This window comes from Sphingomonas sp. BL2 (genome assembly GCF_056680015.1).
Genome location: NZ_CM155261.1, coordinates 2,454,331 through 2,565,555, shown reverse-complemented (window position 1 = coordinate 2,565,555; position 111,225 = coordinate 2,454,331). Strand labels below are relative to the sequence as shown.

General features: G+C 65.7%; 108 protein-coding genes, 1 tRNA gene and 1 riboswitch (2 of these 110 cut by a window edge). Of the genes, 45 read left to right on the top strand and 64 right to left on the bottom strand.

Going from position 1 to position 111,225, the window contains the following annotated elements:
- Positions 1-1,830 carry the 5' portion of a bifunctional [glutamine synthetase] adenylyltransferase/[glutamine synthetase]-adenylyl-L-tyrosine phosphorylase gene (locus AC1ME3_RS11985; protein WP_480953334.1) on the bottom strand. Its footprint begins 780 nt before the window's first position, so only the first 1,830 of its 2,610 coding nucleotides appear in the window; its start codon is at positions 1,828-1,830; its stop codon lies off the left edge, out of view.
- Positions 1,831-1,981: 151 nt separating this feature from the next.
- Between AC1ME3_RS11985 and AC1ME3_RS11980 the strand changes: the two genes are divergently transcribed.
- Entirely contained in the window at positions 1,982-2,164 is a 183-nt protein-coding gene (locus AC1ME3_RS11980) for a hypothetical protein (RefSeq protein WP_480953333.1), read from the top strand.
- A gap of 24 nt (positions 2,165-2,188) precedes the next feature.
- On the opposite strand, the gene AC1ME3_RS11975 is transcribed toward AC1ME3_RS11980, so the two are convergent.
- Both AC1ME3_RS11975 and AC1ME3_RS11970 read right to left on the bottom strand, forming a co-directional pair.
- Complete coding sequence (locus tag AC1ME3_RS11975; RefSeq protein ID WP_056489136.1) at positions 2,189-2,836, bottom strand: sigma-70 family RNA polymerase sigma factor; 648 nt, start codon at positions 2,834-2,836, stop codon at positions 2,189-2,191.
- A gap of 309 nt (positions 2,837-3,145) precedes the next feature.
- Positions 3,146-3,949, bottom strand: a complete 804-nt coding sequence (locus AC1ME3_RS11970) for a response regulator (RefSeq protein ID WP_353464037.1) — start codon at positions 3,947-3,949, stop codon at positions 3,146-3,148.
- A gap of 347 nt (positions 3,950-4,296) precedes the next feature.
- Between AC1ME3_RS11970 and AC1ME3_RS11965 the strand changes: the two genes are divergently transcribed.
- From AC1ME3_RS11965 to AC1ME3_RS11955, 3 genes are all read left to right on the top strand, one after another.
- Positions 4,297-4,386 carry a NepR family anti-sigma factor gene (locus tag AC1ME3_RS11965; protein WP_162236688.1) on the top strand — a complete coding sequence of 30 codons (90 nt, stop codon included), beginning with the start codon at positions 4,297-4,299 and terminating at the stop codon, positions 4,384-4,386.
- 95 nt (positions 4,387-4,481) lie between these two features.
- A complete protein-coding gene (locus tag AC1ME3_RS11960; protein ID WP_480953332.1) occupies positions 4,482-6,014 on the top strand; it encodes a sensor histidine kinase in 1,533 nt (510 codons plus the stop codon).
- Positions 6,015-6,318: 304 nt separating this feature from the next.
- Positions 6,319-6,453 carry an entericidin A/B family lipoprotein gene (locus AC1ME3_RS11955; protein WP_056055798.1) on the top strand — a complete coding sequence of 45 codons (135 nt, stop codon included), beginning with the start codon at positions 6,319-6,321 and terminating at the stop codon, positions 6,451-6,453.
- Between the two features lie 96 nt (positions 6,454-6,549).
- Here AC1ME3_RS11955 and tatC read toward each other — a convergent pair whose 3' ends face one another.
- From tatC to AC1ME3_RS11930, 5 genes are read right to left on the bottom strand one after another with little or no spacing between them, the layout of a single operon-like run.
- Positions 6,550-7,332: a twin-arginine translocase subunit TatC gene (tatC, locus tag AC1ME3_RS11950; protein ID WP_107953731.1), complete on the bottom strand. Its 783-nt coding sequence runs from the start codon at positions 7,330-7,332 to the stop codon at positions 6,550-6,552.
- Positions 7,333-7,375: 43 nt separating this feature from the next.
- Positions 7,376-7,900 carry a Sec-independent protein translocase protein TatB gene (gene tatB / locus AC1ME3_RS11945; protein WP_480953331.1) on the bottom strand — a complete coding sequence of 175 codons (525 nt, stop codon included), beginning with the start codon at positions 7,898-7,900 and terminating at the stop codon, positions 7,376-7,378.
- Positions 7,901-7,938: 38 nt separating this feature from the next.
- Positions 7,939-8,184, bottom strand: a complete 246-nt coding sequence (locus tag AC1ME3_RS11940; RefSeq protein WP_480953330.1) for a Sec-independent protein translocase subunit TatA — start codon at positions 8,182-8,184, stop codon at positions 7,939-7,941.
- Positions 8,185-8,219: 35 nt separating this feature from the next.
- Positions 8,220-8,822, bottom strand: coding sequence for an SMC-Scp complex subunit ScpB (gene scpB, locus AC1ME3_RS11935; protein ID WP_480953329.1), 603 nt, complete (start codon positions 8,820-8,822; stop codon positions 8,220-8,222).
- On the bottom strand, positions 8,819-9,541 hold the full coding sequence (locus AC1ME3_RS11930) for a segregation and condensation protein A (RefSeq protein WP_480953328.1): 723 nt from the start codon (positions 9,539-9,541) through the stop codon (positions 8,819-8,821). The genes scpB and AC1ME3_RS11930 overlap by 4 nt, the downstream gene beginning before the upstream one ends.
- 106 nt (positions 9,542-9,647) lie before the next feature.
- Here AC1ME3_RS11930 and AC1ME3_RS11925 point away from each other — a divergent pair, with 106 nt between their 5' ends.
- Together AC1ME3_RS11925 and map are read left to right on the top strand one after the other, a co-directional pair.
- Positions 9,648-9,854 carry a ParD-like family protein gene (locus tag AC1ME3_RS11925; protein WP_056055789.1) on the top strand — a complete coding sequence of 69 codons (207 nt, stop codon included), beginning with the start codon at positions 9,648-9,650 and terminating at the stop codon, positions 9,852-9,854.
- A gap of 1 nt (position 9,855) precedes the next feature.
- Positions 9,856-10,629 carry a type I methionyl aminopeptidase gene (map, locus tag AC1ME3_RS11920; RefSeq protein ID WP_480953327.1) on the top strand — a complete coding sequence of 258 codons (774 nt, stop codon included), beginning with the start codon at positions 9,856-9,858 and terminating at the stop codon, positions 10,627-10,629.
- Between the two features lie 313 nt (positions 10,630-10,942).
- Here the strand turns inward: map and AC1ME3_RS11915 are convergent, their stop codons facing one another.
- The 3 genes from AC1ME3_RS11915 to AC1ME3_RS11905 are packed head-to-tail and all read right to left on the bottom strand — an operon-like array spanning position 10,943 to position 18,131.
- A complete protein-coding gene (locus AC1ME3_RS11915; protein ID WP_480953326.1) occupies positions 10,943-11,944 on the bottom strand; it encodes a glycoside hydrolase family 3 N-terminal domain-containing protein in 1,002 nt (333 codons plus the stop codon).
- Positions 11,945-11,982: 38 nt separating this feature from the next.
- A complete protein-coding gene (locus AC1ME3_RS11910) occupies positions 11,983-16,140 on the bottom strand; it encodes a translocation/assembly module TamB domain-containing protein (protein ID WP_480953325.1) in 4,158 nt (1,385 codons plus the stop codon).
- A complete protein-coding gene (locus AC1ME3_RS11905) occupies positions 16,137-18,131 on the bottom strand; it encodes an autotransporter assembly complex protein TamA (RefSeq protein WP_480953324.1) in 1,995 nt (664 codons plus the stop codon). The genes AC1ME3_RS11910 and AC1ME3_RS11905 overlap by 4 nt, the downstream gene beginning before the upstream one ends.
- A gap of 90 nt (positions 18,132-18,221) precedes the next feature.
- Here AC1ME3_RS11905 and AC1ME3_RS11900 point away from each other — a divergent pair, with 90 nt between their 5' ends.
- Positions 18,222-18,461 carry a hypothetical protein gene (locus tag AC1ME3_RS11900; protein WP_480953323.1) on the top strand — a complete coding sequence of 80 codons (240 nt, stop codon included), beginning with the start codon at positions 18,222-18,224 and terminating at the stop codon, positions 18,459-18,461.
- Between the two features lie 243 nt (positions 18,462-18,704).
- On the opposite strand, the gene AC1ME3_RS11895 is transcribed toward AC1ME3_RS11900, so the two are convergent.
- From AC1ME3_RS11895 to nadC, 3 genes are read right to left on the bottom strand one after another with little or no spacing between them, the layout of a single operon-like run.
- Positions 18,705-19,418 carry a ribonuclease T2 family protein gene (locus tag AC1ME3_RS11895; protein ID WP_480953322.1) on the bottom strand — a complete coding sequence of 238 codons (714 nt, stop codon included), beginning with the start codon at positions 19,416-19,418 and terminating at the stop codon, positions 18,705-18,707.
- Positions 19,415-19,873 (bottom strand): hypothetical protein, encoded by a 459-nt coding sequence (locus AC1ME3_RS11890; RefSeq protein ID WP_480953321.1) that lies wholly within the window; start codon positions 19,871-19,873, stop codon positions 19,415-19,417. Before AC1ME3_RS11890 ends, AC1ME3_RS11895 begins: the two co-directional genes overlap by 4 nt.
- 52 nt (positions 19,874-19,925) lie before the next feature.
- Positions 19,926-20,777 carry a carboxylating nicotinate-nucleotide diphosphorylase gene (gene nadC, locus AC1ME3_RS11885; RefSeq protein WP_480953320.1) on the bottom strand — a complete coding sequence of 284 codons (852 nt, stop codon included), beginning with the start codon at positions 20,775-20,777 and terminating at the stop codon, positions 19,926-19,928.
- 165 nt (positions 20,778-20,942) lie between these two features.
- Here nadC and AC1ME3_RS11880 point away from each other — a divergent pair, with 165 nt between their 5' ends.
- Complete coding sequence (locus tag AC1ME3_RS11880) at positions 20,943-21,095, top strand: hypothetical protein (RefSeq protein WP_167397683.1); 153 nt, start codon at positions 20,943-20,945, stop codon at positions 21,093-21,095.
- A gap of 85 nt (positions 21,096-21,180) precedes the next feature.
- Here the strand turns inward: AC1ME3_RS11880 and nadA are convergent, their stop codons facing one another.
- From nadA to AC1ME3_RS11850, 6 genes are all read right to left on the bottom strand, one after another.
- Positions 21,181-22,164, bottom strand: coding sequence for a quinolinate synthase NadA (gene nadA / locus AC1ME3_RS11875; protein WP_480953319.1), 984 nt, complete (start codon positions 22,162-22,164; stop codon positions 21,181-21,183).
- A gap of 29 nt (positions 22,165-22,193) precedes the next feature.
- Complete coding sequence (locus AC1ME3_RS11870; protein WP_480953318.1) at positions 22,194-22,919, bottom strand: DUF4230 domain-containing protein; 726 nt, start codon at positions 22,917-22,919, stop codon at positions 22,194-22,196.
- Positions 22,901-23,758 carry an MBL fold metallo-hydrolase gene (locus tag AC1ME3_RS11865; protein WP_480953317.1) on the bottom strand — a complete coding sequence of 286 codons (858 nt, stop codon included), beginning with the start codon at positions 23,756-23,758 and terminating at the stop codon, positions 22,901-22,903. Before AC1ME3_RS11865 ends, AC1ME3_RS11870 begins: the two co-directional genes overlap by 19 nt.
- 249 nt (positions 23,759-24,007) lie before the next feature.
- Positions 24,008-24,331: a Grx4 family monothiol glutaredoxin gene (gene grxD / locus AC1ME3_RS11860; protein ID WP_056057434.1), complete on the bottom strand. Its 324-nt coding sequence runs from the start codon at positions 24,329-24,331 to the stop codon at positions 24,008-24,010.
- An 11-nt stretch (positions 24,332-24,342) separates the two neighbouring features.
- On the bottom strand, positions 24,343-24,573 hold the full coding sequence (locus AC1ME3_RS11855; protein ID WP_056489106.1) for a BolA/IbaG family iron-sulfur metabolism protein: 231 nt from the start codon (positions 24,571-24,573) through the stop codon (positions 24,343-24,345).
- Position 24,574: 1 nt separating this feature from the next.
- Complete coding sequence (locus tag AC1ME3_RS11850; RefSeq protein WP_480953316.1) at positions 24,575-24,898, bottom strand: DUF1476 domain-containing protein; 324 nt, start codon at positions 24,896-24,898, stop codon at positions 24,575-24,577.
- A gap of 161 nt (positions 24,899-25,059) precedes the next feature.
- Between AC1ME3_RS11850 and AC1ME3_RS11845 the strand changes: the two genes are divergently transcribed.
- Positions 25,060-25,203, top strand: coding sequence for a hypothetical protein (locus AC1ME3_RS11845; RefSeq protein WP_480953315.1), 144 nt, complete (start codon positions 25,060-25,062; stop codon positions 25,201-25,203).
- Between the two features lie 23 nt (positions 25,204-25,226).
- On the opposite strand, the gene AC1ME3_RS11840 is transcribed toward AC1ME3_RS11845, so the two are convergent.
- From AC1ME3_RS11840 to AC1ME3_RS11785, 12 genes are all read right to left on the bottom strand, one after another.
- Complete coding sequence (locus tag AC1ME3_RS11840) at positions 25,227-26,225, bottom strand: NADPH:quinone oxidoreductase family protein (protein ID WP_480953314.1); 999 nt, start codon at positions 26,223-26,225, stop codon at positions 25,227-25,229.
- On the bottom strand, positions 26,188-26,817 hold the full coding sequence (gene leuD / locus AC1ME3_RS11835; RefSeq protein ID WP_480953313.1) for a 3-isopropylmalate dehydratase small subunit: 630 nt from the start codon (positions 26,815-26,817) through the stop codon (positions 26,188-26,190). The genes AC1ME3_RS11840 and leuD overlap by 38 nt, the downstream gene beginning before the upstream one ends.
- Before the next feature lie 97 nt (positions 26,818-26,914).
- The gene (gene leuC / locus AC1ME3_RS11830) at positions 26,915-28,366 is read right to left on the bottom strand and encodes a 3-isopropylmalate dehydratase large subunit (RefSeq protein ID WP_480953312.1); all 1,452 of its coding nucleotides are present in this window, start codon (positions 28,364-28,366) and stop codon (positions 26,915-26,917) included.
- Between the two features lie 92 nt (positions 28,367-28,458).
- Positions 28,459-28,971: a hypothetical protein gene (locus AC1ME3_RS11825; protein WP_480953311.1), complete on the bottom strand. Its 513-nt coding sequence runs from the start codon at positions 28,969-28,971 to the stop codon at positions 28,459-28,461.
- A 36-nt stretch (positions 28,972-29,007) separates the two neighbouring features.
- Positions 29,008-29,409 carry a hypothetical protein gene (locus AC1ME3_RS11820; RefSeq protein WP_480953310.1) on the bottom strand — a complete coding sequence of 134 codons (402 nt, stop codon included), beginning with the start codon at positions 29,407-29,409 and terminating at the stop codon, positions 29,008-29,010.
- 280 nt (positions 29,410-29,689) lie between these two features.
- The gene (locus AC1ME3_RS11815) at positions 29,690-30,607 is read right to left on the bottom strand and encodes an alpha/beta hydrolase (RefSeq protein WP_480953309.1); all 918 of its coding nucleotides are present in this window, start codon (positions 30,605-30,607) and stop codon (positions 29,690-29,692) included.
- Positions 30,574-31,257 carry a glutathione S-transferase family protein gene (locus AC1ME3_RS11810; protein WP_480953308.1) on the bottom strand — a complete coding sequence of 228 codons (684 nt, stop codon included), beginning with the start codon at positions 31,255-31,257 and terminating at the stop codon, positions 30,574-30,576. Before AC1ME3_RS11810 ends, AC1ME3_RS11815 begins: the two co-directional genes overlap by 34 nt.
- Entirely contained in the window at positions 31,257-31,892 is a 636-nt protein-coding gene (locus AC1ME3_RS11805) for a 3-oxoacid CoA-transferase subunit B (protein WP_480953307.1), read from the bottom strand. The genes AC1ME3_RS11810 and AC1ME3_RS11805 overlap by 1 nt, the downstream gene beginning before the upstream one ends.
- Positions 31,892-32,200, bottom strand: a complete 309-nt coding sequence (locus tag AC1ME3_RS11800) for a DUF5076 domain-containing protein (RefSeq protein ID WP_480953306.1) — start codon at positions 32,198-32,200, stop codon at positions 31,892-31,894. Before AC1ME3_RS11800 ends, AC1ME3_RS11805 begins: the two co-directional genes overlap by 1 nt.
- Positions 32,200-33,078, bottom strand: coding sequence for a 5'-nucleotidase, lipoprotein e(P4) family (locus AC1ME3_RS11795; protein WP_480953305.1), 879 nt, complete (start codon positions 33,076-33,078; stop codon positions 32,200-32,202). The genes AC1ME3_RS11800 and AC1ME3_RS11795 overlap by 1 nt, the downstream gene beginning before the upstream one ends.
- 77 nt (positions 33,079-33,155) lie before the next feature.
- Positions 33,156-33,866, bottom strand: coding sequence for a CoA transferase subunit A (locus AC1ME3_RS11790; RefSeq protein WP_277983031.1), 711 nt, complete (start codon positions 33,864-33,866; stop codon positions 33,156-33,158).
- Positions 33,867-34,077: 211 nt separating this feature from the next.
- Complete coding sequence (locus tag AC1ME3_RS11785; protein WP_480953304.1) at positions 34,078-34,977, bottom strand: SMP-30/gluconolactonase/LRE family protein; 900 nt, start codon at positions 34,975-34,977, stop codon at positions 34,078-34,080.
- A 91-nt stretch (positions 34,978-35,068) separates the two neighbouring features.
- On the opposite strand from AC1ME3_RS11785, the gene AC1ME3_RS11780 reads away from it, so the two are divergent.
- Positions 35,069-36,712: a thiamine pyrophosphate-binding protein gene (locus AC1ME3_RS11780; RefSeq protein ID WP_480953303.1), complete on the top strand. Its 1,644-nt coding sequence runs from the start codon at positions 35,069-35,071 to the stop codon at positions 36,710-36,712.
- Between the two features lie 269 nt (positions 36,713-36,981).
- Here AC1ME3_RS11780 and alaS read toward each other — a convergent pair whose 3' ends face one another.
- Both alaS and AC1ME3_RS11770 read right to left on the bottom strand, forming a co-directional pair.
- Complete coding sequence (gene alaS / locus AC1ME3_RS11775; protein WP_480953302.1) at positions 36,982-39,633, bottom strand: alanine--tRNA ligase; 2,652 nt, start codon at positions 39,631-39,633, stop codon at positions 36,982-36,984.
- Positions 39,634-39,929: 296 nt separating this feature from the next.
- Positions 39,930-41,210, bottom strand: coding sequence for a M24 family metallopeptidase (locus AC1ME3_RS11770; RefSeq protein ID WP_480953301.1), 1,281 nt, complete (start codon positions 41,208-41,210; stop codon positions 39,930-39,932).
- Between the two features lie 71 nt (positions 41,211-41,281).
- On the opposite strand from AC1ME3_RS11770, the gene AC1ME3_RS11765 reads away from it, so the two are divergent.
- Positions 41,282-42,619 (top strand): dicarboxylate/amino acid:cation symporter, encoded by a 1,338-nt coding sequence (locus AC1ME3_RS11765; protein WP_480953300.1) that lies wholly within the window; start codon positions 41,282-41,284, stop codon positions 42,617-42,619.
- Between the two features lie 230 nt (positions 42,620-42,849).
- On the opposite strand, the gene AC1ME3_RS11760 is transcribed toward AC1ME3_RS11765, so the two are convergent.
- From AC1ME3_RS11760 to AC1ME3_RS11735, 6 genes are all read right to left on the bottom strand, one after another.
- Complete coding sequence (locus tag AC1ME3_RS11760; RefSeq protein WP_480953299.1) at positions 42,850-43,473, bottom strand: glutathione S-transferase family protein; 624 nt, start codon at positions 43,471-43,473, stop codon at positions 42,850-42,852.
- Between the two features lie 17 nt (positions 43,474-43,490).
- A complete protein-coding gene (locus tag AC1ME3_RS11755; protein ID WP_480953298.1) occupies positions 43,491-44,327 on the bottom strand; it encodes a class I SAM-dependent methyltransferase in 837 nt (278 codons plus the stop codon).
- 474 nt (positions 44,328-44,801) lie between these two features.
- Positions 44,802-45,875 carry a recombinase RecA gene (recA, locus tag AC1ME3_RS11750; RefSeq protein ID WP_056047175.1) on the bottom strand — a complete coding sequence of 358 codons (1,074 nt, stop codon included), beginning with the start codon at positions 45,873-45,875 and terminating at the stop codon, positions 44,802-44,804.
- 634 nt (positions 45,876-46,509) lie between these two features.
- The gene (locus AC1ME3_RS11745; protein ID WP_480953297.1) at positions 46,510-47,454 is read right to left on the bottom strand and encodes a 4-(cytidine 5'-diphospho)-2-C-methyl-D-erythritol kinase; all 945 of its coding nucleotides are present in this window, start codon (positions 47,452-47,454) and stop codon (positions 46,510-46,512) included.
- A gap of 332 nt (positions 47,455-47,786) precedes the next feature.
- Positions 47,787-49,172: a tetratricopeptide repeat protein gene (locus tag AC1ME3_RS11740; RefSeq protein WP_480953296.1), complete on the bottom strand. Its 1,386-nt coding sequence runs from the start codon at positions 49,170-49,172 to the stop codon at positions 47,787-47,789.
- 28 nt (positions 49,173-49,200) lie between these two features.
- The gene (locus AC1ME3_RS11735; protein WP_480955821.1) at positions 49,201-50,862 is read right to left on the bottom strand and encodes an electron transfer flavoprotein-ubiquinone oxidoreductase; all 1,662 of its coding nucleotides are present in this window, start codon (positions 50,860-50,862) and stop codon (positions 49,201-49,203) included.
- Positions 50,863-51,001: 139 nt separating this feature from the next.
- Between AC1ME3_RS11735 and AC1ME3_RS11730 the strand changes: the two genes are divergently transcribed.
- The 5 genes from AC1ME3_RS11730 to AC1ME3_RS11710 all read left to right on the top strand — a co-directional run bounded on the left by AC1ME3_RS11730 (position 51,002) and on the right by AC1ME3_RS11710 (position 56,272).
- Positions 51,002-51,784, top strand: a complete 783-nt coding sequence (locus AC1ME3_RS11730) for a uracil-DNA glycosylase (protein WP_480953295.1) — start codon at positions 51,002-51,004, stop codon at positions 51,782-51,784.
- Positions 51,781-53,652, top strand: coding sequence for a lytic transglycosylase domain-containing protein (locus tag AC1ME3_RS11725; RefSeq protein ID WP_480953294.1), 1,872 nt, complete (start codon positions 51,781-51,783; stop codon positions 53,650-53,652). The genes AC1ME3_RS11730 and AC1ME3_RS11725 overlap by 4 nt, the downstream gene beginning before the upstream one ends.
- 5 nt (positions 53,653-53,657) lie before the next feature.
- Positions 53,658-54,185 (top strand): molybdenum cofactor biosynthesis protein B, encoded by a 528-nt coding sequence (gene moaB / locus AC1ME3_RS11720; RefSeq protein ID WP_056057366.1) that lies wholly within the window; start codon positions 53,658-53,660, stop codon positions 54,183-54,185.
- A gap of 342 nt (positions 54,186-54,527) precedes the next feature.
- Positions 54,528-54,776 (top strand): hypothetical protein, encoded by a 249-nt coding sequence (locus AC1ME3_RS11715; protein WP_480953293.1) that lies wholly within the window; start codon positions 54,528-54,530, stop codon positions 54,774-54,776.
- Between the two features lie 425 nt (positions 54,777-55,201).
- Positions 55,202-56,272 carry a PA0069 family radical SAM protein gene (locus AC1ME3_RS11710; protein ID WP_480953292.1) on the top strand — a complete coding sequence of 357 codons (1,071 nt, stop codon included), beginning with the start codon at positions 55,202-55,204 and terminating at the stop codon, positions 56,270-56,272.
- Positions 56,273-56,536: 264 nt separating this feature from the next.
- Here AC1ME3_RS11710 and AC1ME3_RS11705 read toward each other — a convergent pair whose 3' ends face one another.
- Both AC1ME3_RS11705 and AC1ME3_RS11700 read right to left on the bottom strand, forming a co-directional pair.
- Complete coding sequence (locus AC1ME3_RS11705) at positions 56,537-56,896, bottom strand: VOC family protein (RefSeq protein WP_480953291.1); 360 nt, start codon at positions 56,894-56,896, stop codon at positions 56,537-56,539.
- A 177-nt stretch (positions 56,897-57,073) separates the two neighbouring features.
- Entirely contained in the window at positions 57,074-58,609 is a 1,536-nt protein-coding gene (locus AC1ME3_RS11700) for an aminoacyl--tRNA ligase-related protein (RefSeq protein WP_480955820.1), read from the bottom strand.
- Positions 58,610-58,694: 85 nt separating this feature from the next.
- Between AC1ME3_RS11700 and AC1ME3_RS11695 the strand changes: the two genes are divergently transcribed.
- Positions 58,695-59,591, top strand: coding sequence for a DMT family transporter (locus AC1ME3_RS11695; RefSeq protein WP_480953290.1), 897 nt, complete (start codon positions 58,695-58,697; stop codon positions 59,589-59,591).
- Between the two features lie 155 nt (positions 59,592-59,746).
- On the opposite strand, the gene AC1ME3_RS11690 is transcribed toward AC1ME3_RS11695, so the two are convergent.
- The 7 genes from AC1ME3_RS11690 to glmU all read right to left on the bottom strand — a co-directional run bounded on the left by AC1ME3_RS11690 (position 59,747) and on the right by glmU (position 68,935).
- Complete coding sequence (locus AC1ME3_RS11690; RefSeq protein ID WP_480953289.1) at positions 59,747-60,259, bottom strand: CcdC protein domain-containing protein; 513 nt, start codon at positions 60,257-60,259, stop codon at positions 59,747-59,749.
- A 235-nt stretch (positions 60,260-60,494) separates the two neighbouring features.
- The gene (gene gcvPB / locus AC1ME3_RS11685) at positions 60,495-62,069 is read right to left on the bottom strand and encodes an aminomethyl-transferring glycine dehydrogenase subunit GcvPB (protein WP_480953288.1); all 1,575 of its coding nucleotides are present in this window, start codon (positions 62,067-62,069) and stop codon (positions 60,495-60,497) included.
- A complete protein-coding gene (gcvPA, locus tag AC1ME3_RS11680; RefSeq protein WP_480953287.1) occupies positions 62,066-63,424 on the bottom strand; it encodes an aminomethyl-transferring glycine dehydrogenase subunit GcvPA in 1,359 nt (452 codons plus the stop codon). The genes gcvPB and gcvPA overlap by 4 nt, the downstream gene beginning before the upstream one ends.
- A 132-nt stretch (positions 63,425-63,556) precedes the next feature.
- Positions 63,557-63,928: a glycine cleavage system protein GcvH gene (gene gcvH, locus AC1ME3_RS11675; protein ID WP_132735659.1), complete on the bottom strand. Its 372-nt coding sequence runs from the start codon at positions 63,926-63,928 to the stop codon at positions 63,557-63,559.
- Between the two features lies 1 nt (position 63,929).
- Complete coding sequence (gene gcvT, locus AC1ME3_RS11670) at positions 63,930-65,177, bottom strand: glycine cleavage system aminomethyltransferase GcvT (protein WP_480953286.1); 1,248 nt, start codon at positions 65,175-65,177, stop codon at positions 63,930-63,932.
- 155 nt (positions 65,178-65,332) lie between these two features.
- Positions 65,333-65,436: riboswitch (glycine riboswitch) on the bottom strand.
- 254 nt (positions 65,437-65,690) lie between these two features.
- On the bottom strand, positions 65,691-67,514 hold the full coding sequence (gene glmS / locus AC1ME3_RS11665; protein ID WP_480953285.1) for a glutamine--fructose-6-phosphate transaminase (isomerizing): 1,824 nt from the start codon (positions 67,512-67,514) through the stop codon (positions 65,691-65,693).
- A gap of 26 nt (positions 67,515-67,540) precedes the next feature.
- Positions 67,541-68,935, bottom strand: a complete 1,395-nt coding sequence (gene glmU / locus AC1ME3_RS11660) for a bifunctional UDP-N-acetylglucosamine diphosphorylase/glucosamine-1-phosphate N-acetyltransferase GlmU (RefSeq protein WP_480953284.1) — start codon at positions 68,933-68,935, stop codon at positions 67,541-67,543.
- A 62-nt stretch (positions 68,936-68,997) separates the two neighbouring features.
- Here glmU and gph point away from each other — a divergent pair, with 62 nt between their 5' ends.
- Positions 68,998-69,666 (top strand): phosphoglycolate phosphatase, encoded by a 669-nt coding sequence (gph, locus tag AC1ME3_RS11655; RefSeq protein WP_480953283.1) that lies wholly within the window; start codon positions 68,998-69,000, stop codon positions 69,664-69,666.
- Positions 69,663-70,022, top strand: a complete 360-nt coding sequence (locus AC1ME3_RS11650) for a VanZ family protein (RefSeq protein WP_480953282.1) — start codon at positions 69,663-69,665, stop codon at positions 70,020-70,022. Before gph ends, AC1ME3_RS11650 begins: the two co-directional genes overlap by 4 nt.
- Here AC1ME3_RS11650 and AC1ME3_RS11645 read toward each other — a convergent pair.
- The 4 genes from AC1ME3_RS11645 to AC1ME3_RS11630 are packed head-to-tail and all read right to left on the bottom strand — an operon-like array spanning position 70,019 to position 72,555.
- A complete protein-coding gene (locus AC1ME3_RS11645) occupies positions 70,019-71,008 on the bottom strand; it encodes a nucleotidyltransferase domain-containing protein (protein WP_480953281.1) in 990 nt (329 codons plus the stop codon). The genes AC1ME3_RS11650 and AC1ME3_RS11645 overlap by 4 nt on opposite strands.
- Positions 70,993-71,853 carry an HprK-related kinase A gene (locus AC1ME3_RS11640; protein ID WP_480953280.1) on the bottom strand — a complete coding sequence of 287 codons (861 nt, stop codon included), beginning with the start codon at positions 71,851-71,853 and terminating at the stop codon, positions 70,993-70,995. Before AC1ME3_RS11640 ends, AC1ME3_RS11645 begins: the two co-directional genes overlap by 16 nt.
- The gene (locus AC1ME3_RS11635) at positions 71,850-72,125 is read right to left on the bottom strand and encodes an HPr-rel-A system PqqD family peptide chaperone (protein WP_480953279.1); all 276 of its coding nucleotides are present in this window, start codon (positions 72,123-72,125) and stop codon (positions 71,850-71,852) included. The genes AC1ME3_RS11640 and AC1ME3_RS11635 overlap by 4 nt, the downstream gene beginning before the upstream one ends.
- A gap of 4 nt (positions 72,126-72,129) precedes the next feature.
- Positions 72,130-72,555, bottom strand: a complete 426-nt coding sequence (locus AC1ME3_RS11630; protein ID WP_253070870.1) for a hypothetical protein — start codon at positions 72,553-72,555, stop codon at positions 72,130-72,132.
- Between the two features lie 213 nt (positions 72,556-72,768).
- Here AC1ME3_RS11630 and AC1ME3_RS11625 point away from each other — a divergent pair, with 213 nt between their 5' ends.
- The 9 genes from AC1ME3_RS11625 to AC1ME3_RS11585 all read left to right on the top strand — a co-directional run bounded on the left by AC1ME3_RS11625 (position 72,769) and on the right by AC1ME3_RS11585 (position 81,748).
- Entirely contained in the window at positions 72,769-73,995 is a 1,227-nt protein-coding gene (locus AC1ME3_RS11625; RefSeq protein WP_480953278.1) for an ATP-binding protein, read from the top strand.
- A 46-nt stretch (positions 73,996-74,041) separates the two neighbouring features.
- The gene (locus tag AC1ME3_RS11620) at positions 74,042-75,100 is read left to right on the top strand and encodes a substrate-binding domain-containing protein (RefSeq protein ID WP_480953277.1); all 1,059 of its coding nucleotides are present in this window, start codon (positions 74,042-74,044) and stop codon (positions 75,098-75,100) included.
- A 289-nt stretch (positions 75,101-75,389) separates the two neighbouring features.
- The gene (gene pstC / locus AC1ME3_RS11615; RefSeq protein WP_480953276.1) at positions 75,390-76,766 is read left to right on the top strand and encodes a phosphate ABC transporter permease subunit PstC; all 1,377 of its coding nucleotides are present in this window, start codon (positions 75,390-75,392) and stop codon (positions 76,764-76,766) included.
- Complete coding sequence (gene pstA, locus AC1ME3_RS11610; RefSeq protein WP_480953275.1) at positions 76,759-78,057, top strand: phosphate ABC transporter permease PstA; 1,299 nt, start codon at positions 76,759-76,761, stop codon at positions 78,055-78,057. Before pstC ends, pstA begins: the two co-directional genes overlap by 8 nt.
- Positions 78,057-78,836, top strand: coding sequence for a phosphate ABC transporter ATP-binding protein PstB (gene pstB, locus AC1ME3_RS11605; protein ID WP_480953274.1), 780 nt, complete (start codon positions 78,057-78,059; stop codon positions 78,834-78,836). The genes pstA and pstB overlap by 1 nt, the downstream gene beginning before the upstream one ends.
- A 14-nt stretch (positions 78,837-78,850) precedes the next feature.
- On the top strand, positions 78,851-79,540 hold the full coding sequence (gene phoU / locus AC1ME3_RS11600; protein WP_056057297.1) for a phosphate signaling complex protein PhoU: 690 nt from the start codon (positions 78,851-78,853) through the stop codon (positions 79,538-79,540).
- Positions 79,540-80,232 (top strand): phosphate regulon transcriptional regulator PhoB, encoded by a 693-nt coding sequence (gene phoB, locus AC1ME3_RS11595; protein WP_055873047.1) that lies wholly within the window; start codon positions 79,540-79,542, stop codon positions 80,230-80,232. Before phoU ends, phoB begins: the two co-directional genes overlap by 1 nt.
- A 128-nt stretch (positions 80,233-80,360) precedes the next feature.
- Complete coding sequence (locus AC1ME3_RS11590) at positions 80,361-80,726, top strand: hypothetical protein (RefSeq protein ID WP_056489016.1); 366 nt, start codon at positions 80,361-80,363, stop codon at positions 80,724-80,726.
- Positions 80,727-80,833: 107 nt separating this feature from the next.
- Positions 80,834-81,748, top strand: coding sequence for an SDR family NAD(P)-dependent oxidoreductase (locus AC1ME3_RS11585; RefSeq protein ID WP_480953273.1), 915 nt, complete (start codon positions 80,834-80,836; stop codon positions 81,746-81,748).
- A 186-nt stretch (positions 81,749-81,934) separates the two neighbouring features.
- On the opposite strand, the gene AC1ME3_RS11580 is transcribed toward AC1ME3_RS11585, so the two are convergent.
- Positions 81,935-82,567, bottom strand: coding sequence for a S24 family peptidase (locus tag AC1ME3_RS11580; protein WP_480953272.1), 633 nt, complete (start codon positions 82,565-82,567; stop codon positions 81,935-81,937).
- 115 nt (positions 82,568-82,682) lie between these two features.
- Between AC1ME3_RS11580 and AC1ME3_RS11575 the strand changes: the two genes are divergently transcribed.
- From AC1ME3_RS11575 to AC1ME3_RS11555, 5 genes are all read left to right on the top strand, one after another.
- Entirely contained in the window at positions 82,683-82,859 is a 177-nt protein-coding gene (locus AC1ME3_RS11575) for a hypothetical protein (RefSeq protein WP_165895153.1), read from the top strand.
- Between the two features lie 2 nt (positions 82,860-82,861).
- Complete coding sequence (locus tag AC1ME3_RS11570) at positions 82,862-83,182, top strand: hypothetical protein (protein WP_480953271.1); 321 nt, start codon at positions 82,862-82,864, stop codon at positions 83,180-83,182.
- A gap of 67 nt (positions 83,183-83,249) precedes the next feature.
- A complete protein-coding gene (locus AC1ME3_RS11565; RefSeq protein ID WP_480953270.1) occupies positions 83,250-84,434 on the top strand; it encodes an acyl-CoA dehydrogenase in 1,185 nt (394 codons plus the stop codon).
- Positions 84,435-84,500: 66 nt separating this feature from the next.
- Positions 84,501-85,337: a DUF4253 domain-containing protein gene (locus AC1ME3_RS11560; RefSeq protein WP_480953269.1), complete on the top strand. Its 837-nt coding sequence runs from the start codon at positions 84,501-84,503 to the stop codon at positions 85,335-85,337.
- A gap of 16 nt (positions 85,338-85,353) precedes the next feature.
- Complete coding sequence (locus AC1ME3_RS11555) at positions 85,354-86,493, top strand: CaiB/BaiF CoA transferase family protein (protein WP_480953268.1); 1,140 nt, start codon at positions 85,354-85,356, stop codon at positions 86,491-86,493.
- A gap of 80 nt (positions 86,494-86,573) precedes the next feature.
- Here the strand turns inward: AC1ME3_RS11555 and AC1ME3_RS11550 are convergent, their stop codons facing one another.
- Complete coding sequence (locus AC1ME3_RS11550) at positions 86,574-87,869, bottom strand: sugar MFS transporter (protein ID WP_480953267.1); 1,296 nt, start codon at positions 87,867-87,869, stop codon at positions 86,574-86,576.
- A gap of 108 nt (positions 87,870-87,977) precedes the next feature.
- Here AC1ME3_RS11550 and AC1ME3_RS11545 point away from each other — a divergent pair, with 108 nt between their 5' ends.
- The 6 genes from AC1ME3_RS11545 to AC1ME3_RS11520 all read left to right on the top strand — a co-directional run bounded on the left by AC1ME3_RS11545 (position 87,978) and on the right by AC1ME3_RS11520 (position 93,571).
- Complete coding sequence (locus AC1ME3_RS11545) at positions 87,978-88,523, top strand: (2Fe-2S)-binding protein (protein WP_480955819.1); 546 nt, start codon at positions 87,978-87,980, stop codon at positions 88,521-88,523.
- Positions 88,524-88,935: 412 nt separating this feature from the next.
- A complete protein-coding gene (locus AC1ME3_RS11540) occupies positions 88,936-89,925 on the top strand; it encodes an RcnB family protein (RefSeq protein ID WP_480953266.1) in 990 nt (329 codons plus the stop codon).
- Positions 89,926-90,041: 116 nt separating this feature from the next.
- The gene (locus AC1ME3_RS11535) at positions 90,042-90,725 is read left to right on the top strand and encodes a prolyl hydroxylase family protein (protein ID WP_480953265.1); all 684 of its coding nucleotides are present in this window, start codon (positions 90,042-90,044) and stop codon (positions 90,723-90,725) included.
- 104 nt (positions 90,726-90,829) lie between these two features.
- Positions 90,830-92,593 (top strand): single-stranded-DNA-specific exonuclease RecJ, encoded by a 1,764-nt coding sequence (recJ, locus tag AC1ME3_RS11530; protein ID WP_480953264.1) that lies wholly within the window; start codon positions 90,830-90,832, stop codon positions 92,591-92,593.
- Between the two features lie 47 nt (positions 92,594-92,640).
- A tRNA-Glu gene (locus AC1ME3_RS11525) sits at positions 92,641-92,715 on the top strand.
- Between the two features lie 364 nt (positions 92,716-93,079).
- Positions 93,080-93,571: a DedA family protein gene (locus AC1ME3_RS11520; protein WP_480953263.1), complete on the top strand. Its 492-nt coding sequence runs from the start codon at positions 93,080-93,082 to the stop codon at positions 93,569-93,571.
- Between the two features lie 75 nt (positions 93,572-93,646).
- Here AC1ME3_RS11520 and AC1ME3_RS11515 read toward each other — a convergent pair whose 3' ends face one another.
- Positions 93,647-95,077 carry a glycosyltransferase family 2 protein gene (locus AC1ME3_RS11515; RefSeq protein WP_480953262.1) on the bottom strand — a complete coding sequence of 477 codons (1,431 nt, stop codon included), beginning with the start codon at positions 95,075-95,077 and terminating at the stop codon, positions 93,647-93,649.
- A gap of 94 nt (positions 95,078-95,171) precedes the next feature.
- Here AC1ME3_RS11515 and AC1ME3_RS11510 point away from each other — a divergent pair, with 94 nt between their 5' ends.
- Positions 95,172-95,741, top strand: a complete 570-nt coding sequence (locus tag AC1ME3_RS11510; protein WP_480953261.1) for a cytochrome b — start codon at positions 95,172-95,174, stop codon at positions 95,739-95,741.
- Positions 95,742-95,786: 45 nt separating this feature from the next.
- On the opposite strand, the gene AC1ME3_RS11505 is transcribed toward AC1ME3_RS11510, so the two are convergent.
- A complete protein-coding gene (locus AC1ME3_RS11505; protein WP_480953260.1) occupies positions 95,787-97,154 on the bottom strand; it encodes an ATP-binding protein in 1,368 nt (455 codons plus the stop codon).
- A gap of 13 nt (positions 97,155-97,167) precedes the next feature.
- Complete coding sequence (locus AC1ME3_RS11500; protein ID WP_480953259.1) at positions 97,168-97,866, bottom strand: response regulator; 699 nt, start codon at positions 97,864-97,866, stop codon at positions 97,168-97,170.
- A gap of 288 nt (positions 97,867-98,154) precedes the next feature.
- Here AC1ME3_RS11500 and AC1ME3_RS11495 point away from each other — a divergent pair, with 288 nt between their 5' ends.
- From AC1ME3_RS11495 to AC1ME3_RS11480, 4 genes are all read left to right on the top strand, one after another.
- Positions 98,155-98,598 carry a hypothetical protein gene (locus tag AC1ME3_RS11495; RefSeq protein WP_480953258.1) on the top strand — a complete coding sequence of 148 codons (444 nt, stop codon included), beginning with the start codon at positions 98,155-98,157 and terminating at the stop codon, positions 98,596-98,598.
- Positions 98,599-98,682: 84 nt separating this feature from the next.
- Positions 98,683-99,579 (top strand): BPSS1187 family protein, encoded by an 897-nt coding sequence (locus tag AC1ME3_RS11490; protein ID WP_480953257.1) that lies wholly within the window; start codon positions 98,683-98,685, stop codon positions 99,577-99,579.
- Positions 99,580-100,389: 810 nt separating this feature from the next.
- Positions 100,390-101,463 carry a phosphatidylinositol-specific phospholipase C1-like protein gene (locus AC1ME3_RS11485; protein ID WP_480953256.1) on the top strand — a complete coding sequence of 358 codons (1,074 nt, stop codon included), beginning with the start codon at positions 100,390-100,392 and terminating at the stop codon, positions 101,461-101,463.
- A complete protein-coding gene (locus AC1ME3_RS11480) occupies positions 101,463-102,191 on the top strand; it encodes an acid phosphatase (RefSeq protein ID WP_480953255.1) in 729 nt (242 codons plus the stop codon). Before AC1ME3_RS11485 ends, AC1ME3_RS11480 begins: the two co-directional genes overlap by 1 nt.
- A gap of 72 nt (positions 102,192-102,263) precedes the next feature.
- Here the strand turns inward: AC1ME3_RS11480 and AC1ME3_RS11475 are convergent, their stop codons facing one another.
- The 5 genes from AC1ME3_RS11475 to AC1ME3_RS11455 all read right to left on the bottom strand — a co-directional run bounded on the left by AC1ME3_RS11475 (position 102,264) and on the right by AC1ME3_RS11455 (position 109,428).
- Positions 102,264-103,829: a TonB-dependent receptor gene (locus AC1ME3_RS11475; RefSeq protein WP_480953254.1), complete on the bottom strand. Its 1,566-nt coding sequence runs from the start codon at positions 103,827-103,829 to the stop codon at positions 102,264-102,266.
- A 57-nt stretch (positions 103,830-103,886) separates the two neighbouring features.
- Positions 103,887-104,042, bottom strand: coding sequence for a hypothetical protein (locus AC1ME3_RS11470; RefSeq protein WP_480953253.1), 156 nt, complete (start codon positions 104,040-104,042; stop codon positions 103,887-103,889).
- Positions 103,976-104,701, bottom strand: coding sequence for a TonB-dependent receptor plug domain-containing protein (locus AC1ME3_RS11465; protein WP_480953252.1), 726 nt, complete (start codon positions 104,699-104,701; stop codon positions 103,976-103,978). Before AC1ME3_RS11465 ends, AC1ME3_RS11470 begins: the two co-directional genes overlap by 67 nt.
- Before the next feature lie 210 nt (positions 104,702-104,911).
- Positions 104,912-107,002, bottom strand: a complete 2,091-nt coding sequence (locus tag AC1ME3_RS11460; protein WP_480953251.1) for a phosphocholine-specific phospholipase C — start codon at positions 107,000-107,002, stop codon at positions 104,912-104,914.
- Positions 107,003-107,064: 62 nt separating this feature from the next.
- Positions 107,065-109,428: a TonB-dependent receptor domain-containing protein gene (locus tag AC1ME3_RS11455; RefSeq protein WP_480953250.1), complete on the bottom strand. Its 2,364-nt coding sequence runs from the start codon at positions 109,426-109,428 to the stop codon at positions 107,065-107,067.
- Between the two features lie 163 nt (positions 109,429-109,591).
- Here AC1ME3_RS11455 and AC1ME3_RS11450 point away from each other — a divergent pair, with 163 nt between their 5' ends.
- Positions 109,592-110,350, top strand: coding sequence for a DeoR/GlpR family DNA-binding transcription regulator (locus AC1ME3_RS11450; protein WP_480953249.1), 759 nt, complete (start codon positions 109,592-109,594; stop codon positions 110,348-110,350).
- A gap of 6 nt (positions 110,351-110,356) precedes the next feature.
- Here the strand turns inward: AC1ME3_RS11450 and AC1ME3_RS11445 are convergent, their stop codons facing one another.
- Positions 110,357-111,225: the 3' portion of a DUF5690 family protein gene (locus tag AC1ME3_RS11445; protein ID WP_480953248.1), read on the bottom strand. Its footprint extends 349 nt past the window's final position; only the last 869 of its 1,218 coding nucleotides appear in the window; its start codon lies beyond the right edge, outside the window; the stop codon is at positions 110,357-110,359.

Sequence of the window (111,225 nt, the reverse complement as noted above, 5' to 3'; positions counted from 1 at the left end):
GTGGGTTAGCATCGCGCCACCCATTCGACCTAGCGCCAGCACGACGAGTTCGCTGTCCGGCACGCGGCCATGGACCTTGGCGAACTCATCAATCGTCGCACAGGCGAGGACGCCGATCGCCGCCTCCGCGACGCGCGCATAGCCTGCTGCGACGTCTAGCGGATCGGACACGCCGGCGACGATCTGCGCCCCGAGCGCGAACCGCAGCTCGCCGACTACGCGGCGGACGTGATCGAGCCGGGACTGATAGTCGCCACCTGCCTCGCCCGCGCACATGATCGCTTCGAGCACCGCGACGTCGCCGACCGGCTCGAACGCGGTCGCATCGATCAGTCCGTCGAGCAGATCGGGGCGACGCCCGAGATCGTCCGCGAGCGTGGGCGCATGGCTGAGGATCGCGGCGAGCAACGTCGCCAAGCCCGGTCGCGCCTCCAACAAGCGGAAGATGTTGATCGCGCTCGGCAGGCGTTCGAGCAATGCGTCCAATCGGAGCAGCGCCGCCTGTGGGACAGGAGCAGTCGCCAACGCAGGAACCAGCGTCGGCAACACCGCCTCCAGTGCGTCGCGCGCCGCCGGACTGCGCAGTGCGGGATAGGCGCCACCCCGCCACGCCTCGATCCGCCGACGTGCCGATTCGGGCTCGTCGAATCCTGCCGCGGCCAGATCGGTTTCCAGCGTCACGGCGTCATGCGAGAACGCGGGGCGGACGGTATCGTCGAGCGCGTCGTATATTCGGCCGGTCGCCGTGACGCGCGGTTCGAGCAGTGCCAACAACGCGCCCGAATCGTCCAGCCCGTGCAGTTTCGCCACGCGGTCTAGCGCGTCTCCGGTCGGCAAGGCGTGCGTCTGGCGATCGTCGATCATCTGGACGCGGTGCTCGATCGTTCGGAGCAGCGTGTAGCCCTCGATCAACGCAGTCGATTCGTCTGTGCCGATCCAACCTGCTTCGGCCAGGCGGGATAGCGCATCGCGGGTTGCGGGCGCACGCAGGGCGGGATCGCGGCCGCCGTGGATCATCTGGTGGATCTGCGCGAAGAACTCGGCTTCGCGGATGCCGCCGCGCCCACGCTTCAGGTCATAGCCGGGGCCGAACGCCTGACCTTGCGAATGATGATCGCGGATTCGGACGGAGATGCCGCGGATCTCGCCGATCGCGCCGAAATCGAGCGCGCGACGCCACACGAACGGACGGATCGCCTCGAGAAATCGCTGGCCCAGCGCCATGTCCCCGGCCGCTGCGCGCGCGCGAATGAAGGCGGCGCGCTCCCACGGCAGCGCCTGTGCTTCGTAATAGCCGATCGCCGCATCGACCGGCAGCGCGATCGGCGTGATCTCGGGTGATGGCCGCAGGCGGAGGTCGACGCGCAGGACGTAACCGTCGCCGTCGCGCGCCTGGAGCAGTTCGACGACGCGCTTGCCAATCCGGACCGCCGCCTCTTCCGGTTCCTCGCGCGGACGTCGGGGCAGCGTCACCGGGTCGAACAACAGGATCGGATCGATGTCCGACGAGTAGTTGAGTTCGCTGCTGCCCTGCTTGCCGAGCGCGATCGCGACGAAGCCGCGTGGTTCGGCGCCGGGGGTCCGCTCCTCGATCGCGGTGCGGATCGCGGTGTCGAGCGCATAGTCGGCGAAGCGGGTCAGTGCGCCGGTCACCGCGGTGAGGTCGAGAACGCCGGCTAGGTCGCCGATCGCGACGTTGAGCGCCATCGCGCGTCGTTCGATCCGCAGGCGACGCGCGACCGGCATGTCGGCTTCGGCACTCGACAAGGAGAGGTCCAGCTTGCCAGCCGCCAGCGATCGCGCCAAGTCCGGCTCACGGTTGAGGACCATCGCCAAGAATGGGGACCAAAGTCTTGCGCGGTCCAGCGCGGCGTTTATCGCCAGTTCAGGTGAGACTAAAGCCATGCGACATCGCTATAATCCGCTGCCTACGCGTGTCACGACAAAGCAACGAAAACGCTAATGGCCCGTTGTAGCGAACATGACTTACGCATTCCTCACGATCAGGCGCGAAGAGAACGGCCAGCAGGTTGTGCGCCGCCCCCGCGCAACCGACGTGATCGGTCACGCGCTACGTGGCGCGTTCGAAGACACGCACTCGGTACCCGACGATATGATGATAATGTTGCGCCGCCTGGACGCGATGCCGCATCGCCTAAACTGAGCGATGCGGCATCCTTAGTCGGGTTTAGCGACCGCGGCTGAGTTCTTCGACGTCGCCCATGATCGAATCAAGCGCCGTCTTGCTCGTGTCCGTCTCATGATCGCGTCGCGACGGCAGCGAACCATCGGTAAGTATCGTTTCGAGGGCCACGCGACCACGCGCAACGCGGCTCTTGATCGTCCCCACAGCAACGCTGCAGATCTCAGCCGCCTCTTCATAAGCGAAGCCGCCCGCACCAACCAAGATCAGCGCCTCGCGCTGCGGCTGAGGCAGATGCATCAACGCACGCTGCATGTCGCCGAGCTCGACATGACGATCCTGGCTCGCAGGCGCAGCGAGGATACGGTCTGCGACCAGATCGTCCCATTCGCCCTTGAAGCGTGCACGCCGCATTTGTGACAGATACAAGTTGCGGAGGATTATGAACGTCCACGCTCGCATGTTCGTCCCAGCCTGGAACCGAAGACGCGCGGCCCAAGCCTTGAGGAGCGTTTCCTGCACCAAATCGTCGGCAAGATCGCGGCTACCCGACAACGACCGACCGAACGCACGCAAATGCGGGATCACCTGGGCAAGCTGAACCTTGAACTCGGCATCCGACAAGGAAACATGCTCGACCGGCTCGACAACGTTCTCGATTTCGTCGTCCACGGGCGAAGCAGGCTGGGTCATGGTAATCCGATCAATCCCGATAAAACACTGCCGTACGCGGACGACAGACATAGGCACAGGTCGCAGGAAATACCAGCGACCTGCTCATAATCCAGCTCAGCGGAGGATTATAAAGCCAAAGATAACAATGACCAAGACGAGGGAGATCGCCAGGATGTACCGGGTCATGTGCGGCGTGGCACCAGCCCGCGCATCCTCGGTATCGATATGAATTGGTTCGTTCGGATCAGCCATAATCACCAAACTCGCGAAAAACGTTTTGGGTCCGTAACCGTCTTGCGGTCACGAACCCGATACGCACTGCCGCCCTCAGGCGGTCGGAACGGTCGCCTGGTCGAAGAACAATGCCTGGCTGATCGCGGCCTTCACGGTCGACCGCTGGAACGGCTTGGTGATCAGGAACGTCGGCTCGGGACGCTCGCCGGTCAGCAGACGCTCGGGGAACGCGGTGATAAAGATCACCGGGACCTCGAATTCGGCCAGGATGTCCTTGACCGCGTCGATGCCCGAGCTGTCGTCGGCGAGCTGGATGTCCGCGAGGACGAGGCCGGGGCGCGTTTCCATCGCCAGGGCAACGGCTTCGTCGCGCGTGACCGCAACGCCGGTGACGTCGTGACCGAGATCACGGACGATCGTCTCGATATCCATCGCGATGATCGGCTCGTCCTCGATGATGAGAACTTTCGCGCGGGTCTGGTTTTCGATCTCGGACAAGGCATCCGCGACCAGATCGTCGACTTCGCTGGTATCGACCTCGATCAGATACGCAGCGTCCTCGGGCGTGAAGCCTTCCATCGCGGTCAGCAGCAGCGCCTGACGCGACAGCGGAGTCATCCGTGCGAGGCGAGCGCGGGCGACGGCCTCGTGGCCCTCGGCATCGCCGACGCTCTCGTCACCAACCTCGTCGAAGTTCGCCGAGTTCCAGATCGCCTGGAACATCCGGTACAGGCCGAGACGGGGATCGACGTCGCGGGGGAATTCCTCGGGCGCGGCGACGATCGCTTCGAGCGTGGCGCGCACATATTTGTCGCCGTGCATCTGGCTGCCGGTCAGGGCCCGGCCGTAGCGCCGCAAAAATGGAAGGTGCGGTGCAAGTTGCTGTCCAAGAGACATGGGTAACGAATACTCCCTGATCCTACGCGGCCCCTCATGTGTCGGGTGGCTCGCGTCATTGCAATGGTGTCGGTCGAAAATGCCCCGTGTCCACGCCATCGCCGCCAGGTATCGGCAGCGATCGAGCGGAGATGCGTATTTTTCGCTCGGGTGTGGAACCATCCAGATGCTATTTGGTTTCACGAACATCTTTCGCGAGTATGTAGTCCGGTGCCCATGGGCGCAGTTTTGCTCGTCATCACATATTGGTTTGCGTCGTGCAGGGGGAAGTTTTGAGTTTGGGCCACGACACGGAGAAGACAGTGCCTGCAACGAAACCCGTCAAGGTCCCTGATAAGGACCAACAAATGGGTTCGGCGCTGCGTTCGGTGTATCAGAAGACCGTGGACGAGACGATCCCGGACGACCTTCTCGAACTCCTCGGCAAGCTGGACTGACGGTGGGCCGCGAGCCCACGGCCTTCGCCCCCGACACCACATCCTCGGAGCCGGCACCCCTGAAGAATAATCGCCTCCTATCGGCGATGGCCAGGATGCCGACAGGCGCCAAGCTTTTCCTGATCATCAGTGCTGCACTCCTGCCGCTGGCCCTGATCGCCGTGTTCGCCACGTTGCAGACGACGCGGTTGGCCGACGCAGAGGCCCGAGCTCGGTTGCGCGTGACGGCGGACGAAAGCGCGCGCGCCATCGCGATCGAACTCGTCGGCGACATGACCGCGCTTCGGGTTGCGGTAAACGCGCTCGGGACCGATCCTGCCGATGCCCCGAGTTGCGCCCGTGCCCAAGGCGTGTTTGCACAGCAATCGTCGGCTGGTACGCGCTTCATCATCACCGACCGCGCCGGCCATGTCCTGTGCGGCGTTCCGCTGCCCAACCCGGTAACCGTGCGGCAGGACAACATGCCCGTCGCCGCAGCGATCGTTCCCGACAACGGACTGATCCTCGCGATTTCTGGACCGAGTGGCGACACGTCCGCCCGCGCCTTCTTCCCGCGCGCCTTCCTCGAGAAGATCGGACGTCCCTCGACGCGCGCGTCCGCATTCAGCAGCGCGATCGTGCTCGACGAGGACGCGCTTCACCTCGAGACGATTGCCGACGAGCGACCGCTCGATCGCATGGAGACGATGCGTACCGAACTGGGCGTTGCCGGGCTCGCGTTGCGGACGAGTATCCGCAGTGCGCCGGTGACGTCGTCGCTGATCGTGGCGATGCTGTTGCCGCTGCTGATGTGGATCGCCGCGGCGAGCATAGCGTGGTTCGTGGTCGACCGCCTGCTGATCCGCCCGCTCCGCCGCCTGCGCGGTGCGGTCGCCGCCTTCACGCCTGGCGAGGAACTCGACTTCGGCACCGTCCACACGTTGCCCGCCCAGGAAATCCGCGAACTGGGGGAAACCTTCCAGTCGATCAGCCGGACGGTTGCGCTGCACGAGGCCGGCCTTGCCGAAGGGCTCGTGCGCCAGACCAAGCTTACGCGCGAGGTGCACCACCGCGTGAAGAACAACCTTCAGGTCATCTCCAGCCTGATCAACTTTCACGCCCGCAGCGCCCCCAGCCCCGACGCCACCGCAGCTTACTCGTCGATCCAGCGCCGCGTCGATGCGCTGGCCGTGGTTCACCGCAATCACTTTGCTGAGCTCGAGGAAAACCGTGGGTTGAACCTGCGAACGATGATCGGCGAGCTTTCCGCCAATATCCGCGCGACCGCGTCGGATCGCTCGCACGGCCTGGGCATCACGCTCGATATCGATCCGTATCTGGTCAACCAGGACGTCGCGGTCGCGCTGGCGTTCCTGGTGACGGAGACGATCGAACTGGCGATGAGCTGCGATCCGGCGGCGCAGATCAGGATCGTCGTGAAGCCGGCCGACAAGCTTGCCGACAAACCGGACCGGGCGGTTGTCCGCGTCGTTTCGCGCGCGTTGGTCGAGAGCGATGCGTTCCGAGAGGCCCTGTCGCGCTATGGTCGCGTCATGGAAGGCCTGTCGCGCCAGTTGCGGTCGCCTCTGCACCACGATCCACTGGTCGGCGCGTACGAGATCGCCTTCGCCATTACCGGGCGCGACTAAGCCTTTTCTGCAACGTCGGCTGATCCATATCAAACGACGCATTTAATTGAATAGATTCGAAGAAAAGCGGGAACCGACCATCGCCGTTGCCGTTCTACACTTCGGATAGCGACTTTATGCCCCCCCGCTCTCGCTATCCAGAACACAGGCCCGGTAGCACACCCTCCCCCCCCTGGTGATGCTGCCGGGCCTTTATTCCAAAAATAGCCTTTCCCCACCGTGCGTTGGTTCCAGCGGCGGAACGAATGGCGCCCCCGAACATTCCCCCTCCCGTGGCATTCAAGCCCTTCTAGGAGGAAGTATCATGCGTAAGTTGGTTGGACTGGCGATTGTAGCCAGCGCTTTGATGGTGTCGGCATGCAACACGGTCGAGGGCGCAGGCAAGGACGTGGCGTCGGCGGGCAAGACCGTTGCGAAGACCGCGGACAACGCCAAGTAAGCCTTTGCGCTTATGATAATGAAACGGGGCCCGGAGCACATGCACCGAGCCCCGTTTTCGTATGTGCTCTGACGGGTAGTAAGCTTCGGATCGGCGTCAGCTCTCGACGATGTCCGTCGACTCGCCCTCGACCGCCTTGGCCTTCGCCCGGCTACGCTCGGTGAACCAGATCCCGATCAGCGCCAGTTCGTACAGAATCACCAGCGGGATCGCGAGCAGCAGCTGCGAGCCGATATCCGGCGGCGTCAGCACCGCCGCAATCGCGAACGCCGCGACGATCGCATAGCGCCGCGCGCCGATCAGTTGCTTGCGCGTGACGATCCCTGCCCGCTCCAACAGCATCAGCAGGACCGGCAACAGGAACGAGATGCCGAAGCCGAACAGGAACTGCATCGTGAACGACAGGTAGTTGCCGATCGCCGGCAGCGCCTCGCGGTGAATGCCGCCGACCATCCCATCGAAGCCGAGCAGGAAGTGCAGCGCCATAGGGATCGCGACGTAATAGGCCATCGCGGCGCCCGTGAGGAACAGGACCGGCGTGGCGAGGATAAACGGCAGCAGCGCGCCGCGTTCCTTCTTGTACAGGCCGGGCGCGACGAACTGCCACACCTGGTTCGCGATCACGGGGAATGACAGCATCATCGCGGCGAAGAACGCCACCTTGATCTGGACGAAAAACGCTTCGAAAATCTCGGTATAGATAACCTTGTTCTGACCCGCAGCGAGCAGCGGGTGAACCAGGAAGCCGAAGATGTTCTCGGCAAAATACATCGCCACCGCGAACGTCACGACCAGCGCGGCGATGCAGTAGAGCAGCCGCCGCCGGAGCTCGATCAGATGGTCGAGCAACGGCGCCCGGCTTTCGTCGATCTCGCTCATGTCTGGCTTTCGGCGTTATGAAGGGTAGTCGCGGGCGCTGCGTTCACGATGACGCCACGTCGGACTTGCCGGTCTTGTCGTCGGGATGGGGCGCGGTCGCGGCCGGCGTATCCAGCGGTCCGTCGAACAGGTCCGGACCGCGATCCGCCAATGGCTTAGGCTCCTGCTCCGCCGGTACCGGCGAAGCATGCTCCGAAGCAGCAGCCACCACGGGTTTCTCGACCATCACCGGCTCGTCGGTATGATCGACGGACCGATAATCGCGACGGTGCTCCTCCGTCTCCGGCGAGTGCACCACCTGCGTGGTATCGGCCGTCGAGTCCGTGCCCGTCTGCGGATGCTCGCGCATGATGCGTTCGTTCTCCGACGCCCAGCGCTTTTCCATTTCTTCGAGTTCAGCCTCGCGGACCATCGAATCGAAGCCCGAGCGAAACTGCCGCGCGACGCCACGCGCCTTGCCGACCCAATAGCCGACCACGCGCATTGCCTTGGGCAGATCCTTCGGACCAATCACGACGAGCGCGACGAAGGCCACGAGCAGAAACTCGGAGGGCGCGATATCGAACATTCAGCCGCGCCTATCTAGTGTCGTCAACTCTGCCGGCTTCAGGCAGGACGGTCGTCGCGGACGCGATTGCCGTCGCGATCGAACGCGGGATCGGCAGTCTTCTGCGCTTCGATCCGGGCCGATGGCTTGACCGGCGTCTCGTCGTCGTTCTCGGACATGCCCTTCTTGAAATTCTTCACGCCCTTGGCGACGTCGCCCATCAGGTTCGAGAATCGGCCGCCGCCGAGAAGGAGGATCGCGACGACCGCGAGAACGAGCAAGTGAATCGGGCTAAAACCGCCCATGGCAATTCTCCTGGAAACTGAACCCTATCTAAGCCTCATCCTGCCGCTTTGCCAGCCACCTCGCCATCTTCCCGGTCGTCTTCGCCATCTTCGAGCCGATCGAACGCGAGATCGACCGGATCGAGCAGCCCGGCGGCGCGCAGATCGTCGATTCCGGGCAGGTCGCGGCGGCTCTGGAGGCCGAAATGGACGAGGAATGCAGGCGTGCTCGCGAACATCAGCGGGCGTCCCGGCACCTCGCGCCGCCCAGCCGGCTTTACCCAGCCCGCTTCCATCAGGACGTCGAGCGTCCCCTTCGAGATCTGCACCCCGCGAATCGCCTCGATTTCCGCGCGGGTGACGGGTTCGTGGTAGGCAATGATCGCCAGCGTCTCGATCCCTGCGCGGCTGAGCTTGCGCGGTTCCTCGCGGTCGCGGCGGAGCATGTGCGCCATGTCGGGCGCGGTCTGGAATTGCCACCGCTCACCGCGCCGGACGATCGCGATGCCGCGACCGGCATAGTCGGCGGTCAGTTGGTCGATTGCCGATCGGACGTCACCGTTGCCGACGTGCGCGCGAATCGCATCTAGCGTCAGCGGGGTCTCAGCCGCGAACAGCACCGCCTCGACGGCGCGCGTGAAGTCGTCGGGTGGGATCACGCGCGGGCTCTCAGATACAGCGGCGCGAAAGGTGACGCCTGGCGCAGTTCGATCTTCCCCTGCCGTGCGAGTTCGAGTGCCGCGACGAAGCTCGACGCCAGCGCCGAACGCCGGAGACGCTCGCCCGCTTCGGGGAGGAAGCTTTCGATCACGCTCCAGTCGATCCGCGCGCCGACCAGCATCGACACGCGCTCCAGCGCCGCCTCCAGCGTCATGACCTCGCGGTCAGCGACGACGTGCATCACCGGCCGCGTCCGCGCGGAAATGCGGCCGTACGCGGCGATCAGGTCGAAGATCTCGGCCTGCCAGGCCGCCTTGCGCACCGTCCGCAGACCCTCGGGGGCGCCGCGCAGGAACACGTCTCGCCCGGTCCGGTCGCGCGCCATCAGCCGCGCACCGGCCTCGCGCATCGCACTCAGCCGTTCGAGCCGCAGTTGCAGTCGCAGCGCGAGTTCCTCCGGGTCGGGCTCGGCGAGTGGATCGCGGGGCAGGAGCAACGCCGACTTTAGATACGCCAGCCACGCGGCCATCACGAGATAGTCGGCGGCGAGTTCAAGCTTCAGCGCGCGGGCGGAGTCGACATAGGCAAGGTACTGCTCGACCAGCGCTAGGATCGAGATCTTGCGCAGATCGACCTTCTGCCCGCGCGCGAGCGAGAGCAGCAGATCGAGCGGCCCCTCCCATCCGTCGAGATCCAGGGTCAGTTGCGCGTCGTCCATTGTCGGACGCTACAGCGCGCGCTGCCGGGCATCCACCCTCCACGTTTGACGAATCACCATACGGACCGTATACGTTTTATATGGTCAGGGTGAGTGTGAGGCTTGGATGGGTATCGTGAAGATCGACGACGCGCTGCACGAGGATGCGCGGCGGGCGAGCCAGGTGCTGTGCCGGTCGATCAATGCGCAGGCGGAGTTCTGGATGAAGATCGGCATGCTCGCCGAGGCCAACCCGACGCTGTCGTTCAACGATATCGTCACCGCGCAACTCGCCGCGGCCTCGGTCCGCGTCGCCGACAAAACGGCAGCCTGAGATGGTGAAGACGCCGGCCGAACTGGCGCTGATGCGCGTTTCGGGTGCGCTGCTGGCGTCGGTGTTCGAGATGCTCGACGAGCAGGATCTGGCGGGGCTGTCGACGTTGCAGGTCAACGACATGGTCGATCGCTTCATCACCGACGACCTCGAAGCCCGCCCCGCGAGCAAGGGCCAATATGACTTCGAATACGTCCTGAACAGCTCGATCAACCATGTCGTCTGCCACGGCGTGCCTAACGTTCGCGACATCATCCGCGACGGCGACATCGTCAATCTGGACATCACGCTGGAGAAGAATGGCTTCATCGCCGATTCGAGCAAGACGTATATGGTGGGCACCGTTCCACCTGCCGCGAAGCGCCTCGTGCGGGTCGCGCAGGAGGCGATGTGGCAGGGCATTCGGCAGGTCCGGGCGGGCGCGCATCTCGGCGATATCGGCTTCGCGATCGAGCGGCATGCGAAGAAGCACGGCTATGCGGTGGTGCGAGACTATTGCGGGCACGGCATCGGCCGCGAGATGCACGAGGAGCCGCAGGTGCTCAATTTCGGGCGTGCGGGAACAGGTATGATGCTGCGCGAGGGGATGGTGTTCACGATCGAGCCGATGATCAACCAGGGGACGCGCAAGGTGTCGACCGAGGATGACGGATGGACCGTGGTGACCGACGACGGCAAGCTTTCGGCGCAGTTCGAGCATACGGTGGCGGTGACGCGCGGCGGGGTCGAGGTGCTGACGTTGCGCGGGGACGAGCGGGCTCGGGGGTTGAGGTGATCGCGGGGACGGGGACGTCGCATCCCCTTTCCGTTCGTGCTGAGTAGCGACTGAGTAGGCTCGTCAGAGCCGTATCGAAGGCGTGTATCGAAGCACAGGTTTTACCCGCGGCAACCTGTCCTTCGATACGCCGCTTCGCCAAGCTCAGCAGCTACTCAGGACGAACGGATGGTATGCTTTGCACAGAGCCCACCACCCCGGCGAAGGCCGGGGCCCAGTTGGGGGACGTCGATGATTGAGGACGGCGCTCCGTTACTGTGACCTTTCCAACTGGGCCCCGGCCTCCGCCGGGGTGGTGGATGATGGGCTAGCGTCAGGCCTGCGCCAACAGCGCATCGCGCGTTGCGATCAGTTCCGCGAAATCACCCTTGGCCACGCCGACCGACGCCATCGCTCGTTCCAGCCGCGCCCGTGACGCCTCCGAAATCTCCTCCAACCGCCCGGCGATCTCGACCATTTCGTCCATCCGCGCCCAGCAATCGAGCACCAGGTCGCACCCAGCCGCGATCGCGCCCGCCGCCTTGTCGCCAGCGGTACCGGAGAGCGCCTTCATGTCGATGTCGTCGGTCATCAGGAGGCCGTCGAAGCCGATCCGCCCGCGGATGATCTCGTCGATCACGATCGGCGACAGCGTCGCGGGGCGGTCGGCGTCCCACGCGTCGAAGACGATGTGCGAGGTCATCCCCATCGGCGCCTGGTTGAGCGTGCGGAACGGTTCGAGGTCGATCTCGAGGTCGGCGTCGGTCGCGGTGACGGTCGGGAGGTGGTGGTGCGTGTCCACTCGCGCGCGGCCGTGGCCGGGCATGTGCTTGACGACACCGACGACGCCGCCTTCGGCCAGCCCTTCGAGCGTTGCGCGGCCGAGGGCCGCGACGCGCATGGGGTCGGAGCCGAACGTCCGTGAGGCGACGGCTTCGGTGGTATCCGGCTGCGACACGTCGAGCAGCGGGAGGCAGTCGACGGTGATCCCGACCTCGCTGAGCATGACGCCCAGCGCCTGCGCGTTGGCGCGCACCGCCTGGATCGCGGTCATCGGCGCGCGTTCATAGGCTGCATCGAATACCGGGCCAGCGGGGAATGCGGGCCATTCGGGCGGTCCCATTCGCGCGACGCGGCCGCCCTCCTGGTCGATCAGGATCGCCAGATTGTCGCGGCCGGCAAGCGCACGGAGCGAGTCCGTCAGTGCGCGGACCTGCACGCGATCGACGATGTTGCGCTTGAACAGGATGTAGCCGGCGGGTTCGCACTCGGCGAAGAACGCGCGTTCGGCGGGGGTGAGGACGGGGCCGGACAGGCCGAAGATGACGGGCTTCATGCGTTCTTCCTAGCGAAACCGGCGTGCGCGATCATCCTTCAATAATCTTTCGAGACACGGACGTTGGCGCTTTGGCGGCCGAGCGTGGAGATGCTCGACAGCAGCGACAGCCAGCGGGTGACTTGGAACTCGACCTGCGTGGCGGAATAGCCCTGACCGTCGGTGACGATCTCTGCGTACAGGCGCCGCGTGACGTATTTGCCCGCCGCGATCGAGGTGCCCTGCCCGGTCTGTGGATCGGCGGGGAGGATGCGGAGACGATCGAGTCCGGCGGCGCGACGCACCGCGTTGATCGGGTTCAAGCCACTGCCGCCGCCCTGCAACGCCGCGACTGCCGCTGCCAACTGCAACGCTTCGGGCGCGGACAGGTTGGTGATCGAGGTGCCGAACAGGAGGCGTGACAGAAGTTCGTCCTCGGGCAAGGCTGGCGTGCTGGTAAAGCCGATCTCGGGTTTGAGCGCATAGCCGGTGACCCGGATCGATGCGCTCAAACCCGTCGAGTCCGCGTTCGCCTCGATATCGAGTGCAGGGTTCGCGGGCACCTGCCCGTCGAAGCGGATCACGCCGCGCGCCAGTTCGAACTGCCGGCCAGCGAACTCGTAGTCGCCGCGGATCAGCGTGGCGCGGCCGGTGATCGCCGGGTTCTCGGGCTGGCCGGCGATCTGGAGGTTGGCGGACCATTCGCTGGTGAGGCCGAGGCCGCTGACCATCACCTGGTTAGGGGCACGCGCCTTGATCGCGAGCGTCCAGGGCTTGGTCGGCGTCGCGACTTCCTCGCCGCCGTCGGGCAGGTTGATCTCGCGGATGTTGAGCTGGGGGACGGCGCTGGCCGCGGTGGCCTGGCCGAGGCGATAGCGGCTCTTGTCGAGCACGACATCGCCGGCGATCGTGCCGCCCGAACCGTTCGACTTGAACGTCAGCGGCCCGGAGACGGTCGCGCCGATGTCGTCGCGGTTGATCATCACCGCCTTGTCAGCCTGAAGCGCGAGGTCGAGGCCGATCCCGGCGGCGGCGGCGAATTCGAACTGGCCGGTGCCGGTGACGCGCCCGCCCTTGCCCGCGTCCGCGCCGAACCGGTCGATCACAAGGCGCGAACCGCCGAAACGCCCAGTCGCCTGGACGTTGGTGAGGACAGTGCCGGTGGTCGCGCTCTCGATCCGCGCGCCGTTCGCCTGGACGACGCCGCGCAGGGTCGGGTTGGCGAGCGTGCCGACCACGTCCGCGCCGATCGCAACCGGGCCGGAGAGGTCGAACAACTCGACTCCGGTAAGGCGCCAGAGCGTGTCGGCCGGGCCGCTGTACCGCAGTTGTCCGAACAGGCGGGCGTTGCTGATCCGGGACGCGAGATCCCCCTGCCCCAGCGGCGCGAGTTGGGCCTGGGCACGGCCGATCGTCTTGCCGGCGGACGCGATCACCGCGCGCAGGCCGAGCTTGTCGGGGGAGAGCACGGCTGCAACGCCGACGTCGATCGGGCGCGACGATAGGACGAGGCCGGCGCGGCTGAGCCCGCGGATCGTCACGTTCGCCTTGCCGGTCGGGGCCGCACCATTGGCGGTCGCGATCGTGAAACTGCCCGAGGCGCTGCCGCTGAGACCGAGCCCGGGATAGGCGATGTCGAGGATCGCGAGCGGCATGCGCGTCAGGCTGGCGTCGATCGCGGTGCTGGCGGCGGCGAAGCGGCCGCCGACCTGGGCCTCGCCGCCCGAGAAGCTGAGCTTGGTCGATGCGAGGTGCCAACCGTCTTCGGCCTGGGTGAGGACCGCGGGCGTGAGCAGTTTCAGCGGGCGACCGTCCAGCGTGCCTTGCGCGGCGATCGCGTAGCTGTTGGCGGTGACCTGCGTGACGCTCTGGATATCGAACGCGCGGCCGCGGGAGCCGGCGATCGATGCCTTGATCGTGCCGACGCCGCCACGGAGCGACGCGGACCCGTTGAACCGGGCGAGGCTGAGCGTGCCGCGACGCAGGCCGAGGCCGGTCGCGGTCGCCTCGATCGAGGTGCCGGCGGGATCGAGCAACGTGACGAAATCGAGCTTGCCCTGGCGTAGCGCGATGCCGTCGAGCGTCGCGGCCTTGGCGGCGAGATGCCCGTCGACGCGTTGGATCTGGCCGACCGGCCGGAACAGGAGTTCACCAGAAATACCGCCGCCCGCAACCGCGAGCGCGCCATTGAAGCCGCCATCGACGACCGCGATGTTCCCGCTCGCCTTGGTGCCGGCTACGTTCAGCGCGGCGATTGCGATCGTCGCATCGGCGCCCGGTGGCAACAGGATCGCGCCGTTGGTGGTGAAGGGCCCGAGCCGCGATCCGCCCGCCGCGGTGAACGCGAACCCCTGCGGCGTCGGATCGAGATGCGCGCGGACGTTCGACAGGCCGAGCGTCGCGTTGGGGCTGGCGAAGACGAGGTCGAGCGTCGGCTTCTCGATCTGGCCGTCGAGTTTCAGCGTCACCGGGCCGTAAGTCTGCTGGCGTCCGCCGCCCTCGAAATGGAAGGTCCCGTCGCGCCGACGATAGCCGTTGCCGGTCAGCCGGATCTGCGGCGCGGTGAGGACGAGGTTGGTGAAGTGCAGCACGCCGTCGGTGGTGCGTTCGAGGTTGGTGGTAATGCGCGGCAGCCCGCCTGCGAGGCTGCGGAAGAACGCGTTGTCGAGCCGCACCATCTGCGCGCTGCCCTGGCCGATGACGCGCGTGCCGTGGCGGTTCGGGCCGGGGACGACGCGCAAGGTGGACTTCACGTCGACGATGCCGAGACCGGGGATCAGATAGCGGCCGAGCCCGCCGTTGATACCGACCTCGAACTGGCCGTTGCGCAGGTCGACCGCGAGGTTGATGCTGCCGGTGAGCTTGTCCGAGCGGAGCTTCAGCGCGTCGCCGGTGAGCAACGTCGGCGTCACGCGGAGCAGGCCGTCGACCGACAGGTTGCGCAGGATCCCGCCCGCGACGGTGCCTACGCCGGTGACGCGCGCCGCGGTGAAGCGGATCGGCACGGTGACCGGCGCCGCCGATAGCCTGCCCTTGCCGGCGGCGTGCGCGTTCTCGAACCCGGTCTGGTCGAACGCGAAGCGGCTGGCATCGAGGCGGTAATCGAACGCGGCGGTCGCGAACGGGCCGTCGAGGATCGCGCGCAATTCCACCATGTTGCCGGTCATGTTGGTGAACAAAGCGGGCGGACGGAGCAGCCGCGCCTTGATCCGCACGTCGCGGTAGGCGTTGGCGGCGAGATCGATGATGCCGGTCGTGTCGACCGCGAGCGCGGGCGTGCGCAGCGAGAGCTGGCCGTCGAGGCGGCGGTTGGCGAACCCGGCGCTGCCGTTGACCAGGATGCGCGGCGCGGTCAGCTTTTGCAGCCGGCCCTTCAGCAGCGACGACGGCGCGAGCGTGCCCGACAGCGTGTAGCGGCCGGCGACCTGCGCGAGCGCGAGATCGACGACGCGCGTCGTGCCGACGATGCCGTTGGCGCGGCCGTTCCACTTCGCCCAGCTGCCGTCGCCGGTGACCGCGAGCGCGACCGGGCCCTTCGCCTTCACCATCCGCGCGAGCACGCCGCCCGCGGCGCCCTTCGCGGCGACGTCGAGGTCGAAGCGGTCGCGCGCGGGCTCGGCATCGATCCTGAGCTTCAGGTCGTCGCTGCCGGCGACGCGGGCCTTGAGGTCGACCAGCGCTCGGCCCGAGCGAATATCCGCGCGGCCTTCGAGTGTCCCGATCCTTTGGGTCCCGAGCACGCGCTTGGCCAGCGTGAGGCGGCCGACCGAGAGCCTGCCGATATGGATGTCGAAGTCGGGCAGGATCGGGCCGCGCGTCTTCGACGGGCGGGTGCGCGGCGTGTGAGTCAGGATCGCGCGATCGACGATCAGCCGGCGGATCTCGAGGCGGTTCGAGAACCAGTCGAACGGCGACCAGTCGAGCGTGACGTTGGGCGCCTGGAAGACCAGCCCCTCGAGATCGTACACGCGGAGATCGGTCAGGCGGGTGTCGCCGTACAGCGAGCCGTCGATCCGACCGACCGTGAAACGCAGGCCGTTGGCGGTCTTGATCGCCGCGATCCGGTCCGCGACGAAACGGTGGCCGATGTCGGTGTCGACGATCAGCAACGCGGCGCCGACGATCGCGAGCAGCGCGATAACCGCGCTGACGATCCAGCGCCACCAGGCGATCGGGCGCCTTGGGCGGCGTTCCGGAAGAGTGACCTCTTCGGTCAAAATGCCTGTCCCAGTGAGACGTACACGGCGATGCGGCTGTCGCCGGGCTGCGGGTTGATCGGCGTGCCGACGTCGAGGCGGATCGGACCGAAGTTCGAATAATAGCGCACGCCGATGCCGGTGCCGTATTGCAGCCCGGTGAATTTCGGCAGCGGCGAGGTATAGATATTGCCCGCGTCGAGGAACGGTACGATGCCGAAGCTGCCGAGGACGCGGACGCGCGCCTCGATCGAGAATTCGGTCAGGCTGCGGCCGCCGATAGGGTCGTTGTTGGGATCGCGCGGGCCGATCGACTGATAGCCGTAACCGCGGACCGACGCGCCGCCGCCGGCGTAGAAGCGCCGTGACGGCGCGACCTGATCGCGCGGGGCGCCGACGATCGTGCCGAGCCGGGTGCGGGCGGCGAGTACCACCCGGTCGCCGAACGGTTGGTACACGCTGCCGTCGAACTGGGTGCGCGCATAGCCGAACACCGAGCCCTGCAACGAGACTTCGGGGCTGATCCGGCCGCCGAGGCGGAAGCCCTTGGTCGGGTTGAGCAGATCGTCCGAGCCGTCGTAATTGAGGCTGGTCGGCAGCGCGCCGATAAAGAACGTCCGACGACGTGGCGCGCCGGTCGAGAGGATCACGTCCTGCTCGTCCGACGCTAGCAATTCGGCGCCCACGGACCATGTCCAGGTCTTCTGGAAGAAGATGTTGGTCTGGCGCTCCAGCGTACCCGCGAGCGAATAGGTCTTCGCGTCGTACGCGTCGCGGTTGGTATGCGCGGCGGACGCCTGGAGCGTCAGCACCCGGTCGCGCGCCTTGAAGTTGTTGCGGCGGAAGACGACCGAGCCGAGCTGTTCCTGCGTTCCCAGCACGCCGCGCAGCGTCAGCGCGCCTTCGGGTGGGAACAGGTTGCGGTGCGTCCAGCTGAGTTCCGCGCGCGCACCTTCGCCGGTGCCGTAGCCGAGTTCGCCCGCGACGGTATGCGGCGGCGCGCGATCGAGCTTCACGGCGATGTCGACGGTGTCGGGGGTGGCACCTTGGACCGGTTTGAGATCGACCGCGGAGACGAGGCTGGTCTGGATCAGCGCGCGGCGGAGGTCGTCGAGCTTGGCGGCGTCGTACGTGTCGCCGGGCGAGAAGCGTGCGATCTCCGCGACATGGTCCGCGCCGAACACGCGGTTACCGGGGAGCGCGACGACCTGTCCGAACTTGCGCGCGCCGCCGGGTTGGACGGACAGGTCGAGCGTCGCGGTGCGGGTGGCGTGGTCGACGACGATCGCCGGATCGCCGACCTTGGCGAACGGAAAGCCTTCGCGGCCGATCTGCGTCGTCAGCTTGGCCTGCCCCGCGACGATCGCATCGGAATTGACCGGGTCTTCGGGCTTGATCCCGAACGCAGTCGTCAGCCCCGGTGCCTTGTCGCCTGCCGCGGCGATGCCATCGATCGTCACGCCCTTGAACTTGTAGAGCGTGCCGGGGGTGGCCGACAGCACGACCATCGGCTTGGCGCCGGGCTCGACCCGCGTGACGACGCTGGAGTCGTAATAGCCCTCCGCGCGGAGCAGGCTGTTGAGCAGGTCGGCATCTTCGCGGGCGCGGCGATCGAGTTGCGCGGCGTTGGCGGCTTGGTGGTCGTTTGCGTCGAGCGTCGAGAGTTGCGCGAACCGCTGTCGCAGCAGCGCGTCGTCGATCCCGTCGATGCCGTCGATCCGCCAGGTGTAGCGGCTTTCGGTATTGGCATCGACCGCGGCGACCGTGGCGGCCGGGTCCATCGGCGACGTGGCGAGATCGGGCCAGGCGACGCCGATGTCTGGCAACGGGGCGAGCGGCGAATTGGGGTCGAGCGACATCGGTGTGTCGGCGGTCGGGCTTGCTTGCGTTTGCGCCGGCACGGGCGCGGTTTGTGCTCCTGCGGCACGTATGCCCACGCAAGGTAGGGCACCCGCTGTCGTCAGAACGAAAAAGGCGGCGGCCGGCCCGGCTCGCCCGACGCGGAACACCATGTCCGGCTCCTAGCCGGGCTTGTCGTTGCGGAACAGTATCTAACGCCGTATTTCCGCCACGTTTCGTCCGGGGGTGGGATCAGGTGTGGCGTGTGGCTGGCATCCCATGGCTACGCGTGGCAGGACATGGCGATGGCCGATCCGACTTCCCGCGACACCCTGCCCCCCCACAAGGACCCGAGCGCTGCGGGTGGATTCCTCGTTGCGCTCGGCATGCTGGGTGGTGCGGGGGTCGGCTTTGCGATCGGGCAGGCGACGCCTGGGTTTCTCGTCGGGACCGGGGTCGGCGTGCTGGCGGCGGTGCTGGTTTGGTTAAAGGACCGGCGGTAGACGGCCTCTCCTGCCTGCCCGCCCCCGTGTTCCGTTAGTCCATCTTCCGTTCGCCCGTCTTCCGTTCGTCCTGAGTAGCCGTCGAGTAGCTCCAACGGCGCGTATCGAGACGGCGTATCGAAGGACAGGTTGGCGCGGGTAACCCATGCTTCGATACGCGCCCTCGATACGCTCCTAACGGAGCTACTCGGTCGCTACTCAGCACGAACGGAAAAATTTCAAATCCTCCGGGAAGACTACCGACTACCGACCACCACGCCAGATCTGCAGCGGTGCGCTTGGGTTCAGTCCGCCCTGATGCACCGGGCAGCGGCGGTAGCGGAAGCGGCGGTCGAGGCAGATCCAGACCTCGTCGAGCCAGCCCTGCTTCGTCGCGGTAACGCGCATCATGTCCGCTTTCAGGCCGGGATTTGCGCCCGCCATCGCCGCAGCGAACCGGCCCGCCGTCAGCGGTGCTCGCGACAACGCGTCCATGTCCGGATAGCGGAGCTTGCCGTACAGCCCGGCCGACTGGTTGAAATACTTGGCGGGGCGGTAGCCGGGCATGCAGGTGCCGTGCTTCGCCCATTCATGCTGGAGCAACTGCGCGGACGGCGTCGTGCACAAGTGCGCGCGGATCACCGGAGGCGGCACGAACTCGGCGTCATGACAATATTGCGGCCAGTCCTTGCCGACCCCGTCCGGCCACAGGCCGTGCAGCGTAAAGCCGAACCGGTTCCCCGCGCCGCACTGGAAGGTCGACCCGGTGCGATCACCATTCTCTCGGCAATATTGCGGCGCCCAGGTGATCGCGAGCGTGTAGCTGCCGATCGGGATATCGCGCTTCGGCTGGCTGTCCGACGGCAGGTCCGGGCGGACGCGCTCGACCGACGCGGGGGTCGAGCATTGATAGGCCTGCGCCTGTACGACGCTCGGCAACGCGATCGCGACGGCGGCGAGGGTCAGCCTGGAAATCATGCGACGTTCCCTCTGTCGGTATCCGTGTCGAAATCGGCGTCGTCGTCCTGACCAAACCAGGCTTTGCTGCCGGGCCGGAAGAGGTGGACGGCGGCGGCGACGTAGAGTGCTTCTGCGATGAGCGAGAGGATCGATGCCGTGCCGACGATCGCGCTACCCGTCGCGAGCGTCGCAAGCGCCTGGACGGCGGCCCAGATCGACAAGGCGGCGAGGATCACGACGACCCACTTCGCGACGACGCTCGGCGCGCGCGCGGTGAAGTACCAGAGCAGCACCGTCACCGCGATCCCGATGGCCTGGAACGTCGGCAAAATCCACGTCGCCTTGGCGAGTACCGGGTAGGCGGTGACGATCGCCTCGCGCTGCGACCAGGTCATCGCCGCGACGATCGAATCCAGGATGAACGCCGCCCAATAAAGGCGCTCGTAGCGAACGATGGCAACCGGCCTGATCATGGTCCTACTCCCTGACCTGGCCAGCCGAAGGCCCGCGCCGGATCTGGCGGAGCTATTCGACGGTCGCGAAGTCCAGCCCTATATCTGCTGCCGGCGCCGACTGCGTCAAGCGGCCGACCGACACATAGGTCACGCCCGTTTCAGCGATTGCGCGAATCGTGTCGAGATTGACGCCGCCCGATGCCTCGTTCGGGACGCGACCGGCGACGAGCGCCACCGCTTCGCGCAACATCGTCGGCGGCATATTGTCGAGCAGCAGATGCGTCGCGCCCGCCTCCAGCGCCGGTTCGATCTGGTCGATCCGGTCGACCTCGACGATGATCTGCGCGATCCCCGCGGCCTTGGCGCGACGAACCGCCTCGGCGACGCCACCGGCGACCGCGACATGATTGTCCTTGATCATCGCCGCATCCCATAGACCCATGCGATGATTCTGCGCGCCGCCCATCCGGGTCGCGTATTTCTCCAGAACGCGCAGGCCCGGGATCGTCTTGCGCGTGTCGAGCAGGATCGCGCCGGTGCCTGCGATCGCGTCGACATACGCGCGCGTCATCGTGGCGATGCCCGACAGATGCTGAACGGTGTTGAGCGCGGACCGCTCCGCCGTCAGCATCGCGCGCCCTGCCCCTTCGAGCCGCATGAGTTCGGTGCCGGCCGTCACCTGCTGCCCATCGCGGACGAGGCGTTCGATCCGCACGTCCGGGTCCAGCGCACGGAAAAAGGCTTCGGCGAGATCGAGGCCAGCGACGACGATCGGATCGCGGCTATCCATGACGCCTGTAAACCGTGCGTCTGCGGGGATCACTGCGGCCGACGTTATGTCGCCGATCGTACCGAGATCCTCGGCCAGCGTCGCCGCGACGAAGGCGTCGATATCGAACGACTCGGGCAATGCTGTCTTCACCTGGCGTCTCCGGATTGTTCGTCGAAAATATGCTCGGCACGCGGTGCCAAAAAAGAGACGGTCGGAACAGTGACTTCACGGTTCATTCGACTCATCGAATTATTTTCCGGGATAGGAACTTTTCGAGAGGTCGAGGGTTTGCCGATCACTACCAAGGATATTCTTATGCCCACCACCACGATGGCCGATACCGCACGCCTGCATGCCCTGCTGGACGAAGCTCTTACGCTGGCCGACACGCTGCAGCTGCCGCTGGCCGCCATCCATATCGACCAGGCGCTCGCCCAGTTGAGCGGTGCCGACGTCCCGGCACTCTGAGCGCCCACTGATCTAAACGATTCGTGACGTGACCGCGTCGGGCTGGCATCATCCAGCCCGATCGACGACCAATCTGAACGCGCCGTCACTTCGGCCCGAGATCACCCTTCCCCACGGTATTCGATGCCATCGACAGCATGCGGTCGAGGCTCTTCTTTGCCTGGAGCCGCAGCCCTTCCTCGATCTCGATCCGCGGCGAGAGATCGCGTAGCGCGACATACAGCTTCTCGAGCGTATTGAGCGCCATGTACGGACAGATGTTGCAGTTGCAGTTCCCGTCCGCACCCGGCGCGCCGATGAAGCGCTTGTTCGGGAGCGCCTTTTCCATCTGGTGGATGATGTGCGGCTCGGTCGCGACGATCAGCGTGTCGCCGGGCATCGCGAGCGCGTAATCGAGAATGCCGCGTGTCGAGCCGACGTAATCCGCGTGATCGAGAATGATCGGCGGGCATTCGGGGTGCGCCACGACAGGCGCACCGGGATGCTGTGCCTTGAGCTTCATCAGCTCGGTCTCGCTAAACGCCTCGTGGACGATGCAGACGCCCGGCCATAGCAGCATGTCGCGGCCGGTCTTCCGCGCGAGGTAACCGCCTAGGTTACGGTCGGGGCCAAAAATGATCTTCTGCTCGGGCGGGATCTGCGCGAGGATCGCGTCCGCCGACGAACTTGTGACGATGATGTCGGAGAGCGCCTTTACCTCGGTCGAGCAGTTGATGTAGGTCAGCGCGATGTGATCGGGGTGCTTCGCGCGGAAGGCGGCGAACTGCTCGGGCGGGCAGCTGTCCTCCAGGCTGCATCCAGCGTCCATGTCGGGGAGCACGACGATCTTGTCGGGCGAGAGGATCTTGGCGGTCTCGGCCATGAACCGCACGCCGCAGAACGCGATCACGTCCGCATCGGTCGCGGCCGCCTTGCGCGACAGGTCGAGACTGTCGCCGACGAAATCAGCCAGATCCTGAAGCTCCGGCTTCTGATAATAATGCGCGAGGATGACGGCGTTCTTCTCCTTGCGGAGGCGCTCGATCTCGGCGCGTATGTCGATGCCGGCGAAGTTCTGCTTCAATTCCATGGTCGTATCCCGAGTTTAGCGCCCGTCTTCTAGCGACGATTCCCTAGCACGTCCTGCAGCGAGCGCGAGGTGTCCCAGCGATCGGTATTCGCGGTCGGCTCGTCGGCGAAGCGCACCGCGACAGTCGCATCGATTCCGGCAGCCCGCAGCGGCATCGCGAAACTGCGTTCGACCGCACGACGGGTGGCATCGCGCGCGAGCTTGATCATCGCCGGCTCGCGCGCCTGGCGGATCAGTTCGATCTGGCCGGCACGGCGGTTGGCGGCGTCGAGGCGCTTCTCGGCATCGGTGAACGTGGTCAGCACGCCGCCCGAACCATATTCGCGGACCGCGTTGAGATCGACCTGCGGGCCGTCGGCTTCGACCGCGGGCAAGCGCACGGACAGCGTCTTCGAACTGCCATCCCACGCGACATCCGACTGGGTCAGCTTGGCCATGTCGACTTCGTACCGGACCATCCCGGGCATGATCAGCGTCTTCTCCGTCGTGAAGCCGAGCTGCGACTGTTTCGAGGTGACGACCGCGACGTAGCGCGCGGCGAACGCCGACAGGCGGTTCTGCTCGCGCAGTCCTTCGAGGCTGGCGCTGGCGATCGTCGTCGGATCGGGCGTGAGCCGGTCGCTGACGTAGCGCTGCACCCCCCAGAGTACGAGCAGCCCCGCGAGGACGAGGATCAAGACGATTCCGACGGCCTTGGCCAGGAACGGGGCCACGCCGCTCTTGCGTACGGGTTCGGTCACGCTCTCGTTCGCCATGTCTCGCCTTCCTCGATAACCAGTCCGCGGGCTTGCAGGTCGTACAGATGCGCCAGCACCGATCGTGCCGCAGCTGGCACGAGCGGCGGGCCGAGACCGACATACATGCGCTCGACCATCGCCGGGATCGACAACGCGCCTTCGCGGAGCAGGCGGAGAATCTGCCCTTCGCGCTGCTTGCGGTGACCGAGCATCCCGCGGACGAGCCGTTGCGGCTTGTCGATCACCTCGCCGTGGCCGGGATAATAGATGCGGTCGTCACGCCCCATCAGCTTTTCGAGGCTGGCCATGTACGCCGTCATATTGCCGTCGGGCGGCGAGACGATCGTCGTCGACCAGCCCATGACATGATCGCCGGAGAACAGCGCCTTCGTCTCGGGCAGCGCGAACGCCAGATGGTTCGACGTGTGGCCAGGAGTCGCGATCGCCTCCAGCGTCCAGCCATCACCGGTCACGCTACCACCCTCCGCAAGAACGCGATCAGGGGCGTAGGCGGCGTCGAAGGACGCGTCTGCTCGCGCGCCTGCGTCGGCGAGGTCGAACGGCGCAGCGCCGACGATCGGGGCGCCGGTGAGCGACTGGAGCGGACGCGTGGCGGGGCTATGGTCCCGGTGGTGATGCGTGACGACGATCACCTTGACCGGGCGACCATCGATCGCGCGTAGCAACGCGTCGACATGCGCGGGATCGTCGGGACCGGGATCGATCACGGCAAGATCGGTCGTACCGACGATATGCGTCTGCGTACCCGTATAGGTGTAGGGGGATGCGTTGGGCGCGAGCACGCGAACGACGAGCGGCTCGAGCTGGATCGGGATACCGGTCGGATGCTCAGCCATGGATGCGAAATGGCGGCTCGACGCGGCGATGGCAAGACCTCGTTGGACGCAGAGAGCTGTCGGGAACTCTTACAGGACGACGCTGGGCCAAACCTGGGTTAACTATCGAACGTCGCCAAAACTGCGAAGGGCAGGTTCTGGCACAGGCCATGCAACTGCTGCTCCGTCACCGAACGCGAACGCGTTCACAGGGTGGATCGACCGCTTTTCCTTCCGGTCTCGCGTCGATCCACCCACCCGGTGCCCCGATCAGTTGGCCTTCTGCGTCTCGAACAACTGCGCCAGCTCGCCGCTCTCATACATCTCCATCATGATGTCCGAGCCGCCGACGAATTCGCCATCGACGTAGAGCTGCGGGATCGTTGGCCAGTCGGAATAGCTCTTGATACCCTGGCGGATACCCTGGTCCTGCAACACGTCGACGCTCTCGAACTCGACTTCGAGGTGGTTGAGGATAGCGATCGCGCGGCTGGAAAAGCCGCACTGCGGGAACAGCGGGCTGCCCTTCATGAACAGGACTACCGGGCTGGCTTTTACCAGGGCGTCGATACGGGCGTTGGAATCGTCGGTCATGTCTTCGGTCCTCAGGAAATTGCGGTCGTAAGCTGTAAAGCGTGCAGGACGCCGCCCATCCGGCCGCCGAGCGCGGCATAAACGGCCTGGTGCTGCTTCACCCGGCTCATCCCGGCAAAGCTGGCGGCAGTGACCTTGGCAGCATAATGATCGCCGTCTCCTGCGAGATCGGTGATCTCGACCTGGGCATCGGGGATCGCGTCCTTGATCATCGCTTCGATATCGTTGGCAGCCATCGGCATATCAATGTGACTCCAGCAATTGGCGACGCGCCTCGATCATCTGCTGCGCGAGCGCGCGGCGGACGGTAGCCTCGTCATGGTCGAGCCCCGCGGCGGTCAGGTCGCCGACCAGTTTCCGCACGACGTCGTCGTCACCGCCGCCCTCCATGTCGGCATGCACGAGCGCGGTCGCATACGCATCCGTCTCCTCGGGGGTCAGCTGCATTTCATGCGCCGCCCATACCCCGAGCAAGCGATTGCGACGCGCCGTTATCCGGAAGGCCATCTCTTCCTCGCGCGCGAAATTCGCCTCGCTGGCGCGTTCGCGGTCGTCGAAGTTGGTCATTGCGCGGGTCCCCGTTCAGCCTTGTCGTCGGCCCCGAGATAGGTCGCGCATCACGCTCGCGCAACAATCGACGGAAACGTACAAAAAGCGCTGGTACAATGGCGCAGCGGTAACGATATATAAGTCGATCACGTGACACAGTGCACGGATAGGAGAGTGAGATGTCGACGCTATCCCAACTGCCGTCCGTACCGATCGCCAAGGCGCGAGCCACACCGCCGGTCGTGCACGGGCTCGCCTACGGAATTTTCGCGTCGATGGCGATGTGGGGCGCGATAGCCGCCGTTGCGTACAACGTGCTTTGAACCCCCTGTAGAGGCGGCTGTACTCAGCCGACCTCTACGACGAGTTTCCCGATAGCACCGCGAGCCGCCATCTTCGCGATGGCCTTGCCGCCGTCTTCGAACGCAAATGTCTCGGTTACACGCGGCGCGATCCTCCCCGCTTCCCAAAGATCGAACAGCGTTTCGATATGTGCCTGGTTCGCCTTCGGATCACGCGCCGCGAATGCTCCCCAGAACACGCCGCACACGTCGCAGCTTTTCAGCAGCGTCAGGTTGAGCGGCAATTTCGGGATGCCGGCGGGGAAACCGACGACGAGATACTTGCCCTCCCACGCGATCGATCGCAGCGCGGGCTCGGCATAGTCGCCACCGACCGGATCGTAGATCACGTGCGCGCCGTCGCGGCCGACCGCGGCCTTGAACTGCTCGGCGAGCGCCTTCGACTGGTCCTTGTCGAACGGCGCGCGGGCGTAGATCAGCGTTTCGTCGGCGCCGGCGGACTTGGCGGCGGCAGCTTTTTCCTCAGACGAGACGGCTGCGACGACCTTCGCGCCGAATGCCTTGCCGAGTTCGATCGCGGCGAGCCCTACCCCGCCGGCCGCGCCGAGCACGAGCAGCGTCTGCCCCGCCTTGATATGGCCGCGGTCGAGCAGCGCGTGGATCGTTGTGCCGTAGGTAAGGATCAACGACGCACCCTCGGCGAAGCTGCGGCCTTCTGGAAGGCGGTACAGTTTGGCGGGGTCGGCAATGACCTTCTCGCAGAGGCCACCATGACCGAGCATCGCGATGACGCGGTCGCCGATTGCCCAACCGGTGACGCCTTCGCCAATCGAGTCGATTGTGCCGGCGATTTCACCGCCCGGTGCGAACGGGCGCTGTGGCTTGAACTGGTATTTGTCCTCGATGATCAGGACGTCGGGGAAGTTGATCGCGCAGGCCTTGACTGCGACGACGACCTGTCCGGGGCCGGCCACCAGATCGGGCAGCTCGACCATTTCCAGAGTTTCAGGTCCGCCGACTGCCTTCGACACCAATGCTCGCATACCCGCTCTCCACCGTCGTCCAGGGGCGATTCGATGCGACCGCCTCCTCGAATTTCGAAATCTGGGTATCCCTTGCCAGCGTCAGGCCGACTTCGTCCAGCCCTTCCATGAGGCACTGGCGGCGGAATGCGTCGAGTTCGAAGGTGAAGCGATCCTGGAACGGGGTGGTGACGGTCATCGTCTCGAGATCGACGGTGACAATCTGGTCCTTTGCGACCTCCAGCAGGCGGTCGATCGCTTTCTGAGGAAGCACGACGGGGACGATGCCGTTCTTGAACGCGTTGCCCGAGAAGATGTCGGAGAAGCTCGGCGCGATGACCGCGGTGATGCCCATGTCGGCGAGCGCCCACGCGGCATGCTCGCGACTGGAGCCGCAGCCGAAATTATCGCCGGCAATGAGGATCGGCGATCCGGCATAGCGCGCGTCGTCGAAGATGTTGCCGGGTTGCGCGCGGACCGTCTCGAACGCACCGCGACCGAGGCCGGTGCGCGTGATCGTCTTCAGCCAGTGCGCCGGGATGATGACGTCAGTGTCGATGTTCTTCGCGCCCCACGGATAGGCGCGGCCCGAGACGGTCGTGACGGGGGTCATCGCTGTTCCGTGCGCTCCGGTACCACACGCGCCGATGCGACATAGGCCGCGACGCCGCTGATCATTGCGCCAGCCGCCAACAGTACGAAAACCTTCTTCATGCTCCCACCCCTATCATATCACGCCCCATCAACTCTCTGACGTCGCTCAGCTTACCGGTCACCGCCGCCGCTGCCGCCATTGCGGGTGATACCAGATGCGTGCGCGCTCCGGGACCCTGTCTGCCGACAAAATTACGGTTCGACGTGGAAGCGCAACGCTCCCCCGCAGGCACTTTGTCCGGATTCATCGCGAGGCACATCGAACAGCCCGGCTCGCGCCATTCGAAGCCTGCGGTGATGAAGATTCGGTCGAGCCCCTCGGCTTCGGCCTGACGCTTCACGAGGCCCGAGCCGGGGACGACGAGCGCACGGACTCCGGTGGCGACATGGCGACCGTCGGCGATCGCCGCAGCGGCGCGCAGGTCCTCGATGCGGCTGTTTGTGCAACTGCCGATGAAGACGTGCTGGATCGGCACGTCGCGCATCGCGGTGCCCGCCGTCAGCCCCATGTAATCGAGCGACTTCTGCGCGGCGGCCTGCTTGGCGGGATCGGCGAAGCTCGACGGCTCGGGGACGAAGCCGGTGATCGGAACGACGTCCTCGGGGCTCGTGCCCCAGGTGAGGCCGGGGGCGATATCGGCGGCGTCGAGCGTGACGGACTTGTCGTAACGCGCGCCGGGATCGGTCGCGAGACTGCGCCACCACGTCACCGCGCGGTCCCAGTTCTCGCCAGTCGGAGCCATTGGTCGGCCCTTCAGATACGCAAAGGTCGTGTCGTCGGGCGCGATCAGGCCGGCGCGCGCGCCGGCCTCGATCGACATGTTGGCGATCGTCAGGCGACCTTCGATCGACATGTTGCGGATTACGCTGCCGGTGAATTCGATGACGTGGCCGGTGCCGCCCGCCGCGCCGATCTTGCCGATGATCGCGAGGATGACGTCCTTGGGGGAGACGCCGAAACCGAGTTCGCCGTCGACGCGGACTTCCATCGTCTTGGCCTGCGACAGCAGCAATGTCTGCGTGGCGAGGACGTGCTCGACTTCGCTGGTGCCGATCCCGAACGCGAGCGCACCGAGTGCGCCGTGCGCCGACGTGTGGCTGTCGCCGCAGACGAGCGTGGTGCCGGGGAGCGTGAAACCCTGTTCGGGGCCGACGACGTGGACGATGCCCTGCTCGATCGCCGTCGCGTCGATATAGTCGATACCAAACTCGGACGTGTTGCGGCGGAGTGCGTCGAGCTGCTGCGCGCTTTCGGGATCGGCGATCGGCAGGACGCGGCCGGCGGCGTCTTTGCGCGCGGTGGTCGGGAGGTTGTGATCGGGGACGGCGAGCGTCAGGTCGGGACGGCGGACTTTGCGGCCTGCCACGCGGAGACCTTCGAACGCCTGCGGGCTGGTGACTTCGTGGACGAGGTGACGGTCGATATAGATCAGGCAGGTGCCATCGTCGCGGCGTTCGACGACGTGCGCCGCCCAGATCTTTTCGTACAGCGTTTGCGAATTGGCCATGATGGCCGCGCGTTAACCGAAAGCTGCGCCGGAGCAAAGCCCCGACGCAACTATCTGTCCGAAAGATGCGGCGAACGCATCCTCAGTGTGGGTCACTGCGCAGTGATATACGGGTCCCAGTTCACGTAATAGGAGATCGGGCGGAGCACGCCGACGGTCACCCTGATCTGGATCTGGTAGATTTGCCTGCCGGCGTTCATCGCCTGTCCGATCCAGTACGACCCCGGTGGCTGCTGGCCGATCGGTGGCTGCTGTTGCGGATAGCCGGCGCCACCGAAGACCGAGCCCTGCGACACGGTGAAGCCGGTTATGATCACCTGATCGCCATTGTCGGGCGCGATCGGCACCGAGTTGAAACCGATCAGCGACCCGACCGGCACGACGGTCGACAACTCCATCTGGCCTTCGTTGCTGCTGCCGTTGCTGAGCTGGTTGTCGGTCATATATACGCCGGTGCCGATGTTGCGGCCCTGCTGCGAGGCGACATAGGCGGTATCCACGGCGATCGTGATGAACGCCTGCGGCGCGATCACGGACTGGTACGCGACGACCAGCTTCGATTCCTGCATCATCATGACGAAACTCTCCAATTTTGTGCGGCTCACGTCTCCAGTTCGGGCGCGGACCGCGAAGGACCGGTGTTATTTTGCGGAGATGCTCGGGTTCAGCGTGATCGAGATACCCGCCGAGCCAACCTGCTTCTGCACGTTGATCGTGATGGCGTACCCAGCGCTGCCGGTGGACTGAGCCTGTCCGACGAACGATCCCGCAGCCGCCGCCTGCGGCTGCCCTCCCGCGCCCCAGACGTTGCAGTTGCCGATGTCGACGAAGCTGACGACGGCAGCGCTGCTCGCATCGATGTTGTAGACGTTCCACTGGATCGTCGAACCATTCGTCACCTGGGTCGAAAGACCTGCGGTTCCCTCGTTCTGGCTGCCATTGGCGACCCGGTTGTCGACGAGATAGACGCCTGTGGTCGATCCGTTTTGAACGGCGTTGATGTCCACCCATATCTGGATGAAGACGGTCGGTGTACCTGCCATGCTACCCTCCTGCACATTGCCGCAATGGTCCGCGCTGGTATTCCAGTATTTGCGGAAGCGTCAGGATTACGGCTCCCCGAGCGCCTGATGATCCAGTACATCGGCGCCGGGCAATAAGTTCGGTAAAGCTGCTCGGTTATGGTTCTACTGTCGGCGATCAATAGTCGCGTGTCGACCTGCTTGATTTACTTCTGCCGGCATTCCAGCACTATAGTTCCTACACCACCCCGAATACCTGTCGATACTCATCGAAATGATCCGAACTGAACATAGTCGGGACTCAATCCGACTTCGGCATCGCCCGGTCGAGGAACGCGACGCTGTCGGCCAGCACCGGGGCCTTGCCGCGGAACGGTTTCGAGAGTGCCATCGCGACGTTCTCGTGGCTCAAACCGGGGTAGTCGATGTGCGTCACGGGAGCCCCAAGCGACTTCAGCCGCGCGGTGAGGTTGATCGCATTGTGCGGCTTGACCTGCGTGTCGTCGCCGGCGGTGATCAGCAGCATCGGCGGGGCGTCGGCGCGCGCGAAGTGGATCGGCTGGGTCATTACCGGGTCGGCGGCGCCCTGCATCGCGTCGATCGCGCGCTTGGCGGTGAAGGGATAGAAATCATACGGCCCGCAAAGGCCGACCGCAGCCTTGATGATGTGCGGGTCGACGCCTTCAGCCTTCAGCCAGCGCTCGTCGAGCGTCAGCATCGCGACGGTGTAGGCGCCCGCGGAATGGCCGGCGACGGCGATCCGGTTCGGGTCGCCGCCTGCCTCCGCGATATGGTCGCGGGTCCATTTCACGGCCTCGGCGCCGTCCTGGAGGAAGGCGGGGAAGCGGACGTCGGGCACTTTGCGGTAGTCGGGCATGACGACGACGTACCCCGCCTTCGCATAGGCGCGCGCGGCGAACGCGTAGGCGCCGCGCGAGCCGTGGACCCAGCCGCCGCCGTACCAGAAGATCAGCACCGGCAGACCGGTCTTGGCGCCACCGGATGGGCGCCAGACGTCGAGCTTCTGGCCGTGCGTGCCGAACGGGACGCCTTCGCGGATGCGGGCCGTGCCGCGACCGCCGCCCATGATGCCGTCGAGAACGCTGAGCGTGCCGGGGCCCGCGGTGAACGCCGTGCCTGCGACCAGGATCACGATCAGCGCTATGACGATCGCGGCGCGGCGCATCAGCGGCGGAAATCCGCGGTGATCGATCCGCATGTCGCGAGGTCGGCCTCGTGGCTTTCCTCGCGCCATGTCTCGGCTAGCGCGGTCGCTTCCCATTCGCGCATCGCCGGGTGGGCGATGATCTGCTCGACCCAGGCGAGACCTGCCGGGCCAACATCGATCCCGTAGGTCCGGACGCGAAACGCAACCGGGGCATAGAACGCGTCGACGGCGGTGAACTCTGCGCCTGCGAGCCAAGGTCCACCGAACCGGTCGAGTCCCTCGCTCCAGAGTTCGGCGATCCGCGCGACATCGCGGTCGAGCGCGTCGCTGCCGGGGGCGGCGTCGACTCGGACGCCGACGTTCATCGTCCGCTCATTCCGCAGCGCGGAGAACCCGCCATGCACCTCCGCCGTGGCGCAGATCGCCCACGCGCGTGCCTCGGCGTCGATTGGCCAGACGCCGTCGTGGCGCTCGGCGAGGTAGAGGACGATGCCAAGCGAATCCCACACCGTCCGCTCGCCGTCGATCAGCACCGGCACTTGCCCGGTCGGCGAGAAGGCGCGGAACGCCTCGTAGTTGACCGGCTCTAGGAACGGCTCGATCCGGTCCTCGAAGTCGATGCCGAGCGCCTTCATCAAGACCCAGGGGCGCAGCGACCAGCTCGAGTAATTGCGGTTCGCGGTGACGAGGGTGTAACCCATCAGGCGGTGTAGCGCGCGGTGGTCTTCGCGGCGATCTCGTCCGCGGTGACGCCCGGCGCCATCTCGACCAGCCTGAACGGACTGTCGTGATCGGTGCGCTGGAACACGGCCAGGTCGGTGACGATCATGTCGACGACGTTCTTGCCGGTCAGCGGCAGCGTGCAGGACGGGATGAACTTCGGCGTGCCGTCCTTGGCGGTGTGGTCCATCACGACGATGATCTGCTTGACGCCCGCGACGAGGTCCATCGCGCCGCCCATGCCCTTGATCATCTTGCCGGGGATCATCCAGTTGGCGATGTCGCCGCCTTCGCTGACCTCCATCGCACCCAGCACTGTAAGGTCGATATGGCCGCCGCGGATCATCGCGAAGCTGTCCGACGAGCTGAAATACACCGACGAGGGGAGTTCGCTGATCGTCTGCTTGCCGGCGTTGATCAGGTCGGCGTCCTCCTCGCCCGCATAGGGGAACGGGCCGATTCCGAGCATGCCGTTTTCCGACTGGAGCGTGACGGTCATCCCCTCGGGGATGTTGTTCGCGACCAGCGTCGGGATGCCGATGCCGAGATTGACGTAATAGCCGTCCTTCAGTTCCTGCGCCGCGCGCGCGGCCATCTGGTTACGGTCCCAGGGCATCAGTGCATTCCTTCCTGGATGGTGGTGATGGTCGTGAATTGTTCGCGGAGCTCGGTGCCGACGCCGTCGACGATCGCCTGCAACGCGGCGTCCTCGTCGAAGCCCCAGGTGCCCGCATAGGCGCGCGCGGCGTGGCGGATCGTGTCGGCGAGGAGGTAGCCGAACACGGTCGGATCCTCGAGGATGCCCGCGTCGATCAGCACGTTGCTGCCGGCGCCGTTGGTGATCCAGATGCGCGCGACCTCGACCGATTCGCTGGTGAGTTGCGCGCCCTTGTCGAGCGCGATCGCGTTTGGGTGGTCGGCCATCAGCGTACGCCTCCTGTCGGGGCCCAGCGGACTGCTGGCGGGAATACCTCGTCGCGGTTGCCCTTGAGCGCGGTGCCGTAGACAGGGTTGGGCAGGACGAACCACCCTGCCCCCCATCTGGCCGCGATCGCGGGCGATTGGACTGTTGCGCGGCGGGCGGCGGGGGTCTGGCCGGCGTTGAACAGGTCGCTGAAGTCGCCGAGCTGGTCGCCGCCCATCGCGACGACGCAGTAGCGCGCCGCGATCGTCGCGCGGCGGCCGTCCTTCTTCGAGCCCATCGCGTCGTCGCCGGCGAGGAACAGCGTTTCGCCGTGGCGCGCGGGGCCGAGGCCGGCGGCTTCGATCGTGGCCTCAGTCTGCCCGGCGTTGGCGGCGGAGCGGTTGGTGTTGAAGATCACCGTGACGCCCATTGCGCGGAGTTGGGTAAGCGCGGCGAGAGCACCTGGGACGGGGGCGACCTGCTTGACGCCGGTGCGCTCCCAGTCCTGCCAGCGGGGGTCGGACCAGGGCTGGCCGGAGGATGCGTCGTATTCGAAGCCGAGGTTGAGAAGCACGGTTTCATCGACGTCGAACACTGCGGCCTTGGGCTTGGTGCCGCAGGTGGTCCAGGCGGGGGCGGCGAGCGAGGCGCCTTGTGCGAGGACGACGGATGTTGGCGTGCGTTGCGCGCGGACATAGCCGACGAGCGCGTTCCAGGCTTGGAGGCTGACCGCGGCGGCTTCGCCCGAGGCGTAGAGATACTGCATGCCGGCTGGGACGCCGTCGACGGTTATTGGCGCGGCGACAGTCGGCGTGGCTGCGATCGACGTCGGCGCGGACACGCTCACGCAGCCTTGGAGCGCCAGCGCCCCTGCGAACGCAGGGGTCCAGGATACCATCCGCAGCGCTCGTGACCCTGGGCTCCTGCGTGCGCAGGAGAACGGGGAGCGCTTGCGATCCACCATCAGGCCTCGCTTCACGCGGAAACCCGCTCGCGGACGGTGCGGAACTCGATCTGCTTGTCGTACGGCGCGCCGACGATCATCCGCTTCACGTAGATCCCCGGCAGGTGGATCGTGTCCGGGTCGAGGCTGCCGACGGGGACGATCTCCTCGACCTCGGCGACGCAGATCTTCCCCGCAGTCGCCATCGGCTGGTTGAAGTTGCGCGCGGTCTTGCGGAAGATGAGGTTGCCGCTCTCGTCCGCCTTCCAGCCCTTGATGATCGCGAGATCGGCGCGGATGCCGCGTTCGAGGATATATTCCTGGCCGTCGAAGACCTTCGTCTCCTTGCCCTCGGCGACCTGCGTGCCGACGCCGGTCTTGGTGTAGAAGCCTGGGATGCCCGCCCCCCCTGCCCGGCAGCGTTCGGCGAGCGTGCCCTGCGGGCAGAACTCGACCTCGAGTTCGCCGCTGAGATATTGCCGCTCGAATTCCTTGTTCTCGCCGACATAGGACGAGATCATCTTCTTCACCTGGCGCGAGCGGAGCAGTTTGCCCAAGCCCTGCCCGTCGATCCCGGCATTGTTGCTGGCGATCGTCAGGTCCTTCACCCCGGACGCCTCGATCGCGTCGATCAGCCGCTCGGGGATGCCGCACAGCCCGAACCCGCCCGCGCAGATCGTCATGCCGTCGAACAGCACGCCTTCGAGTGCCGTTGCCGCATCGGTGTAGCGCTTGTTCGCCATGCATCCTCCTAAGGTCTTTCGCCTCGCATAAGGTGCTGGCGGTCGGTCGGCAACGTAGCGCGGATCGACTTTTCGCGATCCTCCCCCGCCAGGGGGAGGTGGCTGGCGCTTGCCAGACGGAGGGGGAGGAAAGGAAAACTTTTGTTTCGTGTCCTCCCCCTCCGTCACCTTCGGTGCCACCTCCCCCTGGCGGGGGAGGATTGAGCCGTTCTCAATACGCCAGCTTCAACCCCGGCCGCTGCCACCGGGCCTTCACCAGCCGCCCGCTGCCCGAGCAGGTGATGTACGCGTCCATGCCGTCCGCGCCGCCCCAGCAGATGTTGGTCGTGAACACGTCGTCGGTCGCGACGAACTCGACCAGTTCCCCCGCCGGCGAGATCACGCTGATCCCGCATTCGCCGATCGTCGCGACGCAGATATTGCCACACGCCTCGACTCCGAGCGAATCGAAGAACTTGTAGCCGGCGGGGCGGTACAGCGGCGTGCCCGACGCGCTGGCGACCTTGCCGGGGGCGACGATGTCGAACGCCATCAGGCGGCAGGTGAACGTCTCCGCCGCGTAGAGCCGCGTGCCGTCCGGCGAGAGGCCGATGCCGTTGGGGTTTTCACTTGGGAAGATCACTTCTTCCAGATGGCTGCCGTCGGCCTTCGCGTAGAAGATACCGGTGATGTCGCGGGCGCGGTCGCGCGATTTGCCGTGGTCGGTGAACCAGAAGCCGCCGTGCGAATTGAAGACGATGTCGTTGGGGCCGCGCAGCGAGCAGCCGAAATCGCCGTCCTTGTAGAGGATCTCGACCGCGCCGGTGGCGATGTCGATCCGCTCGATCCGGCCGCCCGAATAGTCGTCCGGCTGACCGTGAGGGGTGAGGAAGCCGTTCGCCTCGCGCCACGCGAAGCCGCCATTGTTGCAGCAATAGAGCTTGCCGTCGGGGCCAATCGCGAGGCCGTTGGGGCCGCCCCCGGGCTTAGCAACCGTCGTTTTCGTACCGTCAGAGGCGATGCGCGTGATGCGGCCCGCCTCGATCTCCACAAGGATGACGCTGCCGTCGGGCATCGCGACGGGGCCCTCGGGGAAGCGCAAGCCACTGGCGACGGTGGTGAATTCGGTCATGATCCTCTCCGGGCGAGTCGGGTTGGTCCCGGCTTCGGCGCAAGCGTAACCGTTTCTCGACTTCGGGGGCAACGGAAGGCAGGATGCGCCAATGATTACACCACGCACCGGCGGCCGTATCCTGGTCGACCAACTCGTCGCACAGGGCTGCGACCGGATTTTCACCGTGCCGGGGGAGAGCTTCCTCGCCGTGCTCGACGCTCTGCACGACACGCCGGCGATCGACCTCGTCGTGTGTCGGCAGGAGGGCGGCGTCGGGTTCATGGCGTGCGCGGACGGGACGCTGACGCACCGGCCGGGGGTGGCGTTCGTGACCCGCGGGCCGGGCGCGACCAATGCGTCGATCGGCGTGCACGTGGCGATGCAGGACTCGCAGCCGATGATTCTGTTCGTCGGCGATATCGACCGCGGCACACGTGACCGGGAGGCATTCCAGGAGATCGACTTCCAGGCGATGTTCGCCCCCATCGTGAAATGGACGGCGCGGATCGACGATGCGCGGCGGATCCCGGAATATGTCGCGCGCGCCTATGCGACCGCGATGTCGGGGCGGCCGGGACCGGTGGTGCTGGCGTTGCCCGAGGACATGCTGCTGGACGTGGTCGACGCGGTCGATCGGCCGCGGGTAGAGCGGGTGGCGCAGGGCTGCGACGTAGATACGATGGACTTGCTCGCCGACCTTTTGACAACGGCGGAGCGGCCGTTAGCGATCGTTGGCGGGGCGGGCTGGGATGTAGCGGCGTCGGGGGCGTTCTCGACCTGGGCGGATCGCAACGGCATTCCGGTGGCGGCTGCGTTTCGGCGGCAGGACGCAATTCCGAACGACTGCCCGGTTTGGGCGGGGAACCTTGGATATGGGCCCAACCCGAAGTTGGTCGAGAGGGTGAAGGCGGCCGACTTACTGCTCGTAGTCGGGCCGCGGCTCGGGGAGGCAACGACTGACGGCTATGCGCTGATCACGCCGGATCATCCGGGGCAGCGGCTGATCCACGTCCATCCCGATCCCGACGAGTTGCACCGGGCTTACCGCGCGGATGTCGCGGTATGTGCGGGGATGGAAGAGTTTGCCGAGGCTCTGCTGGCGGTCGACTTGCCGCCGCGAACTGCTGGGCAGGAGGCGCATGCGGAGTGGCTTGCGTGGTCGACGCCGGCGCCGCGGGATCTGGTGATGGACCTCGGGCCGTGCGTGACGGCGATGCGCGAGCAACTGCCGGCGGATGCGATCATCTGCAACGGCGCGGGGAATTACTCGGGGTGGTGGCATCGGTACTGGGCCTACGCTGGTCCGGGGACGCAACTAGCGCCAACCGCCGGCGCGATGGGGTACGGCGTCCCGGCCGCCGTCGCGGCATCCTTACGGCATCCAGAGCGGACCGTCGTCGCCCTGGCAGGCGACGGCTGCTTCCTGATGAACGGGCAGGAGTTGGCAACCGCGGTCGCACACGGCGCGGACATTCTGGTGATCGTCGTGGATAATAGCGGCTACGGCACGATCCGCATGCACCAGGAGCGCGAGTATCCGGGGCGGGTGTCTGGGACCGGGTTGCGGAACCCGGACTTTGCTGCGCTCGGGCGGGCTTATGGGTGTTGGGCGGAGACTGTTTCCCGGACGGAGGATTTTGCGGGGGCGCTGGATCGGGCGATGTCTCGATCTGGGGTGCGGTTGTTGCATTTGGTGACGGATATCGAGGCGATTACCGCTGGGACGACGCTGGCGAAGGTGCGCGGGGGCTGAGCTCGTTTTTCTGACACCGTCAACCCGAAGGTAGAACCACCTCCGGCGGAGGCCGGGGCCCAATTGGGGGACGGTGATAACGACAGACAACGCTCCGTTATTGCCACCTTTCCAATTGGGCCCCGGCCTTCGCCGGGGTGGTGGTTATATCACTGCGCCATCTGCCGTTCCCCCGCGCAGGCGGGGGTGCAGGAGCCAAGGTCGCTGACGGTACTTAGCTGGGCCCCCGCGTCCGCGGGGGAACACTTGAGTGCAAGGTGCGCCGAGTTTCAGGCGCCTGCCGCTTCCAGCTTAGCCCGCACCGCTCCTACCGCTTCCGCAGCCTTGTCGCCATCGGGACCACCGCCCTGCGCCATGTCGGGACGGCCGCCACCGCCCTGTCCGCCCAGCGTCGAGACCGCGATCTTGAGCAGGTCGACCGCGTTGTGGCTCGCCACTAGGTCCGCCGACACGCCAACTGCGACCGAAGCGCGGCCGTCGTTGATCGCGACCAGCATCGCGATGCCGGAGCCGAGGCGTTGCTTGGCTTCGTCGACTGCGCCGCGCAGGCCCTTGGCTTCGAAGTCGTTGAGCACTTGCCCGATGAACGCGACGCCGCCGACCTGTTCGGGGCCAGCCGCTTCGCCCGAGCCACCGCCGCCGAGCGCGAGCGCCTTCTTCGCGTCGGCGAGTTCGCGTTCGAGGCGGCGGCGGTCTTCGAGCAGCGACGCGACGCGCGCGGGAACCTCGTCCGGGGTCGACTTCAGCACTGCCGCAGCCTCCCGCAGGCGGTCGTCGCGGCTGGTCAGGTACGCGCGGGCCGCTTCGCCGGTGAGGGCTTCGACACGGCGGATGCCGCTGGAGACCGCGCCTTCGCCGACTACCTTGAACAGGCCGATGTCGCCGAGCGCGTTGACGTGCGTGCCGCCGCACAGCTCGATCGAGTAGGTGCCGTCCTCGGTCGACCCCATCGACACGACGCGGACTTCGTCGCCGTATTTCTCGCCGAACAGCGCCATCGCGCCCATAGCGATCGCGTCGTCGGGGGTCATCAGCAGCGTCGTCACCGCGCCGTTGCCGCGGACCTGCGCATTCACGTCGGCCTCGACCTGCGCGATGTCGGCAGGGGTCATCGCGACCGGCTGCGAGAAGTCGAACCGCAGGCGGTCGGGGGCGACGAGGCTCCCCTTCTGCGCGACGTGCGTGCCGAGGCGCCCGCGGAGGGCCTCGTGCAGGAGGTGAGTCGCGGAGTGGTTGGCGCGGATCTGGGCGCGGCGGGCGACGTCGATCTGGAGCTTGACCGAGTCGCCGACCTTGATCTCGCCGGCGTCGACGATTGCGTGGTGGACGAACACGCGGCCGAGCTGCTTCGAGGTCTCGGTGACGTTCGCGCGCAGGCCGGAGTCGTTGAAGATGTGGCCGGCGTCGCCGACCTGGCCACCGCTCTCGCCGTAGAAGGGCGTCTGGTTGACGACGATCGCGACCGTATCGCCGGTGGTGGCGTGGTCGACGCGCGCGCCATCCTTGACCAAGGCGACGACCTCGCCCTCGCCGGTGTCGGACGCGTAGCCCAAAAATTCGGTGCCGCCGGTCTGCTCGACGATGTCGAACCAGATGTCGTCCGAGGCCTTCGCGCCCGAGCCTTTCCAGGCGGCGCGGGCAGCGCGCTTCTGCTCGGCCATCGCGGTGTCGAAGCCTTCGCGGTCGACCGCGATGTTGCGTTCGCGCAGCGCGTCCTCGGTCAGGTCGTACGGGAAGCCGTAGGTGTCGTAGAGCTTGAACGCGACGTCGCCCGCCAGCGTGCCGTCGGTCATCCCGGTGGTCGCCTCGTCGAGCAGCTTCAGCCCCTTGTCCAGCGTCTGGCGGAAACGCGTCTCCTCCTGCTGCAACGTCGCTTCGATCAGCGGACGGGCGCGCGACAGTTCGGGGTACGCGGCGCCCATCTCGGTGACGAGCGCGGGGACCAGCCGGTGCATCAACGGCTGCTTGGCGCCGAGGATGTGGGCGTGGCGCATCGCGCGGCGCATGATCCGGCGCAGGACGTAGCCGCGGCCCTCGCTCGCGGGCAGCACGCCGTCCGCGATCAGGAAGCCCGCGGTGCGCAGGTGATCGGCGATCACGCGGTGGCTGGCGGTGTTGGCGCCGTCGGTCGCGGTATGCGTCAGCGCGCCCGAGGCGGCGATCAGCGCCTTGAACGTGTCGGTGTCGTAATTGTCGGTTACGCCCTGCATGACCGCGGCGATGCGCTCGAGCCCCATGCCGGTGTCGATCGAGGGCTTGGGCAGGTTGCCGACGATCTCGGCATTCTCCTGCTCGTATTGCATGAACACGAGGTTCCAGATCTCGACGAAGCGATCGCCGTCCTCGTCGGGGCTGCCGGGAGGGCCGCCGAAGATGTGGTCGCCGTGGTCGTAGAAGATTTCCGAGCACGGCCCACACGGCCCGTTGTCGCCCATCGACCAGAAATTGTCCTTGGTCGGGATGCGGATGATGCGGTGATCGGGGAGGCCGGCGATCTTCTTCCAGAGGTCGAACGCCTCGTCGTCGGTGTGGTAGACGGTGGCGGTCAATTTGTCGGGTGACAGGCCCCATTCGCGCGTGAGCAACGTCCAGGCATGGACGATCGCCTGTTCCTTGAAATAATCGCCGAACGAGAAATTGCCGAGCATTTCGAAGAAGGTGTGGTGGCGCGCGGTGTAGCCGACATTGTCGAGATCATTGTGCTTGCCGCCAGCGCGGACGCATTTCTGCGACGAGGTCGCGGTGGTGTAAGGGCGCGATTCGAGGCCGGTGAAGACGTTCTTGAACGGCACCATCCCGGCGTTGACGAACATCAGCGTCGGGTCGTTCTGCGGCACGAGCGGCGCGCTAGGCACGATCTGGTGCCCCTGCGATCCGAAATAGTCGAGGAAGCCGCGGCGGATGTCGTTCGTCGATGTCATGCGCGGGGACTTAGGCGAGCGGGGCGGTTCGCTCAAGTCGGGTGTGGAGGTGTGGTCGAGACATATCCCGTTGAACCGAGGCAGCATGTTTCCCCGCGAAGGCGGGGACCCAGACTGGGCTCCCGCCTTCGCGGGAGAACAACGGAGTGCTGCAATTCGGCAAGAGCAACACCACCCCGGCGAAGGCCGGGGCCCAGTTGGGGAACGTGGCTAACGAAGGACTGCGCTCGATTATTGCCACCTTTCCAACTGGGCCCCGGACTTCGCCGGGGTGGTGGCGCTATCGTTAAGGTCCCTTACCCCAAAGGTGCATCCAGCGACTTAGGCGGCTCGCTGAACCATTTCGGGCCCGCATCGGTCATGTGAAAGCAATCCTCGATCCGCACGCCGTACCTCCCGGGAATGTAGATGCCCGGCTCGTCGGAAAAGCACATCCCCGCTGACAGCTTCGTCGTCTCGCCGCGGACGAGGTTGACGGGCTCGTGGCCATCCATGCCGATGCCGTGGCCGGTGCGATGCGACAGGCCGGGGAGCTTGTACCCCGGCCCGTAGCCGAGCGTTTCGTAATGCCGACGGACCGCGTCGTCGACGCTGCCGGCGAGTGCGCCGAGCTTGGCGGCGGCGAACGCGATCTGCTGGCCTCGGGCGACCTGGTCCCACGTCTTGCGCTGGTCGGCGGTTGCGGTGCCGTGGACCCAGGTGCGAGAGATGTCGGACTGATAGCCCTGCACGGTGCACCCGCAGTCCATCAGCACGACCTGGCCGTTAGCGACGCGGTGGATCTCGCGGCTGCCGTGCGGATAGGCGGACGCCTCGCCGATCAGTGCGAGCGCGAACTCGGGCGCGCCGCCCAGTTTCTTGGTCGCGGCATTCATCAACGCGCCGATCTCGGGGCCGGTCATGCCCTTCTCGACGCGCGGCTTCGTCCAGCGATACGCGGCGAGCGTGACCTCGGTGGCGGCCTGCATCAGCGCGATCTCAGCGGGGGTCTTGATCATCCGGCAGGCGCGGACGACCGGGTCGGCGGAGACAATGCTCGCATCGGGCAGCACGCGCTCGAGCCCAGCATACGCAAAATACCGAACTTCCGCCTCCAGCCCGATCGGCCGCGCGGCTAGCTTCCGATCGCGCAGGAAACCCGCGACGACGGCAAGCGGGTTCTCGTCCTCCTGCCACACGCGCACCTCGGCGGGGACGGCGAGCGTCTCGCGTACCGACGGTTCCTCGAAGAACGGCGTGACGATGCACGGTTCGCCCTCGACCGGCAGGATCGCCAGCGTCAGCCGCTCGCTCGTGTGCCAGCGGACGCCGGTGAAGTAGATCATCGACGATCCCGGCTCGATCAGGACCGCGCCGATGCCCGCCGCCTTCATCAGCGATTGCGCGCTGGCCAGCCGCGCGGCGCGTTCGGTGGCGTCGATCGGCCTGGTCGCGCCGGTGATGTCGGACAGCGCCGACAGGTCCGGCTCGGCGGCGCGGAGGATCGCGGTGGTCGACAGCAATGGTGCTGCGATTGCAAGGCTCAGCATGTCGCGGCGCGAGGGGCTGAAGGCGGGTTTGTGGCGTGCGGTCGACATCGCCGGACGATAGGGTCCTTGACCCGGGCGCAGCAATCCCCTTCCCTGTTTGCACTTCTCGGGAGCGATTAATGGCCAAGCGGCTAACCTACTACATCTTGTTCGGCCTCGTCGCGGGGATGGTCGTCGGCTGGATCCTGAACGCGTCGATCGACAACGGCACGGCCGAGTCCGCCGAACGGCTGAAGGACATCGCCGGCTATTTCTCAATCGTGACGACGCTGTTCCTGCGGCTGATCAAGATGATCATCGCGCCTTTGGTCTTCTCCACGCTAGTCGTCGGGATCGCGCATATGGGCGATACCGGCGCCCTCGGGCGGGTCGGATTGCGCAGCCTTGGCTGGTTCATCTGCGCTAGCCTTTTGTCGCTCACCCTGGGCCTGATCCTCGTCAACGTGTTGCAGCCGGGCGTCGGCCTCGCGCTCGCGATCCCACCCGCGACCGCGTCGAGCGGCGTCGACCGCGCGGCGTTCGATCTCGCCAAGTTCATCACGCACATAGTCCCCGACTCGATGATCGCGGCGATGGCGGGCAACGAGATCCTCCAGATCGTCGTGTTCTCGGTGTTCGTCGGCGTCGCGATCACCGCGGTCGGCGAGAAGGCCGCGCCGCTGGTCAAGGCGATCGAAGCGCTGGTCGCGGTGATGCTCCAGATCACCAACTATGTGATGCGGTTCGCACCGTTCGCGGTGTTTGCGGCTGTGACCGCGACGCTTGCCGAGCGGGGCCCGGCCATCCTCGGCCAGCTCGGCTATTTCATGCTAAGCTTCTACATCGGCTTGGCGCTCTTGTGGGCTGTGCTGATCGGGATCGCGTTCTTGCTGATCGGGCCGCGGACGCGGTTGCTGGTGCGGTATATCCGCGATCCGTTGATCCTGGCGTTCTCGGCGGCGTCGTCGGAGGCGGCATATCCGCGCACGCTGGAGGCGCTAGATCGGTTCGGCGTGCCGCCGCGGATCGCGAGCTTCGTGCTGCCGCTGGGCTATTCGTTCAATCTCGACGGGTCGATGATGTACATGACGTTCGCGTCGCTGTTCATCGCGCAGGCGTATGGCATCGACATGCCGATCGGGCAGCAGATCGCGATGCTGCTGGTGCTGATGGTGACGTCGAAGGGCATCGCGGGGGTCCCTCGCGCATCGCTGGTCGTAATCGCCGGGACGCTTTCGATGTTCAAGATCCCGGAGGCGGGGATCCTGTTGATCCTGGCGGTGGATCATTTCCTCGACATGGGGCGGTCGGCGACGAACGTGATCGGGAATGCGGTGGCGGCGACCGTGGTGGCGAAATGGGAGGGCGGGCTTGATGAGCGGGAGCCGGCCGATCGGGACTTTCCGCATGCGCCTACCGGGCATGGGCCGAAGGTGGATATGGACAGCTACGAGAAGATAGGGCCGGGGCAGGTGTAAGATTCGACGGCGATGTTGAACTCATGACCTCTGAAGGGTGTCCTTTTACGCTGGCGCACCACTGAAGAAGTACCTCCCCGGCGAAGGCCGGGGTCCAGTTGGGAGACGCCGGTGATCACCGTAGCGCCCCGTTATTTCGACCTTTCCAACTGGGCCACGGCCTTCGCCGGGGTGGGAGTTTGGCGAGAGATCGTCTTTTTGGCCCCCATCTGGTTCCCGACTTGCGCTACTCAAGCGTAGGCGTAGGGGCCGCCCTTCTTGAGGCCGGCCTGATATGCTGGCCGCGCGTGGACCTTGGCTAACCACGCGATCGTCGCGGGGCGGGACTCGTCGAGACCGCCGCGGCTGCGGGCGGCTTCGAGGGGGAAGCTCATCATGATGTCGGCAGCGGTCATCTCGGCGCCGGCGAACCAGGGGCGCTGCGACAGTTCGGATTCGACGTAATCAAGGTGAACGTCGATCATCGGCTGAATCTTTTTGGTCGCCGCTTTGCCCAGTAACGGGATGCGCGCGAGGACGAGCTTCAGGAGCAGCGGCGGCATCATTGAGCCTTCCGCGTAGTGGAGCCAGAAGCGGTAGCGTAGCGCATCGGCGCGGTTGGCGGGGGCGCCGAGTTTGCCGTCCGCCTTGTCGACGAGATATTCGACGATCGCGCCGGTTTCGGCGACCACTTGCCCATCATCCTCGATCACCGGCGACTTGCCGAGCGGGTAGACCTGCTTGAGTTCGGGCGGCGCGAGCATCGTTGCCTTGTTCCGCTCGTAGCGCTTGATTTCGTAGGGGAGGCCGAGTTCCTCGAGCATCCAAAGGATCCGCTGCGATCGCGAGTTTTCGAGGTGGTGGACGATGATCATGCGGACTCCCCTGTTTTTTATTCGGACGATTTGCGCGCGGTCCAGATCCAGGCGGCGGCGGGGAATTCCACCGTGTCGCCGTGTCGGTACCGGTCGCAGACCTGGGTGAGACGCGCGATGTGGCGCTCGCGTTCCTCGGGGGCGGCGTCGCGGATGGCGGAGGCTGCCGGGCCGATGCGGCGGAAATAGTCGACGGCGTCGGCTGCGGGGTCGGCGCCCTCCCCTGCCCGGTAGGCGAATTCGACACGCTCGGGTGCCGCGACGTGCCAGCCGGATTTTCCGAGGATGCTCGCGACGTAGGTAGGGTCGGCGAAGGCGAAGGGGCCAGGTGCGGTGGTTGCTGGCGCGTCCGCATTGCCGCCGGTCGCGGTGATGATTTCGGTGGCCCAGCGGTTGGCGGCGCGGTCGGCGAAACAGGAGAAGACTAGCGACGCGTCTGGGGCGGCGGCTTCGGCCAATGCCGTGAAGGCGAAGACGGGATCGGCGAAGAACATCACGCCGTGGCGGGAGACGTAGAGGTCGATTGGGGCGTGGTTCGGGGCGGCGGCGGTGATGTCCGCGCACTCGAAGCGGGCGTTGGATGCGGTTTTGGCGCGGTGTTTGGCGATCTCGATCAGGTTTGGTGAGAGATCTATGCCGGTTATCTGCGCGTTCGGGAGTGCTTGTGCGGTGGCGAGTGAGGTTGCCCCGGCGCCGCAACCTATGTCGATGATCTTGCGGGTTTGGGGGGTGGCGGCGGACAGGATCGCGGCGTTCAGATGCGGGGTCAGGTTGGTGAAGCTGCGGTCGGTTCGGTGCCATTCTGTGGCCCAAACGTTGCCTATTCTGCCGGTCCAGTCGTAGGCGGTGGTCATGGGCTGGGGTGCTTTTTCGGTTGCGGTCGGGGCGGCGGTTTGGAGTGAAGTATAGGAAGTGTAGACGCTGGAGCGGGCTTGGTGTTGCGGGATTTCGAGGTTTTCGCGAGCCTGGCGCGCTGCTTTTCCTTGTTTCCCCGCGAAGGCGGGAAACCAGACTGGGCTCCCGCCTTCGCGGGAGAACAAGAGTGGGTCGGCTCGTTCAAGAATGTGGGGTCATTGCCGCTAAAGAGCTTGGTTTAGCACAGAGTTTCATTTGCAGGGTCATGCCAACTGGGCCCCGGCCTTCGCCGGGGTGGTGTTGGGAGGTGGGCTGGCGCGGTGTCAGTTCACCATGTGTTCGAACTATCGGTCGTGCGCATCTTCGGCCTCATGAGCCATGAGCCATGAGCCATGGGCCAAGCACCATGCCCTCACCCTCCCATTGCGAAGGCAATGGGTACCCCCTCTCCCCGGAGGGAGAGGGTAAGAAAATCAGGCGTCGTCGCCTTCTTCGGGGCCGGCCATCATTTCCTCGGCGACCTTGTCGGTGCGCGCGCGGATCTGCTTTTCGAGGCGGTCGGCGGTTTCAGGGTTGTCCTTGAGGAACGTCTTCGAGTTCTCGCGGCCCTGACCGAGGCGGACGCTGTCGTAGCTGAACCACGCGCCGGACTTCTCGACGAGGCCCGCCTTTACGCCGAGATCGAGGATCTCGCCGAGCTTGGAGACGCCCTGCCCGTACATGATGTCGAACTCGACCTGCTTGAACGGGGGGGCAACCTTGTTCTTGACGACCTTCACGCGGGTCTGGTTGCCCGTCACCTCTTCGCCGGCCTTGATCGCGCCGATGCGGCGGATGTCGAGGCGGACCGAGGCGTAGAACTTCAGAGCGTTGCCGCCGGTCGTCGTCTCGGGATTGCCGTACATGACGCCGATCTTCATGCGGAGCTGGTTGATGAAGATCACCATGCAGCGCGAGCGGCTGATCGAACCGGTGAGCTTGCGCAAAGACTGCGACATCAGGCGGGCCTGAAGGCCGACATGGCTGTCGCCCATCTCGCCTTCGATTTCGGCACGCGGCACGAGTGCTGCGACCGAGTCGACCACGAGCACGTCGATCGCGTTCGAGCGGACGAGCGTGTCGACGATCTCGAGCGCCTGCTCGCCGGTGTCGGGCTGCGAGACGATCAGTTCGTCGATGTTGACGCCGAGCTTCTTGGCATAGACCGGGTCGAGCGCGTGCTCGGCATCGACGAACGCCGCGGTGCCGCCGCCCTTCTGCGCTTCGGCGATCACGTGGAGCGCGAGCGTGGTCTTGCCCGAGCTTTCCGGACCGTAGATCTCGATCACGCGGCCGCGCGGCAGGCCGCCGACGCCGAGCGCGATGTCGAGCCCGAGCGAGCCGGTCGAGATGACCTCGACCTGCATGGTTTCCTTGGAGCCCAGGCGCATTGCCGAGCCCTTGCCGAAGGCGCGGTCGATCTGCGCGAGCGCGGCGTCTAGCGCCTTCTGCCGGTCGTTGGTTGCGGTTGCCATGCCGGTGTCGATCACTTTCAGATTAGCGGCCATCGAATATGCTCCCATCGCTAAAGCAAGCGCGCGTGCCATTCAACGCGTCAAACACCATGTATTCTCTTTGTTCTTTTGGAACAAGTGGGGAACGATGGGTTTGTTGCGGGAAATTTGCGGCGGTGGCGTCGTGCAGAGCCCGTCGGCCGCGGGGACGGCATCATTCTGGCATCTACCGAGTCCGCATGTTCGAAGCTTCAGGCCCACGGGATCGTGAGTTCGTTGAGTGCAGGCGTTGGAAGACGTTCTGTGCGGACACGAGTCGGGCAAGTGCACCTCCCCGGCGGAGGCCGGGGTCCAGGTGGAGAGGTTAGCGTGACAACGTGCGTCTGTCGTCAGGAGCGTTTCCCAACTGGGCCCCGGCCTTCGCCGGGGAGGTGCTTTTGTTGTGGGAGATAATGCCGAACACGTTCGGGATGACCGACGAGGGACGGGATCGGCGGTGTGGGCGTTTAGGTCGAGATCGGTTCGGGTTGTTTGGACGCGGGGTTTGGACAGCCAACGGATCGGAAGTCTGAAGGTGTCCGGGACCGGCGGTTTCGTTTGCGGCTCTCGATCCTGACTTTCGTCAGGATGACGGGCGGTGGCGGCGCGGTGACACCCCGCCTCAAAGGTGCCAACGCCTATCGACCGATCAGGCGAGCGTTGTCGCGAGGGTCCACCAGCCTTTGGCTTGCGCGGCGGTGGCGGCGGTGTCTCTGGCTTCGGGGGTTTCGAACAGCGCGAAGCAGGTGGCGCCGGAGCCGGACATTCTGGACAGGAGGACGCGTTGGGCTGCGTCGAGGAGCGTGCGGACTTCGGCGATTTCGGGGGCGAGGGCCAGTGCGGGGGGTTCTAGGTCGTTGCGGCCGGCTTTTGCGCGGTCGAGGAGATTGCCTTCGGGGATCGGGCCTCGGTCGTGGCCGTCCCAGGTCTTGAAGACGGCGGCGGTGGAGACCGCGACACCTGGGTTTACGAGCAGGAGGGGGGTGCCGGACAGGCCTTCCAGGGTGGTGAGAGTGTCGCCTTTGCCGGTGCCGAGTGTGGTGCGGTTGGCTAGGCAGGCGGGGACGTCTGCGCCGAGCTTTGCGGCGATTTCGTGGAGGCGGGGGTCGGTTGGGGCTATGCCGTGGAGGCGGGCCAGCGCGCGGAGGGTGGCGGCGGCGTCGGCTGAGCCTCCGCCTATGCCCGAGGCGATGGGGAGGTGCTTTTCCAGGGTTATGGCGTGGTGGGTTTCTGGGGCAAAGGCGGTGGTGAAGGCGTCTGCCGCGGCGGTTACCAGGTTGCCATGCCAGGGGGCGTTGCCTGGAGTGGTGCTGGACGAGCGGGGTTCCTCGTCATTGTTCGCCCCCAATTGGGCCCCGGCCTTCGCCGGGGTAGTGTTCGGGGTCGGGGTAACGCTCTGGACGGGGAGTAGTGCTGCGGCGAAGGGGCCGGTTATGGTGAAGCTGTTGGTTTGGGCGGGTTCTACCGTGATCAGGTCGCCGTCGGTGGCGAAGGCGAAGAGCGTTTCGAGGTCGTGGTAGCCGTCGGGGCGGCGGCGGCGGACGTGGAGGGCCAGGTTGATCTTGGCGGGGGCGGGTTCGGTGATGGCGGGCATTGTCGGTCTCGGGGTTTGGCGGCGAAGGGGTCCAGCGCGGCTTAGCGTAATACGCGTGATGTCTGCGGGTTTAAGCGCGTCATCCTGACGAAAGTCAGGATCCAGGGTAACGATTGGTGTCGTCCTTGGCTCTGGATCCTGACTTTCGTCAGGATGACGGGAGGGGATGCCGCACACCTCGCCAGTTGCGGGCGTTGTCACGATCACTTCCGCGGCTCGTCCGCCACTCAGAATTCGTTGTGATCTCGCGAAGCGGCCCCTTTGCCGTCAACTCGCCTTGCCCTCCCCGCGGCTGCGGGTCCCTTCCCTCTTCCGGTGGGAGAGGAGGGGTTTCAGCGGCGGGCTTTCGGCGGGAGGCCGTTGGCGATCTTGGCGGTTATGCGCGCCGTGTCTGCGGGTTCGGCGGTCAGCAAGGCGGCGCGCCAGGCGTAGCGCGCTTCGTAGTTTCGACCGGTGCTCCAATAGGCGTCGCCGAGGTGGTCAGCGATTTCGGCGTTGGTGGGTTCGGCCTGCGCGGCGGTTTCGAGCAGGGGGAGCGCTCGGGCGGTGTTGCCGGCGAGGTGATAGGCCCAGCCAAGCGAGTCGGTGATTGACGCGTTGGTCGGGTCGATCCGGCTGGCACGTTCGAGCAGCTTGATCGAGGCGGGGATGTCGTCGCCGTGCTCGACCTGCGCGAAACCGAGATAGTTGAGTGCGAGCGGTTGCGCGGGGCCGCGGGCGACGGCCTTTTCCAGTGCATCGCGCGCTTCGGGCCAGCGGCCGGCCTGGTCGAGCGCGCCGCCATATTGCAGCCAGTTGCCCCAGCTGCCGCCCTTCGCGCCGTCGGCGGCCATGATGCGCTGGTACCAGGTCGCGGCCTCGGCGGGGTTGCCGGTGGTCAGCAGGAGGTCGGCGTAGCGTTGCCAGTCGGCGGGCGCCGAACCCTTTTGGTCGACGCGGTTCTTGGCGGCGGCGAGCGCTTCGCCATTGCGGTCGGCGGTGGCGAGGATGTCGATGCGTTCGGCGGCGGCGGCCGGGGCGGAGGGGCTCTTGGCGTCGACGCCGTCGAGCACGACGAGCGCGCGGTCGACCAGCTTGTTGCGGGCGAGCGCGTCGGCGAGGAGGACGCGCGCTGCGTCGTAACTCGGGTCGGCGCGCAGGGCGGCTTGGGTGAGCGCGATCGACAGCGGCGAGGGTTCGCCTGCGCTGAGGTCGCTGGCGAGGCGGGCGAGTAGGCGCGAGACGCCGATCGACAGCGGTTGCCTGCGCGGTTCCGCGGCGATCAGCGCACGCGTTTCGGTGGCGAAGCGGTTGGCGACGGGGTCCTTCGCAGCGGTGGCGAGCGAGGGTTCGGGATCGCGGCCCTCAGCATGCGCGACCCACGCGTAGAGCGAGGGCGCGAGGACTACTAGCGGACCACTCGACAACGTGGCGATCGCAGTGCTGGCTGCCTTCGGATCGTTGCGGCGTGCGGCATCGGCCAGCGGGATCAGCGCGGCGTCGGCGGGGGCTACGCCGGCCTTGTTCAGCACCGCGACGGCGCGGGTGGCGAGCGGCATGTCACCCGCCTCCAACGCCTCGCGATAGGCGCGGATCGCGACGACAGGATCGTCGGGCGATGCTGCCAGCACCTTGGCATAGCTGGCGGCGGCCAGACCCGTCTCGCCGGCAGCATCGGCGGCACGGGCCTTCAGATAGGCGGAAAGGTCCGCCGGCGCCGCCGTGGCGGGTGCCGCCACGGCGAGACTTAGTGCGAGGAACAGACGCTTACATGTTGGGATAATTGGGGCCTCCGCCGCCCTCGGGTACGACCCAGTTGATGTTCTGGGTGGGGTCCTTGATATCGCAGGTCTTGCAGTGGACGCAGTTCTGCGCGTTGATGACGAACTTCGGATCGGCGGTGTCCTCGCCGACGACTTCGTAAACGCCGGCCGGGCAATAGCGTTGCGCGGGCTCGTCATACATCGGCAGGTTGTATTCGATCGGCACGCTCGCATCCTTGAGCGTCAGGTGGACCGGCTGGTCCTCCTCGTGGTTGGTGTTCGAGACGAAGACGGAGGAGAGGCGGTCGAAGGTGAGGACGCCGTCGGGCTTCGGATACACGATCGGCTTGACCAGATCCTTGCGCCACAGGCTCTCGTTGTCGGGGTGGTGGTGCATCGTGAAGGGCATCTTGATCCCCAGATGCTCCGCCCACATTGTGATGCCGGCGAGGCCCGAACCAACGAGGTCACCGAACTTCTTGACCAGCGGCACGACGTTGCGGACGACCGACAACTCCTTCTTCACCCACGATTTCTCGAACGCCTCGGGATAGGCGGCGAGTTCGTCATGGCCGCGCTGCGAGACGATCGCCTCGACCGCGGCCTCGGCGGCCATCATGCCCGACTTCATCGCGGTATGCGTGCCCTTGATCCGCGGCACGTTGAGGAAACCGGCACTGTCGCCGATCAGCGCCGCGCCCGGCATCACGAGCTTGGGGATCGACTGGAGCCCGCCGTCGCTGATCGCGCGCGCGCCGTAGCTGACTCGCTTGGCGCCCTTCAGCAGCGCGGCGATCTCGGGATGCGTCTTCCAGCGCTGCATCTCGCTGAACGGCGAGAGATACGGGTTGGTGTAATTCAGCCACGTGACGAAGCCGATCGAGACCTGGCCGTTCGCCTGGTGATAAATCCAGCCGCCGCCGTTCGAGCCGTCGGTCTCGGACAGCGGCCAGCCCTGCGTATGGATGACGCGGCCGGGGACGTGGAGTTCGGGATCGATGTCCCACAATTCCTTGATGCCGAGCCCGTAGACCTGCGGATCGCTGTCCTTGTCGAGCGCGAATGTGCGGATCAGTTCCTTCGTCAGGTGCCCGCGGCACCCTTCCGAGAAGAAGGTATACTTCGCGTGGAGTTCGAGGCCGGGGGTGTAGTCGCCCTTGTGCGTGCCATCGCGCGCGACGCCCATGTCGCCGGTCGCGACGCCCTTCACCGAGCCGTCCTCGTTGAACAGGATTTCTGCTGCTGCGAACCCCGGGAAGATCTCGACGCCGAGTTCCTCCGCCTTGCCCGCGAGCCAACGGCAGAGGTTGCCGAGCGAGCCGGTGTACGTGCCCTTGTTGTGCATGAACGAGGGCGTGACGAAGTGCGGCATCTCGCTCTTCTTCGTCTTGGTCAGGATCCAGTGATGGTTCTCGGTCACCGGCACTTCGGCAAGCGGGCAGCCGTCCTCGCGCCAGTTCGGCAATAGCTCGTCGAGGCTTTTCGGGTCGATGACCGCGCCCGACAGGATATGCGCGCCGACCTCGGAGCCCTTTTCGAGCACGCAGACGCTGATCTCGGCGTCCTTCTCGGCGGCCAGCTGTTTCAGGCGGATCGCTGCCGAGAGACCGGCCGGGCCAGCGCCGACGATCACCACGTCGTACGGCATCGATTCACGTGTCGTCATCATCGTCTCCCGGGGGATGTCCCCTCTTGCCTCAGCATTGCGCCCCACCCTTCGTTCGGGCTCGGGCGGGCACCGTCTTGTCCAATATGGCGATTGCGCGAGTTGACCGCCACGTCAACCGTGCAGCATAGGTTACCCTGTGGGGGCGGACCAAACCATCGACTGGCGAAATACAGCGGCGAGTGCGCTCGACTGGTGGCACGAGGCTGGCGTCGACACGCTGGTCGACGACGTCCCGCGCGACTGGTTTGCGGCACCCGAACCGCTAGTCGTACCCGCCGCAGTGCCTGGTGCGCCGGTCTTGGCACCCTCCGCGATGCCACATTTGCTGGCCGATTTCCTGGCCTGGCGGAGCAGCGCGGAGGTTCCCGAGGCGGACTGGAGCGGGGTTTCGCTCGCTGCCGTAGGTCCGGCTGACGCTACGGTCATGGTGCTTGTCGATTGCCCGGACCGGGACGACGGCGATGCAGGCGCCTTGCTGAGTGGCGCATCGGGACGGTTACTCGACAAGATGCTCGGTGCGATCGGGCTGACGCGCGACGAAGTGCATCTCGCGGCGGTCTGCGCGAAGCGGCCGATGGCGGGACGTATCCAGAACGATGTCCAGGTACGGCTGTCGGAAATCGCCAAGCATCACATCGTGTTGGTCGCGCCCAAGCGGTTGCTGCTGCTGGGCAATGCGGCGAGCCGTGCGATCCTCGGGATGGAATTACAGGCGGCGCGCGGGCGTTTACACGACTTTAACCATAAGACCGGAGAAACGGGGTCCGGTTCGGCGTCTGGCGAAGCATCCAGCGAGACCGGCGTGGTCGCGAGCTTTCACCCGCGGTTTCTGATCGAGAAGCCCGCGGCCAAGGCCGAGGCCTGGAAGGATTTGCAGATGCTGATGCGCGGACTGACGTCGCAAGAGGGTGTGAGATGATTCGGACTCTGGCTATCGTTCTGGGGCTCAGCGCCCTCCCCTTTCCAGCACTCGCGGCGACCGTTGCCGGTGAGCCCGCTGGTGACGCGCGGCTCGGCACGACGCAGTTGATCGGCGCACCGACGATCGAACAGATCCCCGACCAGCTCGATGCAGGCCAGCGCGAAGCCTACAGGACCGTGTTCGCGGCAATCCGCGACGGCAAGTGGACCGACGCGCAGATCGGGCTCGACACGATGAAGCCAGGCCCGCTGCATGCGATCGCGCGCGCCGAGATGTACACGGCGAAGGGCTCGCCCCGCGTCGAGATGGAGCCGCTGGTCGCGCTGCTCAACGAAGCGCCCGAACTGCCCGAAGCCGCGCAGATCTCGCGCCTTGCGACGACCCGCGGCGCGGTCGACCTGCCGCCCCTGCCCGCGGCTCAGCGGCTTATCTGGCAGGACGGCGCGCCGCGTCGGGTCCGCGCCAAGAGCCTGCAGGGCGACATGATCGCGGCCGATCTGGCGCTGAAGATGCAGCCTTATGTGAAGGCGGACATGGGCCGAGAGGCGCAGTCGTTGCTGGAAAGCACGCCGGGGCTCACCCCCGAGGCGCTGACCGAATGGCAGCAGAAGATCGCGTGGATCTATTTCCTCCAAGGCGATGATGTGAACGCGCGCGTGATGGCGGCGAAGGCACAGGACGGCGTCGGCGACTGGGCCGTCCAGGGCCGCTGGGTCGGCGCATTGTCGGCGTGGCGGCAGAATGACTGCGCGAATGCCGAGACCGGGTTCGAGGGTGTCGCGGCACGCGCCGGCGACGTCGATCTGCGCGCGGCGGCTTTGTACTGGGCGTCGCGCGCGGACATGGTGTGCTCGCGCCCCGACAAGATCGAAGCTCGGCTGAAGGCGGCGGCGCAGTTCGGCGAGAGCTTCTACGGCCAGCTCGCGCGCCAGCAGCTCGCGATGAAGGACAAGGGCACGTCGGTCGGCGGGCTCGTGGCCAGCGACTGGAAGGTCGTCGGCAAGCGTCCGAACGTCCGTGTCGCAGCGGCACTGGTCGAGGTCGGCGAGACCGATCTGGCCGATACCGTCATCCGCCAGCAGGCGAAGATCGGCGATCCGCGCGAGTTCGCCAACCTGGTCCGGGTGGCGGAAGCGCTGAGCCTGCCCGCGACGACCGTCTGGCTCGCACACAACTGCCCGCAGGGGGTCACGTCGACCGCCGAGGCGCGCTATCCGACGCCGAACTGGACGCCGGACAGCGGCTGGCACATCGACAAGGCGCTGGTCTACGCGCACACGCTCGAGGAATCGCGGTTCCGCAACACGATCAAGAGCCCCGCCGGCGCGTATGGCCTGATGCAGATCATGCCCGCCGCCGCGACCGATTTCGCACGCGAGCGCGGCACCTCGATCGACGTGAAAGCGCTGACCAAGCCCAGCACCAACATGGATGTCGGCCAGCGCCATCTCGAGCGGTTGCGCGACATGGCGGGCGTCACCGGCGGGCTGCTGCCCAAGGTTATCGCGGCGTATAACGCAGGTCCGCGCCCGGTCGGCGACTGGAACGCGATCGTTCGCGATAACGGCGATCCGCTGATGTATATCGAGAGCATCCCGTATTGGGAGACGCGCGGCTACGTCACCACCGTGCTGCGCAACTACTGGATGTACGAGGCGCAGGGCGGCAAGAAGGCATCGACCAGCCGCAATGCACTGGCGCAAGGCATGTGGCCCCGCTTCCCCGGCCTGCCGGGTGCGACTGCGGTGCGGATGGCGGCTAAGCCGTACACGCAATATCGTGCCAGCACGGCACCCTTGAATGCCACCGTCGCGGTCAATGCGAGCATCGGACCGCAATCCACCACTGTCACACGCGCGGACTGAGCGTCATGCCGATCGACGAAAGCCGGACGTTCCTGCCGGTTCGGATTGCCGTGCTGACGGTGTCGGATACGCGTGGCCTTGCCGAGGATCGCTCGGGCGATACGCTGGTCGCGCGGCTGACCGAGGCGGGGCATGTTCTCGCCGATCGCCGGATCGAGAAGGACGACGTCGAGACGATCGTGTCGCGCCTGCACGCGTGGATCGGCGACCCCGAGGTCGACTGCATCATTACGACAGGCGGCACCGGCGTGACCGGGCGCGACGTGACCCCGGAAGCGGTCGAACAGGTCGCGGAGAAGATGATCCCCGGGTTCGGCGAGCTCTTCCGGATGCTGAGCTACCAGACGATCGGCACGTCGACGGTCCAGTCGCGCGCATGCGCCTGCGTGTCGCACGGCACCTACATATTCGCGCTACCCGGCTCGACCGGCGCGGTGAAGGACGGCTGGGACGGCATCCTTCGCGACCAGCTCGACAGCCGCCACCGCCCCTGCAACTTCGTCGAACTGATGCCGCGGCTGCTGGAGCGCTGAAGCTTGTCCGGCGGTCGCGCGGTTACCTTGCCTTCTTTCGTGTCCTAGATTCTTTTCGCGCCGAAGACCCCGCGGGCGTCTTCTTTCGCCCCGTCGCAGGGACGAACGCAACATTAGCAACTAGCCCACGTCAGTCCGCGCCAAATTGCCGCGCTAATCACCAGATTGTGGTGCGATTTGCAGCGCGAGAGTTTTAAACATGGTCTCTCTGCCTAACTAAAAATCCCCGGATTTGAGTATGTTCTCCGACGTGTGACACTGTATTAGATAACTGGCACGGCAGATGCATTGGTAGCGAGGTCCCCTAACCGGGCGCCTCATACCAACCAAAAGGACGCTGCCATGACCCCGATCTTCCTTAAGAGCCTCATCGCCGTCGCTGTCCTCGCGACCAGTGCACCCATCCTCGCTGCGCCTTCCGGTTCCGTGCAGAAGACGGTACTCAAGTACGATGCCAAGACGCAGCGATATTGCGTGAAAGAGCCTGCCATAACTGGTTCGCGGATCAGTCAGATGACCTGCAAAACGGCCGCACAATGGTCCGCTGCGGGGCTAAACATGCCAAAGACAGTCATTCTGGCGCAAAAATGACCCCGCTCGGTTCGGTCGGGCGATATTAGTATCGTTCCGACCGCACCGCGGTGCCCTACGCTAGCGCGGACCCGCCCCGCGCCGCGTGAATCAGGTCGACAAGCTGCTTATTGATTGACGCGCCATGAAGGTGAAGGTGGACCGCATCATACCCCTCACGTCGTAACCGTTGGCGCAAGGCGTTGACCGACTCGCATTCGCCCGAGCGCGCCAGTTCGAAAGCGCGTTCCACCGTGGTAATCTGTTCCGTCATCGTCTCGCCCTACGCGGTATCGCGACATGCTGCGAGCACTCATTGCCCTACTCCATCACGTCACGAAAAGTCTTTAAACTCAATTAGATGTAGATCAATAAGAACGAACCGCGCATTTGTTAGATGTGTTTTCGTTCTTGATATGTTCACTTTGCTCCCATATGATTACGCGATGAAACAGGCCCGTCCGGTTCGTGGTGCGACGCTCAACGGCGAAAGCCGGCGGTTCAACCTGCCGCAAACCGAAGCCGACGGCGACTGGCTCGACATGCGTGAGGGGATCGACGGGATCGCGCCGAAACTGCGCACGACGGTGACGGTCGAGACACCGCGGACGATCATCAGCCGCAATGCCTCGCCCGACGTGCCGTTCGACCGATCGATCAATCCGTATCGGGGCTGCGAGCACGGCTGCATCTATTGCTTCGCGCGACCGAGCCATGCGTTCCACGATTTGTCGCCGGGGCTGGACTTCGAGAGCAAGCTCTTTGCGAAACCCTCCGCGGCGACGTTGCTCCGAGCGGAACTGTCGAAGCCGGGCTATGCCGTTGCGCCGATGGCGCTGGGGACGAACACCGATCCCTACCAGCCGATCGAGACCGACTGGCGGATTACGCGCGGCATCATCGAGGTGTTGGCGGAGACGGATCATCCGCTGACGATCACTACCAAGTCCGACCGCGTGGTGCGCGATATCGACTTGCTCGCGCCGATGGCGGCGAAGGGGCTGGCGGCGGTGGCGATGTCGATCACCTCGCTCGATCCGAAGGTGGCCTCGACCGTCGAACCGCGGGCGCCGCATCCCGAGCGACGGCTGGCGGCGGTGCGCAAGCTCGCGGCCGCAGGCGTGCCGGTCTACGTTTCGATCGCGCCGGTCATCCCGGCAATTACTGACCATGAGATCGAACATTTGATCGCGCGGGCGGCGGAGGCTGGGGCGACGCGGGCGTTCTTCATCCCGGTCAGGCTGCCGCATGAGGTGGCACCGCTGTTCCGCGCGTGGCTCGACGAGCATTTCCCGGATCGCGCAGGGAAGGTGATGGCGACGATCGCGTCGCTGCGCGGGGGCAAGGACAATGATCCGAACTTCTTCACGCGGATGCAGGGGCAAGGGCCTTGGGCGGACCTGCTGGGAACGCGGTTCCGGATTGCGTGCGCTAAGCACGGGTTGAACCGGGAGCGGGTGGCTTTGCGGAGCGACCTGTTCCGGGCGCCGCGGGGGCCTCAGGGGGAGTTGTTCTGACGGGAGCGTGGTGGCTCCAAGCTCGGCTAAAGACCTGTAGCAACCTGCCGGTTAGAGGACTGTCCAACCTGTTCCCCCCTCCCTGGAAGGGAGGGGTTGGGGGTCGGTCAGCTTCCGCGCGTCCGAACCGTCATGGCTCAATTGCGCCAATCCACCCCCGGCCCCTCCCTTTCAGGGAGGGGGGAAGTCTTGGCGCTCGCCCGGTCGAGTTCTAGTACGCCACGAACCCGGCAGTTCGTCAAACCAGCTTAGCGCTTATCGTCCTCATGCAGCACCCTCGGGTTGCCAGAGTTCGATCGGGTTGCCTTCCGGATCGTGGATGCGGGCGAAACGGCCGAAGCCGGGCATGTCCCACTCGGGATTGGTGATTACCGCAATCCCGGCCGCGCGGAGCGTCGCGATCAGGACATCGATATCGTCGACGCGCAGGTTGAGCATCCACGGGCGATCTGCAGGGAAATAGTCGGCATCGACAGCGAACGGCGCGAAGACGCTGGGTCCGGCCTGCGTTTCCCACGATCCATAGGGCACCGAGCCGACACCGAGATGCTCGACATACCATGCGCGTATCCCCTCCGGGTCCTTTGCCCGAAAGAAGAGGCCGCCGATCCCGGTCACGCCCATAGCCGCCCCCTGATGTCACCGCGCCAAAGCCGAGGCGATGATAGCAGACGGGGCATGGCGACACAGCCGACAAACCGGTCCGTTTCGGTTGCTCCATGGCATCGGGTATCCGAGCTACTCCCGGCACAGCGCCGGTAAGCAGCCTTGGACGTGACGCCGGTCCCAGCTTGTCAGCGCCTAGTAGGCGCGGCCGATCAGGATGCGTTCCACCGCGGGTTCGCCGGTGAAGATGCAAGCGCCGTCATCGCACCCGGTCTGGCCCATCGGCGCGTTGCGGATCGTCAGCTTAAGTGCCTTGAGACGCTCGACGACCTTGTCGAGCGCCGCGCCGGTCGGCTTCGACCAGCGGACATCGACCCAGCCGGGGTTCTTCACGCCGTCGGCAAAATGCGCCTCGACTGCGGCGAAGTCGTTCGCCGGGACAATGTTGCCCTTCACGCGGTTCATCGACTCGACGTGGAGCGTCGCCTGCACTTCGGCCAGCATGCCCGAGACCTCGCCGACGAACGCGTCGCGCGGCGTGGCGACGCTGTTGAGCTTCCCGTCCTCGCGGTAGAGGCGATCGCGGCGAATGACCGTGACGTTACCGCCGGCCATGTCGCGGCCGCCGACCTCGATCACGATCGGGGCGCCCTTCTTGACCCAGCCCCAGCGCTTGGTCGCGGCCTTGGCGGGTTTCAGGTCGAGCAGCGCGCGGACCGGTTCCCCAAGCGCGGACTGCTTGGCGAGTTCAGCCTGGAGCGACTTGCAGTATTCGACGATCGCCGCGTCCTCGGGGACGTCGCGCAGCATCGGCACGATCACGACCTGCCAAGGGGCGATCATCGGCGGCACGCGCAGGCCGTCGTCGTCGCCGTGGACCATGATGACCGCGCCGATCATCCGCGTCGACACGCCCCAGCTGGTGGTGTTGCACAGCTCGAACTCACCGCCCGCATTCTGGAAGCGGATGTTCTGCGCCGACGCGAAGTTGGTGCCGAGGAAGTGCGAGGTGCCTGCCTGGAGCGCCTTGCCGTCCTGCATCATCGCCTCGATGGAGTAGGTCGCGACGGCGCCGGGGAAGCGCTCGTTCTCAGGCTTCTCGCCGGCGATGACGTGGACGCCGAGGCACTCCTCCGCGAAATCGCGATAGACTTCGAGCATCTTGAGCGTCTCGTCGCGTGCCTCGTCGGCGGTGGCGTGCGCGGTGTGGCCCTCCTGCCAGAGGAACTCGCTGGTGCGCAGGAACATGCGGGTGCGCATTTCCCAACGGACGACGTTGGCCCATTGGTTGATCAGGACGGGCAAGTCGCGCCACGACTGGACCCAGCGCGCGAACGCGGCGCCGATGACCATCTCGGAGGTCGGGCGGACGACGAGCGGCTCCTCGAGCTTGGCGTCGGGGTCTGGGATCAGGCGACCGTAACCGTCGGCCTTGAGGCGGTGGTGCGTGACCACGGCCATTTCCTTGGCGAAGCCGTCGACGTGCTCGGCCTCCTTCTCGAAATACGAGAGCGGGATGAAGAGCGGGAAGTAGCAGTTCTCGTGTCCGGTCGCCTTGATGCGGTCGTCGAGCAGGCGCTGGATACGCTCCCAGATGCCATAGCCCCAGGGGCGGATGACCATGCAGCCGCGGACGCCGGATTCCTCGGCGAGATCGGCCTCGGAGATGACGGCCTGGTACCAGGCGGAGAAATCCGCCTCGCGGATGACGGGGAGTGCGCGCTTTATCATGGGGTGCGGATAGCGGGTGCGCGGGGGTTCGTCACGTGTGAGTTGCGGGGTGGCGACGCGGCGGTGGTTTGCGTAGGGGTCGCGCATGCCCACCGACCGTATCCTTCCCGCCATCGGCATGCGGTTGCTGTCGGTCGTGATCTTCGCGCTGATGAATACCGCGATCAAGCTGGCCGAGCGGCACGGCGCGAGCGTGTCGGAGATCCTGTTCTTCCGGCAGTTCGGCGCGTGTCTGCTGGTGTCGGCGGTGATCGTCGCGGGGCCGGGCCTGCCTTCGGTCAAGACCAAGCGGTTACCTGCGCATGTCGTGCGGGCGATCGTGGGGCTTTCGGCGATGGCATTTACCTTCAACGGGATCGTTGCGTTGCCGCTCGCGGAGGCAACGACGATCGGGTTCACGGTGCCGGTGTTCGCGACGATCCTAGGGGCGCTGGTGTTGCGCGAGCCGACCGGGTGGCATCGCTGGGCGGCGGTCGCGACTGGCTTTGCAGGGGTGTTGATCGTCGCACAGCCCGGAAGCGGGGATCACTTTCCGCTATGGGGTGCGGGGTGTGCGCTGGCGGGGGCGTTCGGGACGGCGAGCGTGTCGATCCTGTTGCGGCAGATCGGCAAGACCGAGAGCGCGCTGACGACGGTATTCTGGTTCTCGGCGCTGTCGTTGATCCCGTTGTCTGTGTTCTATGGAAGGGCGGCGCAGTCGCATGATCTGGTCGCGTGGATGTGCCTGGCGAGCGTCGGGATCTTTGGCGGGCTGGCGCAGATCGCGATGACGACATCGTTGCGCCTCGGGCCGGTGTCGGTGGTGGTGCCGATGGATTATTCGAGTCTGTTGTGGGCGACGTTGCTGGGGTGGCTGGTGTTCGACACGCTGCCGGCGGAGGCCACTTGGGTCGGGGCGCCGGTTATCGTGGCGAGCGGGTTGTATATCGTGTGGCGGGAGCATGTGCGGCGGCGGGAAGAGACTGAGCAGGCGATTGCTTGATGGCGAGACCCTCGATCCTCCCCGGCCAGGGGGAGGTGGCGCCGAAGGCGTCGGAGGGGGAGGACACGGAACGGAGGTTGCCCTTTCCTCCCCCTCCGTCTGGCAAGGGCCAGCCACCTCCCCCTGGCGGGGGAGGATCGTTACCAGGCGGCGGGTTAGCGGACGCGTGCCGTTTCTAGCATCCGCTTGGCACGGAGGTACATTTCGATGCGTTGGGTGGTGAACAGGCCTAGCGCGAGCGCGACCAGCATGTCGGTGATGGCGAAGGCGTCGAGGTGGAGGGCGTGGCCGTCGCCGATGACGGCGCGCGCGCCGGTGCGGACTGCGACGATCGCGACGATGAACAGGACCGCTGCCGGGGAGGACGTCGTGTTGAGTGCGTGGCTGTCGGGATCGATCGTGATCCGCATGAGCTTGCCGCGTTGCCAGCCTAGTGCTGCGCCCATGACCAGGGCCAGTGCGCAGAACAGCCAGGCGAAGCCGTGCGGCGGGTACATCACGAACATGTACAGCGCGACGGCGGCGTAGAGCGTTGGGAAGATCCAGAGGCGTTCGAGCTTGAGCGGCTTTACGATACTCATGCGGCGCCAGCGGACCGCGAAGACTATGCCGATGACGACCGCGGTGATCGCGTAGCTGATCCAGCCTTGTGCTTCGTGCGCCTGCATTGCGTGCCCCTGCCCCACATTCCAAGCGGTGTAGTATGAAGACAGTACAGACGTAGTAAAGAGCGGTTCGCGCTACCCTTACCGTCATCCTGACGAAAGTCAGGACCCAGAGTAACGGGCGCCACCCTTCATGGCTCTGGGTCCTGACTTTCGTCAGGATGACGGAGCATTTGAGGGATGCTCCGTCTCCAGAAATCGATTGAAGCCGTGCCGAGGCGCCGCTTGCCTGGGTTCGTTACTCCGCGGCCTGCGCCAGCGGGGCCGGGTCTTTCCAGACCAGCACCGGTTTGCGCGCCGCGAGCGTCTCGTCGAGGCGGGCGCGGGGGGCGAAGTGCGGGGCGGTCTTGAGGCTGGGGTCGCCGGCCTTGGCGCGTTCGGCGACCGAGCGGAGTGCGGCGATGAACTGGTCGAGGGCTGCCTTCGATTCGGTCTCGGTCGGTTCGACCAGCATCGCGCCGTGAACGACGAGCGGGAAATACATCGTCATCGGGTGGAAGCCCTCGTCGATCAGGCCCTTGGCGATGTCGATCGTCGAGAAGCCGGCGGCGAGGCCGGAGTCCGAGAACAGCGCCTCGTGCATGCACGGACCTGACGGGCCGAACGGCGCGTCGAGCGTGTCGTCGAGGCTGCGCAGGATGTAGTTTGCGTTGAGCACTGCATCCTCCGACACCTGGCGCAGCCCGTCCGCGCCGTGGCTGAGGATGTAGGTCAGTGCGCGCGTGAACATGCCCATCTGGCCGTGGAACGCGACCATGCGGCCGAAGCTGCCGGCATGGTGTTCGCCTGCGGTTTCCTCCTCGACGAGGACGAACTGGCCGTCCTGGTTCTCGACGAACGGGAGCGGTGCGTAGGGAGTCAGAGCCTCCGAGAACACCACCGGGCCCGAACCCGGACCGCCGCCGCCGTGGGGCGTGGAGAAGGTCTTGTGCAGGTTGATGTGCATCGCGTCGATGCCGAGATCGCCTGGTCGCACGCGACCGACGATCGCGTTGAAGTTCGCGCCGTCGCAATAGACGAAGCCGCCCGCCGCATGCACCGCGTCGGAGATCTCGCGCATGTCGCGCTCGAACAGGCCGCAGGTGTTGGGGTTGGTGATCATCACGCCGGCGACGTCGGGGCCGAGTCGGGCCTTCAGCGCGGCGGTGTCGACGCGGCCTTCGGCGGTGGCGGGGATATCCTCGACGCTATAGCCGGCGAAGGCTGCGGTGGCGGGGTTGGTCCCGTGCGCGCTCTCGGGGACGAGAATGATCTTCCGCGCGCCTTCGCCCTTGGCTTCGAGGGCGGCGCGGATCGCGAGGATGCCGCAGAGCTCGCCGTGGGCGCCCGCCTTGGGGCTCATCGCGACCGAGGTCATGCCGGTGAGCGTGACGAGCCAGTGCGCGAGCTGGTTGATGACTTCCAAAGCGCCTTGCACCGTGTCGACTGGCTGGAGCGGGTGGACGTCGGAGAACCCGGGCAGTCGCGCCATCTTCTCGTTGAGGCGCGGGTTGTGCTTCATGGTGCACGAGCCGAGCGGGAAGAAGCCGAGGTCGATGCCGTAGTTCTGGCGCGAGAGGCGGGTGTAGTGGCGGACGGTTTCGGGCTCGGAGAGACCGGGGAGGCCGATCGGCGCCTTGCGTGTCAGATCGCCGAGCATGTCGTGCGCGACGTCGCCTTCGCCGAAGTCGACGCCCGTCGTCTTCGCATCGCCGATCTCGAAGATCAGCGCTTCCTCCAGCATCAGCGCCTTGTTGCCGGTGACACTCGCGGGAACGCCGCTGGTGCTCGCCTCGGGAGCCGTAGGGCGCCAGCCGCTCTGGTTGATGCTCATGCCAGTATCTCCTCGAGTGCGGTGGCAAGCGTTTCGACGTCCTCCGCGGTGGTCGTCTCGGTCACGGCAACGACCAGTCCGTTAGCGAGGTCGTCATTGCCGGGATAGAGCCGGCCCAGCGATACGCCCGCGAGGATGCCTCGCTCGGCCAGCGTGCGGACGACAGGGCGGGCTTCGACGGGGAGCTTCAGCGTGAATTCGTTGAAGAAGTGCGTGTTAAGCAGCTCGACCCCCGGCACCTTCGCCAGTCGACGCGCGGCGTGGACCGCACCCGCGTGGTTCAGCCCTGCAAGGCGTCGCAAGCCGGCTTCACCGAGCAACGTCATATGGATCGAGAAGGCCAGCGCGCAGAGGCCGGAGTTGGTGCAGATGTTCGACGTCGCCTTCTCGCGGCGGATGTGCTGCTCGCGGGTCGACAGCGTGAGGACGAAACCACGGCGGCCGTCCGCGTCGACGGTCTCGCCGCAGAGGCGGCCCGGCATCTGGCGGACGTATTTGTCCTTGCACCCGAACAGGCCGACATAAGGCCCGCCGAACTGCAGGCCGACGCCGAGCGACTGGCCTTCGCCGACGACGATGTCCGCGTCCATCTCGCCGGGCGAGGTGATCGCGCCGAGTGCGACCGGCTCGGTGACGACGGCGATCAGCAGCGCCTTCTTCGCGTGGCACGCATCCGCGAGCGGGCGCAGGTCGGCGATGCGGCCGAGGATATCGGGGTACTGGACGACGACGCACGACGTATCGTCGTCGATCTTCGCGATCAGCTGATCGAGGTCCATGTCGGCGACCAGTTCGGGCGCGGTCGTGTCGAGCACGTCGCCGGTGAACTTGGCCATCGTGTTCGCGACCGAGACGTAATGCGGGTGGAGACCCGACGACAGGATCGCCTTGCCCCGCTTGGTGATGCGCCGGGCCATCACGATCGCTTCCCAGCACGCGGTCGAGCCGTCGTACATCGAGGCGTTGGCGACATCGGTGCCGAGCAGACGCGCAACCTGCGTCTGGAACTCGAACAGCATCTGCAGCGTGCCCTGCGCGATTTCCGGCTGGTACGGCGTGTAGGCGGTGAGGAACTCGCCACGCTGGATCAGGTGGTCGACCGAGGCCGGGACGTGATGCTTGTACGCGCCGCAGCCGAGGAAGAACGGTGCTTCGCCCGCGGTGAGGTTCTTCTTGGCGAGCGCCGACATGTGGCGTTCGACCGCCATTTCGGATGCGTGCATTGGCAGGTCGCGGACCGGGCCGTCGAGGCGGGCGGCTTCGGGAACGTCGACGAAGAGGTCGTCGATGGTCGCGGCGCCGATGACGGCGAGCATTTCCGCGCGGTCGGGCTTGGTCAGGGGAAGGTAGCGCATCGGCATCGACTCCCCCCTCCCGCATGCGGGAGGGGTCGGGGGTGGGCGCCCGGCATCAAACGGGCGGAACGCTGGAGGAGAGCGCGCGCCCACCCCCTGCCCCCTCCCGCTAGCGGGAGGGGGTTCTAAAAATTACAGCCCTTCGACGAAGGCTGCGTAGGCGGCTTCGTCCATCAGGCTGTCGAGTTCGCTCGGGTCGCTGAGCGTCAGCTTGAAGAACCAGCCCGCGGCTTCGGCATCCGAGTTCACCAGGCTGGAATCGTCGGTCAAAGCCGCGTTGCCCTCAGTGACGGTGCCCGAGACGGGGGAGTACACGTCGGACGCGGCCTTGACCGACTCGACGACTGCGGCTTCGTCGCCCTTCGACAAGGTCTTGCCGGCTTCGGGCACGTCGACGAACACGACGTCGCCGAGCTGGCTCTGCGCGTATTCGGAGATGCCGACGGTGCCGACATCACCATCGACGTCGACCCATTCATGATCCTGCGTGAAGTAACGGCTCATATCACTTGGCTCCTGCGCGGACGTAGCGGTGGGGAATGAAGGGCATCGCGGTGACGGTGGCGGTGTGGACCTTGCCGCGTTGCGCGATCTCGATGCGGGTGCCGGGCGTCGACAGTGCGAGCGGCACATAGGCCATCGCGATCGGCTTCCCGAGGGTGGGTGCGAAGCCACCGCTGGTGAGGCGGCCGATCGTCGCGCCGGTATCGTCGATCACTTCGGCGCCTTCACGCGCGGGCTGGCGGCCCTCGACGATCAGGCCGACGCGCTTGGTGGCGGGGCCGTGCTCGCGCTGGGTGAGGATACGCTCTGCACCGGGGAAATCGGCGGCTTCGCGGCGACGCTTCGACAGCGCGAAACCGAGGTCGGCCATCACCGGCGTGATCTCGGGATCGAGATCGTGGCCGTAGAGCGGCAGGCCGGCTTCGAGACGCAGCGAGTCGCGTGCGCCGAGGCCGATCGGCTTGACCTCCGGGAGCGCAAGCAAGGCGTCGGCGAACGCGACGGCGTGCTCGGCGGGGAGCGAGATCTCGACGCCATCCTCGCCGGTATAGCCCGAGCGGCTGATCCACAGCGGTACGTCGTTCCAATGGAACGCGCCGGCGGTCATGAACACGAGCGCGTCGACGCCGGGGACGATCCGCGCGACCGCTTCGACCGCCTTCGGGCCCTGCACTGCGAGAAGCGCCTGGTCTTCGAGGATATTGATCGTGACGTCGTCGGGGAGGTTCTCGATCAGATAGCTGATGTCGTCATACTTGGTCGCGCCGTTGACGACGACGTAGAAGCTGCCGCTTGCGGTCGGCGGCGGGTGCAGCGGGTCGTACGCCTCGGGCTCGACGTCGGCCGCGGAGAAAGGCGACGGCTGGTCGTCGGGCAGGCGCGTGGCCATCAGGTCGTCGAGGATGCCGCCGTCCTGCGCGAGCAGCAGCGAATAGCGCATCTTGCCCTCGCCGAGCCCTGCGATGTCACCCGGCAGGACGGTTTCGAGCGCGTGCGCGACGCCTTCGCCGGAGAAGACGAGCTGGCCCATGTGGCTGACGTCGAACAGGCCCGCCGAGTCGCGCGTCCAGGCGTGTTCGGCCATGATGCCTTCATACTGGATCGGCATCTCGTAGCCGGCGAACTCGACCATGCGTGCGCCGTGCGCCCTGTGCCATGCGTCAAGCGGCAATGGCAGGACCTCGGGCTCGACGTAATCGTCCGCCTGGTCGATGATGCTGGCGTAGTCGCGCAGTTCTGGGTCGCTCATATCCGGTCTCCGTCGAAGGGGCGCGCGGCACCAATGGGTGCAACGATCCGAACCCCCTCTGTCACGGGACCTGAGAGCTTTCGCGCCGGATATGTCCAGCGCTTACCCCTTCGGTGGCCCTCGACTCACGTCAGGACGCTTTCCAGAGTGTCGATTGCTCCTGCGCGGTCTCTGGTGCCTGAGAGATTCCGGGGTGGTTGCTCCTTCGGCGGTTCCATCAGCCCTGAAAGGACCGGAAACGCTCTCCCGCGCGGTGCCATGCCGGTTGCCCGACATCGACGCCGCGAGTTGTGACGCGGCGCACAATCTTAGTCAATCGAGGGTTTGGGATTCGAGGAGAAAACGCCTGCTCGACCTGAGAGGAAAGCACCACCCCGGCGAAGGCCGGGGCCCAGTTGGAAAGGTCGTCGTAACAGCGGACCATCCGTCGTTACTACTGTCCCCCAACTGGGCCCCGGCCTTCGCCGGGGTGGTGTCTGGGGTTGGGTGTACCAACCCTAACCATGCCGCGCGTTACTCGACCGTCACGCTCTTCGCCAGATTGCGCGGCTGGTCGACGTCCGTACCCTTCAGCACCGCCACATGATACGCGAGCAACTGCACCGGTACCGCGTACACCAAAGGCGCGATCAGTGGGTGGACCTTGGGCATGGTGATGGTCGCCATGCAGCCTTCGCCGGCGGCCTGGATGCCGTCGTAATCCGAGATCAGCACGACCTTGCCGCCGCGCGCCATGACTTCCTGCATGTTGCTCACGGTCTTGTCGAACAGCGGGCCCGAGGGCGCGATGACGATGACGGGGACATGCTCGTCGATCAGCGCGATCGGGCCGTGCTTCATCTCGCCGGCGGCATAGCCCTCGGCGTGGATGTAGCTGATTTCCTTCAGCTTGAGCGCGCCCTCGAGCGCCAGCGGGTAATCGGTCCCGCGGCCGAGATACAGCACATCGCGCGCGCCGGCGATCTTGTGCGCCATCGCCTCGATCGCCTCGTCATACGCGAGCGCGCCGTTGAGCGCGGCGGGCGCCTCGGCGAGGTGGCGGACGATCTCGCGCTCCTGATCCTTCGTCAGCAGCCCCTTGGCATGCGCCAGATTGGCCGCAAGTGCCGCAAGAACCGCGAGCTGGCAGGTGAACGCCTTGGTCGATGCCACGCCGATTTCAGGCCCCGCATGGGTCGGCAACAGCAGGTCGGCCTCGCGCGCCATCGTGCTGGTCGGCACGTTGACGACGACCGCGATCTTCTGGCCTTCGGCCTTGGCGTGGCGCAGCGCCGCGAGCGTGTCCGCGGTCTCGCCCGACTGCGAGATGAAGAGAGCGAGGCCGCCATCCTCCATCACCGGCTCTCGGTAGCGGAACTCGGACGCGACATCGAGGTCGACGGGGACGCGCGCGAATTGCTCGAACCAGTATTTGGCGACCATGCCGGCGTAGAAGCTCGTCCCGCACGCGACGATCGTCACGCGTTTGATGCTCGATAGATCGAACTCGGGGATCGGCAGCGTGATCTCGCCTTCCATCCGCTTCAGGTACGAGCGCAGCGTCTGAGCCACGACGATCGGCTGCTCGTAGATTTCCTTCAGCATGTAATGCTTGTGGTTGCCCTTCGAGATCACGTCGCCGGTGATCCCCGAGATCGTGATCGCGCGTTCGACAGGCGCGTTGTCGCGGTCATAGACCTGCGCGCCGTCGCGGGTCAGGACGACCCAGTCGCCCTCGTCGAGGTAGGCGATACGCTGCGTCAGCGGGGCGAGCGCCAGTGCGTCGGAGCCGAGATACATCTCGCCTTCACCGTGGCCGACGACCAGCGGCGAGCCGAGCCGCGCGCCGATCAGGAGATCGGGATGCTGGCGGAACAGGATGGCGAGCGCGAACGCACCGTGAAGGCGCGGCAGGATCTCGCGGACCGCCGACACGGGGTCCATCCCCGCCTCGATCTTCTCGCTGACCAGATGCGCGACGACTTCGGTGTCGGTCTCGCTGGTGAACACGCGGCCGCGCGCGATCAGTTCGTCGCGCAGCGGCTTGAAGTTCTCGATGATGCCGTTGTGGACAACCGCGACCTCGCCAGTGGCATGGGGGTGCGCGTTGTTGGTCGTCGGGCCGCCATGCGTCGCCCAACGCGTATGCGCGATACCGGTCTTGCCGGGCAGCGGGTGCGCGGCGAGTTCGTTCGCCAGATTGACCAGCTTGCCCGACGCCCGACGCCGCTCGATCGCGCCGTCATTGTCGGTCGCGATGCCGGCCGAATCATAGCCGCGATATTCGAGCCGCTTCAGGCCATCCAGCAGACGACCGGCAACATCTTCGCCGCTCAGGATTCCAACGATACCACACATTTACATCATACTCCGTGGAACGGGTCTTACTTGCCGCTTGCTTGGGCGGCCTTACGCGCGATCATGCCGTCGCGAAAGCGCCTGGCCCAGCCGGGCCTTGCGATTTGCGGCGGGCGGACCAGTGCCAGCGCATCGGCCTCGACGTCCTGAGTCACGACCGATCCCGCGGCGACGATGGCACCTGCGCCGATCGTGACAGGCGCGACCAGTGCGGAGTTCGAACCGATGAACGCGCCCTCGCCGATCACGGTGCGGTATTTGAAATAACCGTCGTAGTTGCAGGTGATCGTCCCCGCGCCAATATTCGCGCCAGCGCCGATGTCCGCGTCGCCGATATAGGTGAGGTGGCTGACTTTCGCCCCTTCGCCGATGATCGCCTTTTTTACCTCGACGAAATTGCCGACCTTGGCATCCGCACGCAGGTCCGCGCCGGGGCGGAGGCGGGCGAACGGACCGACGTTCGCGCCCTTGCCGACCGAGGCGCCCTCGATGTGGCTGAACGCGTGGATCGTCGCGCCGTCGGCGATGCGCGCGCCGGGGCCGAACACGACGTTGGGCTCGATCACGACGTCGCGGCCGAGGACCGTGTCGTGCGAGAACCAGACCGTGTCGGGCGCGATCAACGTGACGCCGTCGGCCATCGCCTGAGCACGCCGCGCCGCCTGCCATGCGCCTTCGACGCTGGCGAGCTCACCGCGACTGTTGACGCCGGCGACCTCGTCCGCGCCGGTTTCGATGACCGCGGACGATCGGTCGGCGGCTGCGGCAAGCTCGACGATATCAGTAAGGTAATATTCGCCCGCCGCATTGTCGTTGCCGAGCCGGTCGAGCAACGCGAACAGATCGGTCGATCGTACCGCCATCAGCCCGGAATTGCACAGCGTCACGGCGCGTTCCGCCTCCGACGCGTCCTTATACTCGACAATCCGGTCCATCCGGCCCGCGGCATCGGCGATGACGCGACCATAGGCCCCGGGATTTTCAGGGCGAAAGCCCAGCACGACGACGGCGGGCGTGTCGTCGGCGTTCAACCGGTCGATCATCCGCTGCATCGTCGTGGCGGTGACCAGCGGAACGTCGCCGTAGAGGATCAGGACGTCGCCCTCGAACCCGGCCAGCGCCTCGCGGGCCTGCGCGACCGCGTGACCGGTGCCGAGTTGTTCCGCCTGGAGCGCAGTGGCGATCCCAAGCGGCGCCACCGCCGCCTCGACCTGTTCACGCCCTGCCCCCGTCACGACGACGGTCTTCGCCGGCTGCAACGCCGCCGCGCTTGCGACGAGATGCAGCAGCATCGGTCGGCCGGCGATCGGATGAAGCACCTTGTGAAGATCAGATTTCATCCGCGTACCCTTGCCAGCGGCGAGGATTACGACTGCGATGGGGTGGACTGGAATCGGTTGGTCGATAGAATGCGTCGTCATGGAAGGATCGCTGCCACGAAAGCCTTGCCAATTCCATAGTCTCGCTGGCAGGCCCGCACCCAATGACGCATTTTTTATTCGATATCGTCGGGTTTGACCTCGACGGCACGTTGCTGGACACGAGCGGCGACCTAGCCGCCGCGGTCAACCACGCGCTTGCTTCGGTCGATCGCCCGCCCCTCACCGTCGAGCAGGTCAAGCCGATGATCGGTGGCGGTGCGCGGCACATGCTCAAGCAGGGCCTGACCGCGACCGGCGGGTATGACGAACCGATGCTCGACACGCTGCACGCCGAACTGCTCGCCTATTACGAGGCGAATATCTGCGTGCTGACAAAGCCGTATCCGGGGGTGATCGACGCGCTGGACGCTTTGGCTGCGAAGGGCGTGACGCTCGGGATCGTCACCAACAAGATCGAACGGTTCGCAAGAACCGTGCTGAGCGAGCTCGGCCTGACCGATCGGTTCGCCTGCATACTCGGCGGCGATACACTGGCCGAAGCCAAGCCATCGCCGATGCCTATCCGCGAGATGGTCAAATTGTGCGGTGGCGGCCGCGCGGCCTTTGTCGGCGACTCGATCTTCGATATCCAGGCGGCGCAGGCGGCGGGACTGCCCGCGATCGCGTGCAGCTTCGGATTCCTGATGCAACCGGTCGCGGACCTTGGCGCGGAGGCGGTGATCGACGACTTCGCCGAACTGATCCCGACGCTGGAAAGGCTCGCCGCATGAGCCGGACCACTGTCACGCGCATCGCACTTGTCCTGGCACTGGTGTTCGCAGTCACGATGGCGCTGCTGCCAAAGCCGCCGCACATGCCGATCGACCGGTTCGGCGACAAGGCCGAGCACATGCTGGCATTCGCGACGATCGCGGTGCTGGCGGCGCTGTCCTATCCGACGGCGCGCCTGTCCCGGATCGGCGAGCGGCTGTCGTTCCTCGGCGCACTGATCGAAGTTCTGCAGTCGATCCCTTCGCTGCACCGCGATTGCGACATCTTCGACTGGATCGCCGATACGTGCGCGATCACCGTCGTTCTGCTGATCATCTGGGCAATACGACGGGGACGTGGCGCGCGCCTGAACTAGCCCTTGCGCCACTTCGTCCAAAGGTGCCGCACCAGCATCGCCGGCGGCATGCGGAGCCAGTGCGAGCGGACGTAGAAGGCGAGGCGCGTGAGGGGGCGGGTCGGCCTGCCCCAGCCGTCGCGTGCGGTGACGCGGCGGATATAGGCATGGTCGATACCGCTCGCCCTGCCCTCGCCGAACAGAACTTCAACCAGCCGAAGCGACCGCGTTACCTCTCGGTAAAGACCGTGACGTCGTGCCTCCTCGTTGAGGCCGTCGGTGCCGAACTCCTCGACCAGACAGCGGATGTCCCACAGATTGCGGAGACCACCGGCGAGATCTCCATCGGCGAACAAATGCGCTGCGGCATGAACCAGCATGCCGTTGGGGGAAAGCGTACGCAGACCATTCTCCAGCAGCACGCTGCCGACGATCAGTGCCGCCGCATCCGGCGTGATCCGCGCGGTCAGTGGCAGGATGGTGTGGTGGACGTCGATCATCCGGTCGCGGTCGCGGTGGATCAGCGGTGGCAGTTCATGCATCCAGCGGCGGTAATAGGCGTCGTCATATGGGTCTGGCTTCACCCATTCCCAGCCGGCCGCTAGCAGCGCCGTCTCGACCGCATCGATCGATCCACGCGGGACGAGAATGTCGAGGTCGCCGATCGAGCGGCCCTGCCCTGCCGACAAGCCTGCCGCGACGAATGCGGTGCCCTTCAGCAGGATGACCGGGCAATCGACGTCGGCGAGCGCTCGCCGTGCCATCTCCGCCTCCCAGAGCGCGGCGCGGCGGCCGTGTTCGGCGGCGGCGCGGGCGTCTGCGAGAATCGCCTTCACGCCATCCGGCATCGGCAGGCCGTCGAGACGCATCGCCAGCGTACCGATCAACTGCTCCGCTCTCGCCATGGTCAGCAGTGCGGTCCAACCCTCCGCATCGAACTCGACGACGCTGCCCGGATCGGCGAGCGCGCGGGCGAGGATGCGGGCGTCGCTCACAGCGCGGACCATAGCGCCTCGACCTGCTCGATCGCGCTTGCCCCGTCCGGATAATCGATCGCGACCGAAGGGACGTCGGCGATCAGGCCCGTCAAAGCGCGAAAGCCGGCCTCGCCCAGCGCGACGTAATTCGTCGAGGCCTGCGTCATCCGCACGAACGCCTCGGCCGGCGGCACCGGTCGCGTCTCCGGCTCGAAACCATAGCGCGGGAAGACGAGCAGTGCCGGCGTCGCAGGCACATCCATCGCCGCGATCGCACGCGCGTCGGGCACCATGTGGCGGATGTCACCTTTCGGTGTCGCTGGCATCAGCGGCCCCATCCGCGCATCAGGCCACGCCGACTCGGCCGCAGCAATCGCTTCGTTCTTGAGACTGATCAATCGCGGGAACGCGTGGATCTCCCCGGTCGCGGGATCGAGCAACGCGAACTCGTCCCCCATGAACCGCCAGCCCTTCGCCGCCAGCAAGGTCGCGAGCGTCGATTTACCTGCGCCCGAGATGCCGGTCATCAACAGGGCACGACCATCGCGCTCGACTGCGGACGCGTGGAGCAGCAGATAGCGGCGGGCACCTAGGGCCATCTGCAGGTTCATCGCCATCTCGGCTGCGAGCAATCCTTGGCGGAGCGGCAAGGGTGCAGCTTCGGGGAGCATGTAGTCGCCACCGATCTCGACGGACGGGCGGATGAACCGTCGCCAAGGCCGGCGCGCGAACAGGCGGACGGTGAAGTCGGGGACGCCGTCGTGCGGCTTTGGGTAATCGCGGTACAGGCTTTGGAGTTCGGCGATAGGCGCGCGCCAGTCGGAGCCGATGCGGAAACCGACCGGCCCGATGCGGACGGAAAAAACGTGCCTCATGCCCGCTCGATCAGTCCGGCTTCGACGAGTTCTACAAGCCGTGCCGCCAAAGCCTCACGCGTACCGTCATCGAGATCATAGTCCCGTCCAAGTCGCTCCAGGAGGACGTCCAGCGACGATGCTCCTTCGCCCAACACCGCCAATATCTGCGGCGCTGGCTCGGTCAGCAAATGCGTGATGCCCGATGCGCGGTGATAGACCGCGGTGAATTCATCGAGCGGCGCGATCAGCAGGCCTCCGTCGGGCGGTCCGCGAAAGATCGTCCCTGACACGGCCTCAGCCGCGCGGCATCTGCAACGATGCGAAGCAGGTGAAGCCGCCCTGGCCGCGCTGCAACCGGCGGATATACTTGACGTACGCGCGGCTGCGGTCCGAATCGGTGCCGGGCAGCGTGCTGCCGCTCGCCATCGCGCGCTTGACCTCTTCGCCCTTGAACGCGCGCGTCGAGGGTGGGAATGCGCCCTTGGTACGCGCCGGTACGACGCCGCCGTTCGCATCAATATAGCTGCCGGCGCGGCCCGGATCGGGCACCGGAATCTCGCAGTTCAACACCGAACCCGCGGTCTGCGCGAGCGCCGGGCGAATCGACACCACCATGCCTGCGGTCACCGCTCCGAGCGCCAGCACGCGACGACGCGATGGAACGCCGGTGTCGGTCTCCGCGGTTGCGACCGGATCTTGGTTGAGTTCGATGTCGTCCATGATGCCCCTGCTAGACCACAGCCCTTTCATAATCCTGAAGCGCTTACAACATCGCCGTATCGACGCTTGGGAGAGCGTGCCGGAGTAGGACGACTTCACACGCCGTTCGTTTCCGCGGTCGGCAAGTCGACGGCGCCAACAGACGATACCGGTTTGCACCGTGCCGCTGTATGGCGCTGCGCATGGACGTCGATTCCGTCCCAGGAGACCGCAATGCTTTCCGGATTTGGCCTGCGTACGTTTTGGGCGATCGTCGTGGTCGTCATCGCTGCCGTGGCGGTGTTCGCGCTTACGCATGACGTGCAGGGCGCGATCGTCGCGCTGGTCGGCGGGATCGCCGCCGCGCTGGTCGCCGCCGGCACCGGGGACGAAGCGCCGGCTCCCGATGACGCGACGAGTGTGTCGCCGTCCGTGCTCGACGACGTGCTCGACGCGATCGTTGCGCCGGTGATGCTGGTCGAGGATGGACGTGTGGTGGTCGCCAATCGCGCCGCGCGGACGTTGCTCGGCTCTCACATTCTTGGCGAGGATGCGCGCGTGGCGATCCGCCATCCCGCCGCTGCCGAGCGGCTGGGAACGCCCGGACCGATCGACGGCGAACGGCCGATCGAGCTGGTCGGGCTCGGCACGCGTGACCAGCGCTGGGAAATGCTGCTCAGCGAGACGTCGGAGGGCCAGCGCATCGTCCACCTCGTCGACCAGACTGGCAACTACGCCGCCGAGCGGATGCGGATCGATTTCGTCGCCAATGCTAGCCACGAATTGCGTACGCCGTTGGCGTCGATCCTTGGGTTTATCGAGACCCTGCGTGACGAGGCTGGCGAAGATGCGGAGGTCCGCGCGCGGTTCCTCAAGGTGATGGACGACGAGGCGCGGCGGATGCAGCGGCTGGTCGAGGATCTGATCTCATTGTCGCGCATCGAGGCGGAGAAGTTTCGCCTGCCCGACCAGGCGGTCGATTTCGCGCAGCTGGTCGAAGACACGCGCGAGGAACTGGCCGACGCCGCGGGCGATCGCGGACACGATCTGGTTGCGACGATCGATCCAAACCTCTCCTCGGTGTCGGGGGATCGGGTGCAGCTGTCGCAGATGCTCCACAATCTCATCGGCAATGCGATGAAATACGGGCGTGCGGGGACGCCGGTGACGATCGAACTGAAGCGCGACGATGCCGGTATGATCCGCTTGTCGATCCGCGACGAGGGCGACGGGATCGCGGCGGTGCACATTCCGCGGCTGACCGAGCGTTTCTATCGTGCCGATGCGGGACGCAGCCGGTCGCTGGGCGGTACGGGTCTTGGGCTGGCGATCGTCAAGCACATCGTCGAGCGGCACCGCGGGCGGCTCGATATCGGAAGTCAGGTCGGCGTCGGTACGGTGGTTTCAGTCATCCTGCCCCCGAGCGGCGGCGCGACCAAAGGCGCTGTCATAAAAGGGTAACCCAACTGTCACACAGGATCGTCTTAAGTACCGCTAAGGCCGGTGCATGACGGGAATTCTGGTGCAGCGGTTCGTTCTTCTAGGGGTGGTTGGGGCTCTGGCCGCGTGCGTCGATCAGGCGAACGGCGGCGGGGCGGGCTCGCGCGACCAGATCACCGCGGTCGGGTCGTCGACAGTCTATCCGTTCACGACGATGATCGCCGAGCAGCTCGTCGCGAACGATCCCGATGCGAAGGCGCCGGTGATCGAATCGACTGGGACCGGCGCGGGGATGAAGCTGTTCTGTGCGGGCGTCGGCGCGGCGCATCCCGATATCGAGGACGCGTCGCGGCGGATGAAGGCGAGCGAATACGCGACCTGTGCGAAAAACGGCGTGCGCGACGTGATCGAGATCCAGGTCGGGATCGACGGCATCGCCTTTGCCGAGGCGAAGAACGGCCCGAAGATGCAGCTGACGCCGACCGATCTCTACAAGGCGCTCGCCGCCAATCCGGGGGGCAAGGTGAACACGGCACGCGTCTGGCGCGACGTGAACCCGGCGCTGCCCGCGGTGCCGATTCAGGTTTACGGGCCACCGGCGACCAGTGGCACGCGCGACGCGCTGGCCGAGCTGATCCTGACCAAGGGATGCGAGGCGAGCGATCCCTCGGCCAAGGCGCTCGCGAAGTCCGATGCCGAGGCGCACAAGGCGCTGTGCACGCGAGTGCGCGAGGACGGCGTCTATGTCGATGCGGGCGAGAACGACAATCTGATCGTCCAGAAACTCCAGTCGAACCCGAATGCGATCGGCGTGTTCGGGTACAGCTATCTCGAAGAGAATAAGGACGACGTGAACGGGGTATCGATCTCGGGCGTCGCGCCGACCTATGCGACGATCGCGGACAACGCGTATCCGGGGTCTCGGCCGCTGTATATCTATGTGAAGAAGGCGCATCTTACCGCGATTCCGGGGTTGCGGAACTTGCTGAAGCTGTATGCGGCGAACTGGGGTGCGACGGGGCCGTTGGTGAAGCGGGGGTTGATTGCTTCGCCGGCGGGGATCCAGGCGCGGTCGGCGGCGATTATTGCGAATGAGACGGTGCTCGATCCGGCGGTGCTGTCGTGATGTTTGGCCGACGCAATCGCACGCCCCTCCTCGTTCCCCCGCGAAAGCGGGGGCCCAGGAACCACACGCGCTATCCTGGCTTAGCTGGGCCCCCGCGTCCGCGGGGGAACGTGAGTTTGGCATCGGCAACATCGCCGAGTAGCGCCACCACCCCGGCGGAGGCCGGGGCCCAGTTGGGCAGCGTTGCATTGGTGGGTGCTGCGCTCCGTTACCTCGACCTTTCCAACTGGGCCCCGGCCTCCGCCGGGGTGGTACGTACATGCGTGCAGACCCAAGGTGCGCACGCCTGATGTCCCCCATCGCTCTCCTGTTCCTCGTCCTCGGCCTGGGCCTGATCGGCTGGCTCACCGCACGAGTCCGCGCCACCCGCTTCCGCGCCGGCAGCACCGTGCGGTTCAGTTCGCTGCCGTCGCATCACGGCTGGTACGTCGCGTTGTGGACCGCGATCCCGCCGCTCGTATTCCTCGTGGTCTGGTCGATGACCGCGCCCGCGCTCGTCACCGATGCGGTGCTTGCGACCCCGGCAGCGATCCAGCTCCCGCCGCCCGGCTTCGACCGCGCCTCGATCCTGTCGGAAGCGCGCAGCCTCGCGGAGGGACGCAGCTTCGGTGCGTTCCACGGGCTCGCCCGCACGCTCGCGCCCTCCTACGCCGCGGCGCAATCGCGCTACGACTGGATCGCCACCGCCGCCGCGCTGCTGCTCGCCTTTGCCGGCGGTGCGTTCGCGTTCACGCGCGTCAAACCCGGGTTCGGCGCGCGGACAGAGGTCGAGCGGGTCGTGATGCTGATGCTGCTCGGCGCCTCGCTGATCGCGATCCTGACCACGGTTGGTATCGTCGCCTCGCTGCTGTACGAGTCCGCGCGGTTCTTCTCGGTCGTGCCGATCACCGACTTCCTGTTCGGCACGCACTGGAGCCCGCAGGTCATCGACGCGCGCGATCCAGGCGCGTCGCTCGGTGCGGTGCCGCTGTTCTGGGGGACGTTCTTCATCGGCGCGGTGATCGCGATGATCGTCGCCATTCCGTTCGGGCTGATGAGCGCGATCTACCTCACGCAATATGCCGCGCCCAACACGCGCAAATGGATGAAGCCGATCCTCGAGGTGCTCGCGGGCGTGCCGACCGTCGTCTACGGCTATTTCGCCGCGCTGACCGTCGCGCCCGCGGTGCGTGACCTCGCCGTGTCGGTCGGGATCAGCTGGGCGTCCTCGGAAAGCGCGCTCGCCGCGGGGCTCGTGATGGGCATCATGATCATCCCGTTCGTGTCGTCGATGGCCGACGATTCGATCGCCGCGGTCCCCTCTTCGATGCGCGACGGCAGCCTCGCGATGGGCGCGACCTCGTCCGAGACGATCCGCCGCGTACTGCTCCCCGCCGCCCTCCCCGGCGTCGTCGGCGGCGTGCTGCTGGCCGTTTCCCGCGCGATCGGCGAGACGATGATCGTCGTCATGGCCGCAAGCGGTGTCGCGACGCTGACGCTCAACCCGTTCGCTAGCACCACCACCGTCACCAAGCAGATCGTCGACCTGCTAACCGGCGAGGCCGAGTTCGACAGTCCCAAGACGCTCGCCGCGTTCGCGTTGGGCCTGACGCTGTTCGTGGTCACGCTCCTTCTCAACATCGTCGCGCTGCGCGTCGTCAAACGGTACCGCGAAGCCTATGAGTGACACGCTCGTGCCCCAGATTCCGGTGACGAATGCGGAGCCGGTGCGCCGCGTGCCGACCGACTGGACGACGCAGGCGATGCAGTCGCGCATCCGCCGCCGCTATGCGTCCGAGCGTCGCTTCCGCTTTGCCGGGCTCGCCGCGGTATGGCTGTCCGCCGCGTTCCTCGCTTACCTGCTGATCACGATGGTGATGCAGGGCGCGAGCGGGTTCGTCGAGACGCGCGTGTCGCTCCCGGTCGATCTCGCCGCCGCCAAGCTGCCGATCGAGCCCGCCCGCCTCGTCGGTCGCGGCGCCGATCTCGCGCTTGCCGGTGCAGGGCTGGAAGGCACGGTCGACCTCGCCGCGACCAAGGCATTCGGCAAGGACGGCACCGACCTTCTCTCCGACGGCGCCTGGGCGGTGGTCCGCGATGCGATCAAGGCCGATCCGTCATTGCTCCAGCGCAGGACCGTGTTCGAAGTCCCCGTCTCCAGCCCGATCGACGTCGCCGCCAAGGGCAACGGCACGCGTGACGCCGAAGCGGTCGTCGCGCGGCTGAAGGCGAGCGGCGCGCTGACCCGCGGGTTCAACGCCGGCTTCCTCACCTCGGCGGACTCCACCGATGCGACGCGCGTTGGGATCTGGGGGGCGTTCAAGGGCTCGCTGCTGACGATGATCGTCACGCTGTTGCTGGCGTTCCCGATCGGCGTGCTGTCCGCGCTGTATCTCGAGGAATATGCGCCGAAGAACCGCTGGACCGACCTGATCGAAGTGTCGATCAACAACCTCGCGGCGGTGCCGTCGATCATCTTCGGCCTGCTCGGGTTGGCCGTGTTCCTCGGCACGTTCGGCATGCCCCGCTCGGCACCTATAGTGGGCGGCCTGACGCTCGCGCTGATGACGATGCCCGTCATCGTCATCGCCGGCCGCAACGCGATCAAGGCGGTGCCGCCGTCGATCCGCGACGCCGCGCTCGGGATCGGCGCGTCGCCGGTGCAGGTGGTGTTCCACCACGTCCTGCCGCTCGCTTTGCCTGGCATCCTCACCGGCACGATCATCGGCATGGCGCGTGCGCTCGGCGAGACCGCGCCGTTGCTGATGATCGGCATGCGTGCGTTCATCGCCGCGCCGCCGTCCGGGCTAAGCGATCCCGCGACCGTGCTGCCCGTCCAGATCTTCCTCTGGTCCGATCAGGTCAGCCGCGGCTTCGTCGAGAAGACCTCCGCCGCGATCATCGTCCTGCTCGTGTTCCTGCTCGCGATGAACGGCGTCGCGATCTACCTCCGCAACCGATTCGAGACCCGCTGGTGATGCCAAAACATTCTAAGCCTTCCATCCTCAAGATGACGGCGCGCAACGTCTCCGTCGCCTATGGCAGCAAGATCGCGATCAACGACGTCTCGATCGACGTCGACCAGGACGAGGTTGTGGCGTTCATCGGTCCGTCGGGCTGTGGCAAATCGACCTTCCTGCGCACGCTCAACCGCATGAACGACACCGTCGCCAGCGCGCGCGTGACCGGCGAGATCAAGCTCGACGGCCAGGACATCTATTCGCCCGACATGGACGTGGTGCAGCTCCGCGCGCGCGTCGGCATGGTGTTCCAGAAGCCGAACCCGTTCCCGAAATCGATCTACGAGAACGTCGCCTATGGCCCGCGCATCCACGGCCTCGCCGGCGCGAAGGCGGATCTCGACCGGATCGTCGAGAAGTCGCTGCGGCGGGCGGGCCTGTGGGACGAGGTCAAGGATCGGCTGAGCGACAGCGGTACGGCGCTATCGGGCGGCCAGCAGCAGCGGCTGTGCATCGCGCGCGCGATCGCGGTCGATCCGGAGGTCATCCTGATGGACGAGCCGTGTTCGGCACTCGATCCGATCGCGACCGCGAAGATCGAGGAGCTGATCCACGAACTGCGCGGCCGCTATGCGATGGTGATCGTCACGCACAACATGCAGCAGGCGGCGCGCGTAAGTCAAAAGACCGCGTTCTTCCACCTCGGTACGCTGGTCGAATACGGCAACACCTCGGACATCTTCACCAATCCCCGCGAAGAGCGGACCAAGGATTACATCACCGGCCGTTACGGCTGAGTCGGGAAACGACTATGAACACGCATACGGTCAAGGCCTTCGACAACGACATCGGCGAGCTCCGCGGGTTGATCTCGCAGATGGGCGGGCTCGCCGAGGACGCGATCGACAAGGCGATGCAGGCGCTGCAACGCAACGACCTCGCGCTCGCGGAGCAAGTGCGCGTCGCCGACAAGCAGATCGACGTCATCGAGGCGGAGGTCGAGCGGCTCGCGGTGCGGATCATCGCCCTGCGCGCGCCGATGGCGGTCGATCTCCGCGAGGTGGTCGCCGCGCTGAAGATCGCCGGCGTCGTCGAGCGGATCGGCGATTATGCCAAGAACATCGCCAAGCGCGTGCCGATGATCGAGAGCGAGCACCGGATCGAGCCGATCTCGATCCTGCCCGCGATGGGCCGGATGGCGAGCGAGATGGTCCACGACGTGCTCGACGCGTTTGCCGCGCGCGATCCCGAAGAAGCCGTCCGCGTCGTCGAATGCGACAATGCGCTCGACGATTTCTACGACAGCATATTCCGCACGCTCGTCACCTACATGGTCGAGAATCCGCGGACGATCGGTCAGGTCGCGCATCTGCTGTTCGTCGCCAAGAACCTCGAACGGATCGGCGATCACGCCACCAACGTCGCCGAGATGGTCTATTTCGCCGCGACCGGCACGCAGATGGTCGATCGCGAACGCGGCATAAAGAAGGAGCAGGCATAATGGCACGCGCAAAAATGCTGCTGGTCGAGGACGATGCTGCGCTGGCCGAATTGCTGGTCTGGCATTTCAAGCGCGAGGATTTCGAGATCGCGCATACCCCCGATGGCGAGGAAGCGTTGCTGCTCGCCAAGGAGAAGGTGCCCGACATCGTCCTGCTCGACTGGATGGTCGAGGGGCTGTCGGGGATCGAGGTCTGTCGTCGCCTGCGCCGTGCGCCCGAGACGCAGAACGTGCCGATCATCATGCTCACCGCGCGTGGTGAGGAGGAGGATCGCGTGCGGGGCCTCGAAACCGGTGCGGACGATTACGTGACCAAGCCGTTCTCGCCGCGCGAACTCGTCGCGCGCGTGGGCGCGGTGTTGCGCCGCGTCCGCCCTGCCCTCGCCGGTGAAGCGCTCAGCTATGCCGACATCGAGATGGACACGGTCGGCCACAAGGTCCGTCGCTCGGGCGAAGTCGTCTCGCTCGGACCGACCGAATTCCGGCTGTTGAAGCATTTCCTCGAGCATCCGGGCTGGGTGTTCTCGCGCGAACGCCTGCTCGATGCGGTGTGGGGTCATGACTCGGATATCGAGAGCCGGACGGTCGACGTGCACATCCGGCGGCTGCGGAAAGCGATCAACGTCGGCGAGCGTCCGGACATCATTCGCACTGTCCGTTCAGCAGGGTATTCGCTCGATACGGGCGGATAAGGACTCTGTCCCGATGTGGGTCTAGCGGCGGGACGAATGGAATCGGATGCGAAACGAAGGACCCAAGCGCGACTTAGTGCGTTCAGACGTCGCGCTACCAAAATGGTGCACCCATTTAGGAGATTCACATGAAGTCCATCCTTCTCGCCGCTGCCGCTCTTCTCGCGTCGCCCGTGATCGCCCAGACGACGCCACCGGCAGACCCCGCCGCGCAGACCGCACCGGCCGATCCGGCGATGCAGACCGCACCGGCCGATCAGGCTGCCCCTGCCGATCCCGCAGCACCTGCTGCACCAGCAGATCAGGCGATGGCTGCTCCTGCCGATCCGGCAGCGGCACCAGCCGCACCGATGGCAGGCGCGCCAATGGCGCCTGGCGCAGGTCGCGTGACGTTCGGCCAGCCGACGGTAACGCCGCCGACGCCAGCGCCGGCGACGTATCCGGTGTGCTCGAAGACGGTCAAGGACGGCTGCCGCAACCGCGGCGGCAAGTAAGCTGCGGAGCAAGCGGCGGGTGATCCCGCCGCTTGCCCGATGACTTGCATCGCCAGCTTTACGTTCTAGGAAAGGCGCTCCAACGATAAGAGAGGAGCGCCTTTTCCATGTCTGAGAACTTTGGATCTATCAGCTTTGAAGGCCGCGTTGCGATCGTCACCGGCGCAGGCGGCGGTCTCGGCCGCGAATATGCGCTCGAACTCGCTCGCCGCGGCGCAAAAGTCGTCGTCAACGATCTCGGTGCGTCCCGCGACGGCACCGGTCATTCCGACGCCGCGCTGAAAGTCGTCGAGGAAATCGAAGTGGCCGGCGGCGAGGCGATGTCGAACGGCGGCAGCGTCACCGAGTACGACCAGATGGTCGAGATGGTCGCCCGCGCTTCCGAGAAATGGGGCGGCGTCCACATCCTCATCAACAATGCCGGCGTGTTGCGCGACAAGAGCTTCGCCAAGATGGAGCCCGCCGACTTCAAGTTCGTCGTCGACGTCCACCTCAACGGCTCGGCCAACGCCACCAAGGCAGTGTGGGACACGATGCGCGCCCAGAATTACGGCCGCATCCTGATGACCGCGTCGTCGACCGGTCTCTACGGCAATTTCGGCCAGGCGAACTACGGCGCCGCTAAGCTCGGTCTCGCCGGGCTGACCAAGACGCTCGCGATCGAGGGCGCGAAGAACAACATCAAGGTCAACACGATCGCGCCGACCGCGGGCACGCGGATGACGCAGGACATCTTCCCCGAGGAAGCGTTCAAGGCGTTCTCCCCCGACAAGGTCGCGCCCGCCGCGGTGTTCCTCGTGTCGGAGGACGCGCCCACCAACATGATCGTCGGTGCGGGCGCTGGCGTGTTCCAGGCGGCGTATGTGACGCTGACGCAGGGGAAATTGCTGACCGGCGACGACCTGTCGGTGGAGGGTGTCGCGGCGCACTGGGACGCGATCATCGACCGCGCGGGCGAGATCGTCCCGCAGTCGGGCTCGGAACAGTCGATGACTATCCTGAGCAAGTTGCAGGGGCGCTGACGGTCGCACTTAGTCCAGGTCGCAGAACGCCATCGTAAACGATCCTCCCCCGCCAGGGGGAGGTAGCAAGCGTCAGCCTGACGGAGGGGGCGGCATGAGATACGGTCCGTGCCGTGCCCTCCCCCTCCGTCACCTTCGGTGCCACCTCCCCCTAGCGGGGGAGTATCAGAGCATCGACCGTCATCCTTATCGCGGCTCGCGCATTTGCCAGACTACGCGGCCGATGACGGCGATCGCTCCGTCCGGCACAGCCACCGCATCCGGGTTATCGCTCGTCGCCACCAGCGCACCGCGTACCAAGGCCACGCGCTTCACCATTACCGCGTCGTCGATCCGGATGACGTACACACCCCCCTTTGCACGCGGCGTACGGTCGGCGGTGTCGACCACGATGTGATCGCCGTCGAACAGTCCCGGCTCCATCGAGTTGCCGCGCACGCGGATGATCGCCGCCTGCCCGTCCCTTAGCCCGAGTTTCCGCGAGAGGCCGGGGTCGAGCATGTCGGTGCCGAGCACGATCTCGCCGTCGACCAGCGCGCCCGGCCCCGCCGACGCCGCGACGTCGAGCTTGCGGATGCGGAACCCTGCCGGCCGGTCGGCGGGCGCACCCAGCGTTGCCTCGCTCACCCCCAGATAGTCCGACAGCAATCGACGGTCGCGTTCGCCGAGCACTCTTGGCGATCCACGCCGGACATATTGCTGAAGATAGGCCGCGTTGCGCCCCAGCATCGCCGACAGCGCCGCCAGACTGTCGCCACGCGCGGCGGCCAGCGTTGCCAGCGCGGTTCTTGGATCGGGATCGGACACGGTTCTAGCCACGCCCGAACCGTAGCGTAGGAATTTTCCTAGACAAGTAGGATTTGCCGGAACAGATCAAGAACACAGGCAGGGACCCGGGCCAGGGACTCGGGGCCAGGAACAGGAAGGAGCGACCATGTCCGTTCTCATCAAGATCGACCGATATCTGCGGCAGACCGGCATGCCGACGTCGAAGTTCGGCCGGTTGGCGGTCGGCGATCCGCGGTTGGTCCACGATCTCCGACTCGGTCGCCAGCCGCGCGCGCCGATGGTGGCGCGGATCGAAACCTTCATAGAACGGCACGGGTCGTGAGGATGGACGCGATCCGTGGCCCCGATGCGGGCACGCTGCTGATCCGCGCGCTCCGCAGCCATGCGGGGGCGGCAGGCCTGACGATGCACGTCGAGTCGATCGCGTGCACGCCGTGGGCGAGCGCGACCTTCGTCGGCACGCTGCACCGGCTGACGATCGCGGCGATGCCCGTACCCTGTCTTCGAGACTGGATCGCGGGCCTGCCCGAGGCGGAGTTCGCGATGCGCGGGCATATCGTCGCCGATCTCGTGGTCGACCGTATCGCGACGATCGGCGAGCGCGAGCATGTGACGATCGCGGTCCTGACGCTGATCGACGCTTAAACGTGTCGTCAGGGGTGGACTTTCGCCGGCCGAACCACGAAGTCGGCGGTCAACGAAGGAGATTCATATGGCCGGGATGGGCAAGTTCGACTGGGCGGATCCGTTTTTGCTCGACGATCAGTTGAGCGAGGACGAGCGGATGATCCGTGACAGCGCGAAGGCCTATGCCGACGACAAGCTCGCGCCGCGGATCATCGACGCATTCCAGCACGAGCATACCGATCCCGCGATTTTCCGCGAGATGGGCGCGCTTGGGCTGCTCGGGCCGACCATCCCCGAGGAATATGGCGGCGTCGGTGCGTCCTATGTCGCGTACGGGCTGGTTGCGCGCGAGGTGGAGCGGATCGACTCGGGGTATCGCTCGATGATGTCGGTGCAGTCTAGCCTCGTGATGTACCCGATCAATGCGTTCGGGTCCGAAGAGCAGAAGCGCAAATACCTGCCCAAGCTCGCGACCGGCGAATGGATCGGCTGCTTTGGGCTGACCGAGCCGGATGCGGGGTCGGATCCCGGCGGGATGACGACGCGCGCGAAGAAGACGGAGAACGGCTATGTCATTTCGGGCGCGAAGACGTGGATCTCGAACTCGCCGATCGCCGATGTGTTCGTGATCTGGGCGAAGTCCGACGAACATGGCGGCGGCATCCGTGGTTTCATCCTCGAGCGCGGGATGAAGGGGCTGGAGACGCCCAAGATCGAGGGCAAGCTGTCGTTGCGTGCGTCGATCACGGGCATGGTGATGATGGACGAGGTCGAGGTCGGCGAGGACGCGTTGCTGCCCGACGTGCAGGGATTGAAGGGGCCGTTCGGCTGCCTCAATCGCGCGCGGTACGGGATTTCCTGGGGGGCGCTGGGCGCGGCAGAGTTCTGCTTCCATGCGGCGCGGCAGTACGGGCTGGACCGGAACCAGTTCGGGACGCCGCTTGCCGGGCGTCAGCTTTTCCAGAAGAAGCTGGCGGACATGGAGACCGAGATCGCGCTCGGGTTGCAGGCCTCGTTGCGCGTCGGGCGGCTGATGGACGAGGGCCGGTTCGCGCCGGAGATGGTCTCGATCGTGAAGCGCAACAACGTCGGCAAGGCGCTCGATATCGCGCGGATGTCTCGCGACATGCATGGCGGGAATGGGATTTCGGGGGAGTATCAGGTGATGCGTCACCTGATGAACCTGGAGACGGTCAACACGTACGAGGGCGCGCATGATGTTCACGCGCTGATCCTAGGGCGCGCGATCACGGGTATCGCCGCGTTCTAGGCGGTGTACGCGACCGGTCCGGTACGATAGACTTTGGACTGCGCATATGCGTGTCCAAGGGAGCCCATGGGACTGTTCGATCCGATCCGCCGGTGGTTTGCTGGCACTAATACGCAAGTATCGGTGCCGACGTCGGCGCCATTCGCGATTGACGGTCTGGCACCGTCGTCGGATGCTGTTCCGCAAACGTCATCGTTTCCGTATCCGCTGGTAACGGTCCACGGGCGGGAAGCCTTGGCGACCTGGTCGCGTCTTCGTAAAGACACTGCCAACTGGCCGGTGATCCTCGGCAACGACGACGATGTCGCGATCATCCGCGAAGGCATCGAGGTGATAGATGAACGTCGCCCGGACGAAATCCTGGCGATCGCCTCCACCTTGTCCTTTCCGGCATCGCTTGCCGCTCTTCGCGAGGCCGACGATCGGTACGCGCGGGAATGGATGCGTGACCATGGCCATGCCGAAGAGGACGAGGAACACTATGAGCCGCCGCTCGGCGACTGGCCGGTCAATGTCACGCCCATCGGGTTTACCGTGGCATCGGATAGCTTGACCGGGCAATTCCACGAGCGCGTTCACATCGCCGTAATACCGTGTTCGACCGGTTGGGAAGCAATGGCCTATTTGCGCTGGGGCAGTTGGAACGACAATCCTGCGGCCGAATACCATGTCGCAGCACTCAAGAACTGGAACGAGAGATTCGGTGCCGAACTGGTCGGATGCAGCCACGACGTGGTCAATCTGCACGTGGCGACGCGCCCGGCCACCCGCGAGGCGGCACTGGATCTCGCGCGGGAGCAGTATCTCTATTGCAGCGACCTGATCGATCAGGGTACCGAGACCCTCGCCGCTTTGGCCGGCGCGCTGATGGCGGACGACTGGTGGTATTTCTGGTGGGATTGAGCATCGGATGGCTGGCATGACGTCCACCCCCATCGCTGATTTGAAAGTCGTCGAGCTCGCGCGGATCCTTGCCGGGCCCTGGGCGGGACAGGTCCTCGCCGATCTCGGTGCCGACGTCGTCAAGATCGAAAGCCCGGCCGGTGACGACACGCGAACCTGGGGTCCGCCGTTTATCGACAACCCCGACGGCACGCGCGATGCGGCGTATTTCCATGCCGCCAACCGCGGTAAGCGGTCGGTCGTGGCTGACTTTACGACCGCTGAAGGCCAAGCGATCGTCCGCGACCTGATCGCCCACGCCGATGTCGTGATCGAGAACTTCAAGGTCGGCGGGCTCGTCAAATACGGGCTCGACTACGCCACGCTCGCCGCGATCAACCCGCGGCTGGTGTATTGCTCGATCACCGGGTTCGGGCAGGACGGGCCCTACGCGCCTCGTGCGGGCTACGACTTCATCGTCCAGGGGATGAGCGGGATCATGGACCTGACCGGCGAGCCCGATGGCGCGCCGCAGAAGATCGGCGTGGCGTTCGCCGACATCATGACCGGGCTGTATTCGGTGATCGCGATCCAGGCGGCGCTGGCGATGCGCGAGCGGACTGGCAGGGGGCAGCAGATCGACATGGCGTTGCTCGATACGATGACCGGCGTGCTGGCCAACCAGGCGATGAACTGGTTTGCGAGCGGCGTGTCGCCGACGCGGGTCGGGAATTCGCATATGAACGTGTGTCCGTATGCGGTGTTTCCGTGTGCCGATGGGTGGTTCATCCTGGCGGTCGGGAATGACGGGCAGTTCCGGCGGCTCTGTGACGCGATGAGTTTACCCGAGATGCGCGATGATCCACGGTTCGCGACCAATGCCGGGCGGTTGGCGTTCAAGGATGTGTTGTTCGCTGGGATCGAGGCGGCGACGTCTCTGGTGCCCAAGCTCGAGTTGCTGGCGCGGCTGGAGGCGGTCGGCGTGCCGGCCGGGCCGATCAATACGGTGGCGCAGGCGTTCGAGGATCCGCAGGTCGTCGCGCGGGGGATGGCGATCGACGTCGTGCGGCCGGATGGGTCTATGGTGCCGGGGCTGCGTACACCGATCCGGTTTTCGGATGCCGATCTCGCGACCGGGCGGGCGGCGCCGATGCTGCCGAAACCACCGTCATCCTGACGAAAGTCAGGATCCAGAGCCACGTGCGCTAGCGTTGTTGGCTCTGGATCCTGGGTCGAGCCCAGGATGACGGATGGGGCTTAGGCGGCGACCTCCGCCACCGGCTTCCGGGCATACAACCCATAAGCCAGGATCAGCGCGTAGCAGATCGCCGGGAGCAGCAGCGCGAAGTGCAGGCTGCCCGACTTGTCCGCCAGCATTCCCGTCAGATACGGGACGATAGCGCCGCCGACGATTGCGGTAGCGATCACGCCCGACCCTTCCGCCGCGCGCTTGCCGAGGCCTTCCGAGGCCAGCGAGAAGATCGTCGGGAACATCACCGCGTTCATCAGACCGATCGCCAGCAGCGCCCAGCCCGACAGCGCGCCCTCGGTGTTCGCCGAGATCAGGATCAGCGCCAGCGTGCCCGTCGCGACGCCCGCGAGCACCTTGCCCGGCGACACCTTGTTCAGCACGTATGCGCCGATGAACCGGCCGACCAGCGCGCCGCCCCAGTAGAACGGCACGTGCTTGCCCGCGGCGACGTCGCTCAGGCCCATCACGCTCGGCTGCATCAGGTAATTGACGATCAGCGAGCCGACCGCGACTTCGGCGCCGACGTACAGAAAAATGCACGCCGTCCCCATCGCGAAGCGCGGGCGCTTGAGCAGCGTGAATGCGTGGAAGATGCTGCCGGTCTGGTCCTGCTCCTCGTTGAGCCGGTTGCGACGGGTCCACACCACCGCGGCAACGATCAGCAGCGCGATCGCGAGGCCGATATAGGTGTGCACGACGGTCCGCGACGATTCCGTCCGGTACGCGTCGAGCGCGGCGCCGGTCAGCTTCGAGGAGTCGACCGTCGCCAGCCCGCCGAGGATCAGCGCGGAGCCGACATACGGGAAGATGGTCGTGCCGAGCGAATTGAACGCTTGGGCGAAGGTCAGCCGGCTCGACGCGGACTTGGGATGGCCAAGCGCCGAGATCAGGGGGTTGGCGACGACCTGCACCACGGTGATGCCGGCGCCGAGCACGAACAGTGCGAACAGGAACATGCCGAAGCTCGCCTGCCCTGCGGCGGGGATGAACAACAGGCAGCCCGCGGTCATCGTCACGAGGCCGATCGACGCGGTCCGCATGTAGCCGGCCTTCCGCACGATCGCGGCGGCGGGGATCGAGAACAGCGCATAGGCGAGGAAGAACGCCGACTGGACCAGCATCGCGGTCGCATGATCGAGCGTGAAGAGCTCCTTCATCTTCGGGATGATGATGTCGTTCAGCGAGGTGATGCCGCCGAAGATGAAGAACAGCGCGAACACGAACACGCGCAGATCGGGCGCGTCGTAGCCGTGGCTGGCATCGCCTCCGGCTGGGGCGGTTGATTTGGTATCGACGTGCATCTGTATTGCGCCCTCTCGCGATATTATTAACCTAGGACATAAACGCTGGCGGTGGCGCGTGGCAATGGCGCGTGGTGCGATCCGTCCCGGCGGGCTAGAATGAAGCGCATGAGCCGCTTCACCGTCAACAACGAGCCGATCGAATACAAGCTCGACAACGATACGCCGCTGCTGTGGGCGTTGCGCGATGCGTCGAACCTGACGGGGACCAAATATGGCTGCGGCACCGGGCAGTGCGGCGCGTGCACGGTCGATATCGATGGGCGCGCGATGCGCAGTTGCCGGGTGCCGATCGGGTCGATCGAGGGGGCGTACGTCACGACGATCGAAGGACTTTCGCGCGAACGCAATCATCCGGTGCAGCTGGCGTTTATCGCGGAAGCGGTGTCGCAATGTGGGTTCTGCATCCCCGGGATGATCATGGCGGCGGCGGCATTGCTGAAGCGCAATGCCGATCCGAGCGAGGCGCTGATCCGCGAGCAAATCACGAACCTGTGCCGGTGTGGGGTGTATCCGCGCGTGGTGGAGGCGGTGCAGCGTGCCGGGCGGGCGACGCGGGGCGAAGAGGTTATCCCGGCAGGACCGAGGCCGGGGATCGACCCGGCGGACTCCGCGCGGCTGGTGCCGGCGCTGGTGCCACCGCCGACGCGATAGGGCGTCCGTAAGATCAAAGAGCATGTTCTCCCGCAAAGGCGGGAGTCCAGTCTGGGCTCCCGCCTTCGCGGGAGAACAAGGAAGAGCGAGATGTGTGCGATGTGTCGGTCGCGCACCCAATCGCCGCCCGTAAAGATGCAGCCGCCAATGCTGCACCACCCCGGCGAAGGCCGGGGCCCAGTTGGAACGTCCAGCGTGATAGATCGCAGCCCGTCGTTACAGGCCCGCCCCAACTGGGCCCCGGCCTTCGCCGGGGAGGCGGCTACTATGCGATGCAGCTATCAACCGCCTACCCTGCACCTAAACCTGTCTGATCGCTGACGAACCCATTCAGCCTCTCCACACCCCGCAACGTCTAGACCCGACACATCATAGGAGCCGGCTCGTGCGCCGGCAGTCGAGGACGACGGCGATGACGGGCAAGTTTCTCAAACTCTTGATGGCGGCCTCCGCGTTGGTGCCGGCAACCATGATGGCATCGACCGCGACCGCGCAACAGTTCGACCAGGACCGCGGCGATCGTGGCCAGCGTCCCGATCGCGGCCAGCGTCAGGATCGCGGCGATCGGGGCTCACGTCCGGACGGGCAACCTTTCCAGCAGCAGCGCCCTGACCGCCCCGCCGCGCCCGATCAGGGCCAGCGCCCGCAACGCGCCGATCTCGGCACGCAACCGCAAGTCCGCGGAGACCGTCCCGATGGTCAAGGGCGTCCCGATTGGAACGGGCAGCGCGGCGGACAGCGCGGCGACGGACAGGCTTGGAACGGCCAGCGCGGCAACGGTCAGGGCTGGAACGGCCAGACCCGTCCCGACCCGCAGGCCGGCCAGAACCGCCCCGACTGGAATCGCGACCAGGGACGCCCCGGTTTCGATCGCGGCAATCAGCGGGCGGATCGCGGCCAGTTCGACCGCAACGGCGGACGCGGCGATTGGCGCAACGACGAGCGCAATGACAACCGGGGCGACAACCGCGGCGACTGGCGCAACGGCGGCCGCGATGGCTACCAGAACCGCCAAGCCAACCGCGCATATGGCAACGTCCAAGGCTATGGTCGCGGCGGCTACAACCAGGGCCATTACAACCGGGGCGGCGCATGGAACCGTGGCTGGCGTAACGACAACCGTTACGCCTGGAGCAACTACCGCGCGTCGAACCGCGGCGCGTACCGCCTCCCACGCTACTACGCGCCAAGCGGCTGGGGATCGGGCTATCGTCGCTTCGGCGTCGGCTTCTCGCTGAACAGCATCCTCTACAACCAGAATTACTGGATCCAGGACCCGTACACCTACCGCCTGCCCGAGGCGTACGGCCCGTATCGCTGGGTGCGCTATTACAACGACGCGTTGCTGGTCGATCTCGACAGCGGCCGGGTGGTCGACACGGTGTACGACATCTTCTGGTAAGCTCCAGCTTACCGTCACGCAGTAACAGGGGAGAGCCCCGCGGTGGTGAAGATCACCGCGGGGCTCTTGCGTTTACCCCTCTTGCCTTTCGGGGCGACTTCGCCAAATCCTGCGGCGTGGGTATCTTTTCAAAAGCCAAGAAGGTCGATCCGGCCGCGGCAGTCCGCCAGGCCTTCGGATCGCAGGTCGCCGCGCGCCTCGACGCCAATCCTGCGGTGCAGCGCATCGCGATGGACACGGTGCAGTTCTATTACCAGGACAAGTTCCTCGATCCCGCGACCTGCAAGCAGCTGATCGCGGTGATCGATTCGAAGCGACGGCCGTCGACGCTGCTGTCCGATCGCCCGAACAGCAATTTCCGGACCAGCGAGAGTTGCGACATGGATCGCTGGTCGCCGGACGTGCAGCCGACCGACGAGGCGATCGCGACCTTGCTCGGCATCGCCCTGCTCCACGGCGAGACAATGCAGGGCCAACGCTACGCCCCCGGCCAGCAATTCCGCGCGCACCATGATTATTTCCACGAGTCCGAGAGCTATTGGGCGAAGATGCAGGAGCAGGGCGGCCAGCGGACGTGGACCGCGATGGTGTTCCTGAACGACGTCCCCGAGGGCGGCGCGACCTGGTTCCCGCAGGCGGGCGTGAAGATCGCGCCGAAACGCGGCATGCTGCTCGCCTGGAACAACATGAACCTGGATGGGACGCCGAACGGGCTCACGCTGCACGAGGGTATGCCGGTGGTGGAGGGCGTGAAGTATATCGTGACGAAGTGGTTTCGCGAGCGTCCCTGGATGAAGTGAGGAGCTTGAGCCGAGCATCACGTCACCTGCCCGTCCCCGTTGCCAAGTCACAGTCGCACCCCCTCCCCGCTCGACAATCCCCCCACAGCCACTACGTCCAAGACATGACAGTCCTTGGCGTAACCTCATCCATCCTTGGCCAACCCTGGCGCTGGCGCGCACTCGCCGCCGATGGCCGGGACGGCTTTGGCGTCGGCGGCTCGGGCGACGACCTCGTCACCCAACTCCTCCTCGCCCGAGGCTGCCCCCGCGACGCGCTCGACGCGCACCGCACGCCGTCGATCCGCGCATTCATGCCCGATCCGTCGATCTTCCGCGACATGGACCGCGCCGCCGAGCGCCTCGCCGACGCCGTCCAAGCCGGCGAACAGGTCGCGATCTTCGGCGATTACGACGTCGACGGCGCCACCTCCGCCGCGCTGATGGTGCTCGTCCTGCGCGATCTCGGTCTCGAAGCCCGCCCCTACATCCCAGATCGCCTGTTGGAAGGCTATGGCCCGTCGGGCGAGGCGCTCGTTCGGCTGGCGAGCGAGGGCGCCACGCTGATCGTCACGGTCGACTGCGGCGCACAGGCGTTCGACGCGCTCGACGCCGCCCGCGACGTGAAGGTCGACGTGATCGTCATCGACCACCACAAATGCTCGACTGCGCTCCCGCACGCGCTCGCGCTGGTGAACCCCAACCGTCTCGATGAGGACGAAGGCGCCGCGCACGGCCACCTCGCCGCGGTCGGCATGTGCTTCCTCGCCGCCGCCGCGCTCGTCCGCACGCTCCGCGCGCGCGGCTTCTTCAAGGACCGCGCCGAGCCCAAACTGATCGACCTGCTCGACATCGTCGCGCTCGGCACCGTCGCCGACGTCGCCCAACTCCGCGGCCTCAACCGCGCGTTCGTCTCGCAGGGTCTGAAAGTCATGGGCGCGCGCAAGAATATCGGCGTCGCAGCGCTGATCGAGGCGTCGCGCCTAACCCGAAACCCGACCTGCACCGACCTAGGCTTCGCGCTCGGGCCGCGCATCAACGCCGGCGGCCGCGTCGGTCGCGCAGACCTCGGCGTCCGCCTGCTGACCACGCAAGACCCTGATGAAGCGCGCCAGATCGCCACCGAACTCGACCGCCTCAACGAAGAACGCCGCGCGATAGAAACCGCCGTGCAGGAAGCCGCCGACCTCCTCTCCAGCCGCGACCGTGCGGTCGCCGTCGTCGCCGGCCACGGCTGGCACCCCGGCGTGATCGGCATCGTCGCCGGTCGCCTCAAGGAGAAGCTAGGCCGCCCCGCAATCGTCATCGCGATCGACGAGAACGGCATCGGCAAGGGCTCGGGCCGCTCGATCCCCGGCGTAGACCTTGGCGCAGCGGTCATGGCCGCCCGCGAACACGGCATGCTGGTGGCGGGCGGAGGGCACGCGATGGCCGCCGGCCTGACGATCGCCGAAGCTGCGATCCCAGCCTTCATCGACTTCCTCGAAGAACGCCTTGCGGCCGCCGTCGAACGCTCGAACGGCGACCGAGCCCTGTTGCTCGATGCAGTCCTCGCGGCTGGCGGCGTCAACCCAGGCCTCGTCGAGTCGATGGAGGCCGGCGGCCCCTACGGCATGGGCTGGCCAGCCCCGCGCGTCGCGATGGGCCCGGTCCGCGTGATCAAGGCGGACGTGGTCGGCAACGGCCACGTCCGCACGATCGTCGCAGGCGACGACGGCCGCAGCGTCAAGGCGATGGCCTTCCGCGCCGCCGAAAGCGCACTGGGCCAAGCACTGCTGGGTGCCGCCCCTCACCGCAAGCTCTGGCTAGCCGGCCGCGCGAAGATCGACGACTGGTCCTCGCGGCCATCGGCGGAATTACACGTCGAAGACGCCGCCTGGGCCGATTGAGGGGTTGACGCATCGGCGGCTTCCTTTTAGGCGCCTCCAACCACGCAGGCCCCTTCGTCTAGCGGTTAGGACGCGGCCCTTTCACGGCTGAAGCACGGGTTCGATTCCCGTAGGGGTCACCATCTGTGCTTCAAGCACTTAGTGGTGAAGCAGATCGAATTGTCTCGCAGTCTTATCTTACAGTCGCTGCGGTAGTTTCTCATACGCTTTGGACTTTTGGCGTGGCGGTTGTCCGTCGCGGGCAGCACGTTTCTGCTAGCCAACCGGGCGCGAACCGGATCAAAAACACGTGGACACTTTAAGAGAAACCGGTCTCTTCCGCTCGACTTCCAGCCCACGCTTCTCGTGCTACGCCGTGTGAACACCGATATCCCGACAACCACTAGAATATCTGCCGCGCAAAAGCGACAGAGCCTTTACCCATACTATGCCGGGTTTCCGACACCTCTGCCCTGACGATGCGGCGACAGTTAGGCGTTAGTCGCGATGGGTTCGTTCGTCGCGCAGGGGGTGCTCGCATTCTGGCCCGTGATCTTTGCAGGTGCCTCTGGCGCGATCTTTGGTGACCAGATCGGCTATGCCTTTGGACGATACGGTGGCCTGCCGCTGCTCGCAGCGGTCACGAAGCGGATCGGCGAGGCGGACAAGGTGGAGCAGGCCGAAGCCTATTCGCGCAAATGGGCAGGTTGGGGCATTTTCTTCAGCCGGTGGCTGATTGGGCCGCTGGGGCCATGGACTAACGCCACCAGCGGACTGACCGAATATCCCTGGGTACGGCTCATCGTTCTCGACGTCGCGGGCGAAGTACTGTGGCTGCTGATCTACGTTTCGCTGGGTCGCGCCTTCAGCGACCAGGTTCAGACAATCGCAAGCCTGCTCGGCAATCTGACCTGGGTGATCGTCGGCTTGCTGGTCGCCGGGCTGCTCGGTTGGAAACTGTTTGGCCGTTCGACCGAAGTCTCGGATGATGCGGCATGATCGGGTCTGGCAGAGCAACGCTTCCCACTGAAACTCGTCCGTGGGCGTAGTCGTCGAACATCACCGGCTTCTCCGTCAAGCGCGCTGCTCAAGCGCGGTTCGGGTCTGTGCACTCCAAGTCTGACCGCCGCGCAGAAAGGCGTACCAGCCATAGATCGCGCCCGCGTGGCGCAGCAGTTGGAAGCTGAACGGTTCGGCGATCGCGGCGACGATCGCAGGGCCGAGATTCAAGCCCTCGCGCTGCCCGGTCCAGCGCTTGTAGATGCCGAGCGACCAGAGGTGAAAGCTGAGGTCGATCGCGATCTTGGCGATCATCACGAGCAGGATCGGCAAGGCGAGCGTGTATCGACCGGTGACGACGAGGCCGATCAGCACGGCGAAGGCAGCCAGACCGTAGATCGGCTGCACCGTGTCGAGCGCCTTCACCGGCAGCATCCGCGTACCCAGCCGCCCGTAGCGGGCGTTGCCGACCATGTCCCGGTTCCAGTGCTGCGTCTGCAGGAAGCCGCCGAACCAACGCTGGCGCTGCTTCAGGAAGGCGGAAATGCTGGCCGGCGCATCGGTTCGCGCCAACGCACCACCGACGACCCGCACCGTCCAGTGCAGCCCGGCATCGTGGGCGTGCCGGTGCAGCCGGTGGATCAGCTCGTAATCCTCGACCATGCAATCGGGATCGAAACCGCCGACCGTCAGCACCGCGTCGCGCCGGAACGCCGCGAAGGCGCCCGATATCAGCAACAGCCCGTCGATCCGCATCCATGCATCGCGCGACAGGAAGTTGCGGACATATTCGTAGGACTGGAACCACTCGAATATCCGACCGCTCAGGTTTGGACCGCAGATCGGTGCCAGCACCCCGGTGGCCGCCACCAGCTCTGGCTCCGCTGCAAAGGCAGCACGCATCGCCGCGATCGAGCCGGGCTCGATCAACGTGTCAGCATCGACGGTCAGCACCACGTCCGTCGCGATCCGCTCAAGCGCGGTATTGAGCGCGCGCGCCTTGCCGGCGTGCGGCAGGCGGAGCCACTGAAGCCGCGTGTGCCCAATCTCGATCTCGACGAGCCCCCCGATTGGTGGCGTCGGTAACGCATAGCCCGCTGCCATGGCGGACGGCGTATCGTCGCTCGATCCGTCGTCGGCGATCAGGATCGCCTCGGGTGGCTGGTCCTGGGCAAGCAGCCGGTCGATCGCCAGACGAATCACGCCTGCCTCGTTATGTGCGGCGACGATCACGCCGAAGCTTGGTTGCACGCCGCTTGGGGCCGGCGTCGCAGTCTTCGCCAGGTTACGGATCTGCCAGGCCGTGAACACGAGCAGCGCCGTATCGTACAGGATGTACGCGATCCCCACCGACCATATGGCAAGCCCCTGGCGCAGAAATGCCTGCGCGATCAGCACGACGAACACCAGCGGGGCGGCCAAGTTGATCAGCCGGCTGGCCAATGGGATCGGCCGTGGCGACAGACGCGGCGACTGTGCGGTAAAGATAGCCGAGAGGGATTGCATCGACCAACGCCTAACGCCGGCTCGATGAACGCGCTATTGCAGAGTGCGTCGATGATCGGGAATCGGCGCGAGGTGGTGGAGCGGATTGCAGCGGATGAATACCAAATACACGGGCGTCGCCATCGCCTTCCACTGGCTGGTCGCGGTGGGGATCGTCATTAACGTGACCCTGCCCTGGCTCTGGCCACATCTTGCCGACGACCGCGTGCGCCCCGCGATCGACCTGCACAAGTCGATCGGGATCACCATCCTCGGCCTAGCGATCATGCGCCTGCTCTGGCGGCTGACGCATCGGCCTCCCAAGATTCCCAGCGGCTATCAGAAATGGGAGATCGGCGCGGCTCATGTGACCCACTGGCTGCTGTACGCGCTGATCTTTGCGATGCCGCTGACGGGCTGGATCATGGACTCGGCGTACAAGGATGCGGCGACCCACCCGATGTTCCTGTTCGGACTGTTCGAATGGCCGCGGATCGGCACGATATTGACCCTGCCGCCCGCCACGCGCGACGCCGTCCACGATGGTTTCGGCGCCTCGCACGTTTACCTATCCTACCTGCTCTATACGCTGGTCGCGCTTCACATCGGCGGCGCGCTAAAGCATGAATGGATCGATCGACACCGCGAACTGCGCCGCATGATGCCAGCTTGGCGACGACACTGAGGGGAGCGAGTCCGTTTGGCAACTGCCGGGCTTGGTCACCCGACATCAGTGATTTTTTCGGTTGTCACAGTCGCGCGGCGCCCGATCGCTATCCAACTGCACCGCAACCTTCGCCCCACCCAATTTGGAATCGGAGATCGTCAGCAAGCCGCCGTGAGCACGCATGATCTGCTGAACGATCGCCAATCCCAGCCCGGATCCTGCAAGTCGGCGGTGCTGAGGATCGTCCCCCCGATGATAAGGCGCGAGGACTGCAGAGCGCTGATCCAGCGGTATTCCAGGGCCATTGTCCTCCACTGACAGGTGGACCGCATGACCGCTTTGCCTAACAGACAGGTGTATTCGGCCGCGGCCGTATTTGCGGGCATTGTCGAGAAGATTGGCGATCACGCGGCGCAACGCGTGGGCATCCCCGAGGCAGGGTGCATCATGCAGGTCCGTCGTTATTTCGGGGGCGGCATCGCGTATTTCCCGTTCGATCACCTCTGCGGCTGCCAGGTCGGCCAGGTCCACATGGTCGCGAACGCTGCCGGTCGTGCCCCGCGCAAAGGCGAGCGCGTCGGCAAGCATGGCATCCATGCCATCCAGATCGGCTTCCAGCTTTGAGCGCGCCGGGTCGTCGAGCACCACGACCCGCAGGCGCATACGCGTGAGAAGCGTCCGGAGGTCGTGGGAGATGGCCCCGATCATCAAGGATCGCTCTCCCAGCAGGTCGATCACGCGTCGTTGCATGGCGGTCACGGCTTGTGCCGTACGACGGATGTCAGCAGCGCCAACTAGCGTCGTGACGGTCGTTACGGCGGTTCCGTCGAAGCGTTCGGTCGCGCGTACGAGATCCCGGAGCGGCCGCGTCTCGCGTGCCGTCAGCCACAAGGCCAGCAGCACGACGATAACCGCGAGAACCCCCATCCATAGGCTGGCCGGCAGACCGAACAGGCGCGGTCGCTCCTGGTCCCCGGTTGCGTTGGTTGTCAGCACCAGCACGCTGCCGTCGGGCAGGCGAGCGATTGCGCGCGCCAGAAAGCCTTCGATCGGGCTGCCTCTGCGAATAGGCCGGTAGCGAGGATCGGTGTAAGCCATCACCGGTGTGGTGGTTCTCATGAACCCCTTCAGTTTTGCGGTGAGCTTCGGCGCGCGCTGCAACTTGCCAGGCGGCGGCGGGGTGGCCAGAATGACCGCGGATAGATCCGAGCCGTTGGCCGCCCGCAGCAGAATTAGGCGTGAGGGTGCATTCGGTCCGACCGCGAGGTCGATGAGCCCCGCCGCCTGCCGAACGCGGGGAAAGGTCGATGGACGCCGGGGCCGCAGTTCGTCGTGGACGAGAATGAGCGTCACGCTGGTGGCACCCAGGAGAAGCACGCTGCCGACAAGGATCAGCAGCAACCGTCCGAACAGGTCGAAACGCCCTGTCATCGCCACCTCGTCATCAACGGCGGGTCGAGGCGGCGAGAATGTAGCCGGCGTTGCGGACAGTGCGAATGAGTACCGCGACCTCGCTACCCGACTCCTCCAATCGACGGCGCAACCGGCTCACCTGCATATCGATTGTCCGGTCGAACATGTCGGCGGTACGGCCCCGGGTGGCATCCAGAAGCTGATCACGCGACAACACCCGTTGCGGCGCGCGTACGAAGCAGAGCAGCAGGTCATATTCGGACGCCGTCAACGCAACGTCACGTTCGTCCAGCATAACCCGCCGTGCATCCGGATCGATCGTCAGATCGGCAACCCTCAGCACATCGCCGTCCACCTGAGCACCGCCACGCCGCAGGACAGCGTTGATCCGCGACAGCAAGACACGGGGGTTGAACGGCTTGGATACATAATCGTCCGCACCGCCGTCGAGTCCCGCAACGCGATCGCCATCCTCGTCCCGTGCGGTGAGCATGATCACCGGTGGACCCTTACCGGCTGACAGGCGTCGGCACACGGACAGACCGTTCTCGCCGGGTAACATCCAGTCCAGCACCACCAGCGACACTTTGGTGTTCGCGAGCACGCTGTCGAGTGCCACGGCATCGGTTGCGGTCTCCACGACAAAGCCCTGTGCAGCTAGGTAGGCCGCGAGCAGTTCACGGATGTCGGCATCGTCCTCGCAGACGGCAACGATCGGACGATCGGGCATGTCTGACTGAAGACCAGCAACCGCCCGAAGGCAAGCCACGTGACAAAATGTTACATAAGTCGTTGATTTGTCATGCCTCGGATACAGACACGCTTCAAAACGCTGCATCGACTTCGGAGACGAGTGACCATGCCGGCAAGCGACATTCCAGCGGAACGGTACTGGAAAGGGGCGATGATACGAACGCCCCAAGATCCATCCCTGCGATACTACCGACGTGACTGCGCTCGGGATGTACCGCGTCGACGGGCTTCAACAAGGAAAGAGCGAATGATGAGAGCACGCGTTATGGCCATCGCATCGGTGACCGCCATCCTCGCTGTGCAAGCGGCAACCGCGCAATCTGGGGCCGATGTGACTGCGTTCGCTGGCCATTGGCAGGTGGCAGGCGTCGCGGTTGACGACGAGGGTGTGCAAGCCCTTAGCGACAACGATCCGAGTTTGATGGGCAAGCGCCTGACATTTTCCCGAACGCGTCTTGCCTGGGATCAGCCGCAGGCGACGCACGATGCTTGCTCGAACCCACAGTTCGTGCGGGTCGACAAACCAGCGCCGGCAGAGCTACGCGTGCAACTTCGCAAGCTCGGCATGCCGCGGCCGACGACTTTCGCAATCAAATGCCGATCCGGCAGCTGGGGCCCCGGTGACAACCCCGTGGTCTTCCGAGGCGCGGGCGGGGTGCTAGCCTTGCCCTGGTATGACGGTGGCATGCTCAAGCTGGTGCGCCGGTAAGGCATGGGCGCTTGTTGCTGGCTGGAGGGTCGAGAATCCCACCACCCACGATCCTCGACGATCATCGCAATCGGAGGTGTTAGCGTGAGAAAGCATTCTTCCCACAAGGTCGTTTCTGCGCTGGTCGTGATCCTGACAACGTCCAGCGCTTCGGCACAGAGCGATGTCGAGCGGATTTTGCCGTCGGCTGCGGACCCGCGCATCCAGCGGTTCAACGACCCGAACGTGGTCCTGAACGCAGGGCGGGCCACACGAGATGCGCCGTTGGTCGTGTTTCTACCGGGCACAAACGGTGGGCAATACGCGCCGATGCTGCTGATGAGGACGATTGCGGGCCAAGGGTACCGCGTCCTCTATCTGCCGTATAACAACACGCCCGCGGTGGCCCAAGTCTGTCCCCCGCGCCCCCCGCAATGTTCCGCGCGGTTCCGAACCGCACGTGTGTTCGGCGGGGCGGGACCGGTGTCGAATCCTCCTGCCGAAAGCGTCGTGTCGCGTCTGACCGCCGTGCTCCGCTATCTCGATCGCAAGCATCCCAAACTCGGATGGGCGGAGTATCTGAACGCGGGCGGCAGACCCTTATGGCCGAGGATCGTGGTGTCCGGACTGTCGCAGGGCGCGGGCATGGCGGCGTTCATCGCCAAGAGGTTTCCCGTGAACCGCGTCGTGTTGTTCTCGAGCCCGTGGGATGAGTTTGGCCCCCGGCGGCAACCCGCGCCATGGTTGTTCGAACGATCGGCAACACCGCCGGGGCGTTGGTGGGCCGAACGCCACGCGCGCGAAAATACCACCGAACTCCTCGCGCACGCCTACACCGCGCTCCGTATCCCTCGAGATCACCAGTTTGTGTTCGATGGCGAACTGCCCCCAGCTGCGCAGGGCGACAATCCTTATCACGCGTCTACCGTCTACTCGCCTGCCTATGCTTCCCAGTGGCGAGCGATGTTTGGCGAAGTCAGCGGACGTCGGGGGCAGCCGTGATTGTGAACGGACGGCACGCGTTCCAACCTGTAGACGCCAAATGCATCGCCGCTTGCCGTCAGAGTGGCGCCATCTCAAAATCGCGAGATTATGGTGACGACGTTGTGATACCGGCCGTTTCGACTGAACCGAACACGGCGCCAGCCGTGCCCTTGAAGTAAAGGAAAGTTCACGGACAAACGAGCCATAAGTCGCCGTTCAGGCGGCTCTGACCGCTTCCCGAAACCTGCCGTTAGTTCAGGTGATCACATCAACCAGTGAGGCTATCGAGGTGGGCCAATTGGCAGCTATGTCATGAGGCCGCAACGAAGCTGATCTAGGGGCTGTGCACTTCTATCGGAGCCGCCCAAGTGAACAGCTTATCTCCCCTGATGCCGGACGAACTGGTTTACTGCGTTGCCAGCGGCTCCCCGGCAACCGCTGCTCAGGTGTCGCAGTTGGCCGCCCGCATATGGTCGGAAGCCGCCCCGCATCGGTCTGCGTTTGCGTGGGGCAATCTTCCGCCAGCAGCATCTGACAGGCTGTTTGCAATGCGATCGGCTGCAATGGCTTTGAACGGCTGTTGATCTCCGCAAGCTTGGCCACGATCGTTTGTGGCATTGATCGAAAGATCTCCCATGAGTCCTCATCAAGAGAACATCACCGTGCAGGTAAAGGGTACCGACCTGTCGAACGCGCTCGGGCTTGGCCAAGGCGGGGGCAGCCGTTGGTGCCGGGCGCGGCGAACGGTGCGGTGATCCTCACGCGACCGATCGTCGGCCGCGCGGTGCAGGGTTCGGTGTTGTTCAAATTCTGATCGGGAGAGTATCCGTGAAGCGATCGATCGTGGCGGGGTTGAGCCTTGGCCTTCTTTCTCAGGCAGCAATAGCACGCGACACGTTGCCGCCGCTGAGGATCAACGACGTGGCGGTGATCGGCACGCACAACAGCTACAAGCAGCCGATGCCCGCCGCAACGATGGCAAAGGTCCGCGCTGTCGATCCGGCGATGGCGGATGCGCTCGATTACTCGCATCGCAGTCTGACCGAGCAGCTCGACGCCGGTGCGCGGCAACTCGAGATCGACGTGAATTACGATCCGCAGGGCGGGCATTACGCGCGGGGTTCGGACGATCCAAAGCTCCAACGGCCGGGCTTCAAGGTGCTGCACATCCCCGGCATCGACAACGCCTCGAGCTGCGTCCTGCTGACCGAATGCCTGACGATCATCCACGACTGGTCGGCTAAGCATCCGCGGCATGTGCCGATCCTGCTGATGTTCAACGCGAAGGACGAGCAGAACGCGGCGCGGGGCGGGATCGATGCGCTACCGTTCGACGCGGCGGCGTATGATGCGCTCGATGGAGAAATCCGCTCGGTGATCGTGCCCGGCAAGTTGATCGTGCCGGATGACGTGCAGGGACGCTATCCCACGCTGCGGGCTGCGGTGCTGGCGGACAACTGGCCGCTGCTGAAGGCCTCGCGTGGGAAATTCCTGTTCGCGCTGGACGAGCCCCCCGCCAAGGTCGCGGTGTATCGCGGCAAGCGGCGCTCGCTCGAAGGCCGCGTGTTCTTCATCAACACCGACGAGGCATCGCCCGCGGCGGCCTATCTGACGCTCAACGATCCGGTTCGCGATGCCGATCGCATCCGCCGCGATGTCGCCGCGGGGTTCATCGTTCGCACGCGTGCCGACGCGAACACGCGCGAGGCCCGTGCCAACGACATCGTCCCTCGCGACACCGCGCTGGCGGGGGGCGCGCAGTTTGTATCGACCGACTATCTCTGGCCCGACCCGCGCTTGGCCGGAGGGTATCACGTCGCTCTGCCCGGTGGTGTGGTCGCTCGCTGCAACCCCGTGCGCCGTCCGAAGGGCTGCGGCGATCTCGACACGGGTCCCAAGTGATGCGGACGCTCGCACTCTTTGCCGTGCTGGCGCTGGCCACCGGCGCGACCGCGTCGACGGATTACTTGCGCAACCAGCCGATGCCGGACTTGATGCAGATCTTGCCCGCCCCTCCCAAACCCGGATCGCCACAGGACCTCGACGACCGCGCGACCTTCCGCCAGACCCGCGCTCTGCTCGGCACGCCACGCGGCGACATGGCGACGCGCGACGTGACCGACGATCGCTTCACCGTCTTCGCCTGTGCGATCGGCCGCAAGCTCGACGCGACATCATCCCCTGCCCTCACCCGCATCTTCGCGCGGATGGGCGACCAGAGCATGGTCGGCCGCGCCAAGGATGGCTTTGCCGTCAAGCGTCCGTATCTCAAGGACGACCTGCCGATCTGCGAACCCAAGACCGCCCATCTGGCGAACAATGGCGATTACCCGTCGGGACACACGAGCTCGGGCTGGTCCGCCGCGTTGATCCTTGCGGAACTGATGCCCGACCGCGCCACCCAGATCCTGCGCCGCGGACGCCAATATGGCGAGAGCCGCTACATCTGCGGATCGCATAGCAGAAGCGCGGTCGAGGCGGGGTATATGGCGGGATCGGTGCTGGTCGCGATGCTGCACGGCTCTGCCGAGTTCCGACGCGACATGGGGGCGGCACGGGCGGAACTCCGGCATGGAGCCAGCTCCGCACCCAATGCGGCGCAATGCACCGCCGAAGCAGAAGCCGCATAGCAGAGACATACTGCCCCTTGTCCTACCTATGGCCGCACGCCGTCCGCGCCGTTGCCGGCGCGGACGTGGAGTTCAGAAACTGGTCGTCACGCCGAAGGTGAAGATGCGACCGCTGCGGGTGTAGACGAGCGTCCGGTCGGTCGAGAGATCGGTGAACTGCTCGATCGGCCGGTTGGTGACGTTGATCCCCTCGACGACGAAGCGCAGGTTCTTGACCGGGCTGTAGCGGACCTGGAAATCGACGTTGTTGGTCGGGCGGATGCCGTCGCCGACATTGGCGTTGCCGCCTGCCCCCGTCAGATACCGGCTGCGATAGGCGGTCGAGACACGCGCGCCGAAGCGTTCGGTCTCGTAATAGAGCGTCGCGTTGGCCGCCCATTTCGACAGATTGTAGAGCGGGATGCTCTTGACGACTCCGTTGTAGACCGCGGTCTGGTCGCCATCGATCCAGGTGCCGTTCGCGACGATGCCGAACCCGTCGAACGGCGCGGGCAGGAAGGTGAAGTCGTGCTGGAACGCGGCCTCGATACCCTTGATGCTGGCCCCGTCCCCGTTGATCGGGCGCGTGTAGTTGTACGGCGTCGTACCGTCCTGGCTCGGCAACAGCAGCGAGACCGGGAAGCCCGTCGCACTGTAGGGAACCTGCGACGTCTCCGAGGTGATAAAGCTGTTGAGGTCCTTCCAGAAGAACCCGACCGACGCGAAGCCGTTGCGATCCATGTAATATTCGAGCCCCGCCTCCGCCGAAGTCGACCGGAACGGCTGGAGATTGGGGTTGCCGACGGAGACGGACCCACCGAACGGCGCCACGGTCAGCGTCCCCGCCGCGGCAAGCTGGGGCAGGCCGGGACGGTTGACGTTGCGGCTGGCGGAGGCGCGCGCGATCAGCTTCGGCGTGATGTCGAGCGCGACGTTGAGCGCGGGCAGCCAATCGTCGTTGCTGGTCCCGACCGTGACCGGCTGCAACGTGGTGACGCCGTTGGTCGCGGTGGCGAGCGAACCGCTGGAGACCAGGTCGGTATGATAGTAGCGGACGCCTGCATTGCCGCGCAGCCGCATCGAGCCGATATCGGTGTCAAGATCGAGCTGCGTGAAGCTCGCCCAGGTCTTCTCCCGAATGCGAAAGTCGCTGCCCGCGGTCAGGTTGGCGGCGGTCAGATCCCGGTTGTTGCCGAGCAGCGCGTAGATCCCGGCAATGTCGCCGCCGATATACGGGAGCAGGCGGTCGCGGTTTATGACGTATTTCAGCGCGTCGGGTATCGCGCGATCGCTGGTCGCCGCGGTGCCGTAGAAGATGTTGGTGAGATACTGATACCCGCTGTTGGTGAAGCGCTTATACTTGCCGCCGACCTCCAGCTTCAGGATCGGCGTGAGATCGTAGACCGCCTGGAGCTGACCATTGAGATAGTCGCTCTTGATCATGTTCTCCTGCGTGACCAGCCGCTGGACGTTCCAGTTCGCCGGGTTGGTGAGGTCGAAGCCGTAGGTGTTGACGGGGATCGTCGGCTGCATGTCGAAACTGAACGCGGTATTTCGTGCCTGTAGGAAGATCTTGTCGAACGTCGGCTGGACGAAATTCGACTTCTGGTACCCGCCGAGCGCGGTCAGCTTCAGCCGATCGCCGACGTCCCAGCTCACATTCGCCACCGCCTGGTAGAAGTCGGTCTGGTTCTCGACGCGGTGATGCTCGGTACGTTAATCGATTCCGGTATAGCTGGCGGCGACGAGCGAATTGCCCTGGATCGTCGCGGACCGGATGACTTGCGTACCGCTGACGTTGCCGGTCAGCGCGTTGTAGCCGCCGGCCGCGATCGCCCAGTCGTCACGCTTGTCGGCGAGGTGCCCGTACAACAGGTCGACGTCGATCTTGAAGTTGTCGCCGGGATGATATTGCAGCGCGCTCGTGACGCCGATCCGCTCGCGATCGGTGTACCAGGTCGACGGGGATTGGGCCTGAGGCGCAAAGATCGTCCCGCCGCGCAGCAGCGCCCGCGTCGGCGCGTCGATCTCTGGGCCGATGTTGTTCGCGCCGTAGGTGACCTTGCCCCAGTTCCAGTTGCGATAGCCGTATTCGTTGTTGCGACCTTCGAATAGGCGACCGAGACGAGCGCACCGAAATCGCCCCGGCGCTGCGAGAACAGGCCGACGAGGCGCGGGGTGACGCCACTGGTCTGGTCGTTGGTCTGTCCCTTCGCGGACAGGACGATCTTCTGGCCGGCATAGTCGAATGGTTTGGCGGTGAAGAGCTGCACGGTGCCGGCGATGCCGCCCTCGTCCTGGTTGGCGGCGTAGCTCTTCTGGACGCTCACGCGGTTGAACAGCTCGGAGGCGAACAGGCTGAAATCGAAGCCGCGGCTGCGGCTGACGTTGCTGCGATTGTCCATGCCGGAGGCGGTGTTGCCGAGCACTTCCATGCCGTTGAGTTGCGTGCGCGTGAAATCGGGGCCGAGGCCGCACAGGGCGATCTGGCGTCCTTCGCCGGTGTCGCGCGTGATGGCGACACCAGGCACGCTTGTTCGGGGCGGTCAAACGGATCGCCGTTGATCCGATCGGTCGCGTCGGCATCGGCAATGGGCGCCGGATATGACGGCATCACGCAACCTCGACGCTTGGGCGCCAAAACAAGAGGTCGGTACCGCTCCACCATCGCTGGCGAGGGTCGGGCGACGCGGTCAAGGATTCACGGTCTCGTCAAGCCTCATGGAAGACGGTCAGATCTGCTAAACGGTCACGAACGGGTCGCTGCACGTAATCCGGCCGGGTGCGTCGATCCGCCCCGATACCCGGCGCAGATAGTTCGGGACCGCCGCTGCGACGACGGTAATGTCGTACCATCCGAAGCTCTTGCTTAGCGGCCAGCTATGCCGTGCCTCGGTCAGCGGTGTCACAAGGGTCGTCGTGCCAACGCGTTCGGCACGCCCAACCAGCGTGTGGGTGCGCCGCCCATCGGGGAGAAGCACCGTCATTTCGGTAGGGGTCGGGTGCCAGACTAAGCCGGACAACGGCGCCGGATCGCCACGATTCCCCCTGTAATGACGGTGGAAGCCGTTCGGGCCAAGCACCCAAAGATCGTAGCGCCCAGCGCCGTCGAACGCCCAGCCCCCGTCCAGCGCACGGCCGGGTTCGACGGTGAAGCGGCGTGGCGCCTGGGTCAGGTTGGTCCGGTCATAAACGTGGAAGACCGCAGCCTGCGTGCCCTCGGCAGCGAACCGGAGTTGAATCCCGCCATCGGCGACCGTCTCGCCGACGGTCAAGGCATAAGGCAACGGGCGGGCGCGTCGAATGCCCGGTTCCTGCCAGGGAAGAGACATGCCGACCGGCGCCTGCGGGCTGACCTGCTTGGGGATCGTCGCGGCGCGCACGGCGTCGCCGCGCGGATCGGGCATGGCGGCAAACGGAGCGGGATCCGCGGTGGTGAAGTCGAACGCCGAAGTCAGGTCGCCGCACACTGCACGGCGCCACGGTGCGATATTGGGCTCGTGAAAATCAAACCGGCGTTCGAGGAAGCGGATCACCGACGTGTGATCGAACACCTGCGAATTGACCCACCCGCCCCGGCTCCATGGCGAAACCACATACATCGGCACGCGCGGGCCTAGCCCATAAGCCCGACCGCGATACGCGGGGAGATCGAGCGCCGCATCGCCCTTGCTCGGGTGGCGATGATAGCTGCCCTCGAGATCGACCGTTGACCCACCCATTACCGTACCGTCGTCGGCATGCGACGGTGGTGCCGGCGGCGGGACGTGATCGAAGAAGCCGTCATTCTCATCGAACATCACGAACAACGCAGTCCGCGCCCAGACCTTGGGGTCAGCGGTCAGCGCGTCGAGCACCTCGGCGGTATAAGCGGCACCTTGCGCGGGGCTCGATGGGCCAGGATGCTCCGAGCCCTTCGCCGTGGCGATGACGTACGACACTTGCGGCAAGCGGCCGGCGAGCACGTCGGTACGCAACACGTCGAGCCCGCGGGTCGTCAGCGCCCGCTCTCGTAAAGCGGCGTCCCCCGCCCCCCGGTGCGCATCGCGGAACGCAGCAAAGCCGACCAGCGGGTTGTCCGTGAAATTGTCGGCCATGTCCTGATATATGCGCCAGTCGATACCCTTCGCCTGCAATCGCTCGACGACCGTCGTCCAGCGATACGGTTCAGCATTGCCGCCGTTCTCGGGGAAGCTGTCGTGCGAATTGCCGATCGCCGGACCGCCCAGCGTGCCGCCGGGATCGTTGGTGCCGCTCCACAGGAACAAGCGGTTGGTGTTCGTGCCGGTCTGGACCGAGCAGTGATACGCGTCACAGACCGTGAATGCCTCGGCGAGCGCGAACTGGAACGGGATGTCCTCGCGCCGGTAATGCCCCATCGCGCGCTGGCTCTTGGCTTCGGGCCAGTGCGCCATCCGCCCCTCGTCCCAGCCGCGCTGCGCGTCGGGCCAGCTGTGCGGCGTGCCCTCCATCCGCATCAGGTCGAAATTGGTGCGCGTGGCAAGGTGGAACGGCAATACCGTACGCGCACCGCCGGGTGCGGTTCGGTCGCGCTGGTACCAGACCGGCGCAGGCTTCGTCGCGTCGAACGCCGAAGGAACGGGGATCGGCAACCGGTCCGCAAATCCGCGGACACCGCGCATCGACCCGAAATAATGATCGAAGCCGCGATTTTCCTGCATCAGGATCACGACGTGCTCGACATCCATGATCGAGCCCGTCTTCACGTCCGGCGCGATCGCCGCCGCCCGCGCGATCGCCGCGGGAAACGCAGAGAGCGCCGCACCGGTAAGGCTCGCACCGAGCAGCGTGCGACGAGAGAGATCGGTCATCGGGGCAATCCACAGGAGAAGAGCATGATCCGCAAACGTCGGCGGACCATGCCCGTTTCAGATCAGAAGTCGAGCGACAGCGACGCGGTCACGGTCCGCGGGGTGCCCAGGAACGCCGAGCCGCCATCGGCACTCGACAGATAGCGTTCGTCGGTCAAGTTGGTCGCCTGCACCGTGAACGACACGCCCTTAAGCTGCCCGCTCACCGCCTCCAGGTCGGCGCCGACATAGCCGCTCACCAGCGTGAAGCTACCGGCCTTGGCGACACCCTGCGTGTCGATGTTGCGATCGCCCACGAACTTGGTGGCGATGCCAGCCTTGAAGATCGACTTCTTATAGTCCGCCGAGACCACCCACATCGTGCGCGGCGAATTGATCACCTGCTGGCCGGGCGTCACGCCGACATCGGCATCCTGCGCGGCGTTGCCGGTGCCGATATAGGTCGCGTGGTTGTAGGTGAAGCTGCCCGACAGCGTCAGCGGTGGCAGCACTCGGTAGGCCAGCGCCGCTTCGATACCGCGGCTCTTCACCCCGCCGACGTTGAGATACACGCTGTCCTGCTGTTCCAGATAGTCGATCCCGGTGACAAGGTTCGACGAGATCGAGACGATCTGGTTCTTGAACTTGATGTCGTATCCGGTCAGCGACGCCTGGATCCGCCCGGTGTTATAGCGCGCCCCGATCTCGATGTTGTTCGCGGTTTCCGGCCGCAGGTTGCGGATCGTCTCGGGCGGCTGGCCGAGTGGGCCGTTGCCGATCGCGGCAAAGTTCTGCGAATAGCCGGCGAACAGTTCCATGCCCTGCAACGGTGTCGCATAGGTCAGGCCGGCGTTGATCAGCGGATCCGAATGCGACTGGATCGACGTCGCGCTCAGATTGCCGAGCAGTTCGGTCCGGCTCTGGTCGAGGAAGAACTGCTTGACGCCGAGCCGTGCGGTGACCGGCCCGTAGGTAACCGCATCCTCGGCATAATACATCACTTCGTCGAGCCCGTAGTCGGTGCTGAACTGGACGTAATACGGCGTGCCGTCGAAGGCCGGCCCGACCCGCGCGTTGGTGATCTTGTGCCAGTCGCGAAGCTGGTTGGCGCGGCTGTGCTCAAACCAGAAACCCGCGCGGAACTGGTTCTGGACCACGCCGAAGTCGTGTTGCCAGTCGACGTCGCTGGTAAAGCCCATGCGGTCGTTCTTGTAGTGGGTGTGGCGGTACGACATAACCGGGGTCGCGTTGGATGCGTAGCAGGTGGGCGAGTATTCCGCGGGCACACCGCTGGTTCCTACGCAACCGGCGGTCATCGTCGCGGCCGCGCCGGTGGGCGTGACGAAGTAGATCTTGCCGAGCGCATCGCTGCCGCGCACGGTCGGACCGCCGACATATTCGCTTTCCGGGTTGCCGGCGCCATCGTTGCGCGCGTCGACCAGATACGGCGGGGCGAAATCGCCGCGGCCGTGCATCCGGTGATAATAGCCCGCTGCCTGCAGCTTCACTTCGCCGATTTCGGTACGCGCCTTCAGATACCCGAAGAGGTTTTTCCGCAGCGCGCGCGATGTCGGGCGATAGGCCTGGTCGACATACGGCAGCCCGGTCCAGCTGTCGGTATACGCGTCGTGGTTCGGATCGTTCGCGAACTGAGCGGGCGATACGGACCCGAACTCGGATTCGTCCGCATCGTCGTACGAGACGAACCCGGTCAGGTCGACCGTACCGACGCGGCTGAGCACCTTGCCGTCGATATGATCGCGGCTCGTCTTGCCCGATCCGCCGATCCAGTCGCGGACCCGCGAGGTCGACGCGCTGAGATAAGCGGTGGTGTTGGGCGCGATGGTGCCGGTATCGCCGCGTACGTAGAATTTGCGCGCACCGAAATCACCCCCGGCGGCGGTCAAGCGCAACCGGCTGTCCGCGGTTGGATCGGAAGTCACGTAGTCCAGCGTCGCACCGAGCGCTTCGTTCGAGCGCGACGAGATGTCGGCGGTCCCTTGCGACACGTTGACGGTCTTGAGGTCGAGCACGTCGATATACCGATTGGCGCGCGATCCGCCGCCATAGCCCGAGCCGCCGTTCGGCATGCCGTCGATCGTCGAGCCGATCTGCTGGCCACCGCCACCGCCGCTGTTGAAGCCGCGGATGCTGATCGAGGTCGCCCAGTCGGACGATCCGAACGCGTCCCCCTCCGCGACGAATACGCCGGGCAGTTCGTTGATGACGTCGTTGACGCTGGCCAGCGCGGACTGGCGGTCGATCATCGCCGCGGTCACGCGCGTGTTGGCGAAAGCGGTCGATTGACCGGTCACGACGATCTCGTCGTTACCCGGCTGATCCGTATCACGAGACGGCGCCGCGGACGGTGTTACGGTCGTCTGAGCGCGCGCGGTCGTCGTCGCCGCGATCGCCAGGATCGCAGCCCCCATCATCCACTTGGTCATGTCGTCTTCCCCTTGCCACGGTCCGAGCATTGCCGGGCATCCTGTGACGCAGCCCTTGCAAGCGCCGTGTGACATGACTGTGACATCGTGTGGATATTGTTGGCATTTTGTGGCTTGTGCCCGACGGGAGATGCGGAGAAACAGGCCGGATGGGAGAAGCCGTGTGACGCAGTCGGATCGTATCGCCAGTCTGGTCGCATTGCTCGAAGCGCGAGGGTCGTGTTCGATCACGATGCTTGCCGATCATTTCGCGGTATCGGACGAGACGATCCGACGCGACGTGCGGCAACTCGAAGCGAGCGGTCGCGCGTACAAGGTGCATGGCGGGGTCAAGCTTCCCGACAATCGGCTCGAAGCGCCATACCGGTTGCGGATGCAGGCGCAGGCGGACGCGAAGCAGGCGATCGCCCGCCGTGCCGCGACGCTCATCGAAGACGGCATGACCGTGTTGATCGACTCAGGCACCACTTCGTGCTGGGTCGCGCGCGCGCTCGCTGATCGCCGGAGATTGACGATCGTCACGAACAATCTGGAGGTTGCTAGCGACATGCTGGGTCGCGACGGGATCCGCGTCTTCCTGGCCGGGGGTGCGATCAATGTCGACTACCGCGCAACATTCGACGAGGAGGCGATCCGCTATTCGCGCCGGTTCGCGCCGGACGCGACGATCCTGTCGATGGGCGCGATCGAGGCGAAGCGCGGCCTGATGGACTTTGAACCCGACGAGGCGGCGTACAAACGGGCGCTGCTCGACGGTGCGCGCCGAGTGATCGTCGTTGCCGACGCGGAAAAATTCGACCGCCCCGGCACCGTCCATGTCGCCGACTTCACGCAGATCCATGACCTCGTCACTGACCTGCCCGCGCCGCCGGTGATCGCGGAGGCTGCGACACGCGCCGGTGTCCGGCTGCACCTCGCCTGAGCACCCTCACCGCGCCGGCGGGGGGCGAACGAACCAGAGCGCGGATACGAACGTCAGCACCAGCAACGCGGCACCGGTCAGCACACCCGCATCGAGAAACAACCCCAGCCAGTCACGCCCCGGGGTGGTCGCACTTCGCATGAGCAACAGCCCGATGCTCCCCGAATAGCCGAACGCATCCGCCAGATAGATCAGGAAGCCGGCCGTACCCGGCGAAGGGCTCGCGGCCATGATACGGTCGAACAGGATCGCGCTGAACGGGGCATAGGCCAGGTAGATACCGATGCCGGTCAGGATCATGCCGGTCACCGGGCCGATCGCCCCTGCGCGCAAGGCCAACATCGATCCCGCCAGGATCGCGGCTCCCGCCACGATGACGCCGTGGATCGTGATCACCGCATACCGATTGTCACGCACCAGCCCCAGCATGGCCAGGCCAAGCAACACGATCACCGTGACCGGCACCTCGGTCGCGACATAGAGCGCGGGCGTTGCCGGATGATCGAGCGCGGTCCACAGTTCGGGTGCGAAATTGTCACGCAGGTCACGCAGCGCCGCCAGCATCGTGTAGCCCGCGACCAGCGCCGTCACCGGTACCCAATGCCCTCGCAGATAGGCACGCCGCGCTACCGCATCCATTGGCCCGCGCACGCCTCTTGCCTCGGAGTCCGCGACGTCCGGCGGTAAGGATCGCGCTAGCGCCGCCATGCCCGCCAGCAGCAACGGCGTGAAGATCAGCCCCGTCAGCGCCGGCATCCAGAACGCGCTGACGCCGTGCTCCAGCAACAGGCTGCCGACCGATCGCGTCACGCCCGACGACAGGATGAAGCTCGCGGTCAGGATAGACGCAAGCACCTCTGAGTTGCGCCGTCCCT

Excerpts from the sequence above, each read along its gene's own strand:
- AC1ME3_RS11915 (WP_480953326.1), bottom strand. The coding sequence starts at position 11,944 with ATGAAGCCCGTCATCTTCGGCCTGTCCGGCCCCGTCCTCACCCCCGCC.
- AC1ME3_RS11500 (WP_480953259.1), bottom strand. The coding sequence starts at position 97,866 with ATGCCCGATCGTCCGATCGTTGCCGTCTGCGAGGACGATGCCGACATC.
- AC1ME3_RS11840 (WP_480953314.1), bottom strand. The coding sequence starts at position 26,225 with ATGCGAGCATTGGTGTCGAAGGCAGTCGGCGGACCTGAAACTCTGGAA.
- gcvH (WP_132735659.1), bottom strand. The coding sequence starts at position 63,928 with ATGAGCCGTTACTTCACGCAGGATCATGAATGGGTCGACGTCGATGGT.
- AC1ME3_RS11760 (WP_480953299.1), bottom strand. The coding sequence starts at position 43,473 with ATGATCATCGTCCACCACCTCGAAAACTCGCGATCGCAGCGGATCCTT.
- AC1ME3_RS11620 (WP_480953277.1), top strand. The coding sequence starts at position 74,042 with ATGACGGGAATTCTGGTGCAGCGGTTCGTTCTTCTAGGGGTGGTTGGG.
- AC1ME3_RS11930 (WP_480953328.1), bottom strand. The coding sequence starts at position 9,541 with ATGGACGACGCGCAACTGACCCTGGATCTCGACGGATGGGAGGGGCCG.
- leuD (WP_480953313.1), bottom strand. The coding sequence starts at position 26,817 with ATGACCCCCGTCACGACCGTCTCGGGCCGCGCCTATCCGTGGGGCGCG.
- AC1ME3_RS11770 (WP_480953301.1), bottom strand. The coding sequence starts at position 41,210 with ATGTCGACCGCACGCCACAAACCCGCCTTCAGCCCCTCGCGCCGCGAC.
- AC1ME3_RS11550 (WP_480953267.1), bottom strand. The coding sequence starts at position 87,869 with ATGCACGTCGATACCAAATCAACCGCCCCAGCCGGAGGCGATGCCAGC.
- AC1ME3_RS11555 (WP_480953268.1), top strand. The coding sequence starts at position 85,354 with ATGACGTCCACCCCCATCGCTGATTTGAAAGTCGTCGAGCTCGCGCGG.
- AC1ME3_RS11925 (WP_056055789.1), top strand. The coding sequence starts at position 9,648 with ATGGGTATCGTGAAGATCGACGACGCGCTGCACGAGGATGCGCGGCGG.
- AC1ME3_RS11850 (WP_480953316.1), bottom strand. The coding sequence starts at position 24,898 with ATGACCAACTTCGACGACCGCGAACGCGCCAGCGAGGCGAATTTCGCG.
- AC1ME3_RS11810 (WP_480953308.1), bottom strand. The coding sequence starts at position 31,257 with ATGGGTTACACCCTCGTCACCGCGAACCGCAATTACTCGAGCTGGTCG.
- AC1ME3_RS11780 (WP_480953303.1), top strand. The coding sequence starts at position 35,069 with ATGATTACACCACGCACCGGCGGCCGTATCCTGGTCGACCAACTCGTC.
- AC1ME3_RS11510 (WP_480953261.1), top strand. The coding sequence starts at position 95,172 with ATGAATACCAAATACACGGGCGTCGCCATCGCCTTCCACTGGCTGGTC.
- pstA (WP_480953275.1), top strand. The coding sequence starts at position 76,759 with ATGAGTGACACGCTCGTGCCCCAGATTCCGGTGACGAATGCGGAGCCG.
- AC1ME3_RS11845 (WP_480953315.1), top strand. The coding sequence starts at position 25,060 with ATGTCGACGCTATCCCAACTGCCGTCCGTACCGATCGCCAAGGCGCGA.
- pstB (WP_480953274.1), top strand. The coding sequence starts at position 78,057 with ATGCCAAAACATTCTAAGCCTTCCATCCTCAAGATGACGGCGCGCAAC.
- AC1ME3_RS11785 (WP_480953304.1), bottom strand. The coding sequence starts at position 34,977 with ATGACCGAATTCACCACCGTCGCCAGTGGCTTGCGCTTCCCCGAGGGC.
- AC1ME3_RS11960 (WP_480953332.1), top strand. The coding sequence starts at position 4,482 with ATGCCGACAGGCGCCAAGCTTTTCCTGATCATCAGTGCTGCACTCCTG.
- tatB (WP_480953331.1), bottom strand. The coding sequence starts at position 7,900 with ATGTTCGATATCGCGCCCTCCGAGTTTCTGCTCGTGGCCTTCGTCGCG.
- map (WP_480953327.1), top strand. The coding sequence starts at position 9,856 with ATGGTGAAGACGCCGGCCGAACTGGCGCTGATGCGCGTTTCGGGTGCG.
- AC1ME3_RS11585 (WP_480953273.1), top strand. The coding sequence starts at position 80,834 with ATGTCTGAGAACTTTGGATCTATCAGCTTTGAAGGCCGCGTTGCGATC.
- AC1ME3_RS11575 (WP_165895153.1), top strand. The coding sequence starts at position 82,683 with ATGTCCGTTCTCATCAAGATCGACCGATATCTGCGGCAGACCGGCATG.
- nadA (WP_480953319.1), bottom strand. The coding sequence starts at position 22,164 with ATGGAATTGAAGCAGAACTTCGCCGGCATCGACATACGCGCCGAGATC.
- AC1ME3_RS11700 (WP_480955820.1), bottom strand. The coding sequence starts at position 58,609 with ATGATAAAGCGCGCACTCCCCGTCATCCGCGAGGCGGATTTCTCCGCC.
- AC1ME3_RS11880 (WP_167397683.1), top strand. The coding sequence starts at position 20,943 with ATGCCCACCACCACGATGGCCGATACCGCACGCCTGCATGCCCTGCTG.
- AC1ME3_RS11805 (WP_480953307.1), bottom strand. The coding sequence starts at position 31,892 with ATGCCCTGGGACCGTAACCAGATGGCCGCGCGCGCGGCGCAGGAACTG.
- recA (WP_056047175.1), bottom strand. The coding sequence starts at position 45,875 with ATGGCCGCTAATCTGAAAGTGATCGACACCGGCATGGCAACCGCAACC.
- AC1ME3_RS11820 (WP_480953310.1), bottom strand. The coding sequence starts at position 29,409 with ATGGCAGGTACACCGACCGTCTTCATCCAGATATGGGTGGACATCAAC.
- gcvPB (WP_480953288.1), bottom strand. The coding sequence starts at position 62,069 with ATGAGCATCAACCAGAGCGGCTGGCGCCCTACGGCTCCCGAGGCGAGC.
- tatC (WP_107953731.1), bottom strand. The coding sequence starts at position 7,332 with ATGAGCGAGATCGACGAAAGCCGGGCGCCGTTGCTCGACCATCTGATC.
- AC1ME3_RS11645 (WP_480953281.1), bottom strand. The coding sequence starts at position 71,008 with ATGGTCCGCGCTGTGAGCGACGCCCGCATCCTCGCCCGCGCGCTCGCC.
- AC1ME3_RS11965 (WP_162236688.1), top strand. The coding sequence starts at position 4,297 with ATGGGTTCGGCGCTGCGTTCGGTGTATCAGAAGACCGTGGACGAGACG.
- AC1ME3_RS11715 (WP_480953293.1), top strand. The coding sequence starts at position 54,528 with ATGACCCCGATCTTCCTTAAGAGCCTCATCGCCGTCGCTGTCCTCGCG.
- gph (WP_480953283.1), top strand. The coding sequence starts at position 68,998 with ATGACGCATTTTTTATTCGATATCGTCGGGTTTGACCTCGACGGCACG.
- AC1ME3_RS11865 (WP_480953317.1), bottom strand. The coding sequence starts at position 23,758 with ATGGCTGAGCATCCGACCGGTATCCCGATCCAGCTCGAGCCGCTCGTC.
- phoB (WP_055873047.1), top strand. The coding sequence starts at position 79,540 with ATGGCACGCGCAAAAATGCTGCTGGTCGAGGACGATGCTGCGCTGGCC.
- AC1ME3_RS11735 (WP_480955821.1), bottom strand. The coding sequence starts at position 50,862 with ATGACGACACGTGAATCGATGCCGTACGACGTGGTGATCGTCGGCGCT.
- AC1ME3_RS11710 (WP_480953292.1), top strand. The coding sequence starts at position 55,202 with ATGAAACAGGCCCGTCCGGTTCGTGGTGCGACGCTCAACGGCGAAAGC.
- AC1ME3_RS11890 (WP_480953321.1), bottom strand. The coding sequence starts at position 19,873 with ATGATCAGGCCGGTTGCCATCGTTCGCTACGAGCGCCTTTATTGGGCG.
- pstC (WP_480953276.1), top strand. The coding sequence starts at position 75,390 with ATGTCCCCCATCGCTCTCCTGTTCCTCGTCCTCGGCCTGGGCCTGATC.
- AC1ME3_RS11980 (WP_480953333.1), top strand. The coding sequence starts at position 1,982 with ATGACTTACGCATTCCTCACGATCAGGCGCGAAGAGAACGGCCAGCAG.
- AC1ME3_RS11695 (WP_480953290.1), top strand. The coding sequence starts at position 58,695 with ATGCCCACCGACCGTATCCTTCCCGCCATCGGCATGCGGTTGCTGTCG.
- AC1ME3_RS11690 (WP_480953289.1), bottom strand. The coding sequence starts at position 60,259 with ATGCAGGCGCACGAAGCACAAGGCTGGATCAGCTACGCGATCACCGCG.
- AC1ME3_RS11895 (WP_480953322.1), bottom strand. The coding sequence starts at position 19,418 with ATGATTTCCAGGCTGACCCTCGCCGCCGTCGCGATCGCGTTGCCGAGC.
- AC1ME3_RS11790 (WP_277983031.1), bottom strand. The coding sequence starts at position 33,866 with ATGGCGAACAAGCGCTACACCGATGCGGCAACGGCACTCGAAGGCGTG.
- AC1ME3_RS11505 (WP_480953260.1), bottom strand. The coding sequence starts at position 97,154 with ATGACAGGGCGTTTCGACCTGTTCGGACGGTTGCTGCTGATCCTTGTC.
- AC1ME3_RS11630 (WP_253070870.1), bottom strand. The coding sequence starts at position 72,555 with ATGGACGACATCGAACTCAACCAAGATCCGGTCGCAACCGCGGAGACC.
- AC1ME3_RS11940 (WP_480953330.1), bottom strand. The coding sequence starts at position 8,184 with ATGGGCGGTTTTAGCCCGATTCACTTGCTCGTTCTCGCGGTCGTCGCG.
- AC1ME3_RS11725 (WP_480953294.1), top strand. The coding sequence starts at position 51,781 with ATGATTCGGACTCTGGCTATCGTTCTGGGGCTCAGCGCCCTCCCCTTT.
- AC1ME3_RS11650 (WP_480953282.1), top strand. The coding sequence starts at position 69,663 with ATGAGCCGGACCACTGTCACGCGCATCGCACTTGTCCTGGCACTGGTG.
- leuC (WP_480953312.1), bottom strand. The coding sequence starts at position 28,366 with ATGGCCAATTCGCAAACGCTGTACGAAAAGATCTGGGCGGCGCACGTC.
- AC1ME3_RS11590 (WP_056489016.1), top strand. The coding sequence starts at position 80,361 with ATGAAGTCCATCCTTCTCGCCGCTGCCGCTCTTCTCGCGTCGCCCGTG.
- AC1ME3_RS11815 (WP_480953309.1), bottom strand. The coding sequence starts at position 30,607 with ATGCGGATCGATCACCGCGGATTTCCGCCGCTGATGCGCCGCGCCGCG.
- AC1ME3_RS11705 (WP_480953291.1), bottom strand. The coding sequence starts at position 56,896 with ATGGGCGTGACCGGGATCGGCGGCCTCTTCTTTCGGGCAAAGGACCCG.
- AC1ME3_RS11975 (WP_056489136.1), bottom strand. The coding sequence starts at position 2,836 with ATGACCCAGCCTGCTTCGCCCGTGGACGACGAAATCGAGAACGTTGTC.
- AC1ME3_RS11800 (WP_480953306.1), bottom strand. The coding sequence starts at position 32,200 with ATGGCCGACCACCCAAACGCGATCGCGCTCGACAAGGGCGCGCAACTC.
- AC1ME3_RS11625 (WP_480953278.1), top strand. The coding sequence starts at position 72,769 with ATGCTTTCCGGATTTGGCCTGCGTACGTTTTGGGCGATCGTCGTGGTC.
- gcvT (WP_480953286.1), bottom strand. The coding sequence starts at position 65,177 with ATGAGCGACCCAGAACTGCGCGACTACGCCAGCATCATCGACCAGGCG.
- AC1ME3_RS11855 (WP_056489106.1), bottom strand. The coding sequence starts at position 24,573 with ATGCCGATGGCTGCCAACGATATCGAAGCGATGATCAAGGACGCGATC.
- AC1ME3_RS11480 (WP_480953255.1), top strand. The coding sequence starts at position 101,463 with ATGCGGACGCTCGCACTCTTTGCCGTGCTGGCGCTGGCCACCGGCGCG.
- AC1ME3_RS11755 (WP_480953298.1), bottom strand. The coding sequence starts at position 44,327 with ATGACCACCGCCTACGACTGGACCGGCAGAATAGGCAACGTTTGGGCC.
- AC1ME3_RS11970 (WP_353464037.1), bottom strand. The coding sequence starts at position 3,949 with ATGTCTCTTGGACAGCAACTTGCACCGCACCTTCCATTTTTGCGGCGC.
- alaS (WP_480953302.1), bottom strand. The coding sequence starts at position 39,633 with ATGACATCGACGAACGACATCCGCCGCGGCTTCCTCGACTATTTCGGA.
- AC1ME3_RS11460 (WP_480953251.1), bottom strand. The coding sequence starts at position 107,002 with ATGACCGATCTCTCTCGTCGCACGCTGCTCGGTGCGAGCCTTACCGGT.
- phoU (WP_056057297.1), top strand. The coding sequence starts at position 78,851 with ATGAACACGCATACGGTCAAGGCCTTCGACAACGACATCGGCGAGCTC.
- moaB (WP_056057366.1), top strand. The coding sequence starts at position 53,658 with ATGCCGATCGACGAAAGCCGGACGTTCCTGCCGGTTCGGATTGCCGTG.
- grxD (WP_056057434.1), bottom strand. The coding sequence starts at position 24,331 with ATGACCGACGATTCCAACGCCCGTATCGACGCCCTGGTAAAAGCCAGC.
- AC1ME3_RS11870 (WP_480953318.1), bottom strand. The coding sequence starts at position 22,919 with ATGGCGAACGAGAGCGTGACCGAACCCGTACGCAAGAGCGGCGTGGCC.
- AC1ME3_RS11570 (WP_480953271.1), top strand. The coding sequence starts at position 82,862 with ATGGACGCGATCCGTGGCCCCGATGCGGGCACGCTGCTGATCCGCGCG.
- AC1ME3_RS11545 (WP_480955819.1), top strand. The coding sequence starts at position 87,978 with ATGAGCCGCTTCACCGTCAACAACGAGCCGATCGAATACAAGCTCGAC.
- AC1ME3_RS11765 (WP_480953300.1), top strand. The coding sequence starts at position 41,282 with ATGGCCAAGCGGCTAACCTACTACATCTTGTTCGGCCTCGTCGCGGGG.
- AC1ME3_RS11565 (WP_480953270.1), top strand. The coding sequence starts at position 83,250 with ATGGCCGGGATGGGCAAGTTCGACTGGGCGGATCCGTTTTTGCTCGAC.
- AC1ME3_RS11560 (WP_480953269.1), top strand. The coding sequence starts at position 84,501 with ATGGGACTGTTCGATCCGATCCGCCGGTGGTTTGCTGGCACTAATACG.
- AC1ME3_RS11455 (WP_480953250.1), bottom strand. The coding sequence starts at position 109,428 with ATGACCAAGTGGATGATGGGGGCTGCGATCCTGGCGATCGCGGCGACG.
- glmU (WP_480953284.1), bottom strand. The coding sequence starts at position 68,935 with ATGACGACGCATTCTATCGACCAACCGATTCCAGTCCACCCCATCGCA.
- recJ (WP_480953264.1), top strand. The coding sequence starts at position 90,830 with ATGACAGTCCTTGGCGTAACCTCATCCATCCTTGGCCAACCCTGGCGC.
- AC1ME3_RS11540 (WP_480953266.1), top strand. The coding sequence starts at position 88,936 with ATGACGGGCAAGTTTCTCAAACTCTTGATGGCGGCCTCCGCGTTGGTG.
- glmS (WP_480953285.1), bottom strand. The coding sequence starts at position 67,514 with ATGTGTGGTATCGTTGGAATCCTGAGCGGCGAAGATGTTGCCGGTCGT.
- AC1ME3_RS11795 (WP_480953305.1), bottom strand. The coding sequence starts at position 33,078 with ATGGTATCCTGGACCCCTGCGTTCGCAGGGGCGCTGGCGCTCCAAGGC.
- gcvPA (WP_480953287.1), bottom strand. The coding sequence starts at position 63,424 with ATGCGCTACCTTCCCCTGACCAAGCCCGACCGCGCGGAAATGCTCGCC.
- AC1ME3_RS11515 (WP_480953262.1), bottom strand. The coding sequence starts at position 95,077 with ATGCAATCCCTCTCGGCTATCTTTACCGCACAGTCGCCGCGTCTGTCG.
- AC1ME3_RS11955 (WP_056055798.1), top strand. The coding sequence starts at position 6,319 with ATGCGTAAGTTGGTTGGACTGGCGATTGTAGCCAGCGCTTTGATGGTG.
- AC1ME3_RS11495 (WP_480953258.1), top strand. The coding sequence starts at position 98,155 with ATGGCCATCGCATCGGTGACCGCCATCCTCGCTGTGCAAGCGGCAACC.
- AC1ME3_RS11905 (WP_480953324.1), bottom strand. The coding sequence starts at position 18,131 with ATGGTGTTCCGCGTCGGGCGAGCCGGGCCGGCCGCCGCCTTTTTCGTT.
- AC1ME3_RS11520 (WP_480953263.1), top strand. The coding sequence starts at position 93,080 with ATGGGTTCGTTCGTCGCGCAGGGGGTGCTCGCATTCTGGCCCGTGATC.
- AC1ME3_RS11640 (WP_480953280.1), bottom strand. The coding sequence starts at position 71,853 with ATGAGGCACGTTTTTTCCGTCCGCATCGGGCCGGTCGGTTTCCGCATC.
- AC1ME3_RS11745 (WP_480953297.1), bottom strand. The coding sequence starts at position 47,454 with ATGCCCGCCATCACCGAACCCGCCCCCGCCAAGATCAACCTGGCCCTC.